Source organism: Roseateles sp. GW823-FHT07B05 (genome assembly GCF_058794515.1).
Map to the genome: position 1 here is coordinate 274409 of NZ_JBXAGX010000003.1, position 109592 is coordinate 384000.

Annotated in this window: 103 protein-coding genes and 1 tRNA gene (1 of these 104 cut by a window edge); 46 read left to right on the forward strand and 58 right to left on the reverse strand. The window is 71.9% G+C overall.

All coding sequences use genetic code 11. The features are described from left to right. The first annotated feature begins 16 nt into the window (after nucleotides 1–16). Genes AC1Q7O_RS09465 through AC1Q7O_RS09485 form a run of 5 tightly spaced genes read left to right on the forward strand, consistent with a single transcriptional unit; the run spans nucleotide 17 to nucleotide 3842 of the window. Nucleotides 17–808, forward strand: coding sequence for a MotA/TolQ/ExbB proton channel family protein (locus AC1Q7O_RS09465; RefSeq protein ID WP_492658993.1), 792 nt, complete (start codon nucleotides 17–19; stop codon nucleotides 806–808). A gap of 10 nt (nucleotides 809–818) precedes the next feature. Further along, complete coding sequence (locus AC1Q7O_RS09470) at nucleotides 819–1241, forward strand: ExbD/TolR family protein (protein ID WP_492658992.1); 423 nt, start codon at nucleotides 819–821, stop codon at nucleotides 1239–1241. Beyond that, entirely contained in the window at nucleotides 1238–1693 is a 456-nt protein-coding gene (locus AC1Q7O_RS09475; protein ID WP_492658991.1) for an ExbD/TolR family protein, read from the forward strand. Before AC1Q7O_RS09470 ends, AC1Q7O_RS09475 begins: the two co-directional genes overlap by 4 nt. Before the next feature lie 3 nt (nucleotides 1694–1696). After that, complete coding sequence (locus AC1Q7O_RS09480; RefSeq protein ID WP_492658990.1) at nucleotides 1697–2458, forward strand: hypothetical protein; 762 nt, start codon at nucleotides 1697–1699, stop codon at nucleotides 2456–2458. Between the two features lie 4 nt (nucleotides 2459–2462). Then, nucleotides 2463–3842: a sulfatase family protein gene (locus tag AC1Q7O_RS09485; RefSeq protein WP_492658989.1), complete on the forward strand. Its 1380-nt coding sequence runs from the start codon at nucleotides 2463–2465 to the stop codon at nucleotides 3840–3842. 51 nt (nucleotides 3843–3893) lie between these two features. Here AC1Q7O_RS09485 and AC1Q7O_RS09490 read toward each other — a convergent pair whose 3' ends face one another. The 5 genes from AC1Q7O_RS09490 to AC1Q7O_RS09510 all read right to left on the reverse strand — a co-directional run bounded on the left by AC1Q7O_RS09490 (nucleotide 3894) and on the right by AC1Q7O_RS09510 (nucleotide 8025). After that, nucleotides 3894–4679, reverse strand: coding sequence for a metallophosphoesterase family protein (locus tag AC1Q7O_RS09490; protein ID WP_492658988.1), 786 nt, complete (start codon nucleotides 4677–4679; stop codon nucleotides 3894–3896). Continuing rightward, nucleotides 4676–5650 carry a diacylglycerol/lipid kinase family protein gene (locus AC1Q7O_RS09495; RefSeq protein WP_492658987.1) on the reverse strand — a complete coding sequence of 325 codons (975 nt, stop codon included), beginning with the start codon at nucleotides 5648–5650 and terminating at the stop codon, nucleotides 4676–4678. Before AC1Q7O_RS09495 ends, AC1Q7O_RS09490 begins: the two co-directional genes overlap by 4 nt. 112 nt (nucleotides 5651–5762) lie before the next feature. Next, complete coding sequence (locus AC1Q7O_RS09500) at nucleotides 5763–7283, reverse strand: tryptophan halogenase family protein (RefSeq protein WP_492658986.1); 1521 nt, start codon at nucleotides 7281–7283, stop codon at nucleotides 5763–5765. Then, nucleotides 7280–7777, reverse strand: coding sequence for a PIN domain-containing protein (locus tag AC1Q7O_RS09505; RefSeq protein WP_492658985.1), 498 nt, complete (start codon nucleotides 7775–7777; stop codon nucleotides 7280–7282). The genes AC1Q7O_RS09500 and AC1Q7O_RS09505 overlap by 4 nt, the downstream gene beginning before the upstream one ends. Beyond that, a complete protein-coding gene (locus AC1Q7O_RS09510) occupies nucleotides 7777–8025 on the reverse strand; it encodes a type II toxin-antitoxin system Phd/YefM family antitoxin (protein ID WP_492658984.1) in 249 nt (82 codons plus the stop codon). Before AC1Q7O_RS09510 ends, AC1Q7O_RS09505 begins: the two co-directional genes overlap by 1 nt. Before the next feature lie 220 nt (nucleotides 8026–8245). Here AC1Q7O_RS09510 and AC1Q7O_RS09515 point away from each other — a divergent pair, with 220 nt between their 5' ends. Together AC1Q7O_RS09515 and AC1Q7O_RS09520 are read left to right on the forward strand one after the other, a co-directional pair. Beyond that, a complete protein-coding gene (locus AC1Q7O_RS09515; RefSeq protein ID WP_492658983.1) occupies nucleotides 8246–9613 on the forward strand; it encodes a cation:proton antiporter in 1368 nt (455 codons plus the stop codon). Between the two features lie 123 nt (nucleotides 9614–9736). After that, nucleotides 9737–10315, forward strand: coding sequence for an HPP family protein (locus AC1Q7O_RS09520; RefSeq protein ID WP_492658982.1), 579 nt, complete (start codon nucleotides 9737–9739; stop codon nucleotides 10313–10315). Nucleotides 10316–10330: 15 nt separating this feature from the next. Here AC1Q7O_RS09520 and chrA read toward each other — a convergent pair whose 3' ends face one another. The 6 genes from chrA to tkt form a co-directional block, all read right to left on the reverse strand. Further along, entirely contained in the window at nucleotides 10331–11692 is a 1362-nt protein-coding gene (chrA, locus tag AC1Q7O_RS09525; protein WP_492658981.1) for a chromate efflux transporter, read from the reverse strand. 313 nt (nucleotides 11693–12005) lie between these two features. Beyond that, nucleotides 12006–13004: a type I glyceraldehyde-3-phosphate dehydrogenase gene (gene gap / locus AC1Q7O_RS09530; RefSeq protein WP_492658980.1), complete on the reverse strand. Its 999-nt coding sequence runs from the start codon at nucleotides 13002–13004 to the stop codon at nucleotides 12006–12008. Nucleotides 13005–13080: 76 nt separating this feature from the next. Next, nucleotides 13081–13707, reverse strand: a complete 627-nt coding sequence (locus AC1Q7O_RS09535) for a hypothetical protein (RefSeq protein ID WP_492658979.1) — start codon at nucleotides 13705–13707, stop codon at nucleotides 13081–13083. Between the two features lie 9 nt (nucleotides 13708–13716). Next, nucleotides 13717–14739: an energy transducer TonB gene (locus AC1Q7O_RS09540; protein ID WP_492658978.1), complete on the reverse strand. Its 1023-nt coding sequence runs from the start codon at nucleotides 14737–14739 to the stop codon at nucleotides 13717–13719. Next, entirely contained in the window at nucleotides 14736–15575 is an 840-nt protein-coding gene (locus tag AC1Q7O_RS09545) for a hypothetical protein (protein WP_492658977.1), read from the reverse strand. The genes AC1Q7O_RS09540 and AC1Q7O_RS09545 overlap by 4 nt, the downstream gene beginning before the upstream one ends. Before the next feature lie 227 nt (nucleotides 15576–15802). Beyond that, complete coding sequence (gene tkt / locus AC1Q7O_RS09550) at nucleotides 15803–17818, reverse strand: transketolase (protein WP_492658976.1); 2016 nt, start codon at nucleotides 17816–17818, stop codon at nucleotides 15803–15805. 112 nt (nucleotides 17819–17930) lie between these two features. Here tkt and AC1Q7O_RS09555 point away from each other — a divergent pair, with 112 nt between their 5' ends. Then, entirely contained in the window at nucleotides 17931–18554 is a 624-nt protein-coding gene (locus AC1Q7O_RS09555; protein WP_492658975.1) for a hemerythrin domain-containing protein, read from the forward strand. Here AC1Q7O_RS09555 and AC1Q7O_RS09560 read toward each other — a convergent pair. Next, nucleotides 18529–21615: a ligand-binding sensor domain-containing diguanylate cyclase gene (locus tag AC1Q7O_RS09560; RefSeq protein WP_492662688.1), complete on the reverse strand. Its 3087-nt coding sequence runs from the start codon at nucleotides 21613–21615 to the stop codon at nucleotides 18529–18531. The two genes, AC1Q7O_RS09555 and AC1Q7O_RS09560, sit on opposite strands and share 26 nt — an antisense overlap. 61 nt (nucleotides 21616–21676) lie before the next feature. Further along, nucleotides 21677–24796, reverse strand: coding sequence for a diguanylate cyclase (locus AC1Q7O_RS09565; protein WP_492658973.1), 3120 nt, complete (start codon nucleotides 24794–24796; stop codon nucleotides 21677–21679). Nucleotides 24797–25024: 228 nt separating this feature from the next. Between AC1Q7O_RS09565 and nosR the strand changes: the two genes are divergently transcribed. The 3 genes from nosR to AC1Q7O_RS09580 are packed head-to-tail and all read left to right on the forward strand — an operon-like array spanning nucleotide 25025 to nucleotide 29109. Next, nucleotides 25025–26371: a response regulator c-di-GMP phosphodiesterase, NosR family gene (nosR, locus tag AC1Q7O_RS09570; protein ID WP_492658972.1), complete on the forward strand. Its 1347-nt coding sequence runs from the start codon at nucleotides 25025–25027 to the stop codon at nucleotides 26369–26371. A gap of 25 nt (nucleotides 26372–26396) precedes the next feature. Next, nucleotides 26397–26984 (forward strand): response regulator, encoded by a 588-nt coding sequence (locus tag AC1Q7O_RS09575; RefSeq protein ID WP_492658971.1) that lies wholly within the window; start codon nucleotides 26397–26399, stop codon nucleotides 26982–26984. Nucleotides 26985–26988: 4 nt separating this feature from the next. Then, a complete protein-coding gene (locus tag AC1Q7O_RS09580; RefSeq protein WP_492658970.1) occupies nucleotides 26989–29109 on the forward strand; it encodes a PAS domain-containing sensor histidine kinase in 2121 nt (706 codons plus the stop codon). 3 nt (nucleotides 29110–29112) lie between these two features. Here the strand turns inward: AC1Q7O_RS09580 and AC1Q7O_RS09585 are convergent, their stop codons facing one another. Further along, nucleotides 29113–30096: a potassium channel beta subunit family protein gene (locus tag AC1Q7O_RS09585; protein ID WP_492658969.1), complete on the reverse strand. Its 984-nt coding sequence runs from the start codon at nucleotides 30094–30096 to the stop codon at nucleotides 29113–29115. Between the two features lie 87 nt (nucleotides 30097–30183). Here AC1Q7O_RS09585 and AC1Q7O_RS09590 point away from each other — a divergent pair, with 87 nt between their 5' ends. The 4 genes from AC1Q7O_RS09590 to AC1Q7O_RS09605 are packed head-to-tail and all read left to right on the forward strand — an operon-like array spanning nucleotide 30184 to nucleotide 33717. Next, entirely contained in the window at nucleotides 30184–31380 is a 1197-nt protein-coding gene (locus AC1Q7O_RS09590; protein WP_492658968.1) for an FAD-dependent monooxygenase, read from the forward strand. Nucleotide 31381: 1 nt separating this feature from the next. Beyond that, entirely contained in the window at nucleotides 31382–31777 is a 396-nt protein-coding gene (locus AC1Q7O_RS09595) for a GNAT family N-acetyltransferase (protein WP_492658967.1), read from the forward strand. A gap of 14 nt (nucleotides 31778–31791) precedes the next feature. After that, complete coding sequence (locus tag AC1Q7O_RS09600) at nucleotides 31792–32409, forward strand: hypothetical protein (RefSeq protein ID WP_492658966.1); 618 nt, start codon at nucleotides 31792–31794, stop codon at nucleotides 32407–32409. A 48-nt stretch (nucleotides 32410–32457) separates the two neighbouring features. After that, nucleotides 32458–33717, forward strand: a complete 1260-nt coding sequence (locus AC1Q7O_RS09605) for a glutamate-5-semialdehyde dehydrogenase (RefSeq protein ID WP_492659070.1) — start codon at nucleotides 32458–32460, stop codon at nucleotides 33715–33717. Between the two features lie 884 nt (nucleotides 33718–34601). On the opposite strand, the gene AC1Q7O_RS09610 is transcribed toward AC1Q7O_RS09605, so the two are convergent. From AC1Q7O_RS09610 to AC1Q7O_RS09620, 3 genes are read right to left on the reverse strand one after another with little or no spacing between them, the layout of a single operon-like run. Then, on the reverse strand, nucleotides 34602–36194 hold the full coding sequence (locus AC1Q7O_RS09610; RefSeq protein WP_492658965.1) for a DUF4139 domain-containing protein: 1593 nt from the start codon (nucleotides 36192–36194) through the stop codon (nucleotides 34602–34604). A gap of 46 nt (nucleotides 36195–36240) precedes the next feature. Next, nucleotides 36241–36945, reverse strand: coding sequence for a hypothetical protein (locus AC1Q7O_RS09615; protein WP_492658964.1), 705 nt, complete (start codon nucleotides 36943–36945; stop codon nucleotides 36241–36243). A 41-nt stretch (nucleotides 36946–36986) separates the two neighbouring features. Then, a complete protein-coding gene (locus AC1Q7O_RS09620; protein ID WP_492658963.1) occupies nucleotides 36987–37892 on the reverse strand; it encodes a PEP-CTERM sorting domain-containing protein in 906 nt (301 codons plus the stop codon). 203 nt (nucleotides 37893–38095) lie between these two features. Here AC1Q7O_RS09620 and AC1Q7O_RS09625 point away from each other — a divergent pair, with 203 nt between their 5' ends. Further along, on the forward strand, nucleotides 38096–39427 hold the full coding sequence (locus AC1Q7O_RS09625; RefSeq protein ID WP_492658962.1) for a hypothetical protein: 1332 nt from the start codon (nucleotides 38096–38098) through the stop codon (nucleotides 39425–39427). On the opposite strand, the gene AC1Q7O_RS09630 is transcribed toward AC1Q7O_RS09625, so the two are convergent. Then, on the reverse strand, nucleotides 39387–40079 hold the full coding sequence (locus AC1Q7O_RS09630; protein ID WP_492658961.1) for a hypothetical protein: 693 nt from the start codon (nucleotides 40077–40079) through the stop codon (nucleotides 39387–39389). The genes AC1Q7O_RS09625 and AC1Q7O_RS09630 overlap by 41 nt on opposite strands. 48 nt (nucleotides 40080–40127) lie before the next feature. Between AC1Q7O_RS09630 and queC the strand changes: the two genes are divergently transcribed. Genes queC through AC1Q7O_RS09650 form a run of 4 tightly spaced genes read left to right on the forward strand, consistent with a single transcriptional unit; the run spans nucleotide 40128 to nucleotide 42582 of the window. Next, nucleotides 40128–40913 carry a 7-cyano-7-deazaguanine synthase QueC gene (gene queC, locus AC1Q7O_RS09635; RefSeq protein WP_492658960.1) on the forward strand — a complete coding sequence of 262 codons (786 nt, stop codon included), beginning with the start codon at nucleotides 40128–40130 and terminating at the stop codon, nucleotides 40911–40913. Nucleotides 40914–40965: 52 nt separating this feature from the next. Next, on the forward strand, nucleotides 40966–41511 hold the full coding sequence (locus AC1Q7O_RS09640) for a LemA family protein (RefSeq protein WP_492658959.1): 546 nt from the start codon (nucleotides 40966–40968) through the stop codon (nucleotides 41509–41511). 7 nt (nucleotides 41512–41518) lie between these two features. Next, nucleotides 41519–42058 carry a demethoxyubiquinone hydroxylase family protein gene (locus AC1Q7O_RS09645; RefSeq protein WP_492658958.1) on the forward strand — a complete coding sequence of 180 codons (540 nt, stop codon included), beginning with the start codon at nucleotides 41519–41521 and terminating at the stop codon, nucleotides 42056–42058. A gap of 44 nt (nucleotides 42059–42102) precedes the next feature. Next, nucleotides 42103–42582, forward strand: coding sequence for a TlpA disulfide reductase family protein (locus AC1Q7O_RS09650; protein WP_492658957.1), 480 nt, complete (start codon nucleotides 42103–42105; stop codon nucleotides 42580–42582). Nucleotides 42583–42597: 15 nt separating this feature from the next. Here AC1Q7O_RS09650 and AC1Q7O_RS09655 read toward each other — a convergent pair whose 3' ends face one another. Continuing rightward, the gene (locus AC1Q7O_RS09655) at nucleotides 42598–43020 is read right to left on the reverse strand and encodes a BLUF domain-containing protein (protein ID WP_492658956.1); all 423 of its coding nucleotides are present in this window, start codon (nucleotides 43018–43020) and stop codon (nucleotides 42598–42600) included. A gap of 3 nt (nucleotides 43021–43023) precedes the next feature. Then, a complete protein-coding gene (gene folE, locus AC1Q7O_RS09660) occupies nucleotides 43024–43728 on the reverse strand; it encodes a GTP cyclohydrolase I (protein ID WP_492658955.1) in 705 nt (234 codons plus the stop codon). A gap of 43 nt (nucleotides 43729–43771) precedes the next feature. On the opposite strand from folE, the gene rsmB reads away from it, so the two are divergent. From rsmB to AC1Q7O_RS09695, 7 genes are all read left to right on the forward strand, one after another. After that, entirely contained in the window at nucleotides 43772–45100 is a 1329-nt protein-coding gene (rsmB, locus tag AC1Q7O_RS09665; protein ID WP_492658954.1) for a 16S rRNA (cytosine(967)-C(5))-methyltransferase RsmB, read from the forward strand. Between the two features lies 1 nt (nucleotide 45101). Further along, nucleotides 45102–45662, forward strand: a complete 561-nt coding sequence (locus tag AC1Q7O_RS09670; RefSeq protein WP_492658953.1) for a DUF4390 domain-containing protein — start codon at nucleotides 45102–45104, stop codon at nucleotides 45660–45662. Between the two features lie 67 nt (nucleotides 45663–45729). Further along, nucleotides 45730–48018 carry a sensor histidine kinase gene (locus tag AC1Q7O_RS09675; protein WP_492658952.1) on the forward strand — a complete coding sequence of 763 codons (2289 nt, stop codon included), beginning with the start codon at nucleotides 45730–45732 and terminating at the stop codon, nucleotides 48016–48018. Between the two features lie 6 nt (nucleotides 48019–48024). Then, entirely contained in the window at nucleotides 48025–48756 is a 732-nt protein-coding gene (locus AC1Q7O_RS09680) for a response regulator (RefSeq protein ID WP_492658951.1), read from the forward strand. A 72-nt stretch (nucleotides 48757–48828) separates the two neighbouring features. Further along, a tRNA-Phe gene (locus AC1Q7O_RS09685) sits at nucleotides 48829–48904 on the forward strand. A 119-nt stretch (nucleotides 48905–49023) separates the two neighbouring features. Next, the gene (locus AC1Q7O_RS09690) at nucleotides 49024–49419 is read left to right on the forward strand and encodes a hypothetical protein (RefSeq protein ID WP_492658950.1); all 396 of its coding nucleotides are present in this window, start codon (nucleotides 49024–49026) and stop codon (nucleotides 49417–49419) included. A 27-nt stretch (nucleotides 49420–49446) separates the two neighbouring features. Beyond that, nucleotides 49447–50394 (forward strand): PEP-CTERM sorting domain-containing protein, encoded by a 948-nt coding sequence (locus tag AC1Q7O_RS09695; RefSeq protein ID WP_492658949.1) that lies wholly within the window; start codon nucleotides 49447–49449, stop codon nucleotides 50392–50394. On the opposite strand, the gene AC1Q7O_RS09700 is transcribed toward AC1Q7O_RS09695, so the two are convergent. From AC1Q7O_RS09700 to AC1Q7O_RS09755, 12 genes are all read right to left on the reverse strand, one after another. Then, nucleotides 50357–51499, reverse strand: a complete 1143-nt coding sequence (locus AC1Q7O_RS09700) for an MFS transporter (protein ID WP_492658948.1) — start codon at nucleotides 51497–51499, stop codon at nucleotides 50357–50359. The two genes, AC1Q7O_RS09695 and AC1Q7O_RS09700, sit on opposite strands and share 38 nt — an antisense overlap. Beyond that, nucleotides 51496–51954 (reverse strand): thioredoxin family protein, encoded by a 459-nt coding sequence (locus AC1Q7O_RS09705; RefSeq protein ID WP_492658947.1) that lies wholly within the window; start codon nucleotides 51952–51954, stop codon nucleotides 51496–51498. The genes AC1Q7O_RS09700 and AC1Q7O_RS09705 overlap by 4 nt, the downstream gene beginning before the upstream one ends. Nucleotides 51955–52032: 78 nt before the next feature. Continuing rightward, on the reverse strand, nucleotides 52033–53013 hold the full coding sequence (locus tag AC1Q7O_RS09710) for an extracellular catalytic domain type 1 short-chain-length polyhydroxyalkanoate depolymerase (RefSeq protein ID WP_492658946.1): 981 nt from the start codon (nucleotides 53011–53013) through the stop codon (nucleotides 52033–52035). Between the two features lie 2 nt (nucleotides 53014–53015). Then, a complete protein-coding gene (locus tag AC1Q7O_RS09715; protein WP_492658945.1) occupies nucleotides 53016–54395 on the reverse strand; it encodes an efflux transporter outer membrane subunit in 1380 nt (459 codons plus the stop codon). Beyond that, complete coding sequence (locus AC1Q7O_RS09720) at nucleotides 54392–57547, reverse strand: efflux RND transporter permease subunit (protein WP_492658944.1); 3156 nt, start codon at nucleotides 57545–57547, stop codon at nucleotides 54392–54394. Before AC1Q7O_RS09720 ends, AC1Q7O_RS09715 begins: the two co-directional genes overlap by 4 nt. 14 nt (nucleotides 57548–57561) lie before the next feature. Beyond that, nucleotides 57562–58770, reverse strand: a complete 1209-nt coding sequence (locus AC1Q7O_RS09725) for an efflux RND transporter periplasmic adaptor subunit (protein WP_492658943.1) — start codon at nucleotides 58768–58770, stop codon at nucleotides 57562–57564. A 161-nt stretch (nucleotides 58771–58931) separates the two neighbouring features. Then, nucleotides 58932–60155 (reverse strand): multifunctional CCA addition/repair protein, encoded by a 1224-nt coding sequence (locus AC1Q7O_RS09730; RefSeq protein ID WP_492658942.1) that lies wholly within the window; start codon nucleotides 60153–60155, stop codon nucleotides 58932–58934. Between the two features lie 27 nt (nucleotides 60156–60182). Further along, on the reverse strand, nucleotides 60183–60836 hold the full coding sequence (locus tag AC1Q7O_RS09735) for a glutathione S-transferase family protein (protein ID WP_492658941.1): 654 nt from the start codon (nucleotides 60834–60836) through the stop codon (nucleotides 60183–60185). A 2-nt stretch (nucleotides 60837–60838) separates the two neighbouring features. Next, the gene (locus AC1Q7O_RS09740) at nucleotides 60839–61147 is read right to left on the reverse strand and encodes a DUF1272 domain-containing protein (RefSeq protein ID WP_492658940.1); all 309 of its coding nucleotides are present in this window, start codon (nucleotides 61145–61147) and stop codon (nucleotides 60839–60841) included. 1 nt (nucleotide 61148) lies between these two features. Beyond that, nucleotides 61149–61829 carry a glutathione S-transferase gene (locus AC1Q7O_RS09745; protein WP_492658939.1) on the reverse strand — a complete coding sequence of 227 codons (681 nt, stop codon included), beginning with the start codon at nucleotides 61827–61829 and terminating at the stop codon, nucleotides 61149–61151. A gap of 81 nt (nucleotides 61830–61910) precedes the next feature. Further along, entirely contained in the window at nucleotides 61911–62864 is a 954-nt protein-coding gene (locus tag AC1Q7O_RS09750; RefSeq protein ID WP_492658938.1) for a complex I NDUFA9 subunit family protein, read from the reverse strand. Between the two features lie 2 nt (nucleotides 62865–62866). Further along, on the reverse strand, nucleotides 62867–64846 hold the full coding sequence (locus tag AC1Q7O_RS09755; protein ID WP_492658937.1) for a lytic transglycosylase domain-containing protein: 1980 nt from the start codon (nucleotides 64844–64846) through the stop codon (nucleotides 62867–62869). 171 nt (nucleotides 64847–65017) lie between these two features. Here AC1Q7O_RS09755 and AC1Q7O_RS09760 point away from each other — a divergent pair, with 171 nt between their 5' ends. From AC1Q7O_RS09760 to AC1Q7O_RS09770, 3 genes are all read left to right on the forward strand, one after another. Continuing rightward, nucleotides 65018–65596, forward strand: a complete 579-nt coding sequence (locus tag AC1Q7O_RS09760; RefSeq protein WP_492658936.1) for a PEP-CTERM sorting domain-containing protein — start codon at nucleotides 65018–65020, stop codon at nucleotides 65594–65596. A 90-nt stretch (nucleotides 65597–65686) separates the two neighbouring features. Beyond that, nucleotides 65687–66232: a 5-formyltetrahydrofolate cyclo-ligase gene (locus AC1Q7O_RS09765; RefSeq protein WP_492658935.1), complete on the forward strand. Its 546-nt coding sequence runs from the start codon at nucleotides 65687–65689 to the stop codon at nucleotides 66230–66232. A 161-nt stretch (nucleotides 66233–66393) separates the two neighbouring features. Beyond that, nucleotides 66394–68082 (forward strand): cation:proton antiporter domain-containing protein, encoded by a 1689-nt coding sequence (locus AC1Q7O_RS09770; RefSeq protein ID WP_492658934.1) that lies wholly within the window; start codon nucleotides 66394–66396, stop codon nucleotides 68080–68082. Nucleotides 68083–68091: 9 nt separating this feature from the next. Here AC1Q7O_RS09770 and AC1Q7O_RS09775 read toward each other — a convergent pair whose 3' ends face one another. Then, a complete protein-coding gene (locus AC1Q7O_RS09775) occupies nucleotides 68092–69051 on the reverse strand; it encodes a LysR family transcriptional regulator (protein WP_492658933.1) in 960 nt (319 codons plus the stop codon). Between the two features lie 90 nt (nucleotides 69052–69141). Between AC1Q7O_RS09775 and AC1Q7O_RS09780 the strand changes: the two genes are divergently transcribed. After that, nucleotides 69142–69441 (forward strand): DUF2917 domain-containing protein, encoded by a 300-nt coding sequence (locus AC1Q7O_RS09780; protein ID WP_492658932.1) that lies wholly within the window; start codon nucleotides 69142–69144, stop codon nucleotides 69439–69441. Here the strand turns inward: AC1Q7O_RS09780 and AC1Q7O_RS09785 are convergent. After that, on the reverse strand, nucleotides 69388–69789 hold the full coding sequence (locus AC1Q7O_RS09785; RefSeq protein WP_492658931.1) for a TfoX/Sxy family protein: 402 nt from the start codon (nucleotides 69787–69789) through the stop codon (nucleotides 69388–69390). The genes AC1Q7O_RS09780 and AC1Q7O_RS09785 overlap by 54 nt on opposite strands. 24 nt (nucleotides 69790–69813) lie before the next feature. Here AC1Q7O_RS09785 and AC1Q7O_RS09790 point away from each other — a divergent pair, with 24 nt between their 5' ends. The 5 genes from AC1Q7O_RS09790 (at nucleotide 69814) to AC1Q7O_RS09810 (ending at nucleotide 74027) form a co-directional block, all read left to right on the forward strand. Then, nucleotides 69814–70383, forward strand: coding sequence for a 5-formyltetrahydrofolate cyclo-ligase (locus AC1Q7O_RS09790; protein WP_492658930.1), 570 nt, complete (start codon nucleotides 69814–69816; stop codon nucleotides 70381–70383). Nucleotides 70384–70483: 100 nt separating this feature from the next. After that, a complete protein-coding gene (locus AC1Q7O_RS09795) occupies nucleotides 70484–70978 on the forward strand; it encodes a hypothetical protein (protein WP_492658929.1) in 495 nt (164 codons plus the stop codon). A gap of 1 nt (nucleotide 70979) precedes the next feature. Then, complete coding sequence (locus AC1Q7O_RS09800) at nucleotides 70980–71645, forward strand: PspA/IM30 family protein (RefSeq protein WP_492658928.1); 666 nt, start codon at nucleotides 70980–70982, stop codon at nucleotides 71643–71645. A gap of 31 nt (nucleotides 71646–71676) precedes the next feature. Further along, nucleotides 71677–72303: a YqiJ family protein gene (locus tag AC1Q7O_RS09805; protein ID WP_492658927.1), complete on the forward strand. Its 627-nt coding sequence runs from the start codon at nucleotides 71677–71679 to the stop codon at nucleotides 72301–72303. A 23-nt stretch (nucleotides 72304–72326) separates the two neighbouring features. Beyond that, nucleotides 72327–74027, forward strand: coding sequence for a flotillin family protein (locus tag AC1Q7O_RS09810; protein WP_492658926.1), 1701 nt, complete (start codon nucleotides 72327–72329; stop codon nucleotides 74025–74027). Between the two features lie 30 nt (nucleotides 74028–74057). Here the strand turns inward: AC1Q7O_RS09810 and AC1Q7O_RS09815 are convergent, their stop codons facing one another. The 4 genes from AC1Q7O_RS09815 to bfr form a co-directional block, all read right to left on the reverse strand. Beyond that, entirely contained in the window at nucleotides 74058–75173 is a 1116-nt protein-coding gene (locus AC1Q7O_RS09815) for a hypothetical protein (RefSeq protein ID WP_492658925.1), read from the reverse strand. 17 nt (nucleotides 75174–75190) lie between these two features. Then, nucleotides 75191–75694: a hypothetical protein gene (locus tag AC1Q7O_RS09820; RefSeq protein WP_492658924.1), complete on the reverse strand. Its 504-nt coding sequence runs from the start codon at nucleotides 75692–75694 to the stop codon at nucleotides 75191–75193. After that, nucleotides 75691–76275 (reverse strand): RNA polymerase sigma factor, encoded by a 585-nt coding sequence (locus tag AC1Q7O_RS09825; protein ID WP_492658923.1) that lies wholly within the window; start codon nucleotides 76273–76275, stop codon nucleotides 75691–75693. The genes AC1Q7O_RS09820 and AC1Q7O_RS09825 overlap by 4 nt, the downstream gene beginning before the upstream one ends. 121 nt (nucleotides 76276–76396) lie before the next feature. Then, nucleotides 76397–76873 (reverse strand): bacterioferritin, encoded by a 477-nt coding sequence (bfr, locus tag AC1Q7O_RS09830; protein ID WP_492658922.1) that lies wholly within the window; start codon nucleotides 76871–76873, stop codon nucleotides 76397–76399. Nucleotides 76874–76980: 107 nt separating this feature from the next. On the opposite strand from bfr, the gene AC1Q7O_RS09835 reads away from it, so the two are divergent. The 4 genes from AC1Q7O_RS09835 to AC1Q7O_RS09850 all read left to right on the forward strand — a co-directional run bounded on the left by AC1Q7O_RS09835 (nucleotide 76981) and on the right by AC1Q7O_RS09850 (nucleotide 82251). Next, nucleotides 76981–77202, forward strand: a complete 222-nt coding sequence (locus AC1Q7O_RS09835; RefSeq protein WP_492658921.1) for a (2Fe-2S)-binding protein — start codon at nucleotides 76981–76983, stop codon at nucleotides 77200–77202. Between the two features lie 130 nt (nucleotides 77203–77332). Next, entirely contained in the window at nucleotides 77333–77548 is a 216-nt protein-coding gene (locus AC1Q7O_RS09840) for a cold-shock protein (protein ID WP_233374702.1), read from the forward strand. An 82-nt stretch (nucleotides 77549–77630) separates the two neighbouring features. After that, on the forward strand, nucleotides 77631–79907 hold the full coding sequence (locus AC1Q7O_RS09845) for a YgiQ family radical SAM protein (RefSeq protein ID WP_492658920.1): 2277 nt from the start codon (nucleotides 77631–77633) through the stop codon (nucleotides 79905–79907). A gap of 127 nt (nucleotides 79908–80034) precedes the next feature. After that, a complete protein-coding gene (locus AC1Q7O_RS09850; protein WP_492658919.1) occupies nucleotides 80035–82251 on the forward strand; it encodes a putative bifunctional diguanylate cyclase/phosphodiesterase in 2217 nt (738 codons plus the stop codon). Nucleotides 82252–82262: 11 nt separating this feature from the next. On the opposite strand, the gene AC1Q7O_RS09855 is transcribed toward AC1Q7O_RS09850, so the two are convergent. Continuing rightward, nucleotides 82263–82970, reverse strand: a complete 708-nt coding sequence (locus AC1Q7O_RS09855; protein WP_492658918.1) for a response regulator transcription factor — start codon at nucleotides 82968–82970, stop codon at nucleotides 82263–82265. After that, nucleotides 82967–84574 carry a sensor histidine kinase gene (locus AC1Q7O_RS09860; RefSeq protein ID WP_492658917.1) on the reverse strand — a complete coding sequence of 536 codons (1608 nt, stop codon included), beginning with the start codon at nucleotides 84572–84574 and terminating at the stop codon, nucleotides 82967–82969. The genes AC1Q7O_RS09855 and AC1Q7O_RS09860 overlap by 4 nt, the downstream gene beginning before the upstream one ends. 177 nt (nucleotides 84575–84751) lie before the next feature. Here AC1Q7O_RS09860 and AC1Q7O_RS09865 point away from each other — a divergent pair, with 177 nt between their 5' ends. Together AC1Q7O_RS09865 and AC1Q7O_RS09870 are read left to right on the forward strand one after the other, a co-directional pair. Continuing rightward, nucleotides 84752–85315 carry a metal-independent carbonic anhydrase family protein gene (locus AC1Q7O_RS09865; protein WP_492658916.1) on the forward strand — a complete coding sequence of 188 codons (564 nt, stop codon included), beginning with the start codon at nucleotides 84752–84754 and terminating at the stop codon, nucleotides 85313–85315. Nucleotides 85316–85358: 43 nt separating this feature from the next. Beyond that, nucleotides 85359–86576 carry a 6-phosphofructokinase gene (locus tag AC1Q7O_RS09870; protein ID WP_492658915.1) on the forward strand — a complete coding sequence of 406 codons (1218 nt, stop codon included), beginning with the start codon at nucleotides 85359–85361 and terminating at the stop codon, nucleotides 86574–86576. On the opposite strand, the gene AC1Q7O_RS09875 is transcribed toward AC1Q7O_RS09870, so the two are convergent. The 4 genes from AC1Q7O_RS09875 to AC1Q7O_RS09890 all read right to left on the reverse strand — a co-directional run bounded on the left by AC1Q7O_RS09875 (nucleotide 86563) and on the right by AC1Q7O_RS09890 (nucleotide 92207). Continuing rightward, complete coding sequence (locus AC1Q7O_RS09875) at nucleotides 86563–88152, reverse strand: hypothetical protein (RefSeq protein ID WP_492658914.1); 1590 nt, start codon at nucleotides 88150–88152, stop codon at nucleotides 86563–86565. The two genes, AC1Q7O_RS09870 and AC1Q7O_RS09875, sit on opposite strands and share 14 nt — an antisense overlap. A gap of 1 nt (nucleotide 88153) precedes the next feature. After that, complete coding sequence (locus AC1Q7O_RS09880) at nucleotides 88154–89719, reverse strand: hypothetical protein (protein WP_492658913.1); 1566 nt, start codon at nucleotides 89717–89719, stop codon at nucleotides 88154–88156. A gap of 268 nt (nucleotides 89720–89987) precedes the next feature. After that, nucleotides 89988–91700, reverse strand: a complete 1713-nt coding sequence (locus AC1Q7O_RS09885) for an Hsp70 family protein (protein ID WP_492658912.1) — start codon at nucleotides 91698–91700, stop codon at nucleotides 89988–89990. Nucleotides 91701–91757: 57 nt separating this feature from the next. Further along, complete coding sequence (locus AC1Q7O_RS09890; RefSeq protein WP_492658911.1) at nucleotides 91758–92207, reverse strand: YciI family protein; 450 nt, start codon at nucleotides 92205–92207, stop codon at nucleotides 91758–91760. A gap of 122 nt (nucleotides 92208–92329) precedes the next feature. Here AC1Q7O_RS09890 and AC1Q7O_RS09895 point away from each other — a divergent pair, with 122 nt between their 5' ends. The 4 genes from AC1Q7O_RS09895 to AC1Q7O_RS09910 all read left to right on the forward strand — a co-directional run bounded on the left by AC1Q7O_RS09895 (nucleotide 92330) and on the right by AC1Q7O_RS09910 (nucleotide 97527). Next, complete coding sequence (locus AC1Q7O_RS09895) at nucleotides 92330–92797, forward strand: hypothetical protein (RefSeq protein WP_492658910.1); 468 nt, start codon at nucleotides 92330–92332, stop codon at nucleotides 92795–92797. Nucleotides 92798–92917: 120 nt separating this feature from the next. After that, nucleotides 92918–94789, forward strand: a complete 1872-nt coding sequence (locus AC1Q7O_RS09900) for a PEP-CTERM sorting domain-containing protein (protein ID WP_492658909.1) — start codon at nucleotides 92918–92920, stop codon at nucleotides 94787–94789. A 76-nt stretch (nucleotides 94790–94865) separates the two neighbouring features. Beyond that, nucleotides 94866–95270, forward strand: coding sequence for a BlaI/MecI/CopY family transcriptional regulator (locus tag AC1Q7O_RS09905; protein WP_492658908.1), 405 nt, complete (start codon nucleotides 94866–94868; stop codon nucleotides 95268–95270). Continuing rightward, nucleotides 95263–97527: a M56 family metallopeptidase gene (locus tag AC1Q7O_RS09910; protein WP_492658907.1), complete on the forward strand. Its 2265-nt coding sequence runs from the start codon at nucleotides 95263–95265 to the stop codon at nucleotides 97525–97527. The genes AC1Q7O_RS09905 and AC1Q7O_RS09910 overlap by 8 nt, the downstream gene beginning before the upstream one ends. A gap of 7 nt (nucleotides 97528–97534) precedes the next feature. Here AC1Q7O_RS09910 and AC1Q7O_RS09915 read toward each other — a convergent pair whose 3' ends face one another. The 14 genes from AC1Q7O_RS09915 to AC1Q7O_RS09980 all read right to left on the reverse strand — a co-directional run. Beyond that, nucleotides 97535–98443 carry a hydroxymethylglutaryl-CoA lyase gene (locus AC1Q7O_RS09915; protein ID WP_492659069.1) on the reverse strand — a complete coding sequence of 303 codons (909 nt, stop codon included), beginning with the start codon at nucleotides 98441–98443 and terminating at the stop codon, nucleotides 97535–97537. Nucleotides 98444–98445: 2 nt separating this feature from the next. Further along, nucleotides 98446–100428 (reverse strand): acetyl/propionyl/methylcrotonyl-CoA carboxylase subunit alpha, encoded by a 1983-nt coding sequence (locus AC1Q7O_RS09920; RefSeq protein ID WP_492658906.1) that lies wholly within the window; start codon nucleotides 100426–100428, stop codon nucleotides 98446–98448. A 90-nt stretch (nucleotides 100429–100518) separates the two neighbouring features. Then, nucleotides 100519–100725, reverse strand: a complete 207-nt coding sequence (locus AC1Q7O_RS09925; protein ID WP_492658905.1) for a hypothetical protein — start codon at nucleotides 100723–100725, stop codon at nucleotides 100519–100521. A gap of 1 nt (nucleotide 100726) precedes the next feature. Further along, entirely contained in the window at nucleotides 100727–101767 is a 1041-nt protein-coding gene (gene bioB / locus AC1Q7O_RS09930; RefSeq protein ID WP_492658904.1) for a biotin synthase BioB, read from the reverse strand. Continuing rightward, nucleotides 101764–102441 carry a dethiobiotin synthase gene (gene bioD / locus AC1Q7O_RS09935; protein ID WP_492658903.1) on the reverse strand — a complete coding sequence of 226 codons (678 nt, stop codon included), beginning with the start codon at nucleotides 102439–102441 and terminating at the stop codon, nucleotides 101764–101766. Before bioD ends, bioB begins: the two co-directional genes overlap by 4 nt. Next, nucleotides 102438–103652, reverse strand: coding sequence for an aminotransferase class I/II-fold pyridoxal phosphate-dependent enzyme (locus AC1Q7O_RS09940; protein WP_492658902.1), 1215 nt, complete (start codon nucleotides 103650–103652; stop codon nucleotides 102438–102440). Before AC1Q7O_RS09940 ends, bioD begins: the two co-directional genes overlap by 4 nt. Then, nucleotides 103639–104937 (reverse strand): adenosylmethionine--8-amino-7-oxononanoate transaminase, encoded by a 1299-nt coding sequence (gene bioA / locus AC1Q7O_RS09945; protein WP_492658901.1) that lies wholly within the window; start codon nucleotides 104935–104937, stop codon nucleotides 103639–103641. The genes AC1Q7O_RS09940 and bioA overlap by 14 nt, the downstream gene beginning before the upstream one ends. A gap of 10 nt (nucleotides 104938–104947) precedes the next feature. Next, nucleotides 104948–105442, reverse strand: a complete 495-nt coding sequence (locus AC1Q7O_RS09950; RefSeq protein ID WP_492658900.1) for a hypothetical protein — start codon at nucleotides 105440–105442, stop codon at nucleotides 104948–104950. Nucleotides 105443–105444: 2 nt separating this feature from the next. Then, nucleotides 105445–106230, reverse strand: a complete 786-nt coding sequence (locus AC1Q7O_RS09955) for an enoyl-CoA hydratase/isomerase family protein (protein ID WP_492658899.1) — start codon at nucleotides 106228–106230, stop codon at nucleotides 105445–105447. Beyond that, nucleotides 106227–107432, reverse strand: coding sequence for an alpha/beta hydrolase family protein (locus AC1Q7O_RS09960; protein ID WP_492658898.1), 1206 nt, complete (start codon nucleotides 107430–107432; stop codon nucleotides 106227–106229). The genes AC1Q7O_RS09955 and AC1Q7O_RS09960 overlap by 4 nt, the downstream gene beginning before the upstream one ends. Then, entirely contained in the window at nucleotides 107429–107965 is a 537-nt protein-coding gene (locus AC1Q7O_RS09965; protein WP_492658897.1) for a GNAT family N-acetyltransferase, read from the reverse strand. The genes AC1Q7O_RS09960 and AC1Q7O_RS09965 overlap by 4 nt, the downstream gene beginning before the upstream one ends. Nucleotides 107966–107973: 8 nt before the next feature. Then, a complete protein-coding gene (gene vapC, locus AC1Q7O_RS09970) occupies nucleotides 107974–108384 on the reverse strand; it encodes a type II toxin-antitoxin system VapC family toxin (RefSeq protein ID WP_492658896.1) in 411 nt (136 codons plus the stop codon). After that, entirely contained in the window at nucleotides 108371–108685 is a 315-nt protein-coding gene (locus AC1Q7O_RS09975) for a type II toxin-antitoxin system VapB family antitoxin (RefSeq protein ID WP_492658895.1), read from the reverse strand. The genes vapC and AC1Q7O_RS09975 overlap by 14 nt, the downstream gene beginning before the upstream one ends. A 76-nt stretch (nucleotides 108686–108761) precedes the next feature. Next, a protein-coding gene (locus AC1Q7O_RS09980; RefSeq protein WP_492658894.1) for a carboxyl transferase domain-containing protein crosses the window boundary here: on the reverse strand, nucleotides 108762–109592 show its 3' portion. It continues 777 nt past the right edge of the window; the window shows 831 of its 1608 coding nt (coding positions 778–1608); its start codon lies off the right edge, out of view; it ends in the stop codon at nucleotides 108762–108764.

Here is a 109592-nt window from a genome sequence, read left to right on the forward strand (position 1 = left end):
TTCTTGCAACACGCCGATGAACACCTCTTCCCTCGCCCGCCGCGCCGCTGCCGCGTCCGCCCTGTTCCTCGTTGCCGGGGCCGCCCACGCACAGGGCGGCGGCGACAACCCCTACGGCCTCGCGTCTGTCTGGGCCAACAGCGACGCCGTCACCAAGGCCGTGCTGTTCACGCTCGTCGCGATGAGCGCGGGCAGCTGGTACGTCATCATCACCAAGCTGCTGCAGCAGGCCCGTCTGGGCGCGCAGTCGCGCGCTGCGCAGAAGGACTTCTGGAGCGCCGGCACCGTCAAGGCGGGCGCCGAGAAGCTGTCGCCCAACAGCCCCTACCGCTACATCGCCGAGGCCAGCCTGGAGGCCACGCAGCGCCACGTGGGCCTGCGCGCCAAGGTGGACTTCGCCGACTGGGTGGACCTGTCGCTGCACCGCGCCACCGAGCGCGTGCAGCGCCAGCTCACCACCGGCCTGAGCCTGCTGGCCACCGTCGGGTCCACGTCGCCGTTCGTCGGCCTGCTGGGCACGGTGTGGGGCATCTATCACGCGCTGTCCAACATCGGCATCGCCGGCCAGGCGTCCATCGACAAGGTGGCCGGCCCGGTGGGCGAGGCACTCATCATGACGGCCATCGGCCTGTTCGTCGCCGTGCCCGCGGTGCTGGGCTACAACGCGCTGCTGCGCCGCAACGCGCTGGTGCTGGACGACGTGCGCGACTTCTCCGGCGAGCTGCACTCCGTGCTGCTGGGTTCGGGTCATGAAGAGCCCGCTGCCGCCGAGCCGCAACCCGCCGGCCTGACGCCCGCGCTGGCCTGAGCCCGCTGCCATGGCCATCCAGCTTGCCCAAGGGCCCGACGAGGCCGTCTCGGCCATCAACACGACGCCGCTCGTCGACGTCATGCTGGTGCTGCTCATCATCTTCCTCATCACCATCCCGGTCGTGAACTTCTCGGTGCCCGTGGAACTGCCCAAGCAGCGCAACGAGGTGCGCGAGAGCGAGCCCAAGGACGTCGTCATCACCGTGGCGCGCGACGGCAAGCTGTACTGGTTCGACGCGCCCGTGGCTGGCAAGGACGCGCTGTTCGAGCGGCTCAAGGGCATCGCCCGGCAGCAGCCCCAGCCCGAGGTGCATGTTCGTGGTGACGCGGGCAGCGACTACGCGCCCGTGGGCCGCGTGCTGCTGGCCGCGCAGCGCGCCGGCATCGCCAAGGTGGGCTTCATCACCGAACCGCCGGCGAGGGCGCTATGAGCGTTGGGCCCCTGAAGAAAGCGGCCCGCGCGCGCCGCCAGGTCACGTCGGCATTGCCGGTGCCCGACATCAACACCACGCCGCTGATCGACGTGATGCTGGTGCTGCTGGTGATGCTGATCATCACCATCCCGGTGCAGCTGCACAGCGTCAAGCTCAACCTGCCCATCGCGCCGGCCAGCGCGCCGCCACCCACGCCGCCCGAGGTCGTGCGGCTGGACATCCCGCCCGGCGGCGTCGTGCTGTGGAACGGCGAGGCCATCGCCGACGCGGCCACGCTGCGCGAGCGCCTCAGCGCCGCCGGCCGCCAGGACACGCAGCCGGAGATCCACGTGCGGCCGCAGCCCGGCGCCACCTACGACAGCTTCGCCACGGTCATGACGGCCGTGCACCAGGCCGGCCTGAGCAAGCTCGGCGTGACGGGCAGCGAGCAGTTTCTCGACCAGGAGTAGTCCATGAGTGCAGTTCTCTTGCCCGGCGGCCTGACGCTGGACGACGCCCGCCCCGCGCCGCGCCGGCCCGTGCCGCCGGCCCCGCAGCCACTGGCCGCGGCGGCGCCGCTGCGCTCGCAGCTCAAGCCGCCGGCCAGTGCCAACCGCGGCACCGGCATTGCCGTCGTCGTCGGCCTGCATATCGTGCTGGGCTGGGCGCTGACGTCGGGCCTCGCGACCCAGGCCGTCCAGGCGCTCAAGAAGCCCATCGAGCTGGCGCTGCTGCCCGAGGTGCTGCCGCCGCCTCCGCCACCCCCGCCGCCGCCCAAGGTCGTCAAGATCGAGCCGGTGCAGAAGGTGGTGCCGCCGCCGGCCTACGTGCCGCCGCCGGAGGTCGTGCCCGTCGTCGCGCCGCCGCCGCCCATCCAGGCCGTGCAGACCCAGGTGCCCAAGGAGCCGCCGCCCGTCGTGGCCGCTGCACCGGCGCCGGTCGTCGCCCCGGCGCCGCCTGCACCGCCGCCCGTCGTCAAGCGCGAGATCAGCCTCGCCTGCCCCGGCTACGAGGCCGTGCTGGCCAGCGCGCTGGAGGAAGCCATCGAGCGCGTGGGCCTGAAGGGCACCGTGCAGACGCTGATCAAGATCCGCGGCAACCAGGTCGTCGACGTCGCGACGCTGTCGGGCCCGAAGGAATATCACAAGTACGTGCAGGCCGCCGTCAAGCGCATGCGCTGCGCGGCCGGTGGTGCCGACGAAGTGCAGGTCTCCCTCCCCGTGATCTTCTCCTGACCCGATGACCTCGCCATCCCGACGCGGCCTGCTGCAGGGCCTGGGCGCCCTCGCGCTGCTGCCGGCCACGGCCCGGGCGGCCGATGTGCCGCCCAACATCATCTTCATCCTGGCCGACGACATGGGCTACGCCGACCTCGGCGTCTACGGCCAGCGCGACTTCGCGACGCCGAATCTGGACCGCCTCGCGGCCCAGGGCATCCGCTTCACGCAGGGCTATGCCAACTCGGCCGTCTGCTCGGCCACGCGCTTCGGCCTCATCACCGGGCGCTACCAGTACCGGCTGCGTGGCGGGCTGGAGGAGCCCATCGGCGGCAACGCGCTGGGCCTGCCGCCGGAGCACCCCACGCTGCCGTCGCTGCTGCAGGCGCGCGGCTACCGCACGGCGCTGTTCGGCAAGTGGCACCTCGGCGCGCTGCCCAGGTACGGCCCGCTGAAGAGCGGCTACGACGAGTTCTTCGGCAACACCGGCGGCGCGGTGGACTACTTCACGCACCGGGCCGGCGTGGGCAAGGATCTGCCCTCGGACCTGTTCGAAGGCGAGGTGCGCGTCGACAAGGCCGGCTACTACACCGACCTCATCGCCGAGCACGGCCAGGCCTTCCTGCGCAGGCAGAGCGCGGACAAGCCCTTCCTGCTGAGTCTGCACTTCACCGCGCCGCACTGGCCGTGGGAAGGGCCGGGCGACGAGCCGGTGTCGCGCCAGCTCAAGAGCCTGAACCACACCGACGGCGGCAGCCTGAAGAAGTACGGCGAGATCGTCGGCGCGCTGGACGCCGCCGTGGGCCGCGTGCTGGCCACGCTGGAGGCGCAGGGCCTGGCGCAGAACACCCTCGTCGTGTTCACCAGCGACAACGGCGGCGAACGCTTCAGCAACACCTGGCCCTTCAGCGGGCAGAAGTCCGAGCTGCTGGAAGGCGGCATCCGCGTGCCGCTGCTGTTGCGCTGGCCGGCGCGCGTGAAGGGCGGGCAGGTCAGCGAGCAGGTCGCCATCAGCATGGACTGGCTGCCCACGCTGCTCGCCGCGGCCGGCGCCGCGCCGCATGCGGACTACCCCAGCGACGGCGTCAACCTGTTGCCGCAGATCCTGGGCCAGGCGCCGGCGGTGGAGCGCCGGCTGTTCTGGCGCTACAAGGCCATGGCGCAGCGCGCGCTGCGCGACGGCGACTGGAAGTACCTGCAGATCAACGGCAACGAGTTCCTGTTCAACCTGGCGCAGGACCCGCGCGAACGCGCCAACCAGGCGGAGCGCGAGCCCGCTCGCCTGGCCCGGCTGCGCAGCGACTGGGAGGCGTGGAACGCGGGCATGCTGCCCATCACCGAGGACGTGCGCAGCAACCGCATCAACCCCAAGGTGCAGGCCGACCGGCCCGGCGCTGGCTGACCAGGCAGCCGAGTTCGGCGAGGCCCGTGCCGGTCCGGCCCGCGGGCGGCTTCAGCCGCCGGTCCCGCCGATGGGTGTCGTGTTGACGTGCCGGAAGCGGCGCGCGCCGTCCTCCAGGTCCCACCGTTCGACGCGCGCGCCCGCGCCGGCGTGGATCACGTTGACCGAGTTGGAGAGGCCGCCGCGCAGCCGGTGGCTCAGCGCGGTGCCCGCCTGCACGGCCCACAGGGGGCGCGGCAGGCCGGGCAGGCGCAGCACGTAGGGCAGGTGGATGTGGCCGCCGACGATGGCGTCCGCACCGGCCTGGGCCCAGCGCTGCACGGCCAGCCGGTGGCCGCGCAGCAGGTTCTCGATGTCACCGTCTTCCGTCACGGCCACCGGCTGGTGCACGGCCACCAGGCGCAGCTGCCCCGGGCGGGCACGCGCTAGCCGGTCGGCGACGCGTTCCACCTGCGCGGGCGAGACCTCGCCGTGGCGGTGCCGCCAGCGTCGCGTCGTGTTGACGCTGATGACCAGCAGGTCGTCGCGCTCGAACTCGCCTTCCAGCGCCGGGCCGAACGCGTGCGCGTAGCGGCTGTAGGGCTTGAAGGCACGCGTGAACACGTCGAACAGCGGGATGTCGTGGTTGCCCGGCAGCAGCAGCCGGGCCGGCGTGCCAAGCCGGTCGAAGAACCCGCGGGCGGCGGCGAACTCGGCCGGGCGCGCGCGCTGCGTGATGTCGCCGGTGACCAGCAGCAGGTCCGGCTGCAGCACCTGGCAGAAGGCCTGCAGCGCGTCCATGGCCAGCCGGCGCTCGGTGCCGAAGTGCGGGTCCGACAGCTGCAGCACCGTCGTCACGCGCCCGGCTCCGCAGCCGCCGCGGCGTGGGCTTGTGCCTGCGCGCGTTCCTGCGCCAGGCCCGGTGGCCGGATCAGCGCCAGCGCGTCCGGCGCCACGTCGAAGCGCAGCGGCAGCGGCATCCAGAGCACCTCGCCATCGGTCGCGACCTTGATGCGGCCGGCGCCGAAGGCTCGTGCCGCCACGGTGAGGCGGTCGAAGCCGAAGTGCAGCACCTGGTCGGCCGCGCCCAGCTGGCCGAAGGCACCGCGTGCCAGCAGCGCCAGCAGCGTGCCGCGGCCCACCGGCTTGAGCATGACGCCCGCCAGCCGGCCGGCGTCGATGGCCGGCGCCTGCGGCACCCCCACCTGCTCCATCTGCAGCGCGTTGTTGCCGACGAACAGCGTCGGCGTGCGCACCTCGCGCTGCTGGCCGCCCAGCTCGATGGCCAGGCGCAGGCTGCGATGGCCGCGCAGCAGCGTCTTGATGCCGGCGGCCAGCGCCACGAGGCGGCTGCGGCCGAACTGCTGCTTCCACGCCTCGCGCTCCTCCAGCAGCTCGGGGTAGAGGCCCAGGCTGGCGTTGACGAGGAAGATGCGGTCGTTGAGCCGGCCGACGTGCACGTCCACGGCGTCCTCGGTCAGCAGCACGTGCAGCGCGCCGTCCAGGTCGGGCGGGATGCCGTGCGTGCGCGCGAAGTAGTTGAACGTGCCGCGCGGCAGCACGCCGAACCGGCAGCCGCTGCCCAGCACGGCCTGGGCGACGCAGTTGATGGTGCCGTCGCCGCCGGCGGCGACGACGATGCCCTGCGCCCGCTGCGCCTCGCGCACGGCGTCACGCGCGATGGCGGTGAGCCGCCCGGGCTGCTCGACCGGGAACAGCCGGCAGGCGCGCCCCGCCGCCGCGCAGGCGGCCTCGACGGCGGGGCCCAGCTCGTCGCGGTTGCCGCGGCCCGAGGCACGGTTGAAGACGACGTAGAGCGGGGCAGTCATGGGCGCCGACGATAGCCGCGCGGCGCTGGCCCGGTCCACCGCGCGGCGCACAACGCGCGCTTGTCTGACAGGCGCGGCGGTGTTCAGGACGGCGTGCGCGCCGCCGGGCAGGTCAGCGCGTCGAGTTGATCTGGCGGATGAGCGCCGCGTGGCTGGGCAGGTCCACCAGGGCGCGGTCGGCGAAGCGCTGGATCTTGGCGAACAGCTTGTCGGCCTCGGCCGCTTGCGTGAAGTCGGCGCGGCCGGCGCCGAGGTCGGTGCGGAAGCCCATGCCGTACAGGATGTACTGGTAGTTGAAGAACGCGAAGGTCTCGGTGTCCAGCACGAAGTCGAAGCGGCCCGGCGGGCGCAGCTGCCATTGCTCCAGCAGGTCGGCCAGCCGGTGGGGGATGGTGGCCGGGTCGGCGTTGTCGCGCCAGAACGGCTCGTCGCGCTTGCTGAGGCAGTAATGCAGCTTCAGGAAGTTGATGATGTTCTCGAAGCGCAGCGCCATCAGCTCGTTGAAGCGCCGCGCGGGGGCATCGATCGGGCCGCTGTGCGGCAGCATCTCGGCAATCATGCCGACAGCCGCCTCGACGAGCACCAGGCCGGTGGCCTCCAGCGGCTCCAGGAAGCCGGCGGACAGGCCCACCGCGACGCAGTTCTTCACCCACTGCTGCTCGCGGTACCCGGGCGCGAACGGGATGCTGCGCATCGTCACGTCCTCCGTGCCGCAGTGGGCGCGCAGCACCTCGGCGGCGCGCTCGTCGCTCATGTGGCTGCTGGAGTACACGCAGCCGACGCCGCGCGAGCCGTTCAGGCCGATGTCCCACAGCCAGCCGGCCTCGTGCGCGGTGGCGATGGTGCAGCTCTCCATGTCGGGGCCGTCCAGTGGTAGCTTGCAGGCCAGCGCGCGGTCGGCGAACAGCTGGCCGCGGCAGGACTTGAACGGGCTGCCCAGCGCGCCGCCGATGAGTTCGGCGCGGAAGCCCGTGCAGTCGACGAAGAGGTCGGCCTCGAAGCGGCCCAGCGGCGTGTCCAGGTGCGCGATGGCGCCGCGCGCATCCAGCTGAACGTTCGTCACGGTGCCCTGCACGTGCCGCACGCCCAGCTGCCGCGCGTGGTTGGCCAGCAGCTGGGCGAGCTTGATCGCGTCGAAGTGGTAGGCGTAGTTCAGCGGCGCGGTGTAGGGCGCCTCGCCGGCGCGCTTGGGTGCGCGCTGCGCCTGGGCCACGCGGGACTGCAGCGTCATGGCCTGCGCGAACGGCGGGCGGGTGGCTTCGTCCTGCAGCAGCCAGTAGGGCACGAGGTTGATGTCCTCGGCGTAGAACGGCGCCTCGAACGGGTGGAAGAACTGCTGGTGCCGGCCCGCCGCGGGCGTGCGGGCCCAGTCGACGAAGCGGATGCCCTGCTTCATCGTCGCCGACGTCTCGCGGATGAACTCGGCCTCGGGGATGCCCAGGAACTGCAGCGTCGCGCGGATGGTGGGGAAGGTGCCTTCGCCCACGCCGACGGTGCCGATGTCGGGCGACTCCAGCACGGTCACTTCCAGGTGCGGCCGCTCGGCCAGGCGCAAGGCCTTGGCCAGGTAGGCGGCCGTCAGCCAGCCGGCGGTGCCGCCGCCGACGATGAGGATGCGTCGCTTGGCAGTCATGCTCTCGTATAAAGATTCTTCAGCCACTGGTGACCGGTCTGGGCGCCCTGGCTCCAGTCCTCGTCGTCCTCGGTGGGCTGGGCAATGTAGCCGGACGGGTTGAGCAGCTTCACGCGGCCCGTGCGGAAGGCCGACACGCGGTGCGTCACGAAGGTCAGCCCGTGCTCCAGCGCCGTGGCGGCCAGCAGGCCGTCGCGCGTGTTGGCGTAGGGCAGCTGCGCCCGGCGGCGCACGACGGCGGCGTCCACCGGCAGCACGCGGCCCTCGAACGCGGGCATCACGCGCTGGTCGATCCAGTCGCGCAGCACCAGCCCGGCGGCGCGGTCCTTGCGGCCCAGCCGCGCGGCGGCGCTCTCGATCTCCAGCAGGTTCAGCGCCGAGATGAACAGCTTCTGCCGCGGGATGCCGCCGGCCCAGGCCATCAGCCCGGCGTCGGACTGTGCGGCCCGCGCCTTGCGCAGCTCCAGCACGATGCCGGTGTCCAGCAGGAACATCAGAGCGGCTCCCGGTGGTCCCAGGCGCCGTCGGAGGCCAGGTCGGCCGCGTCGACGGCCACCGTGTCGGGCAGGGCCAGCAGCTCCAGGATGCTGTCGCCCTCGCCGGTCAGCCGCCGGTACTCGCCGATGCTCAGCAGCACATGCGTGGGCTGGCCGCGGTCGGTGATGAGCACCGGCTCCACCTGGGCGGCGCGCTTGGCGAGGCTGACATCGCGGTTGAACTCGCGGCTGGACAGGAGCTTCATCGTGGCGGCAGATTGTGCCTACGTACCTTCACTCGTGCAAAGGTGATGTAGGTACGTAGGTTCGCTTCTGTTCGACCCGATGGACACCTGAAAGCCCGCTGGCACAGTGCACAGCGGTCGGTCACCTGGTGGTGGTTTGACCTGAGACAACGTTGTCGCAAATCGCCCGGCCGCCGGGCAGGCGGCGGCAGGCACAGCAAAAGAGTCCACGAGGAACCCCATGCAATTCGATCTCCTGGCCATGTTGGGCGACGTGTTCGCCAAGCACGGCGGCCCGGCCCCCGCGGCGGCGCAGACCTACTCGCCCACCGACTTCAGCGTCCACTTCTTCCTGCAGCTGGCCCTCATCATCCTGGCCTGCCGCGTGGTGGGCTGGCTGGGCTCCAGGTTCCTCGCGCAGCCGCAGGTGGTGGGCGAGATGATCGCGGGCGTCGTCCTCGGCCCGTCGCTGCTGGGCCTGTTCGTGCCCGACATCCAGTCGGCCATCTTCCCCAAGGAGATGAAGAACGTCCTGTATTGCGGCGCGCAGCTGGGCGTGGGGCTGTACATGTTCCTCGTCGGCACGACGCTGCGGCTGGACCATTTCGCCACCAAGGCCAGGAGCGCCATCGGCGTGTCCATCTCGGGCATCGCGGCGCCGTTCTTCATCGCGTTCCTGATCACGCCCATGCTGCTGCAGGTGCCGGGGCTGTTCGCCGAGGGCATCTCGCCGGCGAACGCGACGCTGTTCATGGGCGCCTGCATCGCGCTGACGGCCTTCCCCATGCTGGCCCGCATCATCAACGAGCGCGGCCTGGCGCACACGTCGCTGGGCACGCTGTCGCTGACGGCCGGTGCCTTCGACGATGCCGTCTCCTGGTGCGTGCTGGCGCTGGTGCTGGCCGCCTTTGGTGCCGGCCCGGGCGTGGCGGTGCTGGCCATCGGCGGCGGCGTCATCTGGGCGGCCTTCGTGATGCTGTTCGGCCGCCGGCTGCTGGCGCCGCTGGGCCGCAGGGTGGAGCGCGAGGGCCACATGAGCAACACGGTGCTGGGCATCACGCTGATCGCGTTCTGCACGTCGGCCTTCGTCATGGACGCCGTCGGCATCCATGCCATCTTCGGCGGCTTCATCCTCGGCGCCGTCATGCCGCGCGGCCTGTTCGCCAGCGAGCTCAAGAAGAAGGTCGAGCCGCTGACGGTCATCCTGCTGCTGCCCATGTTCTTCACCTACTCGGGTCTGAACACGCGGCTGGACATGATCAATTCCTGGCAGCTGCTGCTGATCGCGCTGGGCGTGCTGGTCGCGTCCGTGCTGGCCAAGTTCGGCGCCTGCTACCTGGCCGCCCGCCTGGCCGGCGAGGACAACCGCACCGCGTTGGGTATCGGCGCGCTGATGAACTCCCGCGGGCTGATGGAGCTCATCATCATCAACATCGGCCTGCAGAAAGGCATCATCGGCCCGGCGCTGTTCTCGATGCTGGTGCTGATGGCCGTCATCACCACCATGATGGCCAGCCCGGTGTTCGAGCTGGTCTACGGCAAGAAGGCACGCGAGTCGGGCGAGCTGGGCGCCGTGCCCGGCAGCCACCCGGCCAGCAGCGCGGCCTGAAACTTGCAAGGCTGAACCCAGTCTCTTTGCGCCGCCGTCCGGAGGTGTTCGGCGGCCTTCAAGGGGTGCGGCCCGTGGGCTCACCCCTCTTTTCATGTCCCCCGTTGCCGAGGCCTTGCAGCCATGACCGACATCGCGCCAGGCGGCCTGGCCCGCACCGTTGCGAACCGGGCGCCCGGGAGCGCCTACCCGCCGCCCGCCGCGCTGGCCCAGGCCGCCATCACGCGCCGCGAGGGGCCGCCGCGCTTCACGCCGGTGGCGGGCGTCTTCGCCTGCCTGGGCGTGTTCACCGTCATCGCCGTGCTGGCCTACAGCTCGTTCAACCTCGGCGTGCTGCTGGCGCTGGGCTCGTTCGGCTCCACGGCGGTGATGATGTTCACCTTCCCCGAGATCCACTTCTCGCAGCCGCGCAGCGTCGTCGGCGGGCACTTCATCTGCACGGCGGTGGGCCTGGCGGCGCTGGCGCTGTGGGGCCCGGCCTGGTGGGCGCTGGCAACGGCGGCGGCGGTGTCGGTCGCGCTGATGATGCTGGCCCGCTGCATGCACCCGCCGGCGGGGTCCAACCCCATCATCGTGTTCCTGGTGGCGCCGAAGTGGAGCTTCCTGTTCTTCCCGACGCTGGCCGGCGCGCTGACCATGGTGGCCGTGGCGGTGCTGTATCACCGCGCCTGCCGGCGCGAGTACCCGGTGTACTGGTACTGAGCGCGCCGCGCCGCCTCAGGGCGGCAGCAGGCCGGCCGTCGTCAGCGCCAGACCCAGCCCGGCGCACAGCGCCAGCAGCGGCATCACGCCCAGCTTGAAGCGGAACAGCGCGATGCCCGCGCCCACGGCGATCAGCGCCGCGATCCCGTCGAACCGCCCGCCGAAGCCCTGCGGCCACAGCACATGCCCGGCGAAGAACAGCGCCAGGTTCAGGATGACGCCGACGACCGCCGCCGTGATGGCCGTCAGCGGCGCCGTGAAGCGCAGCTGGCCGTGCGTGGACTCGATGATCGGCCCGCCGGCCAGGATGAACACGAACGACGGCAGGAAGGTGAAGAACGTGACGACGCCCGCGGCCGCCGCGCCGGCGAGGAACAGCGCGTCGGGCCCGAACAGCTGCTTCGTCCAGCCGCCGACGAAGCCGACGAAGGCCACCACCATGATGAGCGGCCCCGGCGTCGTTTCGCCCAAGGCAAGGCCGTCGATCATCTGCGCGCCGGTCAGCCACTGGTGCTGCTCCACGGCGCCCTGGTAGACATAGGGCAGCACCGCGTAGGCGCCACCGAAGGTCAGCAGCGCGGCCTTCGTGAAGAACCCGCCCATCTGCGTCAGCGCGCCCTGCACGCCGTGCGCGAGCACGAGGCCGGCCATCGCCGCGCCCCACAGGCCGATGCCGACGGCGAGCACGCGCGCCAGCCGGCGGCGCGAGAAGCGCGCATGGGGCGGCGTGGGCGTGTCGTCGTCGATCAGCGCCGGCCCGTAGCCGGCCTGGGCCGCGCCATGGCCGCCGCCGGGCGTGAAGACCTGCGGCGCGACACGCCCGCCGACATGGCCGATGAGCGCGGCGCCCAGCACGATGAGCGGGAAGGGCGCATCCAGCGCGAACAGCGCGACGAAGGCCGCCGCCGCGATGCCCCACAGCCAGCCGTTCTTCAGCGCGCGCGTGCCGATGCGGTGTGCCGCGTGCACCACCAGCGCCGTCACCGCCGGCTTCAGGCCGTAGAACAGCCCGGCCACCGCGGGCAGCGTGCCGTGCGCGAGATAGACCCACGACAGCGCGATGAGGATGGCCAGCGACGGCAGCACGAACAGCGCACCGGCCACGAGGCCGCCGGCCGTGCGGTGCATCAGCCAGCCGATGTAGGTGGCCAGCTGCTGCGCCTCGGGGCCGGGCAGCAGCATGCAGTAGTTCAGCGCGTGCAGGAAGCGCTTCTCGCTGATCCAGCGGCGCCGCTCCACCAGCTCGGTATGCATGATGGCGATCTGCCCGGCGGGCCCGCCGAAGCTGATGAAGCCCAGCTTGAGCCAGAAGCGCAGCGCCTGTCCGAAGCCCACGGGCGCGGGGGGCGCTGGAAGCAGGGGGGAGCGGTCGGACATGGTGGCGGGGTGGTGGGCGGCGGGCAGGCCGCAATGTAGCCAGGCTCGGCGGCGCTGATGCCCGGCGTTCAGCGCGCCCGAACGCGTGCAGATCTCGCGCTTGCCGGTTGCACGAGGGGTTCACTCGCGAACTTGATTGCTTGGGCGCGTGGATCGGCGATAACGTTGCGTCTTGTTTGTTTGTCTCCTCCACCCGCACAGGTGGATTCAACCCTTCGAGCCGGCGCTGCCGACCGAAGGGTTTTTTTCTGGCTGCGCGCGGCGACAAAAAAGGGCGCCCGCGGCGCCCCTTGTGTCTGGCCAGGCCCGACGATCAGGCCGCCACGACGCGAACCATCTCCAGCACCTTGTTCGAGTAGCCCCACTCGTTGTCGTACCAGGACACCAGCTTCACGAAGGTGCCGTCCAGCGCGATACCGGCTTCGGCGTCGAAGATGGAGGTGCGGGCGTCACCGCGGAAGTCGGTCGCGACGACCTTGTCTTCCGTGTAGCCCAGCACGCCCTTCAGCGCGCCCTGGCTCTGGGCCTTGAACTCGGCGCAGATGTCGGCGTAGCTGGCTTCGTTGTTCAGCTCGACGGTCAGGTCGACGACCGACACGTCGCTGGTGGGCACGCGGAAGGCCATGCCGGTCAGCTTCTTGTTCAGCTCAGGGATGACCTTGCCGACGGCCTTGGCGGCGCCGGTGCTGCTGGGGATGATGTTCTCCAGGATGCCACGGCCGCCGCGCCAGTCCTTGTTGCTCGGGCCGTCCACGGTCTTCTGCGTGGCGGTGGCCGCATGCACGGTGGTCATCAGGCCGCGCTTGATGCCCCACTTGTCGTTCAGCACCTTGGCCAGCGGGGCCAGGCAGTTCGTCGTGCAAGACGCGTTGGAGATGATGGCTTCGCCGGCGTACTTGGTGTGGTTCACGCCGAAGACGAACATCGGCGTCTCGTCCTTGGACGGTGCCGAGAAGATGACCTTCTTCGCGCCCGCGGCCAGGTGCTTCTCGCCGCCGGCCTTGTCCAGGAAGATGCCGGTGGATTCGATGACGATGTCGGCGCCGGCCTCGGCCCACTTCAGTTCCGTCGGGTCCTTGATGGCGGTCAGGCGGATGGACTTGCCGTTCACGACCAGCGTGTTGCCCTCGACGGCGACGTCACCCTCGAACTTGCCGTGCACGCTGTCGTACTTGAGCATGTAGGCGAGGTAGTCGGGTTCCAGCAGGTCGTTGATCGCGACGACCTCGATGTCCTTGAAGTTCGCGACAGCGGCACGGAACACCATGCGTCCGATGCGGCCGAAGCCGTTGATGCCGATCTTGATGGTCATTGGAAAGTCTCCAGAGCAAAAGAAATTGGGTTCGCGCAGGGCCGCTGATTCTCGGCCATCTGCCGGCGAGGGGGTTTCAGGGCGATTTCAGTCCTGATGAAGCCCGGGATCGCGCATCGCGGCGGGCGAGGGCCGACAGTATGCGGCGTGCAAAGGCCGCCAGCAGCGCGGCGGCCAGTGCGCTGGTGCCGGCCCATAGCGCCAGGCGCCAGCGCCGGTGCTGCCAGGCGTCCTCGAACTCCCGGTAGCCCAGCAGCTCGCCGTCGGCCGAGGCGATGCGCACGACCTGCTTGTCCAGCAACGTCACCGTCCACGCCAGGCCGCCTCGGTTCAGCGAGCGCTGGCGCATGGTGCCCAGCTGCAGGTCGTCATGGATGCGTAGCGCCCAGTGGCCATCCTCCAGCGGCACCCGGGCGGCCGCCAGCGCCGGCGGGGCCGACTCGCTGTACGGCAGCACCAGCGCCTCGCCCTGCGCGACAGGCTCGGTGGCATAGGTGCCGGTGCGTTGTGTGTGCAGCGTGGCGACGCCCAGCGGCACCACCTCGAAACTCGGCAGCTCGGTCCAGCGCGGCGCGCTGCGCCCGGCCTGCACGCCGCAGGCCAGCGCCACCACCGCCAGGATGCCGACGCAGGCCCACAGCGCCGGCGCCCGCGTGCCGGCTAGCGCATCGGGTGCGAGCACCAGTTGGCCGTGGATCTCCATGGACGACCGTCAGCCCAGCTTGATCGTGCCGCAGGGCACGTCGATGAACATCGACGCGCGCAGCAGGCTTTCGAACTGTTCCCGCTTGAGGTTCAACTCCAGCTCCTCCATCCACGCGATGAAGCTGCGCCGGTTGGGGTTGGTCTCGCCCACCTCGGTGACGCGGTTGCGCAGCGCCGGCCGGCCCAGTTCGAACTTCACCCGGAATGGGCAGGCCATGGTGTCAAGGCTGAAGTTGACAGGCGTGGCCTCGGCGTTTTTGACCATGCGCAGGAAGCCGACCAGACCCACGTCCTTGAAGGAGTAGCTGGGGCTGTTCTCGCTGAACGTCAGGTGCAGCGTCTGCTCCATGACGAAGCGCTCGCCGGGCTTCAGGCAGGGCACGCGGTAGGTGCTGACATGGTCCAGCCAGTCATCGCGGTGTTCGCGGTGCGTGGAGGCGTAGAGCACCTTCGCCTGCGGCGGCTGGTCTGGTGCCGTGAAGGTCAGCTCCATGACGACGTTGCCGGTCGTCGGCCCGGGCTTGAAGCCACTGGCGAACGTGCTTGCCCCGGCCGTGCCGCCGAAGTTGGGCGGTTGCGGCGGCATGATCAGGCAGGCCTTGTGCTGCGCGCTCGGGGGCAAGGGCAGGTTCATGGGCTGCGGTGTCTGCACGCCGCCGGCATCGACGGCCTTGAAGGCGATCTCCTGCAGCGCCGAGACCTTGCGGCCTGCGGGCAGGCAGGGCAGCCGGAATTGCCGCGCGTAAGCCTCCGCCACCTCGCGCAGTTCGTCCCCTCCGCTGCTGTAGACGACGTTGACGTCGGGTGGGCTTTGGGCGTCGCGAAAGTTCAGCTCCACGCGGTACAGGCCGTTCATGCGCGCGGCCAGCGCATTGGCAGGGTACTTCGGTGGCTGCGCCGGCCGCACCAGGCAGGTCAGGATGTCCTCGCCGCTGCTGTCCGCAACGGCAGTGCCTTGTGCATGAGCGCCCAGGGCGCACGCCCCCAGGGCCCAGGCGATGAGCAACTGGCGCATGTCGAGGTTCCTCATTTCAGGTCCACCACCTGGCAGGGCACGTTGATCGTCACCTTCTCGTAGAACAGCGCCGCCTCTTCGTCCGGCGGCAGGTCCAGCCGCAGCCGCTCCAGCCAGCTCAGGAAGGCATGGCGATTGGCGTCCCGAGAGCCCGCCACGGACGCCTGGTTGTTCCTGGCCGGCTGGTACATCTGCAGGCTGACCTGGAAGGGGCAGTTCATCGTGCGGGTGTCGAACCGGATGCGCAGGGCCTTGGCATCCTTGACCCGCCCGAGGAACTCGTCCAGCTCGAACGCCCTGGGCTGAGGGCGCACGGCGCCAGGCGGCGTGGCCTCGAAGATCTGTTCGTGCCAGGCGCCCAGCTTCGTCCGGCCATCGGCGCAGGCCTGGTATCGGCGGACGTAGCGCCGCGTGTCCATCGCGAAGATCGCTGCGCCCGTGCGGTGCTCGATCTCCACCTCGGGAGGCTCGCCGGCCTGCATGAAGCGGAACTTGAACAGCACCTTGGAGGGGGCCGGGGGCTGCTGGCTCACGGGCAGGCCGCCGGCCGGCTTCACGTAGCAGAGCGGCTCATCGGGCGCCTGCCGTTTCGCCCACAACGGCCAGGCCTCGCCAGCCGTCAGCGCGCCCGTGCCGGGCGTCCACCAGAACTCCTGCACCACGCCCTGCCGGGCCGGGCTTTCGAGGCAGGGCATGCGCGATGCGCGCAGCGCCGACGTCAGCAAGTCGGCCGTGGTGTCATCGCCCTTCCACAGCCAGGTGACCGTGGGCGCGGCATCGGCGGCCGTGAAGACCAGCCGGGCCCGCAGCAGCCGCGGTTCGCCGTCGGCGGGCGCCGCGGCGTTCAGCACCGCCGGCACCTGCACTTTCAGACAGGCCAGGTGTTCCGCCGATTTGTCGACCGGCCGAAGACCTGGCGCCGCCGCGTCATCTGCATGAGCAGCTCCGCTGCCGAAGAGCGCCAGACCAGCGCAAGAAGCGGTCAACGACCGCCGGATGCTGATGTGCATCTTGATTCCTCCCGGCCCGCATGATGGCAGGCTCCGGGAGGCTTCAGGCCGCTGATGCAGTGAGTTAGTTACTTCTTCTTCAGCACGGCCTTCACGGTCGCCGCGACGTTCTCGGGCGTGAAGCCGAAGTGCTTGAACAGCACCGGTGCCGGGGCCGATTCGCCGAAGGTGTCGATGCCGACGACGGCGTCCACGCCGTACTTCCACCAGAAGTCGCTGACGCCCATCTCCACCGCCACGCGCGGCAGGCCCTTGGGCAGCACGCTCTTCTTGTAGTCCTTGTCCTGGCGGTCGAACACGTTGGTGGACGGCATCGAGACGACGCGCACCTTCACGCCCTCGTCGGCCAGCAGCTTCTGCGCGGCCAGCGCCAGCTGCACTTCCGAGCCGGTGGCGATGATGACGGCCTTGGCCTTGCCCTTGGCCGGCTCGGCCAGCACGTAGGCGCCCTTGGCGATCTCGTCGACGTTGGTCTTGGGCGAGTAGGCCAGGTTCTGGCGCGACAGCGCCAGCAGGCTGGGGCGCTGCGCGTTGCCCAGCGCCATGGTCCAGGCGACGACGGTCTCGGTCGTGTCGGCCGGGCGCCAGACGTCCAGGCCCGGGATCAGGCGCAGGCTGGCGACATGCTCGATGGACTGGTGCGTCGGGCCGTCTTCGCCCAGGCCGATGGAGTCGTGCGTCATCACGTGGATGACGCGCGTCTTCATCAGCGCGGCCATGCGGATGGCGTTGCGGCTGTAGTCGCTGAAGGTCAGGAAGGTGCCGCCGTAGGGGATGAAGCCGCCGTGCAGGGCCACGCCGTTCATGATCGCGGCCATGCCGAACTCGCGCACGCCGTAGTTGATGTGGCGGCCGTTGTTGGGCTTGCCGTCAGCGTCGAAGCGCAGGTTGGGCGTCGAGCTGGTGTTGGTCAGGTTGGAGCCGGTCAGGTCGGCGCTGCCGCCCAGCATCTCGGGCAGCTTGGCGGTGAAGGCCTCCAGCGCGATCTGGCTGGCCTTGCGGCTGGCGACGGTCTGCGCGTCGGCGTGGGCCTTGACGACGGCGTCCACGGCGATCTGCGCAAAGTCGGCGGGCAGCACGCCGGCCATGCGGCGCTGGAACTCGGCGGCCAGCTCGGGGTGGGCTTCGGCGTAGGCGTCGAAGCGCACGTCCCACTCGCTCTCGACGCGGTCGCCGGCGGACTTGTGGTCCCACGCTGTGTAGACCTCGGGCGGCACGACGAAGGGCTCGTGCGTCCAGCCCAGCGCCTCGCGGGTCAGCTTGATTTCCTCGGCGCCCAGCGGCTCGCCGTGCGCCTTGCTGGTGTTGGCGCGGTTGGGCGAGCCCTTGCCGATATGGGTCTTGGCGATGACGAGCGTCGGCTTGTCGGTGCTCTGCTTGGCCTTGCCGATGGCGTCGTCCACGGCGTCCACGTCATGGCCGTCCACCGGGCCGACGACGTTCCAGCCGTAGGCCTGGAAGCGCTTGGCGGTGTCGTCCACGAACCAGGGCGCGACCTGTCCGTCGATGGAGATGCCGTTGTCGTCGTAGATGGCGATCAGCTTGTTCAGCTTCCAGGCGCCGGCCAGCGCGGCGGCTTCGTGGGAGATGCCTTCCATCAGGCAGCCGTCGCCCAGGAAGGCGTAGGTGTGGTGGTTGACGATCTCGTGGCCGTCGCGGTTGAAGTCGCGGGCCAGCAGCTTCTCGGCCAGCGCCAGGCCCACGGCGTTCGTGATGCCCTGGCCCAGCGGGCCGGTGGTCGTCTCGACGCCGGCGGTGATGCCCACCTCGGGGTGGCCGGGCGTCTTGCTGTGCAGTTGGCGGAAGGCCTTCAGCTCCTCGATGGGCAGCTCGTAGCCCGTCAGGTGCAGCAGCGCGTAGATCAGCATGGAACCGTGGCCGTTGGACAGCACGAAGCGGTCACGGTCGGCCCAGTGCGGGTTGGCCGGGTTGTGCTTGAGGTGGCGGGCCCACAGCGCGACGGCGATGTCCGCCATGCCCATGGGGGCGCCCGGGTGGCCCGAGTTGGCGGCCTGCACGGCGTCCATCGCCAGCGCGCGGATCGCGTTGGCCATGAGGGTGGGGGAGGCGGTCGATGCGGTCATGGCCGGGGCTTTCTTGAGCAGGTGGAGCAAAACACGGGATTTTACGGGGGTGACTTTCGGCGCCTTGATCCAACGCAAGGCCGCGGCGTCGCTGCGGAGCGACGCTTGCGCCATGCTGCCCTCGCCCATGCCCCTGGCCGTGCGCGTCATCCGCGCCGAGCACGACGCCCTCGCGGCCATGCTGCGCACGGTGCCGCTGCTGCTGGAGGCGCAGCGCCACGCCGGCGCCGCGCCGGACTTCGGCGCGCTGCGGGCCATGCTGTTCTATGTCGACGAATTCCCTGAACGCCTGCATCACAAAAAGGAAAGCGAGCTGCTGTTCCCGCGGCTGCGCGCGCTGGCGCCGGCGCTGCGCGACACGCTGGACGACCTGGAGGCCGACCACGCCCAGGGCGAGCGCGCCATCCGCGCGCTGCAGCACAGCCTGCTGGCCTGGGAGCAGATGGGCGAGAGCCGGCGCGACAAGTTCACCGAGCAGTTGCGCGTGTACTCGGCGCGCTACCTGCGCCACATGAAGCGCGAGGAGACCGAGATCCTGCCGCGCGCCGCCGAGGTGTTCGGCGCCGACGACTGGGCCGAGCTGGACGAGGCCTTCGGCAGCCACCAGGACCCGCTCGCGCCGCGCCCCGGCCAGGCGGTGGACGCCGCCTACGCGCCGCTGCGCGAGCGCATCCTGGCAGCGCTGCCGGCGCCGTTCGGGTGGGGGCCGCCTATCGCTGCGAGCGTGCGCTCCTGAGCACGCGCAGCCGTTCGCTGGCCAGCCACTCCACGGGTGGGCGGCCCAGCAGCTCGCGCAGCGCGTCGGCGTCCAGGCCGGGGTCGGCGCTGACGACGCCCACCCAGCGGTCGCGGCCGCTGCGCTTGGCCTCGTAGAGCGCGCCGTCGGCCACGTCGATGAGGGTGCCCCAGTCCAGCGCCTGCGGGTGGGCGGGCGCCAGCGGGAAGCAGGCGAAGCCGATGGAGCAGCTGCGCGTCACCGTCTGGCCGTCGGGCAGCACGAAGGGACGGCCGGAAACGGCGCGGCGCATGCGCTCGGCCAGGTCGGCCGCGTGCTCGCGCGAGCCGTCGCGGGCCACGACGAGGAACTCCTCGCCGCCCCAGCGCACGACGTGGTCGCTGTCGCGGCACACCTCGCGCAGCCGCTCGCGCATCTGCACCAGCACGGCGTCGCCGGCCGAATGGCCGTGGCGGTCGTTGACGAGCTTGAAGTGGTCCACGTCCACCAGCATGAAGACGAGGTCGCCGTTGTCCGACGGCGCGCCGCCGGCGGCATGGCGGCGCAGCGCCACCGCGATGTCGGCGTCGATGTGCTGGGTCAGGTAGCGGCGGTTGTGCAGGCCGGTCAGCGGGTCGCTGAGGCTGGATTCCTTCAGCACCTCCGACAGCGCCTCCAGCTCGGCGGTGCGCTCCTGCACGCGCCGCTCCAGCTCGGCCTGGCGGCGTTCCAGCGCGCGCGTGCGCCACTGCACCAGGCCGTAGACACCCAGCACGGCCAGCAGCCCGCCCAGCAGCCGGGCCCACCAGGTCTGCCACCAGGCGGGCTGCACTTCCACGTCGATCAGCAGCGGCTGGTCGGTCCAGTCGCCCAGGCGGTTGCTGCCCTGCACCTGCAGCGTGTAGCGGCCGGGGGAGAGGTTGGCGTAGCTGGCCAGGCGCAGCTCGGCGCCGGTGGTGATCCAGTCGTCGTCGTAGCCCAGCAGCCGGTAGCGGTAGACGTTCTGGGCCGGCGCGCTGTAGTCCAGCGCTGCGAACTCCACCGAGAACGCGCGTTGCCGCGAGGTCAGCGTCAGCCCCTCGCGCAGCAGCCCCAGTGGCCGGCGGCGGCTGTCGATGCGCAGCTCGGTCGCGACGATGGGCGGCTGGAAGTCCCAGCGCCTGAAATGACCCGGCTCCACCACCAGCAGCCCGGTGCTGCCGCCGAACAGCATGCGGCCGTCGGCCAACTGGCCGTAGGCGCGGAACCAGCCGGTGCCGATGTCCACGCCGTCGATCCTGCCGAACTCGGTGTAGAGGTCGGTGGCGGGGTCGACCATGCCGCGGTGCGTCCAGATGCGGCCCTGCGTGTCGGCCAGCAGGTTGGCGCCGAAGCTGCGCTCCTGCGTGCCGCGGTGCAGGTCCACGCGTTCGAACGCCGCCCCAGGCGGGCGGCGGAACAGGCCGGCGCTGGTGTCCACCCACAGCGTGTCGCGGGCGTCCATCAGCAGGCCCAGCACGCCCTCCTGCGGCAGGCCGGCGCCGGCCGGCTGCAGCTCGCCGCCGACGAGCCGGAACAGCCCGGCCTCGGCACCCACCCACAGCTGGCCGTCGGCGCTCTCGATCATCGCGTTGACGTTGCCGCCCAGGCGCTTGCCGCCGGCCAGCGGCAGGCGGTCCAGCTCGGCGGCGCCGGCGGCCAGGCGATGCAGGCCGTCCGCCGTGCCCACCCACAGCGTGCCGTCGCGGCCGGCCAGCAGCCGGCGCACGCGTGCCTGGCCGGTGGAGCGCACCTCGCGCAGGCGGCGCTGCGCGTCGAAGCGGAACAGCTGGCCGCTCTCGGTGCCGGCCCAGACGCTGCCGTCGCCCGCCTGCGCCAGCGCGGCGACGAGGCCGTTGAAGCGGGCGTCGGGCCGGATCGCGCCGGTCAGGTGCAGCTGCGGGTCCAGCACGGCGATGCCGCGCTCCAGCGTGCCCAGCCAGATCTCGCCGCTGCCCAGCTGCAGCACGCTGCGCACGTCGGTGTCGGCCAGCGGGCTGGTGGGGTCGTCGTCCTGGCGGCGCACCCACAGGGCCTGGTTCTCGGGGTCGTAGCGCTGCAGGCCGCCGCCGTAGCCGCCCACCCATAGCGTGCCGGCGCGGTCGCGCAGCAGCGCGTGGAAGTCGGTGCCGCCCAGCGTCCACGGGCGGCGCTGGTTGCGCTTGAGCAGCTGCAGCAGCCGGCCGTCGGTGGCGCGCAGCTCCACGCCCGTGACGCGGCCCACCCACACCTCGCCCTCGCCCACGCTCAGCAGGCTCAGCACCGGCGAGGGGCGGGCGCCGTCGCCGGCCGCCAGCGGCTGCGGCGGCGCGTGGCCGTCGCGGTCCAGCCGCAGCAGCCGGCCGTCGCGCGTGCCGACCCAGATGTGGCCGTCGCCGGCCTGGGCCAGCGCGTTGACGGCCCAGTCGCCCGGCACCGGCTCGAAACGCTGGGCGCCGGCGCGCAGCCGCGCCAGGCCGCGCCAGGTGCCCACCCAGAGGTCGCCGTCGCGGTCCACCAGCAGCGCGCCGATGCGGTCGTCCGGCAGGCCGCTGGCGGCGCCGGCGCGGAAATGCTCGAAGCGGCCGGTGGCCGGGTCCAGCCGGTCCAGGCCGCCCAGCAGGCCCACCCAGATGCGGCCGTCCTGTGCGCGCGCCAGCCGCAGCACGCTGCCGGGCGAGATGGAGTGGGGCACGGCGGGGTCGTGCTGCAGGAAGGTCCAGCGCTCGGCCTGCGAGTCGAAGCGGGCCAGGCCCTCGCTGGCGCTGCCGGCCCACAGCACGCCGCCGCGGTCGGCCAGCAGCGCACGCAGGAAGCGGTTGGCGCGGCTGCCGGGCCGGGCCTCGTCGGTCATCGGGTAGGTCTTGGTCTGGTAGCCGTCGTAGCGCACCAGGCCCACGCTGGTGCCCACCCAGATCAGGCCGCCCTCGTCCTGGGCCAGCGCGGCGACGATGCCGTCGACGATGCCCGCCGTGCCGCCGGCCGTCACGAAGCGCGGTTCCGACATGGGGTCCCGCCCGGCGGTGGCCGGCGGCGGGGCCAGGCAGCAGATCAGCAGCAGGAGCAGGGCGAGCGGCAGGCGCATCGACGCGGTCATCGTTCCAGGGGGCGGCGAGCGTAGCAGGCCCGCCCGGCCGCGGGCCGCGTCAGACCCGCTTGAGCCGCTCGGCCACGGAGGTGGCGAGCTTCAGCCGCCCCGTCGCGGCCCATTCGTCCAGGCGGCGGCGGGCGTCTTCCAGCAGCTGGGCCGTGTCGGCCGCCTCGGCGTCCACCAGGCCCACCCAGGCGTTGCGGCCCACGTCCTTGGCCTCGTACAGCGCCGCGTCGGCGAGGTCGATGGCGGCATGCCAGTCCAGCGCGGCGGGCAGCCGCGTGCACAGCGGGAAGGCGCTGAAGCCCACCGAGCAGGTCAGCGTCAGCCGGAAGTCGCCCTCCACCTCGAAGGGCTGGGCGGCGATGGCCTGGCGGGCGCGCTCGGCCAGCTCGGCGGCGCGGCCGCGCGGCGTGCCGCGGGCGACGATGAGGAACTCCTCGCCGCCCCAGCGCACCAGGTAGTCCGTCGCGCGGAACACCTGCTCCAGCCGGCCGCGCATCTGCGTCAGCACGGCGTCGCCGGCCATGTGGCCGTGGGCGTCGTTGATGCGCTTGAAGTGGTCGATGTCGACGAGGAAGAACAGCAGGTCCTGCTCGCTGCCGCCGGGGCTGGGGATGTGCGCGATGGGCTCGTAGTGGCGCTGCGCCAGCGCCACGTCGGCGGGCATCTGGCGGTCCAGGAAGCGGCGGTTGCGCAGGCCGGTCAGCGGGTCGGTGAGGCTGGCTTCCTCCAGCTCGATGGACTTGGCGGTCAGCGCGGCGGTGGCGGCCTCCAGCGCCTCGGTGCGCTCGTGCACGCGCGCCTCCAGCACGCGCTGGCGGCGCAGCAGCCAGCGCGTGCGCATGCGCACGATGCCGGCCACGGCGGCGAGTGCCGCCAGCACGGCCAGCGCACGCGCCCACAGCGTCTGCCACCAGGCGGCGCGCACGTGCACCTCCAGCTGCAGCTCGTCGGGCCCCCAGACGCCGTCGCGGTTGCTGCCCTGCACGTGCAGCCGGTAGTGGCCGGGCGACAGGTTGGTGTAGGTGGCCGTGCGGCCCAGGCTGCCGTCCACCCAGCCGTCGTCCAGCCCCTGCAGCCGGTAGCGGTAGCGGTTGCGGCCGGGCTGGCTGTAGTCCAGCGCGGCGAAGGCCAGGCTGAACGCGCGCTCGCCCGGCGCCAGCACCAGCTTGGCGCCGCCGGTGGGCAGCGGTCGCTCCTCGCCGTCCACGCGCAGCTCTGCCGCCACCAGCGGCGGCTTGTAGGCCCACGGCGAGAAGCGGTCGGGCGCGATGACCAGCAGCCCGCGTGCGCCGCCGAACAGCATGCGGCCGTCGTCCAGCTTCTCGTAGGCCCGGAACCAGCCGGTGCCCAGGTCGGCGCCGTCGGCGGCGCCCAGCTCGCGGCGCTCGCCGCTGCGCGGGTCGAACATGTTGCGCTGCGACCAGATGCGGCCCTGCTTGTCGAACAGCAGGTTGGCGCCGAACGCGCCGCCGGCGTCGGACGCGGCCACGGCCTCGAAGCGCGCCTGCGCGCCCTTGTTGTCCACCATGCGGTGCAGGCCGGTGCCGGTGTCCACCCACAGGCGGCCGGCCAGGTCCACGGCCATGCCCAGCACGGTCTGGCCGGTCAGGCCCTTGGTCTCCACCCATTCGGCGATGGGCTCCTCGTCGCCGGGGCGGGCGATGCGGAACAGCCCCGCCGCGCCGCCGGCCCACAGGCTGCCGTCGGGCAGCCGCGCGAACGCGTTGACCTCGCCGGTGCCGCCCACCAGCCCGGCGGTGGGGATGGGGCGCATCTGCGGCTGGCGCGGCGACCAGCGCAGCAGGCCGTCCAGCGTGGCGATCCACAGCGCGCCGTCGTCGGTGGCGTGGAAGCGCCGCGGCACCGCGTTGCCGCTGCGCAGCGTCTCTTTCCAGCGGCCCTGCTCGTCGAAGCGCAGCAGCTGCGTGTCGATGGCCACCCAGACCGAGCCGTCCTGCGTCTGCGCCATCGCGTTGACGCGCCCGGCCGGCAGGCCCGCGGTGCCCGGGATGATGTGGGCCAGCGGCTGCAGCTCGCGGTCGCGGCGCTCGATGCCGCCGGCCAGCGTGCCCAGCCAGATCTCGCCGCTCTTGAGCTGCAGGATGCTGCGCACGTCCAGCGCGGCGGGGCCCATGGCCTCGCGCACCATGGACAGGCCCGGCAGCGACGGCACGTGCCGCATCAGACCGCCGCCGTAGCTGCCGGCCCAGATGGTGCCGGAGGGGTCGCGCAGCAGCGCGCGCACGTCGCTGCGCGGCGCGGTGGCGGGCAGGCGCTCGATGAGGGCGCCGTCGAGCGCGCGGCGGCGCGACAGGCCCGACGCGTCGCCGAACCACAGCTCGTCGGGGTCGGGTTGCGCCATCGCCATGACGGGCCAGACGCTGGCGCCGTCGGCCTGCGCGCCGGCGCTGAAGGGCAGCAGCTGGCCGGCGGTGGACAGCGCGCGCAGCCGGCCCTGGGCCGTGCCGGCGATGATGCGGCCGTCCAGCGTCTCGGCCAGCAGCGTGACGAGCTGGTCGGACAGGCCCACGTCCAGCGTCTCGATGGGGCCGTCGGGCGCCTTGCGGGCGAGGCCGCGCCAGGTGCCTATCCACAGCGTGCCCTGGCGGTCCACCAGCAGCGTCTGCACGCGCGGGTCGGGCAGGCCGTCCTCCTTGCCGCGGTGGTGGGTGAAGCGCTCGCGCTTGACGTCGAAGCGGTCCAGCCCGCCGCTGCCGCCCAGCCACAGCGTGCCGTCTTTCTCCAGCGCCAGCGTGCGCACGGTGTTGGCGGCGGGGGCGGTTTCGTCGGCGGAGCTGCCGTCGCGGGCCCAGCGGGCCCACTGGCCGGTGGCCATGTCCATGCGCACCAGGCCGCTGTTGCCGGCGGCCACCCACATCCAGCCGCGCGGGTCGGGCAGCATGGCGCGCACGAACTGCTCGGGCAGCAGCGTGCCGTCCGGCGCCGCCAGCGCGTGGTGCTTGAAGGTGTAGCCGTCGAAGCGCAGCAGGCCCTCGGGCGAGCCCGCCCACAGCAGGCCGCGGGCGTCCAGCGCCAGCGCGGAGACGACGTTGTCCCGCACCGCGCCCGATTCGCCGATGGGCTCGAAGCGCGGCACCACGGCCTGGGCGGTCGCCAGGCCCAGCAGCAACAGCAGGCTTGTGGCCCCTCTCTTTATGGACACCCTCATGGCGCGGCATTCTCTGCGACGTCGCCGGCATGCCGTGCCGGCACAAGCCCGCAGGGGAAAACTCCCGTTCGGGCCGGCGCGGCCCCCGGCACCCCCTGCCGTGCCGTGAATTAAATCGCGGGCATGGGCGCTTCTATCAATTGAGATGAATCGTTTTTATCAAATTTAGGCAAACTAGCGTCCAGCCCGGCGCGCTCCCGTTGAGTCCGCAGGGCCAAGGAGTTCGCCATGGAAGCCCCGCTCGCCCCCGCCTCCCCGACCGCTGCCGCGCCCCCCGCCGAACCGCGGGTGTGCACGCTGCTGTTCGTCGACGACGAGCCGGCCATCCTCAGCGCCCTGCGCCGGCTGTTCCGGCCGCTGGGCCACCGGCTGCTGCTGGCCGAGAGCGGCGAGGCGGCGCTGCAGGTGCTGGCGCAAGAGAAGGTGGATCTGGTGCTGTCGGACATGCGCATGCCGGGCATGGACGGCGCGCAGCTGCTGCAGTCGGTGTGCCAGGGCTGGCCCGACGTTGCACGGCTGCTGCTGACGGGCTATGCCGACATCGGCTCCATCGTCGCGGCCATCAACCAGGGCGAGATCCAGCGCTACATCGCCAAGCCCTGGGATGACCAGGAGCTGCTGCTGGCGGTGCGCGAGGGCCTGGAGCGGGTGCAGCTGCGCGCGGAGAACCGCCGGCTGCAGGCGCTCACGCAGGCGCACAACGCCGAGCTGGAGCGGCGCGTGGCCGCCCGCACGGCCGAGCTGTCCCAGGTGAACGACATGCTGGAGCGCGCCTTCGCCGAGCTGCGCGAGAACTTCCTGCTGTCTGTCAAGGTGTTCGCCAGCCTGATGGAGCTGCGCGCGGCCGGCCAGGCCGGCCATGCCGAGCGGGTGGGGCAGCTGGCCCGGCGCCTCGCGGCCGAGCTGGGCCTGTCAACGGCCGAGCAGCAGGACTGCTACGCGGCCGGCCTGCTGCACGAGGTGGGCAAGATCGGCCTGCCCGATGCGCTGCTGCGCAAGCCGGTGTCGATGATGCGCGGCGAGGAGCTGGTGCTGTACCGCCGCTACCCGCTGCTGGGCGAGGCGGCGCTGATGCCGCTGACGGGCCTGCGCGGCGCGGCGCACCTGGTGCGCGCCCACCAGGAACGCATCGACGGCCTGGGCTTTCCCGATGGCCTGGCCGGCGCCGAGCTGCCGCTGGCGGCCCAGGTCGTGGGCCTGGCCGCGGCCTTCGAAGGCCTGCAGGCCGGCCGCCTGTCCGAGCGCCGGCATGACGAGGCCCGCGCCCGCGCCGTTATCCACGGCGCGGCCGGCACGCATTTCGCCCCCGCCGTCGTGGCGGCCTTCGAGCGCCTGTTGAACACCGCGCCCGCCCCCGCGCCGAACGAGCTGGCGCTCTCCGCCGGCGAGCTCAAGCCCGGCATGGTGATGGCGTCCGACCTGCTCAGCCCGCAAGGCACGCTGCTGCTCGCCGCGGGCTTCGTGTTCGATGCCGTGGTCATCACCACGCTGCGCGACCTGGTCGCGCGCGAGGGCCTGGGCACCGTCTTCCGCATCCGCGACACCCGCCCCGACACCGCTTCCGCCTCGTCCTGACCCACCGCCCTTTCGAAAGCACCCCATGCCCACCCCAGCGACCGCCTCCACTCCCCAGCACGTGCTGCTCGTCGACGACGAGCCGGCCATCCTCCACGCGCTGGTGCGTACGCTGCGCCGCGGCGCCGCCGACGGCCTCTGGCAGCCGCTGCGCACCGAGGCCTTCACCGACCCCGCGGCCGCGCTGGCCCGCGCGCGGGAGCAGAGCTTCGCGCTGGCGATCAGCGACTTCCGCATGCCCGGCATGAACGGCGCCCAGTTCCTGGCCGGCCTGCGCGAGTGCCAGCCCGACTGCCGGCGCGTCATCCTGTCGGCCCATGCCGACTTCGAGGGGCTGACCGACGCCATCAACTCCGCGCGCATCTCCCTGTTCCTGTCCAAGCCCTGGAACGAGCCCGAACTGCTGGCCGCCGTGCATGAGCAGCTGGAAGACCATCGCCGAGTCGTCGAGACCGAACTGCTCGCCGAGCGCCAGCGCCTGACGCTGGGCCAGCTGAGCGCGCAGGAGGTGGAGCGCCGCCGCCTGGAGCGCATGGAGCCCGGCATCACACAGGTGTGCTGGAGCAGCGACGGCGCCTATGTGCTGGACCCTGTGGGCAGCGTGAGCTTCTGATGCCATGAGCGCCGCCCGCCAGCCCTGCGATGTGCCGGTCCTGCCTGACAGCCTGCGCGCAGCGCTGGAAGCGGTGAGCGCCGCGCTGCTGGCGCACGACGGCGAGCACACCGTCTTCGCCAACGACGCCATGCTGCGCCTGCTGGGCCGCACGGCCGACGAACTGCCGCAGCTGGCCCCCGAAGCCTGGGCCGCGCCGGCCCAGCAGGCCGAGCTGCGCGAGTACGGCCGCCGCTGTCTGGACAGCGAGGGTGCGCTGCCGGCCATGGAGATCGAGGCCGTCAGCGCAAGCGGCACGCGCCGCCACCTGGAGATCGCCGCGCGCCGCCTGGCCACCGAGGCCGCGCCGCTGGTGCTGCTGACCTGCCAGGACCTGAGCGACATGCGGCACGTGCAGAACAGCCTGCTCGAGGTCGGCCGCGTGATGTACCAGATCGTCGAAAACGGGCCGGTGGCCAGCTACGTCATCGATGGCAGCCACCGCGTCACGCACTGGAACGCGGCCTGCGCGCAGCTGACCGGCCGCACGGCCGGCCAGATGCTGGGCGGCGACGAGACCTGGCGCGCCTTCCACGAGCATGTGCGGCCCACGCTCGCGGAGCTCATCGTGGACGGCCGGCTGCAGGAAGACGGGCCGCTGTACTACGGCGATGCGCTGCAGCGCTCACCGCTGCTGGCCGACAGCTACAGCTACGAGGGCTTCTTCCCGACGCTCGGCCCGGCGGGGCGCTGGCTGTGCGTGACGGCCGCGCCGCTGCGCGGCATCGACGGCCAGGTCATGGGCGCCATCGAGACGCTGCAGGACGTGACGACCCGCCACCAGGCCGAGGAGCAGCTGCGCCGCCACCAGGCGGAGCTGGAGTCCACCGTCGCGCAGCGCACCGCCGAGCTGCGCCTGACGCACCGCGAGCTGGAGGCTTTTCTGGAGAACGCGTCGGTGGGCATCATCGCCACGCGCGAGCTGCAGATCGCGCGCACCAACAAGAAGTTCGCCGAGATCCTGGAGCTGCCCGCCGACGTGTCGCCGGCCGAGCTGGCGCCGCGCCGCTTCTTCCTGGACAACGCCGATTTCCACGACCTCGGCCGCCTGGCGACGAATGCGCTGCGGGCCGGCACCTCGCTCGTGCACGAGATGTGGCTGCGGACCTGGACCGGCCGGCGCATCTGGGTGCAGCTGATCGCCTACGCGTCCAACCCCGCCGGCGGCACGTCGGGCATGTGGTGGCTGCTGCAGGACCACAGCGAAGTCATGCGCGCGCAGGAGGAACTGGTCAGCAACTTCCGCAACATGCAGGTGACGAATGCGCGGCTGGAGGAGGCGCAGAACCAGCTGCTGCAGTCCGAGAAGATGGCCTCCATTGGCCAGCTCGCGGCCGGCGTGGCCCACGAGATCAACAACCCCATCGGCTTCGTCAACTCCAACCTCGGCACGCTGCGGCGCTACGCCGAGCAGCTGCTGGCGCTGACGCAGGCCTACGTCGCCCGTGAGCGCGGGCCGGTGGACGCCGAGCTGGCCGCGCTCAAGCAGGCGGCGGACCTGGAGTTCATCGTCGAGGACCTGCCCTCGCTGCTCGACGACAGCGAGGACGGCCTGTCGCGCGTGCGCAAGATCGTGCAGGACCTGAAGGACTTCTCGCGCGTGGACCATGCCGACTGGCAGGACGCCGACCTCAACGCCGGGCTGGAGTCCACGCTCAACGTCGTCATGAACGAGGTCAAGTACCGCGCCGACGTGCGGCGCCAGTACGGCCAGCTGCCGCCGGTGCGCTGCCTGGCGGGGCAGCTCAACCAGGTGTTCCTGAACCTGATCGTGAACGCCGCGCATGCCATGCCGGCCGAGCGGCGCGGCGTCATCACGCTGGCCACCGGCGTGGCGGTGCAGGAGGACCGCGACTGGGCCTGGATTGAGGTGGCCGACGACGGCTGCGGCATGACGCCGGAGGTGCAGCGCCGCATCTTCGAGCCCTTCTACACCACCAAGCCGGTGGGCAAGGGCACGGGCCTGGGGCTGTCGCTGTCGTTCTCCATCGTGCAGAAGCACGGTGGCCGCATCGAGCTGCAGTCCGCCCCCGGCGAGGGCACCCGCTTTCGCGTCTGGGTGCCCGTGGCCGGCCCGGCGGCCTGACGCTCAGCGCGCCAGCGGCGCCGTGGCGGCCTCGATGCGGGCCAGCACCTCGGGCGTGAGCTTGGGCACCACGGCCAGCGCACCGAGGTTGTCGCGCAGCTGCTCGATGCGGCTGGCGCCCAGGATGACCGTGGACACGCGCGGGTTGCGGTTGATCCACGCGATGGCCAGCTGCGCCGGCGTGCAGCTCAGCTCGGCGGCGATGTCGACCAACTGGCCGACGGCGTCGTTGCGCGCCTTGTCCTGCAGCTGCTCGCGCAGCCAGCCCATGCTCTCCAGCGCGCCGCGGCTGCCGTCGGGAATGCCGCCGCGGTACTTGCCCGTCAGCAGGCCCGAGGCCAGCGGGCTCCAGGTGGTGAGGCCCAGGCCGATGTCGTCATAGAGACGGGCGAACTCCTGCTCGACCTTGCGGCGGTGGAACAGGTGGTACTGCGGCTGCTCCACGACGGGCTTGTGCAGGTGATGGCGGTCGGCGATGTCCCAGGCCGCGCGGATGTCGGCCGCTGACCACTCGCTGGTGCCCCAGTACAGCGCCTTGCCCTGGCGGATGATGTCGCTCATCGCCCACACGGTCTCCTCGATGGGCGTGTGCGGGTCGGGGCGGTGGCAGTAGATCAGGTCGATGTGGTCCAGCTGCAGGCGCTTCAGCGAGCCGTCCACGGCCTGCATCAGGTACTTGCGGTTCAGCGTGTCCTTGCGGTTGGTCGTCGTGACGCCGTCGCGCGCCAGCCCCCAGAAGAACTTGCTGGAGACGATGTAGTCCAGCCGGTTCCAGCCCAGCGCCTTGAAGGCCTGGCCCATGACGACCTCGCTCTCGCCCTGGGCGTAGACCTCGGCGTTGTCGAAGAAGTTGATGCCGGCGTCGAAGGCCGCGGCCAGCATCTCGGTGGCGGCCTTGGTGTCGACCTGGTTGTGGTACGTGACCCAGGAGCCGAGCGAGAGTTCGGAGACCTGGAGGCCGGCGCGGCCGAGGCGGCGGTATTGCATGGGCAGATCCTGTGGGGGGCTGGGGAAAGCGCGGCAGCTTACGCGGGCCGGCCCGGGCCTGTCCCGCGGGCGGGTATCGTTGCGGTCATGAACCTCGCCGTCATCGGCGCGGGCCCCGCCGGCCTCGCGCTCGCCCTGCTGGCCGCCGAGCGCCTGCCGGCCGCCCAGATCTACCTCTTCGACACCCGCCCGCTGGACCGCGACGTCCGCGGCGACGCGCGCACGCTGGCGCTCAACCTCGGCAGCATCCGGCTGCTGCAGCGGCTGCACGCCTGGCACCCGGCCGCGGCCCAGGCCATCCAGACCGTGCACGTCAGCCAGGCGCCGCCGTCGCCTTTTTCAGGTCCGGCGGGCGAGGTGCGCATCCGCGCCGCCGACCTCGGCGTGCCGCAGCTGGGCGCCGTGCTGCCGTACGGCGCGCTGGTGGCGCCGCTGCAGCAGCGCTGGCTGGACGTGGCCGCCACCGCGCCGCAGCGGCTGTTCACGCGCTTCGGCACGCCCGTGCACGCGATCCGCTCCGACGCCGACGGCGTGGAACTGGACAGCGGCGACGGCCCGCTGGTGGAGCGCTTCGACCTCGCCGTCGTTGCCGAGGGCGGCGTGTTCGCCGAGCAGGAGCGCAAGCGCATCAGCAGCGACTACCACCAGAACGCGTGGGTCGGCACCGTGCGGCTGGCGTCGCCCGGCCTGCAGGGCCTGGCGGTGGAGCGCTTCACGCGCAACGGGCCGCTGGCGCTGCTGCCGCTGCCCGACGACGCGCAGGGCCCGCGCGCCGCGCTGGTGTGGTGCCTGCCGCAGGCCGAGGACGACATCGCCGCGCTCAGCGATGCGCAGCGCCTCGTCGTCATCCAGCAGCAGCTGCCCGAGGCCGCCGGCCGGCTCACCGGCATCTCGGCGCTGAAGTGCTTCCCGCTGGGCCTGAACGCCGAGACGCGGCTGCTGCAGGGCCGCACGCTGCGCATCGGCAACGCGGCGCAGACGCTGCACCCGGTGGCCGGCCAGGGCCTCAACCTCGGCCTGCGCGACGCGCAGGCGCTGATGGACGCGCTGCGTGAGTCTGCCGAGACCGGCCTGGGCCTGGGCCTGGACGCCGCGCTGGCCGGCATCGACCGCCAGCGTGCGCCCGACCGCTGGCCCATGATCGCCGCCACCGACTTCCTCGCCCGCAGCTTCGCGTGGCGGCTGCCCGGCCTGCCGGGCCTGCGCGGCCTGGCGCTGGCCGGGCTGGAGCTGGCGACGCCGCTGAAGACGGCCGTGGCAAGGCGAATGATGTTCGGCGGCTGACATGCAGATCCGCGCCATCCAACCCGACGAGATCGAGGCCGCGCGCCAGCTGCTGGTCGACAACCACTGGGGCCCCCGCGTGGAAGATCCGGCCGTGTTCCGGCAGCTGCTCGCCCAGTCGCAGCTGACGCTGGTGGCGCTGGATGAAGGCCGCGTCGTCGGCTTCCTGCGGGCGATCACCGACGGTCTCTTCAATGGCTATATCTCCATGGTCGTGGTCGCCGCGTCGCATCGCGGTCGCGGCATTGGCAGTGCGCTGGTGCGGGCCGCGATGGGCAGCAACGACCGCATGACGTGGGTGCTGCGAGCAGGGCGTGACGGTGTGTCGGCCTTCTACGAGAAGCTGGGTTTTCGCTTGTCCGAGGTCACCATGGAGCGGCCGGGGCAGCGCAGATGAACAGGAACTACACGATGCGCTACGCGCTCGCCCTTGCCGCCCTGCTGGCGGCGGCCCCGTCGGCCCGCGCGCAGACCGCGCCGCTGATCCCGCCCACCAAGCCCATCGCCGGCGCGTCGCAGGAGGAATGGTCCAAGCGCTGGTGGCGCTGGGCGCTGTCCTTCGACGACGAGGACAGCCCCGTCGCCGACCGCGACGGCCGCCTGTGCGCCGAGGGCCAGAGCGGGCCCGTGTGGTTCCTGGCCGGCACCTATGGCACCGCGCGCACCGTGCGCAGCTGCCGCGTGCCGGCGGGCAAGACGCTGTTCTTCCCGCTCATCAACTACGTCACCTTCGAGCCCGACGACGCCGACGAGTCCTGCGCCTCGCTCAAGAAACGCGCCGCCGAGCTGACGCCCGCGCCCGACGCGCTGGTGCTGGAGGTCAACGGCAAGCGCTTCAGCGGCCTGGCCGCGCACCGCCAGGCCACGCGGCGCTGCTTCCACATCGCCGACGATGACGACACCTTGGCCGCCGGCAACGGCTTCTACGTGGCGCTGGGGCCGTTGAAGAAGGGCCGCTACACGCTGAACTTCGGCGGCATCCTGCCGGGCATGTCGCAGGCGGTCACGTACACGCTCGACGTGGACTAAGGCTCCCTCGGGCCCTGACGAAGCGCCGCAGGGGCGCCCTTTGGGACAATCACGCCCATGAGCCTGCCCGCCTACATGGACGACCTCGGCCGCGCCGCCCGCGCCGCCGCCACGACGATGGCCGCCGCCTCCACGGCCGCCAAGAACACCGCGCTGCTGGCGCTGGCCCGCCACCTGCGCGAGGCCGGCCCGGCGCTGGCCGAGGCCAACGCGCGCGACCTGGCCGGCGCCGCCGACCTCAGCGGCCCGCTGCGCGACCGCCTCAAGCTCGATGCCAAGACGCTGGCCACCGTGGCCGAAGGCTGCGAGCAGATCGCCGCCATGCCCGACCCCATCGGCGAGATCACCGGCGTGAAGCGCCGCCCCACCGGCATCAGCGTCGGCCAGATGCGCGTGCCGCTGGGCGTGTTCGGCATGATCTACGAGAGCCGCCCCAACGTGACCATCGAGGCCGCGTCGCTCGCCATCAAGAGCGGCAACGCCTGCATCCTGCGCGGCGGCTCGGAGGCCATCCACTCCAACCTCGCGTTGGCCGAGCTGGTGGCCGCGTCGCTGGAGGAAGCCGGCCTGCCGCGCGCCGCCGTGCAGCTCGTCAACACGACCGACCGCGCCGCGGTGGGCCTGCTGATCTCGCAGCCGCAGTGGGTGGACGTCATCATCCCGCGCGGCGGCAAGGGGCTGATCGAGCGCATCTCGGCGGAAGCCAAGGTGCCCGTCATCAAACACCTGGACGGCAACTGCCACAGCTACGTGGACGAGCAGGTCGACCTGGACCTGGCCGTGAAGGTGGTGGACAACGCCAAGACGCAGAAGTACAGCCCCTGCAACGCGACCGAGTCACTGCTGGTGCATGCGGCGCAGGCCGCGGCCTTCCTGCCGCGCATCGCGGCCGTCTTCAAGGCCAAGGGCGTGGAGATGCGCGGCTGCCTGCGCACGCTGGCCCTGGTGCCCGGCGCCGTGGCGGCTGTCGAGGAGGACTGGGCGACCGAGTACCTGGCGCCCGTCATCAGCATCAAGGTGGTGGACTCGCTGGACGAGGCCATCGCGCACATCAACCGCTACGGGTCGCATCACACGGATGCGATCCTGACGACCAACCATCCCAACGCGATGCGCTTCCTGCGCGAGGTGGATTCGGCCAGCGTCATGGTCAACGCCAGCACGCGGTTTGCCGATGGCTTCGAGTACGGCCTGGGCGCCGAGATCGGCATCTCCACCGACAAGTTCCACGCCCGCGGGCCGGTGGGGTTGGAGGGGCTGACGTCGATGAAGTGGGTGGTGTTGGGGCAGGGGGAGGTGAGGGGTTGATTGCAGGCATCCAGCATTCGGGGCGCGGTGGCCGGCACCTCAGGTGCGTATGCATCGCCGCAGGCCTGGTTTCGTTCACGCTGGGCGCTGCAGGAGAACCCTCCAAGCGACAGTTGCAGACCCTGCAAGTGCCGGCGTTGCTGCCGCCCAAGGGCATGCCGTTGGAATCGCAGCTGTCGAACCTCAAAGAATGCACGGCACTTAGCCTTGGTGAAGAGATCGTGCTAACGGCCAAAGAAGCTGCTTCACTGCAAGGGACGGAGACGCCCGCGTTCTTTGTCCGCGGTCAACCCCTCATCGCAGAGTCGTGGTTCCCGGCTGCTTTGGTGGGCGCTGAAGTTGCCCCAACGGACGTAACCCGGCGGCGGGCGGACGCGTTCGCCGCTTGTTTCCTCAGGCGCGGGTATAGGCTGGGTACTTACGCGCAACAGCTCCGTAGCTCGGTAGCTCGGTAGCTCGGTAAGTTGGAGTGAGCTTGCGAACTCCAACATCGCCCGGTTGCTGATTTGTCTTGCCGGCTATTGGCTTCCGCGAGCTCGGTAGGTTGGGGTGAATGAAATGAACCCCAACGATGCCCTGTCGGTGGCTTGCCTTCGTGGCCGTTGGTTTCCGCGTGAGGCCCAGCCGTGACGTCGCCCCGGCGGGCGACCTTCTTTTTGAGCGACCAAAAAGAAGGCAGAAAGTCGCCGCCATCCGCCCGGCCCTTTGCTGCGCAGCGGGCTTGACTGCGGTGCTCAGCCTTCGAGCCCCGCGCCGAACTCGCGCCGCGAGTCAGTGCTTGAAGTTTGCTGCGCGAACGGGCCTGAAGGCCTGCGCTCCTCGGCGGTCTCCAAGGGGGCATGGAGAACAGCCGCGACTGCACGGCTTGCGCGCTTGGCTGCGGTCTATCGCAACCCCGTCACCTGCGCTTCCTTCGGCGCACTGATCACATAGTCCGCCGTGAACCGCTGGCTGGCGCCCGCCGCCAGCGGCTGTTCCCACAACACCCAGCCGGGCTGCTTGCGCCAGGCCTGCGTCGTGGGCGCGGGGCTGTATTGGGCCTGCACCTTGATGTCCTCGTGCTGCGAGACGGGCGCGGCTTCGACGACCTGCAGCGTCAGGGCCCCGGCGCGGCGGTTCTCGACGACCCAGGCGCGGCCGTACCTGTGCTCGGCCCGCGTGCCGATGAAGCCGGTGTTGCCGGCGTTGCGCTGCTCGGGCTCCACCTGCACGCGCACGCTGTCGTCGCGGCCGAAGGGCAGTTCCAGCGTGTCCGCGCTCATCGCGACGTTCAGGGCCGTGCTGCCCACCAGCGCGCCGTCTCGCAGCAATTGCAGCGTGCCCGCGGGCCAGGAGCCGGCGGGCTTGGCCACGTCGGCGACGAGGTAGGCGGCGGCCTCGCTCTGGGGCTGCACGCGCGCGATGAGTCGGGCTTGCAGCTTCTCGCCGCCCAGCGCGAGGCTGGCGCGCTGCGTGCTGCTGTCAATGTTGACGCGCAGCGGCAGCACGAACTCGGCGGCGTGGCTGCCCTGGAACACGCTGAGGTCAAAGCGGTCCGGCTCGGGCTCGGCGGGAGCGCCGCGCTTGGTGGACACGGCGCTTTGCAGCGCGGGGGGCGCTGGCGGCGGCGGTGCCGGGTAGGCGCGAACCTCGGCAGCCATGGGTGGGGACGGCGGCTGCAGGGACAGCAGCCAAGGCCGGGGCGCGTTCTGGCCCACCTTCTGCGTCGCCTGTGCCGTCGACAGCCGCAGCTTCACGCTGCGCCAGTCCTCGCCGCTTTGCTGCGACACCTGCGCCAGCCGCTCCAGCGTCAGCGCGCCGCTGGCGGTGTCCAGCAGCGCGCGGTAGCTGGGCGCCCAGCCGGCCAGCGCGATGCGGTAGCTGAGCTTCAGCTCGGCGTCCTTCGTCGTCGACAAGCGCACGCGCAGGTGGCGCCACTGCGGGTTGGCCGCAGCGAGGCGGTCGCGCCCGCTCCTGATCGGCGCGATCTGCCGGTCCAGGTCTTCCAGCTGGCGGCGCAACTGGGCCTGGCGCAGCAGCGCGTCCTGCGCGGCCTTGCGGATGCCGTCGGCCGTCACGGCGATGCCGGTGGCCGGCGTCGCGCGGGCCTCGCCGCCGCCCAGCGCCTTCAGGTAGCCAATGCTGGCGTCCAGCGCGGCGGACTCGGCCGTCAGCGGGTCACGCTGGGCCTCCAGCCGGCGCAACTGCTCATCCAGCGGGCTGGTGGCGCATTCGGGCGCACGTTCGCGCGGCAGCGTCTCGATCTGTACCGGTCCGAGGTTGACGCCGGCCGGCGCGTCGATCAGCAGCGAGTCGGGGTCGAAGCGCGCCGTCACGCAGCTCACCACCAGCTCGCGCGCACCGGCGGCCACGCTGGCCAGACGCGTGACCTGCGCGCCGCCGGGGTAGACGAGCACGTCGTCGATGCGGGAGGGCTGGGCCTGCGCTGTCACGGCCAGCAGCCCAGCGGTTGCGCACACGCTTTTCAAGACCTTCATTGCCTGCCTCGTTGTCCATGCAACAAGCCGGCAGGCTAGCACCGCATCAGCCCGCCGCGTGCGGCACGCTGACGACCCACAGCCGGCGGTCGAAGTCGTTGTCCCAGTCGTAGCCCAGCGCGACGAGCAGTGCCCCGAGGAAGAACTTGTTGTTCCACGGGCCCATGACCCACTGCTGTTGCGACTTGATGTCCTGCGGGAACAGGTAGAACGGCTGCGTGGGGCCGTCGGTGCGCTGGTTGGCCGTGCTGTTCTCGCCGCGCGGCACGGTAAAGCGCGGAAACAGCTCCAGCGTGCGGTAGGCCACGCCCTTGGACAGCGCCTCCACGGCCGGCGTGCACAGGCGCAGGTTCTCGAAGTTCTTGCTGTCCTTGGCGCTGTGCCACAGCTTCGCGTCGAAGACCATGCAGTCCGCGTTGCTCAGGCCGCGCTGACCCTGGATGGCGAACACCCCGGTGCTGCCGGACTTCACGGTGATCGCCACGCGCGGCCAGCGCTCGGGCTGGTTGGAGTTGCTGATGGGCTTCTTCTGGAAGATCTTGTCCAGCTCGGTTCCCGCCAGCGGATTGGCCGCCAGCGCGGGGTTGCCTGGGTCGGATGAGCCCGGCTGGGCGCCGGGTTGCGAGGCGGCCTGCGACGCGGCCGCCGCGGCCGCGACGGCTTTCAGCCGCTCCAGGAAGGACTGCGCGGTGCTCGGCAGAGCGATGGCGAGGCCGATGCTGGCGAGCAGGGCGAGACGGAGTCGGGACATGGGCGGTCTCCTGGGTGGACGGGGGGGCGGGCGAGGCGATGTCAGCTGGGCCGGCGCCGGCGGCGGCCCAGCGCCGCCAGCATGAACAACCCTGCCGCCAGGCCCGCCCAACTGGCGGGCTCCGGCACGCTGGCCACGGTCAGCGGCACGGCCGACAGGAAACCGCCCTCGCCGGCAAAGCTCACGCCCTGCGGCAGCGCGAAGCTGAGCTGCGCGGTGTGGCTGAAGTCCAGCGTGGTCACGTAGGGCGCGCCGCCCGTCGGGTAGTTGGCCCACAGCGTGGCGCTGAGCTGCGCGAACACCTGAAAGCGGTCGCCGGCCTGGCCTTGCAGCGTCAGCGCGACCTGGTCGTCCAGCGACTGGAAGGGCTCGTTGCCGGCGTTGAAGGTCGCGGACTGCCAGGTGCCGTTCTGCAGGTTGCGCGCGCTCAGCCGCACCTCCACGAAGCCCGGCTGCCCCGGCGTTAGCGTGCCGTCGAAATGCAGGTTCAGCGTGTGCGCGAACGTGCCGCCGGCCTGGGCCGCGCCGCCCAGCACGTACTCGCCCGACACCGCGGCGGTGGTGGTCATGCTGCGCCACGGTGCCATGCCCTGCAGCCCCTGGCTGAAGGTCTCGGCCTTCACGCGCAGCATGCCGGTCTCGTCGTAGGCCGCGCCGAAGCCGCGGTACTGCGCCGGGTACCAGCCGTCGTTGAACATGGGCTGCGCGTAGTCGGGCTCGTAGACGGAGAACCAGCTGCCGTCCACCACCGCGGCCTTGCGCAGCACGGTCACGCCGTCGGCCTCCGGCACCCAGCGGTAGCCGTCGTTGCCGGGGCCGAACCAGTCCTGGTAGTAGGTGTAGGGCTGTGCGCCCCAGCCGCTGGCGGTCACGGCGACCGAGCCGACGGCCTGGGCGGCGCCGCTGGCAAGCAGCAGGGCGGCCAGCGCAAATGTCTTCGGGGTCATGGGCACTCCTTGGCGTGATGACGCGGGGCGCCCGGCGCGGCGCGCGTTTTGCCGGTGCTCGGTGGCTGGTTCTGCATGGGTTCTCCCTCCTGGGTTGGGGCCCGTCGGTCGGGGCGTCGGCACTCTGCAACAAAGCCATGGCAGCATGTGGCCGAGTTAGGGCGGCTTAAATCGCCGCCCGGTTCGTTGACCTGGGAGGGTGCATGGACAAGGCCGTGCCGGGCTTACCCGGCTCACCGCTGCCCCCGCTGCAGCCACGCCGCCTGCGGCGCACGCTGCACTTCGATGCGCCCGTGTTCGCGCGGCTGATGGAGGAGGTCGTCACGCGGGCGCAGCAGCGGCTGCAGGCCGGCGCCGGCCTGCGGGCCCGCGGCCATCCCCTGGACTGGGTGGGTGAGGGCGGCTCGGTGTCCTCAAGCCTGTGGACGCGCCCCGTGCTGGAGCAGCACCTGCGCGCGCTGCTGAAGGCCTTCCTGGATGCGGCCCGCCCCGCGGGCGGCCTGCCGCTGGCGGCCGATGGCCTGCCGGCCGACGTGGCGGGGCTGCTGGCGGCCGGCGTGGCGCTGAGCCGGGCCGGGGCGGGCGCGCCCAAGCTGGAGCGCAACATCCGCGCCGGGCTGGCGGTGGACCACCGGCTGGCGGAGGCCGCGCTGGCGTTCTTCCGCGTGTTCCTGGAGCGCCCGCAGCTGCGGCTGGACCAGATCGGCGCCCGCGAGTCCGAGCGCCATCGCGCGGTGCAGCGGCTGCAGGCCCAGCTGCAGGGCGCACGCGAGGCCCTGCCGGCGCGGGCGCTGGAGGGCATGCTGCTGAAGGCCAATGAGGCCGGCACGCCCGCCTGGGCGATGACGGAGGTGCAGGTCGAGTACCGGGGGCTGCGGCTGCTGGCCGATGCCGCCGGCATGGCGCGCATCGCGCTGGAGCGGGTCACGCGCTATCGGCCGGTGAAGCTGGTGGACTTCCATTGCCCGCACCGGCCCGTGCATCACTACGAGTGGTACGAATGGTCGCGCTATGCCGACGCGGCGCTGGAGCTGAGCCTGCTGGATGCCGGCGGCCAGCGGCTGCGGCACTGGGCGCTGCCGGTGCGCAAGCAGTTGCTGGAGCCGGCCGGCTTCGTCTGCTTCGACATGGCCCCGGGCCAGGCCGACGACGTCGAGCAGCTGCTGGCGGCGCTGGCCGGCGCTGCGGCGGGCCGGCATCCGGTGGTGGAGGTGGCGTGGCGCGAACAGCTGCTGCTGAACGTGGCCGACCGCGACATCGTCGTGTCGCACTGCCCCATCCTGCAGCTGGCGCTGCAGTTCGACGCTGCCGCGCATCCGGACTTCCTGCTCGACGTGGGTGATGCGCCCGGGCTGGTGCGCGACGGCCACGGCTGGCGGCTGGCACGCCCGCTGCTGCCGCGCGAGGTGCTGGCGGTGCGCATCCGCTGGCGCGGGCTGCGGCCGGAGCACGCGCTGCTGGCCGGCGCCGGCGGCGAGATCGCCTGGGCCGCGCTCAGCGCGGCGACGCCGCCGCCCGGCACTGGGCGAGGTTGAAGCGCGCCGCCTTCAGCAGCGGCGCGGCGGTGTCGGCGTCGGAGGGCGGGAAGGTGATGGGCGCGGCCTCGTCCAGCACCGACTGCGACCACTGCGCGCAGTCGGCCTCGCGGCCCAGCCGGTGCGCGGCGATGGCCATGTCGTTGCGCCAGCGCCAGACGCCGAAGCGGTCCATCAGCCGCTCGCAGGCCGCGAGGCCGGCGCCCCAGGTCTGCAGCGCGGCGTCGAAGCGTTTGGCGCGGTAGTCGGCCAGCCCGCGGGCGTGCTGCTGGCGCAGCGCGTCGGGCCGGCAGGCGGCGGGCAGTGGCAGGTAGTCGCCGTCGAAGTACGCGCGCATGCCGCAGAACTGGCGGCAGGCCTCCTCGGTGGCCGGCGCGGCCGCCACGGTGATGCGGCCGTCGCGGCCCTCGGTGAGCGTGATGCGGCAGCTGTCGGCCGTGCCCTCGTTCAGCTTCGCGCCGCCCAGCTGCCCCTGCAGCTCGCAGGTGTGGGCGTTGGCGCCCACGGTGCTGATGGCGAACGTGCGCGCGGCGCGGTCCAGCGTCAGGCTGCCCCAGCCGCGCTCGGTGCCGTAGTCCGCCGGTGCGGCGCCGGCCTGCAGCGTGGCGGCCAGCGCGCCGGCGGCCAGCCATCGGGGGGAAGAGGAGCGCATGGCGGGGAGGGCAGGAGTCCGCGGGGGTGCGAAGGTAGCATCCCGCCCATGCAAGACAACCGCAAAGCCCTGGTGCTTTTTTCCGGTGGCCAGGACTCCACCACCTGCCTGGCCTGGGCGCTGGACCGCTACGCCGAGGTCGAGACGCTGGCCTTCGACTACGGCCAGCGCCACCGCGTGGAGCTGGACTGCCGCACCACCGTGCGCGCGCAGATCGCCGCGCAGTTCCCCGCCTGGGCCGGCAGGCTGGGCGCCGACCACCTGCTGGACCTGTCGCTGCTGGGCCAGATCAGCGACACGGCGCTGACCGATGAGCGCGCCATCGAGCTGCAGGCCAACGGCCTGCCCAACACCTTCGTGCCCGGGCGCAACCTGCTGTTCCTGACCTTCGCCGCGACGCTGGCCTACCGCCGCGGCGCCTCCGTGCTGGTGGGCGGCATGTGCGAGACCGACTTCTCCGGCTACCCCGACTGCCGCGACAACACGATGAAGGCACTGCAGGTGGCGCTCAGCCTGGGCCTGGACGCGCCCATGACGCTGGAGACGCCGCTGATGTTCATCGACAAGGCCGCCACCTGGCGCCTGGCCGAAAGCCTGGGTGGCGACGCGCTGGTGAAGCTCATCGTCGAGGACACGCACACCTGCTACCTCGGCGAGCGCGGCGAGCTGCACGCCTGGGGGCATGGCTGCGGTCACTGCCCGGCGTGCGCGCTGCGGGCGAAGGGCTTTGCTGGTTACCGGGCAGAGCAGGCCGAGCGCCGGGCCGCCCCAAGCCGGCCTGCCATCCCCTCGGGGGATCGGTCGGCGTACTCGGCGACCGAGGGGCAGCCATGACGCCGACGTGTGCATTGAGGGCGAAGGGCTTCGCGCAGTACAAGGCCGGCGCATGACCGCCTGGCAATGGGTGGGCGTCGCGGCCGCGGCGCTGCTGTTCTTCTGGGGCGTGGGCGCCTACAACCGGCTGATGTCGTTGCGCAACGCCATCGGCGACGCGTTCGCGCAGCTGGACGCGCACCTGAAGGAGCGCGGCGAAGTGTGCGACCGGCTGCTGGCCAGCGTGGCGCCGCGCCTGCCCAGCGAGCAGGCCACGTTCGACGCGCTGGCCGGTGCGCAGGCCGAGTCGCAGGCGGCGGCCCAGGCCGCGCGCGGCAAGCCCTGGGCGCCCGACCCCGCCGGCAGCCTCGCCGTGGCCGGCGCGCTGCACGCGGCGGCGCTGACGCGGCTGATGTCGCTGCTGGATCACCAGCCCGAGCTGCGCAGCGAGACCGAGATCGACGGCCTCGTCAGCGAACTCAAGCTCATCGAGCGCCAGCGCGCCTTCACGCGCCAGGTCTTCAACCAGGCCGTGGCGCAGTACAACGAGGCGCTGCAGCAGTTCCCGACGCGGGTGCTGGCCAACCTCTACGGCTTCCGCGAGGCGCGCTCGCTCTGATCGCCCGATGGACGTGCTGACGCTGGCCGCGACCGACACCGATCTCGGCGCTCGCATCCTCAAGGTCAACCATGCCGGCGAGAACGGTGCCGTGCACATCTACGGCGCGCAGATCCTCGCGGCCCGCCTGACCGCACCGACTCTCGTGGCCGAGCTGCGCGAGTTCAGGTCCCACGAGGAGAGGCACCGCGCGATCTTCGAAGCGGAGCTGCAGCGCCGCGGCCGGCCGCGTTGCCGCAGCTATGCGCTGTGTGCTCTGGGAGGCTTCCTGCTGGGGGCGGTCACGGGGCTGTTGGGGCGCGCCGCCATTGCGGCCACGACGGTCGCCGTCGAGCGCGTGGTGCTGCGCCACCTGCAGGCGCAGATCGCGCAGCTGAAGGACATCGACCCGGCCGCCGTGCAGGCCATCGAGGCCATCGTGGCCGACGAGCAGCGGCATCACGACGAGCTGGCCGCGCAGGTGGGTGGGAACCGCTGGGTGCGGGTGCTGGAGCCCGTCGTGGCCGCGTCCACCGAAGCGGTGATCTGGCTCGGCATGAAGCTTTGAGGCGTCGGCTGTAAGGTCGCGTGGGGGCGGGGCGACTGCGCCGCATGATGCGCGCCCTCCTCACCCCCGTCCTGCTCGCCCTCAGCCTGTCCGCCGCCGCCGAGCCCGCGCGGCTGAGCGGCAACACGCTGGAGGGCCAGCGTTTCAGCCTGCAGGCGTTGCGGGGCAAGGTCGTCATGCTGTTCTTCTGGAACACCGACTGCGTGCCCTGTCTGCAGAAGATGCCCGAGCTGCGCGCGAACGCGGCGGGCTGGCGCGGCAAGCCTTTCGAGCTGGTGCTGGTGAGCACCGACCGCGACCGCGCCGCGGTGCTGGGCTACCTGCAGACGCTCAAGCAGATCGAGAAAAACGGCCCGCCGATGCCGGTGCTGTGGGCGGGCGACCTGAGCTACGGCGCGCCGCTGGCCGCGCCGGCGGCCGTGCCGCTGACGCTGGTCATCGACGCCAGGGGCGAGATCGTCGCCCGCCATGCCGGGCGCATCGCACCCGAGGCCTGGGACGACGTGGCGGGCCTGCTGCCTTGAGGCTGGCGGGCCGCCTCAGCTGACCGCGATCGCCCCCGACGCGCACATCTCCCTGAACAGCGCCGCCATCGCGCCGCCGCCCATCGCGTACGGGTCCAGCTTGCCGGTCTCGGAGTACTTCAGCACCAGCGCCGGGTTCAGCCGGTGCAGGTTGACCTGGCCCATGGTCCAGCCGGGGAACTCGCGCTCGGCGATCTCCTCATAGCCCAGCAGGATGACGTCGCGGTGGCGCGGGTCCTCGACGATGCGCCGGTAGCGCGCGTTGACGGCGTTGCGGCCGCCCTCCAGCACCTGCACGAAGATGCCGTCGCTGTAGCACAGCAGCCCGGTGATGCCTTCGGCCGGGTTGTGCTCGCGCGAGGTCCTGAGGATGGGGGCCAGGTCGGCGTCGGTGAGGGCCGCGGTCGCGCGGCTGGCGTACATCAGGCGGACGAGCATCGCTTACCCCTTGGCAATCAGTGACAGGAACTCGCGGCGCAGGTTGGCGTCCTTCAGGAACGCGCCGCGCATCACACTGTTGGTCATCTTGGACTCGCTGTCCTTCACGCCCCGCCAGTGCATGCAGAAGTGGTCGGCCTCCATGACGAGCGCCAGGCCGTCGGGCTGCACGCGCTCCTGCAGCTCGTTGGCCAGCATCGTGACGGCCTCCTCCTGGATCTGCGGCCGGCTCATGATCCAGTCGCACAGCCGCGCGTACTTGGACAGGCCGATCAGGTTGGAATGCTCGTTGGGCAGCAGGCCGATCCAGACCTTGCCCATGATGGGGCACAGGTGGTGCGAGCAGGCGCTGCGCACGGTGATCGGGCCGACGATCATCAGCTCGTTGAGGCGGCTGACGTTGGGGAACTCGGTGACCGAGGGCGCCGGCGCGTAGCGGCCGGCGAAGACTTCCCGCAGGAACATCTTGGCCACGCGCTTGGCGGTTTCCTGGGTGTTGTGGTCGCTGTCGGTGTCGATGACGAGGCTCTTGAGCACCTCCTGCATCTTGGCCTGCACCTCGGCTTGCAGGGCGTCCAGCTCGCCCGGCTCGATGAAGGCGGCGATGTTGTCGTTCGCGTGGTGGCGGCAGCCGGCGGACACCAGGCGGTAGCGGATGCGCTCGGAAACCGGCAGGTCGTCGGTCGCAGGGGAGGCGGGTGCATTCATGGCGGCAGATTGTGCTGCGATTGCCCACTTCTACACTGGCGCCATGTCCCAAAGCCCCCAAACCGCCGGCCACAGCGCCCCGCTGCACCGGTTGCTGTCCCAGGCCGCCGATGCGGTGCAGGGCGTGCGCGAGGGCCGCTCCCTCACCGACCTGCTGGCCAAGGTGCCGGCCGACCTGCGCCCCGGCACGCAGGCGCTGGCCTTCACGGCGCTGCGCCGCCTGGGCGCGGCCGAAGCCGCGCGCCAGCAGCTCGCCCCCAAGGCGCCGCCGCCGCGCGTGGATGCGCTGCTGCTCGTCGCGCTGGCGCTGCTGTGGCCCGACCCCGAACCTGCCTATGCCGACCACACGCTGGTCGACCAGGCCGTCAACGCCGCCAAGCAGCGCGCGCCGGCCAGCGTGGGCTTCGTCAATGCCGTGCTGCGGCGCTTCCTGCGGGAGCGCGCCGCCCTGGTGGCGGCGGCCGAACGCACGCCGCTGGGCGCCTTCAACCACCCGGCGTGGTGGGTCGAGAAGCTGCGCCAGGACTGGCCTGAGCAGTGGCAGGCCATCCTGGCCGCCAGCAACCGCCCGCCGCCGATGACGCTGCGCGTGCACGCCCAGCGCGGCACGGCGGCCGACTACGTCGAGCGGCTGGCCGCCCTGGGCCTGGGCGCCCGCGCGCTGGGTGGCCCCACGCCGCAGGCCGTCGTGCTGGACCGGCCGGCGCCGGTGTCGGCGCTGCCCGGGTTTGCCGAGGGGCTGGTGTCCGTGCAGGACGCCGCCGCACAGCTGGCCGCGCCGCTGGTCGTCGGGACCGGCCTGAAACCCGGCGCCCGCGTGCTGGACGCCTGCGCCGCCCCCGGCGGCAAGACGGCCCACCTGCTGGAGCTGCAGCCCGACCTGCAGCTCACCGCGCTGGACGCCGACGCGCAGCGCCTGTTGCGTGTGCAGGACAACCTGAACCGTTTGCAACAGAAAGCAACGCTGAAGGCCGCCGATGCGCGCCAGACCGCCACCTGGTGGGACGGCCAGCCCTTCGACGCGATCCTGCTGGACGCCCCCTGCAGCGCCTCGGGCATCGTGCGCCGCCACCCCGATGTGCGCTGGCTGCGCCGGCCCGATGACATCGGCGCGCTGGCGCAGGTGCAGGCCCAGCTGCTGGACGCGCTGTGGCCGCTGCTGGCGCCGGGCGGCCGCCTCGTCTACGCGACCTGCTCGGTGTTCCGCGCCGAGGGCCAGGCCCAGCTCGACGCATTTTTGCAACGCCAGCCTGACGCGAAGTCGCACGCCGTGCCCGGCTTCACGGGACACCTGCTGCCCCTGGCTGACAATGCCCGCCAACCCGAGCCGCCCCTGGACGGCTTTTTCTACGCCCTGCTGACCAAGCCCTGAGTTGTTCGCCCGCATCGCCATCGCTGCCTTCTTCGCCGTGCTGCTCGCCCTGATCCCGGGTGGGGCGCGGGCCGAAGGCGTCGAGCTGGCCCAGCTGGCCACGCGCAAGACCGACGACGGGCTGGAGCTGGGCTTCTCCACCCGCTTCGAGCTCAGCCGCGCCGCCGAGGATGCGCTGCACAAGGGTGTGCCGCTGAACTTCGTGGCCGAGGCCGCCGTGCTGCGCAACCGCTGGTACTGGCGCGACGCGCGCATCGCCCAGAGCGAGCGCGCCTGGAAGCTGAGCTGGCAGTCGCTCACCCGGCAGTACCGCGTTTCCACCGGCGGCCTGCACCAGAGCTTCAGCTCGCTGGACGAGGCGCTCGCCGTCATCCGCGGCCAGAGCGCCTGGCGCATCGCCGAGCTCAAGGACATCGAGGACAGCGGCAGCTACTACCTGGAGTTCAGCTACAAGCTGGACGTCAGCCAGCTGCCCCGCCCGATGCAGATCGGCCTGCAGTCAGGCTTTGCGCTGAGCATCGAGCAGAAGCGCAACTTCGCGGCCGACTTCTCCTTGAAATGACGAGGGCTGAGCGCAGGGTCACCCCCGGCCGGCCGGCCATCCCCCCGGGGCGCAGCCCGGAGCGGCCATGACGAAAGTCGCGCGTTGGGGCTGGGTCGTCACGCTGGTGACCCTGACCGGCGTGGCCGGCGTGCTGGCCTTCGTGCTGACCGTGGGCAGCACGCCCGAGCGCGGCTTCTTCGAGCGCCACTACCACTGGCTGTACTGGGTCAACGTGGCCGTCGCGGCGGTGCTGACACTGGTCATCCTGACGGCCGCCGTGCGGCTGGTGGTGCGCGTGCGGCGCGGCCGCTTCGGCAGCCGCCTGCTGCTGAAACTGGCGGGCATCTTCGCGCTGGTTGGCGTGGTGCCCGGCGTGATGATCTACGCCGTCTCCTACCAGTTCGTGAACCGCAGCATCGAGACCTGGTTCGACGTGCGGCTGGCCAGCGCGCTGGAGGCCGGCCTCAACCTCGGCCGCGGCACGCTGGACGCGATGGTGACGGACCTCGGCGCCAAGACGCGCGACGCCGCCGACCAGCTCTCCGACGGCAGCACGCCGCAGCTGCTGGCGCTGGAGCGGGTGCGCGACAAGCTCGGCGCGCGCACCGTGGCGCTGGTGGGCGGCCGCGGCCAGATCCTGCTGGAAAGCGGCGGCGACACCAGCCAGCTGACGCCCGACCGCCCCAGCGAGACCATGCTGAGCCGCGCACGCGGCGGGGCGCCCGTCAGCCAGCTCGAAGGCCTGGAAGACGAGGCCGCCGCGCTGCAGGGCGGCGCCCGCATCCGCGCGCTGGCGCTGCTGCCCAACACCGAGCTGCGCCTGGGTCTGGGCGAGCGCTACCTGATGGTGGTGCAGCGCGTGCCGGCCAGCATGCTCAGCAATGCGCTGGCCGTGCAGACCGCCAACAGCGAATACCAGCAGCGCTCGCTGGAGCGCGTGGGCCTGCGCCGCATGTACCTGGGCACGCTGACGCTGGTGCTCATCCTGGCCGTGTTCGGCGCGCTGCTGCTGGCCGTCACGCTGGGCAACCAGCTCGCGCGGCCGCTGCTGATGCTGGCCGACGGCGTGCGCCAGGTGGCGCAGGGCGACCTGTCTGTGCGCCCCGTGCTCGCGTCGCGCGACGAGCTGGGCGGCCTGACGCGCTCCTTCGCCGACATGACCGGCCAGCTCGCCGATGCGCGCGCCCAGGTGTCGCGCACCGTCGCCGAGCTGGACGCCGCCCGCACCCACCTGCAGACCATCCTCGACAACCTGACCGCCGGCGTGCTGGTGTTCGACCCCGAGGGCCTCATCGAGACCGTGAACCCCGGCGCCACGCGCATCCTGCGCCTGCCGCTGTCGGCCTACGTCGGCCGGCCGCTGGCCGACGTGCCGGGGCTGGGCGACTTCGCCGCGTCGCTGACGCAGCGCTTCGAGCAGCACATCGGCCCCGACCCCGCCGAGCGCGACATGGACCGCGAGCTGTGGCAGGAATCCTTCGAGCTGCAGCTGGACCCCAAGCAGGACCCGCTGACGCTGCTGGTGCGCGGCGCGCCGCTGCCGTACGGCGCGCGGCTGCTCGTGTTCGACGACATCTCCGAGGTCGTCTCCGCGCAGCGCTCCGCCGCGTGGAGCGAGGTGGCGCGCCGGCTGGCGCACGAGATCAAGAACCCGCTGACGCCCATCCAGCTCTCCGCCGAGCGCATGCAGCACAAGCTCGAAGCCAAGCTCGAAGGCACCGACCAGGCCATGCTGGTGCGCTCCGTCGCCACCATCGTCAACCAGGTGCAGGCGATGAAGCAGCTGGTCAACGAGTTCCGCGACTACGCCCGCCTGCCGTCCGCGCAGCTCAAGCCGCTGGACCTCAACGCGCTGGTGCTGGAAGTGCTCAGCCTCTACGCCGAGGCGCAGGAAAAGGGCCGCCTGGCCACGCAGCTCGCGCCCGGCCTGCCGTGCATCAAGGGCGACGCCAGCCAGCTGCGCCAGGTCATCCACAACCTCGTGCAGAACGCGCTGGACGCGGTGCACGAGCGGCCCGACGGCCACGTCGTCGTGCGCTCGTCGCTGTCCGTCACCGAAGCCGGCGCGCCGCGCTCGGTGCGGCTGCACATCGTCGACAACGGCCCCGGCTTTGCCGAGAAGGTGCTCAAGCGCGCCTTCGAACCCTATGTGACGACCAAGACCAAAGGCACCGGCCTGGGCCTCGCGGTCGTCAAGAAAATCGCCGATGAACACGGCGCCCGCATCGCCCTGCGCAACCTGCATCCCGCACCCGATGCGGGTTCTCCCCCTGACGACGGTGCCGAGCTGCCCGTGATCGGCGCGCAAGTTTCGCTATCATTTTCGAATCTAGCGCCCGCCACCGAGCCCGGTGCCGCCAGCGCCAAGACCTAAGGATTCATGGCCACCATTCTTGTTGTCGACGACGAACTGGGCATCCGCGCCCTGTTGTCAGAAATCCTCAGCGACGAGGGGCACACCATCGAGCTTGCCGAGAACGCCGCCCAGGCGAGGGCCGCGCGCGAGCGCTCGCGCCCCGATCTCGTGCTGCTCGACATCTGGATGCCCGACGTCGACGGCGTCACGCTGCTGAAGGAATGGGGCGGCGCCGGCCTGCTCACGATGCCCGTCATCATGATGAGCGGCCACGGCACCATCGACACGGCGGTCGAGGCCACCAAGTTCGGTGCCATCGCCTTCCTCGAAAAGCCCATCACGCTGCAGAAGCTGCTGCGCGCCGTCGAGCAGGCGCTCGTCAAGACCGCGCCGCCGCGCCCGGCGCCCGCACCGGTCGGCATGCCCAGCTACGCCCGGCCCGAGCCCCTGGCCATCGGCATGCCGGTCTCGCCCAGCCAGGGTGTGGGCGTGGGCGGCATGTCCGGCCACCTGCCGGTCAGCAGCCACGGCGGCTCCGGCCTGCTGGCGTCCGAGCAGACCTTCGAGCTCGACCGCCCGCTGCGCGAGGCGCGCGACGCCTTCGAGAAGAGCTACTTCGAGTTCCACCTCGCCAAGGAAAACGGCTCCATGACGCGCGTCGCCGAGAAGACCGGCCTGGAGCGCACCCACCTCTACCGCAAGCTCAAGCAGCTGGGCGTGGACCTCAGTCGCAACAAGCGCGGCGCCGGGGGCTGACAAGCCCGCGCGAGTTGTGCTACAGTCGCGGACTTCGCTGAGCAGCCCAACGGTTGAGCGGCGAAAAGCAAAGGCCAAGTAGCTCAGTTGGTAGAGCAGCGGATTGAAAATCCGCGTGTCGGTGGTTCGATTCCGCCCTTGGCCACCAAATGCATGCCCCTGATTCCCGACGGAGTCAGGGGCTTTTTGCTTGCTGTGTCGCCGGTCCGCCCATGGGCTTTCGACAGTGCCAGTTTCGTGGGTTGACTGCCGTAACAAGGACCCACCATGGCCGCTGAAAACACCCCCGTGCACGACGAACTGCTGGCGCTCGTCAACCGCAGCCTGTGCACCCGCACGCTGACTGTGTTTGCGCAGGAGTCGCGGCTGGATGGCGAGAGCCTGAAGGACGCCGTCGAGCGCTACGAGGTCGACTACGCGTGGCATGTGCTGGGCTCGGACCGCCTGCGCCACGAGACCGTCGCGCAGCTGGAGGCCAAGCTCGGCCAGCCGGCGACCGACGCGCAGAAGGCCTGCGTGGCCGACGTGCTGCGCGCTGCGGCCGCGGGCCAGCCGGCCGACGTGCTGATGAGCTTCGACAACGACGTGGCCGAGCAGCTGGCCGCGCTGCTGAGCGCTCGCTCGGCGAGCCGCACGCCTGCCGACGCCGAAGCGGTGAGCTGAGCGGCCGCGGCCGGCCATACTGGCCGGATGCCTTTGCTCCGCTCCCTGCTGTCCCTCGCGCTGCTCGCCGCCACGCTGCCGGCCGGTGCGGCCTGCGACCGGTCGCCGTTGCCCGCGTCCATGGCGCCGCAGCGCATCCTGTTCGTCGGCAACAGCTTCCTGCACGGCCATGCGCCGCCGGTGCAGCACTACAGCGCGGCCAGCGTGATCGACCTGAACGGCACGGGCTATGGCGGCGTGCCGGCGGTGTTCAAGCAACTGGCGGTCGATGCCGGTGTGCCGGTGGACGTGTCGACCGAGCTGGTCAGCGGCCAGACGCTGCAGTTCCACCTGCACGAGAAGCGCGCGCTGATCGCCGGCCGGCCGTGGGATGTCGTCGTGCTGCAGGAACACAGCACGCTGAGCCCCAAGCACCCCGGCGAGGCGGCCGGCTTCGTGGCTGCCGCCGCGCAGTTGCAGGCGCTGGTGCACGAGGCCAGCCCGTCGGCGCGCGTCTATCTGCTGGAAACGTGGGCGCGGGCCGATCAGGTCTACCGCACGCCCGGCGGGCGCTGGCATGGCCAGACGCTGGAGGCCATGCAGGCCGACCTGCACGCGGCCTATGCGCAGGCGGCGGCGAGCGCGGCCTGCATCGCCGGCGTGCTGCCGGTGGGGGACGCGGCGCTGCGCGCGGTGCAGGACGGCGTGGCCGACCGTGACCCGTACGACGGCATCGAAGCCGGCAAGGTCGACCTGTGGGGCCCCGACCACTACCACTTCAGCGCCTGGGGCAGCTACCTGGAGGCGCTGGTGATCTTCGGCCGGCTGACCGGGCGCGACCCGGCGACGCTGGGCGCCGCCAGCCGTGCCGGCCGTGAGCTGGGCCTGAGCGCCGCGCAGATCGAGGCGGCGCAGGGCGTGGCGTCACGGCAGCTGCGCGCGACGCACGACGGGGCCGTCAGCCCCGCAGCGCCCGCTTCGCCGACAAGGCCATGAAGACGGCGAACGCGACGACCACCAGCAGGCCGGTCGTCAGCGACGAATGCTCGGCGATGAGGCCGATCAGCGGCGGGCCGGCCATCATGCCCAGGTAGCCCACGCCCGACACGGCGGCGATGCCGTGGGCCGGCGACACGCCCGGCACCTGCGACGCGGCGCTGAACAGCATGGGCACGACGTTGGACAGGCCCAGGCCCACCAGCGCGTAGCCCAGCAGGCCCACGCCCGGTGACGGCACGGCCAGCACCAGCGCCATGCCGGCCGCGGCCAGCACGCCGCTGGCGCGCAGCAGGCGGCGCGGCAGGACGCGGGCGCGCACCCAGTCGCCGCCGAAGCGGCCGGTCGCCATCGCGCCGCTGAACGCGGCGTAGGCCAGCGCCGCGGTGCTGGCGTCGCTGGCGCGCTCCTGCTTCATGAACAGCACGCTCCAGTCGTAGATCGCGCCCTCGGCGATGAGGCCCATGGACGCCAGCACGCCCAGCAGCAGCAGCGGGCCGCGCGGCAGGCTGAGCGGGTGTTTCTCCTCGGCGTCGTGCTTGTCGGGCACCGGCAGCATGGCGCGGCTGGCGACGAGGATGGTCGCCGCGCACAGGCCGGTGGCCAGCAGCAGGTGGCCCTGCGGCGTGAGACCCAGCGCCGGCACCGCGCTGCCCAGGCCGGCGCCGGCCATGCCGCCGAGGCTGAACATGCCGTGGAAGCCGCTCATCAGCGGCTTGCCGGACAGGCGTTCGATCTCGCTGGCCTCGGCGCTGAGCGACACGTCGAACAGGCTGCCGAAGCTGCCGAACACCAGCATGACGGCCAGCAGTGCCACGTACTGCGGCGACACCTCCAGGCAGGCGATGGCCGTGCAGCTGACGCAGCCCATGACCGTGGCGACGGCCCGCGGCCCGTACCGGCCGACGATGCGGCCGGCGTAGGCCAGCGCGGCGAGTGCGCCGACACCGCTGGCCAGCATGGCCAGCGCCAGCGCCTGCTCGCCGAGGCCGTAGTGGGCCTTGACGATGGGCACGTGCACGCCCCAGGTGGCGAACAGCAGGCCCATGACGAAGAACTGCGCGCGCAGTGCGGCGGATGCGCCGCCCAGGGAAGGAGCGGTCACTTGGCGGAGGCGGTCACGCGGTTGAAGAACTCGTAGACGCCCTGGTCGCCCATCTTGCGGGCGTCGGCCAGCTCGCCGCCTTCGGTGGCGTACAGCAGCTTGCCCTGCGGCGACAGCACGGCCACGGCGGGGATGCCCTTCTTCAGCGGCACGCGGTAGCCCTCGGCGATGTCGACGTTGCGGTCGAAGCGGCCCACGTCCACCTTGACGACCTTGAAGCTCTTCGCGATCAGCGGCGCGCTGGGGCCGTTCTTGAACGTGGCGTCCAGCATGCGGCAGTCGCCGCACCAGTTGGCGCCGAACACCACCAGCACCGGCAACCTGGCCTTCTCGGCCTCGGCCAGCGTGGCGCGGATGGCGGCCTTGGCGTCGGCAGCTTCGTCGTAGATGGCCGGCGGGCCGGCGAGGGCGGTCAGGCTGGTGGCGAGCAGCAGGGAGGCGGTCAGGAAGCGCATGGGGATGACAGGCTTGGAATCGCTTCCACGAAGTTTAGTGGAAGAATTTTGTTTAGTAAAACATTGTGGGCGATGGCCTCAAGGGCGGCCGGCCGCGGCTTCGAAGAAGCGCCAGATCTGGTCGTTGGCGTCCAGCGCGGCGGAGCCGGCCGCCTTGCCGCGGCGCTGGGCGGGCGCGCCGGGCCAGGAGTGGCCGCCGGTGTCCGTCACGCACAGCTGAACGCTGACGCCGCCGGCGCAGCCGCGGGTGGTCTCGCAGGTCGCGCCGGGCGCGTCCAGCGTGCGCTGCGGCGCTGCAGTGCAGTGGTTGCGCTGCACCCAGCGCGAGATCGTGTCGGGCACGGACACGAAGTCCATCACCTTGCTCGTGTCGCGGAACGCATCGGCCCCGGCGCCGCCGTTGAACAGCACGTGGGTGTCGTCCCTGGCATGGATGTGCAGCACCGCGATGGGCCGGCTGGGCGTGCAGCGGTCGGTGGCCTCGGTGCCGGCCACGGCGGCGACGGCGCGGAACACGTCGGCGGCCTCGCAGGCCAGGCGGTGGCTCATCATGCCGCCGTTGGACATGCCGGTGGCGAACACGCGGCTGGCGTCCACGCGGTAGCGCTGGCTCAGCGCCTTGACGACCTCGCGCAGGAAGCCCACGTCGTCGATGCCCTTGTCGCGCGCATCGCCGCAGCAGCCGCCGGCGTTCCAGGTGGCGAACTTGCCGCCCGGCAACTTGCTGTAGCCGTTGGGGAAGGCGACGATGAAGCCCGCCTCGTCGGCCTTGCGCTGCAGGCCGTAGTTCTCGGCCATGTGCTCGGCGTGGCCGCCGCCGCCGTGCAGGGCCAGCACCAGCGGCGCGGGCTGTGCGGCATCACGCCCGGCGGGCAGGTGGACGAGCACCTTGCGGCCCTGCACCTGCAGCTCCTGCAGGCCGCTCGCAGCGGGCGCGTCGGCGGCCTTGTCGGCGCGGCGCTGTTCGAGGCGGGCCTTGAGGCGGTCGCGCAGCGTGTCCTGCGCCTGCGCCGCCGGCAGCAGCAGCGCCAGGGCCAGCAAGCACAGGGCGCGCCGCACGGTCAGACCCCGCCGCCCAGCACGCGGTAGACGGCCACGAGGTTCTGCGCGCGCAGGCTCTGTACCTGCACCAGCGCCTGCTGGGCGGCGAACAGCGAGCGCTGCGCGTCCAGCACGTCCAGCGAGCTGGCGACACCGGCCTTGTAGCGCTCCTCGGCCAGCGCCAGCCGGCGCGCCTCGGCGTCCACCTGCGCGGCCTGGGCCGTGCGCTGCTCGGCCAGCGTGGCGCGGCCGGCCAGCGCGTCGGCGACGTCGCGGAACGCGCTCTGGATGGCCTTCTCGTACTGCGCCGTCGCTGCGTCGCGCTGGGCGCGCGCGGCGGCCAGGTTGGCGCGGTTGCGGCCGGCGTCGAACAGCGGCTGCACCAGCGACGGCGCAAAGCTCCAGACGGTGTTCTTGAACAGGTTGTCCAGCTGGCTGCTGGCGGTGCCCAGGCTGCCGGTCAGCGTGATGCGCGGGAAGAAGGCCGCGCGGGCGGCACCGATGTTGGCGTCGGCCGCGGCCAGTGCCTGCTCGGCCTGGCGCACGTCGGGCCGGCGCGTCAGCACCTCGGCCGGCACGCCGGCGGGCAGCTCGGCCAGCGGCTCGAAGTCGGCCAGCAGCCCGGTGGGCGCGGGCAGGTCGGCCGGCGGCGTGGCGCCCAGCAGCAGCAGCAGCGCGTTCTGGTCCAGCGCGCGCTGGCGCTGCGTCTGCGCGTAGGCCACGCGGGCGGCCTGCAGCGCCGACTCGGCCGTGCGCAGGTCGATCTCGCTGGTGATGCCACCCTCGAAGCGCTGGCGGATCAGCGACAGCGACTGCTCACGGCTGGCCAGCGTGTCGCGCGTGATCTTCAGCAGCGCCTCGTCGGCCTGCAGCGCGATCTCGGCCGTGGCGACGGCAGCCACCAGCGCGATCTGCACCGCCTGCTGGTTGGCCTCGGCGGCCAGCAGCTGGGCTTGCGCGGCGGCGTCCAGGCTGCGCAGGCGGCCGAACAGGTCCAGCTCGTAGGCCGAGACCTGCAGCCCCGCCTGGTAGTTGCTGGTGATGCCGCCGCTGCTGTTGGGCGTGCGCGAACCGCTGACGCCGACGTTCACCGTCGGCCACAGGTCGGCGTCGCGCGCGGCGGCGGTGGCGCGCGCGGCGCCGATGTTGGCGACGGCCACGCGCAGGTCGCGGTTGTTGGCCAGCGCCAGCGGGATGAGGCGCTGCAGCCGCGCGCCCTGGAAAGCCTGCGCCCAGGGCAGGGCGGCGGCCGCCGTGGCGCCGGTGCCGCCGGCGTTCGGGAACGCGGCGGCCGGCAGTGCGGCCTGGGCGCTTTCAGCGGCGGTGGACTTCTTCGGCTCGGGGCCGGCGCAGGCGGCCAGCAGCGCGGCCGTGGCGATCAGGGTCAGCGCGCGGGTCATGCCTGGCTCCCGGATTCTTCTTCGTTCTCGTGGGCATCGCGCCGGCGCTGCCGTTCGCTGCCGGGGAAGAAGCGCCGCACGACGACGAAGAACACCGGCACGAACAGCACGGCCAGCATGGTCGCGGTGATCATGCCGCCCATGACGCCGGTGCCGATGGCGCGCTGGCTGGCCGAGCCGGCGCCGCTGGCGAGCACCAGCGGCAGCACGCCGAGGATGAAGGCCAGCGAGGTCATGACGATGGGCCGGAAGCGCAGGTGCGCCGCCTCGATGACGGCCTCGAACACGCTCTTGCCGTGGGCCTGCAGGTCCTTGGCGAACTCGATGATGAGCACCGCGTTCTTGGCCGACAGGCCGATGATGGTGATCATGCCGACCTTGAAGTAGACGTCGTTCTCCAGCCCGCGGATGTTGGCGCCCAGCACGACGCCGAGAACCCCCAGCGGCACCACCAGCAGCACGGCGAGCGGGATGCTCCAGCTCTCGTACAGCGCGGCCAGGCACAGGAACACCGCCAGCAGCGAGAAGCCGAACAGGATGAAGGCCGTCGAGCCCGACAGCTTCTCCTCGCGCGACTGGCCGGTCCACTCGTAGCCGAAGCCGTCGGGCAGCGTCGCCGCGATCTTCTCCATCTCGGCCATGGCCGTGCCGGTGGACACGCCCTTGGCCGGTTCACCGGCGATGCGCATCGTCGGGTAGCCGTTGTAGCGCACCGTCTGCAGCGGGCCGGTGATCCACTTGCTGCTGGCGAACGAAGCCAGCGGCACCGGCTGGCCGGCGGTGTTCTGCACGTTCAGCTTCAGCAGGTCTTCGGGCTGCATGCGCGCGCTGGCCTCGGCCTGCACGACAACGCGTTGCAGCCGGCCGGCGTTGGGGAAGTCGTTCACGTAGCTGGACCCCAGCGACACGCCCAGCACCGAGTTGATTGCGGCTATGGGCACGCCCAGCGCGAGCGCGCGTTCGCGGTCGATGCTGAGTTCGAGCTGCGCGGCGTCCTCCAGGCCGTCGGGCCGCACCGCGGCCAGCAGCGGGTTCTTGGCGGCGGCAGCCAGCAGCTGGTTGCGCGCGGCCAGCAGCTCGGCGCGCGTGTGGCCGCTGCGGTCCTGCAGGCGGAACGCGAAGCCGTTGGCGCGGCCCAGGTCGCGGATGGGCGGCGGGCTGACCGGGAAGATCACGGCGTCGCGGATCTTGCCCAAGGCGCCGAAGCTGCGCTGCACCAGGCCCTGCGCGCTGTGCTCGGCGCCGTGGCGCTCGTCCCAGGGCTTGAGCGTGACGAAGCCCAGCGCCGCGTTCTGGCCCGAGCCGGCGAAGCTGAAGCCCACCACGCTGACCATGCTCTCCACCTCGGGCTGCTTGAGCAGGTAGTCCTCGGCCTGCTGCATGACGGCCAGCGTGCGCTGCTGCGTGGCGCCGGGCGGCAGCTGCACGTTGACGAGGATGCTGCCCTGGTCCTCGTTCGGCACGAACGACGTGGGCAGGTTGCGGAACAGCAGCGTCGCCGCGCCGATGACGGCGATGTAGACGATGAGCATGCGGCCGCCGCGGTGGATGAGTTTGGCCACCCAGCCTTCGTAGCCCTTGGCCGTGCGCGCGAAGCGGCGGTTGAACCAGCCGAAGAAGCCGCGCTTGTCGATGTGGTGGCCGGCCTCGACGGGCTTGAGCAGCGTGGCGCACAGCGCCGGCGTCAGCGACAGCGCCAGGAACGCCGAGAACGCGATCGCCGAGACCATGACCGCGGCGAACTGGCGGTAGATGTTGCCGATGGCGCCCGAGAAGAACGCCAGCGGCACGAACACCGAGATCAGCACCACGGTCACGCCGACGATGGCGCCCGAGATCTGGCCCATCGCCTTGCGCGTGGCTTTGAGCGGCGACAGCCCCTCCTCGCTCATGATGCGCTCGACGTTCTCCACCACCACGATGGCGTCGTCCACGACGATGCCGATGACCAGCACCATGCCGAACATCGTCAGCACGTTGATCGAGAAGCCCAGGGCCAGCAGCGTCGCAAAGCTGCCCAGCAGCGCGATGGGCACCACCAGCGTCGGGATCAGCGTGTAGCGGATGTTCTGCAGGAACAGGAACATCACGAGGAACACGAGGAAAACGGCTTCGACCAGCGTCTCGACGACCTGCGAGATGGAGATGTCGATGAACAGCGAGCTGTCGAACGGGATGCTGGCCTTCACGCCCGACGGGAAGTAGGGCTGCAGCTCCTTGAGGCGCTTCTTGACGAGGTCGGCCGTCTGCAGCGCGTTGGCCGACGGCGCCAGCTGCACGCCGATGCCCACCGACGGCTGGCCGTTCAGCCGCGTGATGCGGCCGGTGTAGGCCTGCGCGCCCAGCTCCACGCGGGCCACGTCCTTCAGCCGCACGGTGGAGCCGTCGGCATTGGCACGCAGCACGATGTTGCCGAACTGCTCGGCGCTGGTCAGCTGGCCGCGCACCACCACCGTGGCCGCGACGGCCTGGCCGGGGATGTTGGGCAGGTCGCCGATGGCGCCCGAGTCCACCTGCGCGTTCTGCGCGCGGATGGCGTCGTTCACGTCGGCCGGCGACAGCCGCAGGCCGACGAGCTTGGCCGGGTCCAGCCAGATGCGCATCGCGCGCTCCGTGCCGAACAGCGACGCCTGGCCCACGCCGGGCACGCGCTGCAGCTCGGGCAGCAGCGAGCGGGCGACGTAGTCACCCAGCGCCGTCGTGTCGACGTCGGGGTTGGTGCTGGACACGATGGTGAACAGCAGGAAGTTGGGGTTGGCCTTGTCGACGCGCACGCCCTGCTGGATGACGCTGGACGGCAGCCGCGGCGTGGCCCGCGCGAGGCGGTTCTGCACGTCCACCTGCGCGAGGTCCGGGTTGGTGCCGGGCTCGAAGTTCAGCGTGATGGAGCCCGAGCCGTCCGACTGCGCGCTGGCCTCCATGTAGATCAGGCCGGGCGCGCCGTTCATCTCGCGCTCGATGATGCTGATGACGGCGTCCTCCAGCGTCTGCGCGGAGGCGCCGGGGTAGGTGACCGACAGCTGGATGGCCGGCGGGGCCACCGGCGGGTACTGCGCGATCGGCAGCTGCGTGACCGCGACGCCGCCGATGACGAGGATGAACAACGCAATGACCCACGCGAAGATGGGCCGGTTGATGAAGAACTGCGCCATGTCGGGTCAGCTCCTCAGCGCGAGGCTGCGGATGCGGGCGCAGCGGCGGCCGGGGCCGAGCCTGCGGCCGCCACCGGCACGGGCCGCACCTTGCCGCCGGCCTTGGCCTTCTGCAGGCCGTCGACGATGACCTTCTCGCCCGCCTTCAGGCCGTCCAGCACCAGCGCGCGGCCGCCCTGGGCCGGGCCCAGCTTGACCGGCCGGGCGGTCACGGCGCCGTCGTCGGCGACGACCAGCACCGAGTCGCCCGCCGAGCCGCGCGCCACCGCCTGCTGCGGCAGCCACACGCCGTCGGCCACTTCGGCCTGCGCCAGGCGCACGCGCACGTACAGCCCGGGCAGCAGCAGCCCCTGCGGGTTGGGCAGCTCGGCACGCAGCGCGATCTGGCCGGTGTTGGCGTCCACGCTGAGGTCGGAGAACAGCAGCTTGCCGGCCTGCGGGTAGACGCTGCCGTCTTCCAGCAGCACCTGCACCTTGGCGGCCTCGCCGCCACCGGCGCGCTGCAGCCGGCCGGCGGCCAGCGCCTGGCGCAGCCGCATCACGTCGGCGGCCGACTGCGTGAAGTTCACGTACAGCTTGTCGATCTGCTGCACGACGGCCAGCGGCGTGGCTTCACCCTGGCCCACCAGCGCACCCTCGGTGACCAGCGCGCGGCCGATGCGGCCGGCGATGGGCGCGGTGACGGTGGCGTAGCCCAGGTTGATCTGCGCCGTCTGCACGGCGGCCTTGCCCGCCTGCACGTCGGCGGCGGCCTGCTTGGCGGCAGCCTGCGCGTTCAGCGCTTCCTGCTGGCTGACGGCCTGGCTCCTGGCCAGCGGCGCGTAGCGGTCGGCCAGCGCCTGGGCCTGCATCAGATTGGCCTCGGCGCGGGCCAGCTGCGCCTGTGCGCTGGCCAGCGTGGCGCGGTAGGGCGCGGCGTCGATGTCGAACAGCGGCTGGCCGGCCTTCACGTCGGCGCCTTCGTTGAACAGCCGCTTGTGCAGGATGCCGGCGGCGCGGGCACGCACCTGGGCCACGCGGTAGGCCTCCAGCCGGCCCGGCAGCTCCACCGACAGGTCGGCCCGGCCGGGCGCGACGGTGACGACGCCCACCTCGGGCGGCGGCGGCGCGGCGGCGGTGCCGGTCTGGCTGCCCGCCGGGCTGCAGCCCTGCAGGCCGGCGCCCAGTCCCACCGTCAAGCACATGGCGCCCAACCCGGCCTTGCTACCCCTTGCCCACTTCATCTTTGCGACCCCGTCCGACGGTTTTCGGTACCTGCCCCGGAGCCAGCGTTGGCGGGCGGGGCAAAACGCAGCACTGTAGCCATGCAAGCGCTTCCATGCCGGTGAAGCAACGCAAAGTCCCTTGACAGGACCCCGTTCAGCCCATGCCGTTCGTCATGGGGTTAGGCAGCCAGCGCCGCCAGCCGCGCGCGCTGCACGGCGCGGCCGATGTCGGCGCCTTGCGCGCCGCGCGCCATGGCCGCGGCGCTGACGGCGGCGAGGTCCACCTGCTGCGTGGCGGCCAGGTCGGCCAGCAGCCTTTCGCGCTGCGGATAGTCGCGGTTCTCCAACCCCAGACGGCCGCGCGCGTCGCATTCGCAGGCCCACAGCAGTTCGGCAAAACGCTGCGGCCGCCGCCATGCGTCGCAGCGCTCCAGCAGGCGCAGCCGCGCCTCGGCGCTGAAGCTGCTGCTCTGGTGCACATGCGTGTGCTCGCGGGCCACGAGCGCGGCCAGTTCGCGGCAGTCGTTGGGCACCTTCCAGCGCGCGCTGACCTTGGCGGCCAGCTTCTCGCTGCGCAGTTCGTGCGCGATGTGGCGCGGCAGCTCTTCCTTGCGCGTCGTGCCCTTGCCGAGGTCGTGGCACAGGCAGGCGTAGCGCACCGTTAGCGGCGCGTCCAGCCGCGCGCACTGGTCCAGCACCATCAGCAGGTGGATGCCGGTGTCGATCTCCGGGTGATGCGCCTCGGGCTGCGGCACGCCGAACAGCGCCTCCACCTCCGGCAGCAGCTTCGGCAGCGCGCCGGCATCGCGCAGCACCTCCAGCATGCGCGACGGCTTGGCCTCCATGAGCCCGCGCGACAGCTCCTGCCAGACGCGCTCGGGCACCAGTGCGTCCACCTCGCCGGCGGCCACCATGTCGCGCATCAGCGCGACGGTCTCGGGCGCGATGCTGAAGTCGGCGAAGCGCGCCGCGAAGCGGGCCAGCCGCAGGATGCGCACGGGGTCTTCGGCGAAGGCGGGCGACACATGGCGCAGCACCTTCTGCGCGATGTCGCGCCGGCCGCCGTAGGGGTCGACGACCTGGCCGGCGTCGTCCTCGGCCATCGCGTTGATCGTCAGGTCGCGGCGGGCCAGGTCTTGTTCCAGCGTGACGTCGGGCGCGGCGTGGAACGCAAAGCCGTGATAGCCCGCGGCCGTCTTGCGCTCGGTGCGGGCCAGCGCCACTTCCTCGTGCGTGTCGGGGTGCAGGAAGACCGGGAAGTCCTTGCCGACGGGCTGATAGCCGGCCTCGACGAGCGCCTGCGGTGACGCGCCGACGACGACCCAGTCGCGGTCCTGCACCGGGAGGCCCAGCAGGCGATCGCGGACGGCACCGCCGACGAGAAACTTCTGGAACTCAGGCATGGGGCGGCATTCTGCGCGCCCCTCGCCTCACCACTTCGGCGCCACCTGCTCGCCCGGCAGCAGCTCGTAGGGCGGCTTCCAGCCCGGCAGCGCCGTCTTCAGCCGCTCGCGCCAGGCGGCGATGGCCGGGTACTGCGCGGCCACATCGATGCCGCTTTCCTCGACCGGGAAGAACTGGTAGCCCGCCAGCGACAGGTCGGCGATGGTGGGCGCGCTGCCGACGATGAAGTCGCGGCCGGCCAGGTGCTTGTCGACGATGCCGAAGGCGTTGTCGATGCGGCCCTTGAACCAGGCCATCAGCGCCGGCTCGGGCGGCGTGCCGGCGAAGGACTTCATGAAGCGGTAGGTCGCGAAGTAGCTCGTGAACTTGTGGTTGTCGAAGAACAGCCAGCGCAGCACGTCCTGCTGCTCGTCGTCGGTCGCGCCGCCGTACCTGCCTTCGCGCCGGGCCAGGTACAGCAGGATGGCGGCCGATTGCGTCAGGCGCTGGCCGTCGATCTCCAGGATGGGCACCTCGCCCATCTCGTTCTCGCCCTGGCGCCACGCGTCGGAGCGCGTCAGCCCGGCGGCGAAGTCGGCCAGCGGCACGTGCCGCGGGGTCCAGGGCAGCTGCAGCGCCTGCAGCATCAGCGCGACCTTGTAGGTGTTACCGGATTGGGAGAAGCCGTGGAGGGTGATCATGGTCAGCGTTGTTCGGGCGGCAGGCCGCCCAGCGCGGCGACGAGGTGGGCATGGGCGGCCAGGTCCACGGGCCGGTGCTTGGGCTCGGTGCGCGCGGGGTAGGCGGCCAGCGAGTTGCCGCCCTTCCAGTCGCGCGCGGGCCGCACCGGCCGCGGCACGAAGCCGCCGCCGCAGTTGGGGCAGACGTTGCTCAGCAGCCCTTCCGCGCAGGCCGCGCAGAACGTGCACTCGAAGCTGCAGATGCGCGCTTCGAGCGAGTCCGGCGCCAGCGTCACGGCGCAGTGCTCGCAGCAGGGGCGGAGTTCCAGCATGTCAGCGCGAGCTGCGGTAGGGCTCGTCTTCGGCGATGAAGTCCTGCTCGCGCAGCGCGTCGGCCACCCAGTCCTCCACGGCCGGGTGGGCCAGCAGCGCGTCGCGGTAGGCGGCGGCGCGCTCCGACAGCGGGAAGCCGAACCGGCTGAGCCGCACCGCGACCGGCACGAAGTAGGCATCCGCCCCACTGAACTCGCCGAACAGGAAGGGGCCGGGGCTGGCGCCGAGCGCGTCACTCCAGGCCGCGTCCAGCCGCGCCACGTCGGCGCGCAGCGCGGCGTCCTCGGCCCACATCTTCTGGCCCACGTCCGGGAAGAAGGCCTCGATGTTCATGGGGCATACGGTGCGCAGCCGCGTGAAGCCGGCGTGCATCTCGGCGCACAGGCTGCGTGCGCGGGCGCGGGCCTTCGCGTCGCGGGGCCAGATGGCCTTGTCGGGGAAGCGGTCGGCGATGTACTCGGTGATGGCCAGCGTGTCCCATACGGTGAAGCCGTCGTCCTCGACGATGACCGGCACGCGCTTCGTCGGCGTCACGGTGGCGATGACGCGGCTCCACTCGGAACCCTCGCTGAAGTCGAAGCGCAGCTTGACCTCGGTGAACGGAATGCCGAACGCCGTCAGCAGCACGCCGCTGCGCATGGACCAGGACGAGTAGTTCTTGTTGCCGATGTAGAGCTTCATGGGGCCTTTCGAGTGAGCCGCAGAGCTTAGGCGGGGCCTGTGCCGTCGGCGATGAGCATTCCGCAACGGATTGATGCGCGCTCAGTGCCGCGCGCGCCAGGCGTCCAGCCGCGCGACGCCCGCGCCCGGCGCCAGGTAGCCCGGCAGCACGGCGGCCAGCGAGCTCGCCGTGATGCCCAGCTCGGCCAGCCCCGGGTGCGCGCCGCTGGCCACATTGGGCACGCGCAGCGACGCGAGGTTGTCACGCGACAGCAGCGGCTCGCCCGGCAGGCATTCCATCGCCAGCGCCTGCAGCGTGGCCAGCGGCCCCGGTAGCGGCAGCACGGGCCGCTCGCAGCCCGCCACGCGGCCGGCCAGCCGCACCAGCTGCGCCAGCGTCAGCGCGCGCGGGCCGGCGATCTCGTAGGTCTGGCCGATGGCCTCGCGGCGCAGCAGCACCTCGACGAGGGCCTGCGCCAGGTCCTGCACCCACACCGGCTGCAGCCGCGCGCCGGCGCCGCCCAGCGGCATCAGCGGGAAGAGGCGCTGCAACCCGGCGAACAGGTTGACGCTGCGGTCGCCCGCGCCGAACACCAGCGACGGCCGCACCAGCGTCAGGTCCAGCGCGCCGGCCTGTGCGGCCGCCTGCAGCACCGCCTCGCCGGCCGCCTTGCTGCGCAGGTAGCGCGACGGCGCGTCGGCGGCCACGCCCAGCGCGCTCACGTGCACCAGCCGCCGCACGCCGGCGTCGCCCATGGCCGCGGCCACCTCGAGCGGCAGCTTGACGTGCGCCCGCTGGAACGCCGCCTCGCGGCCCTGCAGGATGGCAATGAGGTTGACGACGGCGTCATGCCCCGGCAGCAGCGCCGGCAGGTCGCGGAAGACGTCGGCCTGCACGACCGTGACGCCGGGCAGGCTCTGCACGGCCCGCGCGTGCGGCAGCCGCCGCGTCGGCACCGTGATGCGCACGCCGGCGCCCAGCCGGCGGGTCAGCTGCTCGCACAGCGCGCGGCCGACGAAGCCGCTGCCGCCGAGGAGGAGGACGGACAGGCCCATGGTCACAGCCCTCCCGCGGCGGCCGGCGGCGGCACGTCGCCCGCGTCCGCGCCGCGGCTGCCGGCCGGGCCGACGCTGGCGCCCAGCCGCTCGCGCAGCCTGGTGGCCGGCAGCCCCAGCAGCTGCGCGTAGACCGTGCCGCCCAGCAGCACCTTGCGCACGTAGTCGCGGGTCTCGTTGAACGGGATGTTCTCGGCCCAGATGGCCGCGTCCAGCACCGGGCCGTCGCGCCAGCGCGCGGGGCGGCCGGGGCCGGCGTTGTAGGCCGCGGCGGCCAGCGCCTGCGCGCCGTCGAAGCGGTCCAGCACCAGCTTCAGGTAGTGCGTGCCGATGCGCAGGTTGAAGTCGCGGTCGTGCATCAGGTCGGGGCTGTAGGCCAGCCCGGCCTTCTTGGCCGTCCACTTGGCCGTGGCCGGCATGACCTGCATCAGCCCGGCCGCGCCGACATGCGAGCGCGCGTCCAGCACGAAGCGCGACTCCTGGCGGATCAGCCCGTAGACGTAGGCCGGGTCCAGCGACGCCGCCTGGGCCTCGCGCATCAGCTCGGCCTTGTGCGGCAGCGGGTAGCGCTGCGCGATGTCGATCTCGCTCTTCGTGCGCTCGCTGGTGTTGATGCAGCGGTCCCACACCTCGCGGTCGCAGGCCTCCTGCGCGGCGGCCAGCAGCGCGCGATCGTTCATGCCGCGCAGCGAGAAGTTCCATTCGCGCACGCCCTCGCTGCGCAGGCCCAGGTCGATGAGGCGCAGCGCGCGCGTGAGGCCTGGGTGGCTGCGCGCGGCGCGGCGCTCCTCCGCCGTCAGCGGCGCGGGCACGGCGGGCAGCGGCGTGGGCAGGCCCAGGTCCTCGGCGGCCAGCCGGCCGAAGTAGTTCAGCGGCGTGGTGGCCAGCGCGGTGAGCTGCGCGCGGGCGGCGGCGGCGTCGCCCTGCATGCGGGTGGCGCGGGCGCGCCAGTAGACCCAGCCGGGGTCGCGCTGCTCGCCGGCGCTCATCTGCTCGATGGCGCGCAGCGCGACGACGGGCGACTTGGCACGCAGCGCGGCGCGGGCGGCCCAGGCCAGCGCGTCGTCGCTGAACGCCATGTCCGGCGCCAGCTTGTGCGCGCGCTCGAAGGCGGCCAGCGCGTCGTCCTGCAGCCGCATCGCCGACTGGCGGCCGATCTGCATCCACAGCCAGGCCTGCAGGTCGGTGGGCAGGCGGCTCCACTTGTCGCGCAGCACGTCGCCGGCTTGGGTCGCGTCGTTGGCGGCCACGCGGGCCAGCGCCAGCGCGGTCAGCTCGGCTTCGGCGCGCGGCGTGGTGCGGGCCTTGCGGGTGAGGTAGCGGCCGGCGTTGTCCTGCAGTTCGGCGAGCTTCTGCTCCAGCGCCTTGTTGCCCAGCAGCGCCACGGCCTGGCGGGCCGCGCGCGGGCGGCCCTGCTCCAGCGCCTGGCGGGCCTTGGCCCAGGCGGTGTCGGGTTTGAACAGCCCGGCCTCGAAGAAGGTGGTGGCCAGCGCGTTGCAGCCGTCGTCGCCATCCTTCTGAGCCATCCAGGCGGTGCGCGCCGCGTCGGCGTCGACCTTGGTGCCCGACAGGTGATCGGCCAGCAGCGCGTAGCAGGCCACCTCGCGGTCGTCGCGCATCTGGTAGCTGGCGTGGTCGCGCCGGAAACCGGCCCAGTCGCGGCGCCGGCCCAGCTCCAGCAGCCAGTCGTTGCGCAGCCGGTCTTCCACGTAGCTGCCGGGGTAGCGCGCATAGAACGCGTCCATCTCGGGCTGGCGCACCTCGGCCAGGCGGGCGTTCAGGTCGAAATACTCCACCCAGCCGGCCAGCGGGTGGGCCTGCGCGCGGGCGGCATCCACCAGCGGCGCCAGGCGCTTGCGGTCGCGCTTGACCCAGGCGTCGCGGGCCTGCACGGCCAGGTCGTCGGCCGGCGCCGGCGCGGCCGACGCCGCTTGCGCCAGCGCCATCAGGCCCACCGCGGCCCAGCGGCCCCAACGCTTCAAGACTTGCCCACCCGATCGCTTCATGACTGCTGCATCCCCGTTCCGGGTCAATTTAACCCACTGGCGTGCACGCCCCAAGGCGCTTCCCACGCATGGCGGCGTTTGCCATGGCCTAGGGGTGGTGATAGCGCTACCCGGCGCCTAGTCTTGGCGCCACACCCCGAGGAGACGATGTTGAGCAAGCACCTGATGCTGGGCGCGGCCTGCGCGCTGACGAGCCTGGGCGCGCTGGCCGTGCCGCAGACCTATGCCGAGGCCGGCCTGAGCGGCCCGGCGCCCGCCACGGCCAGCTTCGTGGCGGCGACCAGCGGCCAGCTGGTGGCCTGGTACACCGGCGGCGTCGGTGGGCTGACCGTGCTGGCCGGCGCCCGCATCAACGGCGTGGACGGCGCGGCGGGGCTGGACAACCACGCCGCGGGCCGCAGCTACGGCGACCGCTACGTGATGGGCACGGTGGCGGCCGGCGACACGGTGTCGTTCTTCATCCAGGTGGTCGACGGCGCGCGTTACTCCACCGACCCGGCGCGCAATGGCGACGGCGTCAACCATGCCTGGTGGGCCGCCTACGCCGGCGACGCGCTGGTGCCGGCCGGCGTCAACGTGGCCTTCGAGGACCTGAACGGCGGCGGCGACCTGAACTACCAGGACCACAGCTTCGTGTTCCAGATCACCGCCGTGCCCGAGCCGGCCAGCTGGGCGCTGCTGCTGGGCGGCGTGGCCGGCCTGGCCGCGTGGCGCCGCCGCAGCTGACGTCGAACCGCCCCCGTTGACGCCCCGGCAGCCCCGGGGCGTCATCGTTGATGGGTTCCAATACGCGGCAACTCCACTGCCGGGGCGCCGATGTCCACTGCCGTTCACCCCGACCGCGCCGAGCTGCGCCGCCGCCTGCTGGCCGAGCGCCGCGCCCTTGCCGCCACGCCGGCCTTCCAGGCGGCCGAGCACGCCGTGCGCCAGTCGCTGGCCGTGCTGCTGGAGCAGCTGGAGCCCGAGCTGCTGGGCGTGTACTGGCCACTGGCCGGCGAGTTCGACCCCGGCAGCCTGCCGTACCCGCGCGCGCTGCCGTTCGCGCGACGCGACCCGGCCGAGATGGTGTTCCGCCGCTGGGACGGCGCCGCGCCCGCCGTGCAGGACGAGTGCGGCATCGCCACCAGCACCGGCGCCGTCGCGGTGCCCGACGTCGTGCTGGTGCCCTGCGTGGGTTTCACGCGCGAGGGCTTCCGGCTGGGCTATGGCGGCGGCTATTTCGACCGCTGGCTCAGCGCTCACCCCGGGGTGACCGCCGTGGGTGTGGCATGGTCGGGGGCCGAGACCCAGTTCGCCGTCGAGCCGCACGACCGCGCGTTGACGGTCATCCTCACTGAACGCGAACTGATCGCCCCCGACTGACGTGAAGCCCCTCGTCCAAGGAGTACCTTGGCCGGTCCCCCGAGAGGACGGCGATGCTTGCGGCGTTGAGCCGCAAGCACATCGCCTGGGCGGGCCGGCTCGGGAGCGGCCCAGCGCTCGGCCCGCCAACGCGACACATTGACTGAAAGGACCCCTGCACGATGCACGACAACATGACCCTGATCTCCACGCTGGCCGCCGCGTTCGGCCTCGCCTTGGTGCTGGGCCTGTTGGCGCAGTGGGCACGATTGCCCGCCCTCGTGGGCTATCTGCTGGCCGGCGTGCTGATCGGGCCGCACACACCGGGTTTCGTCGGCGACGTGCACCTGGCGCACCAGCTGTCGGAGGTGGGCGTCATGCTGCTGATGTTCGGCGTGGGCCTGCACTTCTCGGTCGGCGACCTGATGTCGGTCAAGCGCATCGCGCTGCCCGGCGCGCTGGTGCAGATGGCCGCAGCGACGGCGCTGGGTGCCGGCCTGGCGCACTGGTGGTGGGGCTGGGACCTGGCCGCGTCGCTGATCTTCGGCCTGGCGCTGTCGGTGGCCAGCACGGTGGTGCTGCTGCGCGCGCTGGAGTCGCGCGAGCTGCTGCACACCGGCAACGGGCGCATCGCCGTCGGCTGGCTCATCGTCGAAGACCTCGCCATGGTGCTGGCGCTGGTGCTGATCCCGGTGCTCGGCGCCAAGGACGACGGCGGCGCGCAGGGCAACCTGGCCGTCACCATCGTGACGACGCTGCTGGCCGTGGCGGCCTTCGTCGCCGTCATGCTGATCGCCGGCCGGCGCCTGCTGCCGTGGATGCTGTGGCAGGTCAACCGCACCGGCTCGCGCGAGCTGTTCACGCTGGCCACCGTGGCCGCGGCCGTTGGGCTGGCGGTGGGCGCGGCGGCGCTGTTCGGCGTCAGCGTCGCGCTGGGCGCGTTCTTCGCGGGCCTGGTGCTGCGCGAATCGGCCTTCAGCGAGCGCGCTGCGCACGAGAGCCTGCCGCTGCGCGACGCGTTCGCGGTGCTGTTCTTCGTCGCCGTGGGCATGCTGTTCGACCCGAAGATCCTCATCGAGCAGCCGCTGGCCGTGCTGGCGACGGTGCTGGTCATCCTGGTCGGCAAGACCGTGGCCGCCGGCGCGCTGGTGCTGCTGCTGAAGTACCCGCTGTCCACCGCGCTGACGGTGGCCGTGAGCCTCGCGCAGATCGGCGAGTTCAGCTTCATCCTGCTGGGCCTGGGGCAGAGTCTGGGCCTGGTGCCGCCCGAGGCGACCAGCCTGGTCGTGGCCGGGGCCATCGTGTCCATCGCGCTGAACCCGGTGCTGTTCGCGGGCGTGGAGCCGCTGCGCAGCTGGGTGCTGCGGCGGTCGGCCTGGGCGCGCCGGCTGGAGGCGCGCGACGACCCGCTGGCCGAACTGCCGGCCGACACGCCGCAGAGCGCGCTGGCCGGGCAGATCGTGCTGGTGGGCCACGGCACGCTGGGCACGGCGCTGCACGCGCTGCTGGGCGAGCGCCCGCTGGTGGTCATCGACCGTGACCGCGACGTCGTGGAGGCACTGCGCGCCCACGGCCAGGCCGCCGTGCTGGGCGATGCCGCCGAGGCCATGACGCTGGTGCAGGCCCACATCGCGCAGGCGGCCTGGCTGGTCGTCGCGCTGGCCGACGTGCGCGGCGTGCCGGCCCTGCTGGCGCTGGCCCGCCAGCTCAACCCCGGGCTGCGCTGCGCCGTGCTGGCGCACACCGACGAGGAGGAGCAGTGGCTGGGCCAGTCCGGCGTCAGCCATGTGCTGCGGTCGCAGCGGGCGCTGGCGGAGGCGCTGGCGCGCGTGGTGGCCGAGCCGGTCTCGGCTGCGGCGCCGGCCCACTGACCGGAAGGCTCAGACCTCGGCCAGCTGCCGCCGCGTGAGCGCGGCCTGTTCCCGCACCCAGTCGGCAAAGGCCTGCACCTCGGGCCGTGCCGACGCGGCCGGTGCGGGCAGCAGCCAGTAGGCATAGGGGCTGGTCAGGCGGCCGGCGGCGCCGAAGGGCTCCAGCAGCTCGGCCCGCTGCAGGTGCTCGTGCACCAGCGGCAGCCGCGCCAGCGCGACGCCCTGGCCGGCCAGCGCGGCCTGGATCTGTTGATAAGTGAAGTTGAAGTACATCCAGCGCAGCGGCTGCAGGTCGGGCTCGCGCTGGCGCGTCAGCCAGTGCCGCCAGGACAGGAACTCGGCGCTGGGCCGCGGGTCGTCCTCCTCGGTCAGCGCATGCGCGGCGAGGTCGCCCGGCCGCCGCAGCGCCGGCAGCCGGCCGTTGCGCGTGGACTCGGCATACCAGGGGCTGACGACGGGCGACACGGTCTCCTCGAACATCAGCTCGCCCGGCGAGCTCAGGCCCGTGCCGGCGATGTAGCGCAGCGCGAGGTCGTGTTCGCCGTCTTCCAGCTCGACGAGGCCGTCCTGGGCCGACACGCGGATGTCGATGTCCGGGTGGTGCTTCTGGAACTCGCACAGCCGCGGGATCAGCCACAGTGACGCGAAGGACGCGAACGTCGTCACGTTGACGACGCGGCGGCCACGCGTGCGGCGGATCTGGCGCACCGTCTGATCCAGCTTGGACAGCACCGCCACGGCCGTGGGCAGCAGCTGGGCACCGTCGCTGGACAGCTCCACCTTGCGCGTGCCGCGCAGGAACAGCGTGCAGCCGATCTCTTCCTCCAGCGACTGGATCTGCCGGCTGATGGCCGACTGCGTCAGGCTCAGCTCCTCCGCGGCGGCCCGGAAGGACAGCAGCCGGGCGACGGCCTCGAAGGCGCGCAGCGGGCCGACGGACAGCGGGCGTTGGCGTATCGGCTGATTCATGCGCGGATGGTATCAATCGCTGCGGCGGAGTCATTGGACCGCCCTGGGTGATCTAAGCAGAATCCCTGACATCAACCGAGGAGCAACATCATGAGCGATGCGCAATCCACATGGCATCTGGACGGCGGCCGGGCCCTGACGCTGGCCGGTGGCGCCGAGGCGCGCCGCTTGGCGGTGGCGCGGGGCCGCGTGTGGCTGACGCTGTCCGGCACGACCGACGCGCCGGCCGAGGACCAGTGGCTGGAGGCCGGCCAGGGGCTGGTGCTGGCGCCGGGCCAGACGGCCGTGCTGGAAGGCTGGCCGGCCGCCGATTTCGAACTGCTGGTGCCGCCCGCCTCAGCCGCGACGGGCCGGGGCCTTCTTGGCCGCCGCCTTCTTGGCGGGCGCTGATTTCTTGACCTTGGCGTTGGCGGCCCGCAGCGCCGCCTCGAACGCCAGCCGCGCCCAGGGCAGCATCAGCGGCGGCGACTCCAGCGCGTCTTCCGGCGCGCGGTAGTAGCTCATCACGGTGCGCTTGCCGTCCTGGGTGTCGTAGCTGAACGGCTCGCAGCCGGCGGCGACAAAGCGTTCGCGGGTCGTGTCATCGGCCTTCAGGAAGAACTGGCCGTCGGCGATCAGCGCCATGAACAGGCCGTCCACGTAGAAGCCGCGGCCGCCGAACATCGCGCGGGTGCGCACCGGGCCCAGCGGCGACAGCAGTTCGACGCACAGGTCGGTGAAGGCATCGTTCGACGGCATGCGGCGAATGTAAGCTCCGGCGCCATGGATGCGAACGACCGCGCCGCGCTCCGGCACAAGCTGATCGAACAACGCCTGGCCCTGCCGAACCGGCTGGACCTCGCTGCCGAGTTGCAGGAGGTGCTCAGCGTCTGGCTGCTGCGCCGCCAGGAAAAGACCATCGGCGCCTACTGGCCCATCAAGGGCGAGTTCGACCCGCTGCCCACGCTGTACCGCTGGGGCGAGAACCACCCCGAGCGCCGCATCGGCCTGCCCGTCGTCGACAAGGAGCACGGCACGCTGCGCTTTCACGTCTGGTACCCCGGCTGCCCGATGGAGGAAGACGCCTTCCACATCCCCAAGCCCAAGGGCACCGAGGCATTCCAGCCCCAGCTGATGCTGGTGCCCTGCCTGGGCTTCGGCCCCTGCGGGCTGCGGCTGGGCTATGGCGGTGGCTTCATGGACAAGACGCTGGCCGAGATGCAGCCGCGGCCCGCGGCCGTGGGCATCGGCTATGCGCACGGCTTCCTGCCGCTGCTCAAGCCCAGCGCGCTGGACGTGCCGCTGGACGCGATGCTGACGGAAGAAGGCGTCGTGTGGGACCGCGAGGGCTGAGCACGCCGCCTGCCGGCGGCCGCGGGCATCGCGCTTGTTGACAAATGAATTCAAACGAATACATTCGTGTTCGTTGGAGTTCATTTGAAGGCAGGTGCCCATGGCGACCCAGACCATCACGATGGAGCCCTTGTCGGCTCGCATCCCGAGCGACCTCTACCTGTGGCTGGCGCAGCTGCAGGTGGACGGCGCCACGACCAACAGCGACAAGCTGCGTGTGCTGCTCTCCCAGCTCAAGCGCCAGCATGACGGCGCGTTCGACTACGTGGCCGCGCACGCCTGGGCGCGTGAGCTGACGCACCGGCTGCGCGAGGCGCTGGTGCGCATCGAGGGCGCCGAGGGCCGCCACTCCGAGGTGCTGGGGGTGCTGGTGGAGCAGGTGACGACGCTGATGGCGCTGGTCATCAGCCATGCGCCGGCGACGGCCGACGACGCCGCCCGCCTGGAGGACGCGCTGGTGCGCCGCGCGGCGCTGCTGGGCGAGTCGCTGCTGCGCCAGGCGACGACGAGTACCGCCCATGCGTTCGACCCCGGGGTGGTGAGGCGCCACCTGGCGCCCACCATCGAGCTGGCTTCCACGTTGAAAGGAGCGTGACATGAGCGATTCCCTGAAGGCCCGCGTTGGCCGCGTCATTGCCGGCGGCATGCATGCGCTGCTGGACCGGATCGAGGACCTGAACCCGCAGGCCGCGATGGAGCAGGCCGTGCGCGAGGCCGACGGCGTCATCGACGAGGTGCGCCACGAGCTGGGCACCGTCAGCGCCAACCGGCACCTGGCGCAGCAGCAGCACGCGCGGCTGAACCGCGGCCACGAGGACTTGCGCGACCAGATCGCGCAGGCGCTGGCGTCGCAGCGCGAGGACCTGGCGCGCGCCGCCGTGGCCCGGCAGCTGGACATCGAGGCGCAGATCCCGGTGCTGGAGACGACGCTGGCCGACCTGGCCCGCCAGGAGCAGGAGCTGCAGGGCTTCACGGCCGCGCTGCTGGCCAAGAAGCGCGAGATGCAGGACGCGCTGGCGGAGTTCCGCAACAGCCGCGCCGCCACGGCATCGGCCGCGCAGCCGGTGGGGCAGGCGGGCGTGGAGCAGCGGCTGTCCAAGGTGACGGAGGCTTTCGACAAGATCTTCCAGCGCCAGACGGGCCTGAGCGGCGCGCCAGCCGGCGACCTGAAGCAGGAAGCGCAGCTGCGCGAACTGGACGAGCTGGTGCGCGACCACAAGATCGCCGAGCGCATGGCCCAGATCAAGGCTGGCCAGAGCTAACAATGCGCCGCATGCAACCAGGGAGGACTGGATGAATCTGTTCACTGTGCCCGAGACGCTGCCCTTCGGCGTCGCCGTGGCCTTGATCGTCGCCATCGCCGCGCTGGAGGGCGTGGGCATGCTGGTGGCGCTGAGCCCCAGCAACGTTCTGGACGACCTGCTGCCGCATGCGGTGCCCGAGTCGGGCCTGGACCGCGTGCTGGGCTGGCTGCACCTGGGCCGCGTGCCGGCGCTGGTGCTGCTGCTGCTGTTCCTGCTGGGCTACGCGCTGTTCGGCTACGCGCTGCAGAAGGTGGCGATGAACCTGCTGGGCAACTTCCTGCCCGCGTGGGCGGCGGGCCTGCTGGCCGTGCCGCCGGGCCTGGCCACGGTGCGCGGGCTGGGCAGCCTGGTGGCCCACATCGTGCCGCGCGACGAGACCAGCGCCGTCAGCGAGCAGTCGCTGGTGGGGCGGGGCGGCGTCATCAGCGCCGGCGCGGCCCGCCGCGGCCTGGCCGCGCAGGCGCGGGTGCGCGACGCCTACGGGCGCACGCACTACCTGATGGTTGAGCCTGACTTCGACGAAGAGGTGTTCGAGGAAGGCGCGCAGATCCTTATCGTGCGCAAGCTGGGTGCGTTCTATCGCTGCATCGCCAACCCGCATCCGAACCTGATCTGACAACACGGGAGCTGAAAGACAACATGGACAACCTCATCGAAATCTCCGCCATCGCCGGCATCGGCCTGCTGGGCCTGCTGACCATCGGCTTCGTCTTCGCGCGGCTGTACAAGCGCAGCACCAAGGAGACCGCCTTCGTGCGCACCGGCCTGGGCGGGCAGAAGGTCATCATGGACGGCGGCGCCGTCGTGCTGCCGGTGTTCCACGAGCGCGTGCTCGTCAACATGAACACGCTCAAGCTCGAGGTGCTGCGCCGCGAGCGCGAGAGCCTCATCACCAAGGACCGCATGCGCGTGGACGTGACGGCCGCCTTCTTCGTGCGCGTGAAGCAGACGGAAGAAGCGGTCAGCACCGCCGCGCAGACGCTGGGCGCCCGCACGATGAGCCCCAACGAGCTGAAGGCGCTGGTGGAGGACAAGTTCGTCGACAGCCTGCGCGCCACGGCCGCGACCATGACCATCCAGGAGCTGCAGGACAAGCGCCGCGACTTCGTGCAGGCGGTGCAGAACGCCGTCGCCGAAGACCTGGAGAAGAACGGCCTGGAGCTGGAGTCCGTCTCGCTGACCAGCCTCGACCAGACCGACAAGCAGTTCTTCAACCCCAACAACGCCTTCGACGCCGAAGGCCTGACGCGGCTGACCGAGCAGACCGAGGCGCGCCGCAAGCAGCGCAACGACGTCGAGCAGGACACCGAGGTGCAGGTGCGCACGAAGAACCTCGAAGCCTCGCGGCTGAAGCTGACCATCGAGAAGGACCAGGAGTTCGCATCGCTGGCGCAGAAGCGCGAGGTGGAAGTGGCGCGGGCCGAGCAGATCGCGCTGATCGCCGCTCAGCAGGCCGAGCGCGGCCGTGAGGCGGAGACCGTGAAGATCGAGGCCGAGCGCCAGGTGGGCCAGCGCCGCATCGAGGCCGAGCGCGAGATCAAGGCGGCCGAGATCGAGAAGAACCTCGTCATCCAGACCCGCGAGATCGAGCAGGAGCGCCAGGCCGAGCTGAAGCGCGCCGAGCAGCGCAAGCAGGTGGAGATTGCGCGGCAGGACACGCAGATCGCGATCGCGACGAAGTCGCGCGAGCAGTCCGAGGCCGACGCGGCCGCCAACCTCGCCCGCGCCGAAGCCGTGAAGGCCGAGGAAACCGTCAACACCGCGCGCCAGGTGGCCGTGGCCGAGCGGGACAAGGCCATCCAACTGATCGAGGCCAGCAAGGACGCCGAGCAGAACGCCATCGCGGTGAAGGTGTCGGCCTCCGCCGAGAAGGAGGCCGCCATCGACCGCGCCGAGGCGCTGACCATCGAGGCCAAGGCCAAGCAGGCGGCCGCGATTGCCGAGGCCGAAGGCCGCCGGGCGATCAACGAGGCGCTGAACATGCTGTCCGCCGCGCAGATCGACCTGCAGGTGCGCACGCAGCTGCTGCAGCAGCTGCCGGAGATCCTGGCCCAGGCCGTCAAGCCGATGGAGAACATCGACTCCATCCGCATCGTGCAGGTCAACGGCCTGCCCGGCCAGGGTCAGGTCGGCGGCGGGGAAGGCGGCGGTGCGGCGAGCGGCGCCACCTTTCCCGAGCAGGTCATGAACTCGGCGCTGCAGTACCAGATCGCCAAGCCCATCGTCGACGCCGTCATGCACGACGCCGGCCTGTCCAACCAGGGCATCACGGGCATCGCGCAGAACCTGGCCGGGCTGCTGAAGCCCGTATCGCCGGCGGCGCCGACGCCGGCGGACTGAGTCAGGACGCGCGCGTCGGCGCGCCCGCGTTCAGCGGCGCGCGACTGGGCGAGGGGCGCCAGCGTAGTCAGCGGGTGGCTTCATCAGCGCCGGATCGGGCTCGCCGCGCCGGATCTTCTCCAGCCGGTAGTTCTGCTCGCCCGAGCGCGGGTCGGCGTCGCGGCTGGAGAGGGTCAGCATCAGCTCCGGCGAGCGCCATACCTCGCGGCTGATGACGATGGGCTTCTCGTTGCCGATCCTGCCGGCTTCGATGGTCCATGTGGTGCGCTCGCCGTTGGCCTTGAGGCCGTCGATCTCCTTCGTGGGCAGTGCCGTCGTCGTGCCGCCGGTGCGCGGCAGCAGCGGACCCTGCAGCAGCAGCGGCGGCACGGGCGGTACCGGCGGCACGGGGGCGGCCATGGGCGCCGGCGGCGCGGGCGGTGCAGGAGGCACCGGCATCTCGCTGGCGCGCAGCACGCGCAGCTCGCGGCGGCGCTCGGGCGCGCTGGCGCCGGCCGGTGCGGGCACGACGACGTCCCGCTCGATGACGATGCCGGGCTCGCCGGCCAGCGCGTGGGCGCGCACGCGCTCGGCGTCGGCACTGCGCGCCTGCTCGGCCACGCGGGCGCCCCATTCCTTCCAGCGCGCGGCCTGCTCCTTCATGCGCTCGCCCCAGTCCTGCATCGACGCCTGCCACGCCGCCTGCGCGGCCTCGTCGTCGCTGCCGCGCCCGCCTACGGTGTAGCCGCGCAGCCGCTGCACGCGCTTCTGCTCGGGGTGGATGACCCAGCTCTCCCTGGCCACCGGGTCGTTCAGGTAGACGACCCGGGGGCCGCCCTCGCGCTGCACCTCGCGCCGCGTGCGGCCTTCGCCGTCGCGGCACAGCTGGCTCTGCTGCTTGCGCACGATGCGGTTTCCGTCGGCCAGCGTCTGCACGTTCTCGTGCACGGCGGTGGCGCAGTAGGGCGCGCCCTTCACGACGCGTTCGCCCTCCAGCTCGCGGCCGGCGAAGGCCAGTGCGCGGTCGCCCAGCGCCAGCTGCACCGGCACGTCGGCCAGCGCGATGGCCACGTCGCGCTCGACCTTGAGCCGCAGCGCGTCGGTGTCCTGTGCGCCCGCGCAGGCGGCAAGGGCGAACAGCGTCAGGCAGGTCAGGGGTTTCTTCATCGGGGTCTCCAGCGGGGTCAGTTCAGCAGTCGCACGGCCAGCACCTGGCCGCTCGGGTTCAACATCAGTTCGGCGCGCACGAACTCGTCGGCACGCGCCGCGTCGAAGGGCAGGCCTAGCAGCGCCAGGCGCTCGCGTGGCAGCTCGGTGGGCTGCAGCCACACGGCGGCGCTGCGGCCGGCGGCCAGCGCGGCGCGGAACTCGCCGTCCGGCACCAGCGGGATGAAGCCGCTGCCGGCGCCGGCCAGCGGCGCGGCGCGGCCACTGCCGGGCGGGTCCAGCAGCAGCACGGCGCTCAGCAGCATGGCCGCTGCGGTCCCCAGCGCGCCGCTGCCCCAGGCCAGGCGGCGCAGCCAGCGCGGTTCGTGCAGCGGCGGCGTTGGGGGCAGCGAATGGCGGGCCTGCAGCTGGCGGGTCAGCGCCGCCAGCACGGCGGCGTCCTGCGCGGCGCCGGGCTGCAGCCGCGCGAAGTCGGCCCGCGCGGGGCGCAGCCAGGCCGGGGTGTCGGGTGTCGGGGTCATGGGCGGTCTCCGGCGTCCAGCAGGTCCGCCAGGCGCTGGCGTGCGCGGTGCAGCCGTGTGCGCAGCACGTCCACGCTGGTGCCGGCGATGGCGGCGGCTTCCTCGTAGCTGCGCTCCTGCAGGTCCACCAGCGTGATGGCCTCGCGTTGCGGCCAGCTCAGGCGGCGGATGGCGGCCCACAGGCCGTCCTCGCGTTGGGCCTGGGTCAGCCGTTCGTCACTGGCCGGCGCGGGTTCGCTGTCGAGCGTGTCGTCCAGCGGCACGTGGCGGCGCGTGTCGCGCCATTGGCTGAGCAACTGGTGCCGGGCCATGCCGGCGAGATAGGCGCCCAGCGAGCCGCGCCCGGCCTGGTAGCCCTGCGGCCCGCGCAGCAGCTGGGCGAAGGCCTCCTGCACGGCGTCCAGCGCCGCGGCCTCGTCGCCGGCCAGCGCCAGCGCGTAGCGGTAGACCGAGCCGCTCTCGCGCCGGTACAGCTGCGCCAGCGCGTCGGCATCACCGGCCGCCAGCCGCGCCAGCAGCGCGCACTCGTCCGAGCCCGCCGCGGCCGGGGCCAGGAAGCCGAGCCGGGTCAACCAGCTCATGACCGGCGGCTGCATGAAAAAGGGGCCTGCAGAACTTGCATGCCCCTATTGAGCGCGGGAGGGCGGAGGCGTTACTCCGGACTATCCCGCTGTCACTTCCGGCATGGGCCGGTGCGCTGGATCAGCTGGCGTCGCCCATTTGCGACTGCAGGTAGTTCTGCACGCCGACGGTGTTGACCAGTTCCAGCTGCGTCTCCAGGTGGTCGATGTGTTCCTCGGTGTCGTCCAGGATGGCGACGAACAGCTCGCGGGACACGTAGTCGCGCACGCTCTCGCAGTAGGCAACGGCTTCCTTCAGGTGGGCGTGGCCGGCCTTCTCGATCTTCAGGTCGCACTCCATCGTCTCGACGGCGTTCTCGCCGATGTAGAGCTTGCCGAGGTCCTGCAGGTTGGGCAGGCCGTCCAGCGTCAGCACGCGCTCGATGAGCTTGTCGGCGTGCTTCATCTCCTCGATGGACTCTTCGTACTCGTGCTTGGCCATCTTCATCAGGCCCCAGTTCTTCAGCATGCGGGCGTGCAGGAAGTACTGGTTGATGGCGGTCAGCTCCAGCTTGAGCTGGGCGTTCAGGTGCGCGATGACTTGCGGGTCGCCTTTCATGGCGGGCTCCAGATTCGTGAAATTGGTCGGCAGTATCGCGAGCGAAAGCCCTTAGGCAAAACCGCTCTTTTTGCAAATGAGATCGATTCGCATTAGACTTCGTACCCATGATTGTCTGTGTCTGCCACCGCGTCTCCGACCGCGACATCGCGATTGCCGCCTCCAGCGGTTGCCCCAGCTTCGAGGCCTTGCAGGATGACCTGCGCGTGGCCACGGCCTGCGGCGCCTGCCGCGACTGCGCCTGCGAGGTGTTCGAGGAAAGCCGCGTCAAGGGGGGCGCCCGGGCCCGCAGCACCGCCACCGTCATCCCGATGCTGCTGTCGGCCTGAGCCCAGCTAGAATCACGACCCAGGCGCCAGGAAGTGGCGCCATTTTTTTGTTGGTCCTTGCCCGAAGTCGTTGTGTTGTCGCAGCCTCTCAAGGCCGGGCTCGACAGCACGACAACCGCAAGGAAATTTCATGAGCACCCAGCAGACCGGCATCGTCAAGTGGTTTGACGACGGCAAGGGCTTCGGCTTCATCACCCCCGCCGACGGCGGCAAGGACCTCTTCGCCCACCACAGCGAAATCAAGAACAACGGCGGCTTCCGCACGCTGGCTGAAGGCGCTCAGGTCGAGTTCGAAGTGAAGCAGGGCCCCAAGGGTCTGCAAGCCGCGAACATCCGCGCGCTGTAATTCACGTCGGCCCCGCGCCCCAAGCCCGCTCGCTGAGCGGGCTTTGTGCTTTTCAGGGCCTGTCCAACGACAATCCAAGGCTATGTCCGCTCTGCCCGTTGCCGCGCCCAAGGCGCTGACCGCGTATCGCCCGTTCTGGGCCAAGCGCTTCGGCCCTGCCCCCTTCCTGCCCATGAGCCGGCAGGAGATGGAGCAGCTCGGCTGGGATTCCTGCGACATCATCATCGTCACGGGCGACGCCTACGTCGACCACGCCAGCTTCGGCATGGCCGTCATCGGCCGCACGCTGGAGGCGCAGGGTTTCCGCGTCGGCATCATTGCGCAGCCCGACTGGAACAGCGCCGACGCCTTCAAGGCGCTGGGCAAGCCCAACCTGTTCTTCGGCGTCGCGGCCGGCAACATGGATTCGATGATCAACCGCTACACGGCTGATCGGAAGATCCGCAGCGACGATGCCTACACGCCCGGCGGCGAAGGCGGCAAGCGCCCCGACCGCGCGACGCTGGTCTACACGCAGCGCTGCCAGGAGGCGTTCAAGGACGTTCCCATCGTCATCGGCGGCATCGAGGCTTCGCTGCGCCGCATTGCCCACTACGACTACTGGCAGGACAAGGTGCGCCGCTCCGTGCTGGTGGACAGCAAGGCCGACCTGCTGGTCTACGGCAACGCCGAGCGCGCCATCGTCGAGATCGCGCACCGGCTGGCCCGCCGCGAGCCCATCGAGGCGCTGACCGACATCCGCGGCACCGCCTTCATGCGCCGCGACGACGACCCGTCCGCCGACGGCTGGTTCGAGCTGGACTCGACCGAGGTGGACCGCCCCGGCCGCATCGACGAGCTGATCAGCCCCTACCAGGAGATCAAGCAGGAGACGACCTGCGCGACCAGCGACGAGCCGGACGCGCCCAAGCCCATCACGATCCACAAGACCGGCCGCATCAGCATGCCGCCGCGGGAGCGCACCGTCGTGCGCCTGCCGGCCTACGAGGTGGTGAAGAGCGACCCGGTGCTCTACGCCCACGCCAACCGCGTGCTGCACCTGGAGACCAACCCCGGCAACGCCCGCGCGCTGGTGCAGCGCCACGGCGAGCGCGACCTGTGGATCAACCCGCCGCCCATCCCGCTCTCGACGCCGGAGATGGACCATGTCTTCGACCTGCCCTACGCCCGCGCGCCGCACCCCAGCTACGCCGACGAGAACGGCAGCCATGACGGTGCGACCAAGATCCCGGCGTGGGAAATGATCCGCTTCAGCGTCAACATCATGCGCGGCTGCTTCGGCGGCTGCACCTTCTGCTCCATCACCGAGCACGAGGGCCGCATCATCCAGAGCCGCTCGGAAGACTCCGTCATCCGCGAGATCGAGGAGATGCGCGACAAGGTGAAGGGCTTCACCGGAATCGTGTCCGACCTCGGCGGCCCGACGGCCAACATGTACCGCATCGGCTGCAAGAGCCCCGAGATCGAGGCCGCCTGCCGCAAGCCCAGCTGCGTCTACCCGGGCATCTGCCCGAACCTGAACACCAGCCACGACCCGCTCATCAAGATGTACCGCCGCGCGCGTGCGCTGCCGGGCGTCAAGAAGATCCTGATCGGCTCCGGCCTGCGCTACGACCTGGCCGTGCAGTCGCCCGAGTACGTGAAGGAGCTGGTCACGCATCACGTCGGCGGCTATCTCAAGATCGCGCCCGAGCACACCGAGGGCGGGCCGCTGTCCAAGATGATGAAGCCGGGCATCGGCACCTACGACCGCTTCAAGCAGATGTTCGAGGCGGCCAGTGCCGCGGCGGGCAAGAAGCAGTACCTGATCCCGTACTTCATCGCCGCCCACCCCGGCACCAGCGACGAGGACATGATGAACCTCGCCGTCTGGCTGAAGAAGAACGGCTTCCGCGCCGACCAGGTGCAGACCTTCTACCCCAGCCCCATGGCCACGGCCACGGCGATGTACCACTCGGGCCGCAACCCGCTCAAGGGAATCAGCCGCGACGAGACGCGCGGCGAGAAGGTCGACATCGTGCGCGGCGAGCGCCGCCGCCGGCTGCACAAGGCCTTCCTGCGCTACCACGACGCCAACAACTGGCCGCTGCTGCGCGAGGCGCTGAAGGCCATGGGCCGGGCCGACCTCATCGGCAACGGCAAGCACCACCTGATCCCGACCTACCAGCCCGTCACCGACGGCAGCTACGAGAGCGCGCGGCGCAAGAACTCCACGCCGACCCCGGCCGCCGCCAAGTCGTCAGCACCGCGCAAGGGTCAGGTCCTGACTCAGCACACGGGCCTGCCGCCGCGCGTCACCGGCGCCAGGCCGGCGGCCCGCGCGGCGGGCGTGCGTCCGGGCAAACCCGGTAAGCGCTGACCCCTGGAGGCGGGCTTTTGCCCGCGCTTTTCGTGGCAGCGTGCCTGTGGATGCACTACGCTTGCGTGTCCTGATCGACGAGGCTGCCGCGGCCGTGGCAACCCGCGTGCCCGGAGTCCTCGCCCCCATGCAAGAAACAACGCCTGCCGTTGACGACGACCTGCTAGAACTGCTCGACGAGCCCGAGCATCACGAGCTGGACCACCGCCCGCACGACCGTCCCTGGCGCATCCTCATCGTCGACGACGACGGTGACGTCCACAAGGCCACCGAGCTGGCCATGCAGGGCCTGACCGTCGAAGGCCAGCCGCTCGTCTTCCTGCACGCTTCATCCGCCGCCCAGGCGCGCCAGCTGCTGGCCAGCGAGGACGACCTGGCCGTCGTGCTGCTGGACGTCGTCATGGAGAGCGAGGACGCGGGCCTGCAGCTGGTGCGCCACATCCGCGAGGAACTGCGCCTGAACGCCGTGCGCATCGTGCTGCGCACCGGCCAGCCCGGCTATGCGCCCGAGATCGAGACGGTGCAGGCCTATGACATCAACGACTACAAGACCAAGTCCGAGCTGACCCGCACGCGGCTCTACACCGTGCTGACGGCGGCCGTGCGCTCCTACCGGCAGATCTGCGCGCTGGAGGCCAACCGCCGCGGGCTGGAGATGATCGTCGACAGCAGCACTTCGCTGTCGCGCATGCGCGGGCTCTCGCGCTTCGCCGAGGGCGTCGTCACGCAGCTGTGCGCGCTGCTGGGCATCCTGCCCGAGGGGCTGGTGTGCGCCCAGGTGCATGGCGACGCCGGCGACGAAGTGCGCATCGTTGCCGCTGCCGGCCAGTACAGCGGCCTCATCGACCGGCCGCTGGCGCAGGTCAAGATCCCCGCCGTGCGCGACCGCCTCGAGCGCTGCCTGCGCGAGCAGAAGAACCTCTACGACGACGGCACGGTGCTGTACTTCGGCATGGGCCAGGGCCGCGCGATGGCGGCGCTGGTGGACGTGGGCCGCGAGCTCGATGACTTGGACCAGCAGCTGCTGCGCGCCTTCTGCTCCAACATCGCCGTCGGCTTCGAGAACGTCGTGCTGTACAGCCAGCTGCTGGACCAGGCCTACAACGACCCGCTGCTGCGCCTGCCCAACCGCAACCGCTTCGTCGAGCTGCTGGACAAGAACCTGAAGGACCCGACCGGTGTCACGCTCGCGCTGATCGACATCGACGACTTCTCGGACATCAACGACGCCTTCGGCCACCACTTCGGCGACCAGGTGCTGCAGGCCGTCGTGCACCGCATGAGCGAGATGCTGGGCCTGAACACCGCCATGGCCCGCGTCGGCGCCGACACCTTCGGCGTGCTGGGCGAGCATGCCAAGGTCTGCCCCGAGACCGTCAGCGCGGTCTTCGCCGACCCCTTCGTCGTCGCCGGCGAGCGCCTGCAGCTGTCCGCCACGACGGGCCTGGTGCGGCTGGGCGAGTCCACCGCCGTCGGCTCCGAGCTGCTGCTGGATGCGCAGATCGCGCTCAAGCGCGCCAAGCAGCAGCAGCGAGGCTCCTCCCAGTACTTCTCCGCCGCCATGGGCAGCGACGCGCGCGAGCGCTTCAAGCTGCTCAAGGGCCTGCGCACCGGCTTCGAGGAAAGCCAGCTCTTCGTTGTCTACCAGCCGCAGGTGAACATCGACAGCGGCGCCGTCATCGGCGCCGAGGCGCTGCTGCGCTGGCGCGCGACGGACGGCCGCTTCATCCCGCCCGACCAGTTCATCCCGCTGGCCGAGCAGAGCGGCCTCATCATCCCCATCGGCGAGTTCGTCATGCGCACCGCCTGCGCGCAGCTCAAGCGCATGCAGGCGCTGGGCCACGCCGACTTCCGCATGGCCGTCAACGTGTCCATGGCGCAGTTCCGCCACCCGGGCTTCCTGGACATGCTGTCGCGCGCGCTGAAGGACACCGGCACCGCCGGACACAGCCTGGAGCTGGAGATCACCGAGTCCATGGCGATGGAAGACGCCGAGCTGGTGCTGCGCGTGCTGGCCGACGTCAAGCAGCTGGGTTTCTCGGTGGCCATCGACGACTTCGGCACCGGCTTCTCGTCGCTGTCCCAGCTGCGCCAGCTGCAGGTGGACCGGCTCAAGATCGACCGCGCCTTCGTGCAGGAGGCGCAGTCGTCCACGGCGGGCTCCACCATCGCGCAGATGGTCATCAACCTGGGCCGCGGCCTGGGCCTGACCGTCATCGCCGAGGGCATCGAGACCGAGGAGCAGCGCCAGTACCTCATCGGCCTGGGCTGCCACGAAGGCCAGGGCTGGCTGTTCGCCAGGCCCATGCCGGCCGAAGACCTCGAGGTCTGGATGAAGCGCTGAGGCCCACGGCTTCAGGCGGCCGGCACCTCCAGCCGGTAACCCATGCCGCGCACGGTGTGAATGAGGGGCCGCGGGTGGCCGTCGTCGATCTTGGCGCGCAAGCGCCGGATGAAGACATCCACCACGTTGGTGAGCGGGTCCTCGCTGGAGCCCCAGACCGTGGCCAGGATGCGCTCGCGGCTGAAGAGCCGCCCCGGCGCGCTCATCAACAGCTCCAGCAGGGCCAGCTCGCGGGCCGTGAGCGTGAGGGCGCGGCCGGCCCGGCTGGCGCGCATCTGCTGCCGGTCGAACACCAGGTCATCGACCACCAGCTGCGCCGCCCGTGCCGGGCGCAGACCGCGGCCACGCCGGGCCAGGGCCTCGATGCGGGCCAGCAGCTCCTCGAACTCGAAGGGCTTGACGAGGTAGTCGTCCGCCCCGGTGCGCAGGCCGGTGACCCGGTCTTCGAGCGAGCCCAGGGCCGTGAGCATCAGGATGGGCATGCCGACGCCGGCGGCGCGCAGCGTCTGGCAGACCTCCAGGCCGTTTATGCCCGGCAGCATCAGGTCCAGCAGCAGCAGGGCGTCCTCGGCCTGTGCCTCGCTGCCGGCGGCCTCCTGCGCGGCTGCCAGCGCTTGCGGCCCGGTGCTGGCCAGCTGCACGTGGTAGCCCTCGGCCCGCAGGCCGCGCTCCAGGAAGGCGGCGATGCGGGCATCGTCCTCGGCCACGATGAGCTTCATGCGGCGGCCCTCATGCCGGCCACGCACAGCGGCAGGGTCAGGGTGGCCACGGTGCCCCCCGTCGGGCGCGGCGCCAGGCGCACGTCGCCGTCATGCCCGCGGGCCAGCGTTTGTGCGATGGCCAGGCCCAGGCCACTGCCGTCGGCACGGTGGCGGCGGGCCCGTTCGCTGCGCCAGCGGTGCTCGAACGCGCGCCGCAGGTCCTCGGGCGCCAGGCCGATGCCGTCGTCCTCGATGCGCACCTCGGCGCAGCCGGGCGTTTCGCCCACCACCTGCACGCTCACGCGCACCGTGCCGCGCGGATGGGAGTAGCGCACCGCGTTGTCCAGCAAGGCCATCAGCAACTGGCGCAAGCGCTGCGCATCACCCTTCACCGGCAGGGCATGCAGGGGCAGGTCGACATCCGGCAGGTCCACGCCCTGCGCGGCGGCCAGGGCTTGCGCCTGCTCGACCGCCTGCCGGATGGGCTGGCCCAGGTCCAGCGGCACGCGGCGGATGTCGACCGCCTCGATGTCGGTGCGCGCCACCGTCAGCAGATCGTCGATGACACGGCCGAGCTGACCCGCCGTGTCGGCGATGCGGCGCAAGGCGCCCTGGTATTCGTCCACCGGCTTGTCGCGCCCGCGCAGCGTGACCTCGGCCTCGCCGCGGATGACGGTGGTGGGCGTGCGCAGCTCGTGGCTGATGTCGGCAAACAGCCGCCGGCGCCGCTCCTCGGCGGTCTGCAGGGCCTGCAGGGCGTCGCTGAGCGCGCGCGTGCGTTCAGCCACCTGCTGTTCCAGGTCCAGGCGCAGCTGGGCGTCGCGCTCGCGGTGGGCCGACAGTTCGGCCGCCATGGCGTTCACGCTGCCCGCCAGCAGCGCGAATTCGTCGCGCCCCTGCAGCGGAATGCGATGCTCCAGCTCGCCCCGCTGCAGCGCCACGGCCGCCTCCCGCAGCGCGCTCAGCGGGCGGCGCAGCGCGCGGGCGAAATACACCGCCAGCGCCAGCGCCAGGGCGCCGATGGTGACGGCCGTCGTGATCCACAGCGTGCGCATGCGCGTCATGGCACGGTCGGTGTCGTCCCGCTTCTCGCGCACGGTCTCCGCTTCGCGCGCCGTGCTCTCGGCCAGCAGGCGGCGCAGGTCGCGGCCCTGGGCCATGTCGAAGTGTTCGCTCGCCGCTGACCAGAGCGCGGCCGGGCTGCTGCCGCCCGGCACCGGGTGTTCGCTCAGTTGGGGCACCAGGGTGTCGAGCTTCTGGCGCAGCACCACCAGTGCATCGCGCCGTTGCAGCTGGCGCTCCCGGGCGCGCGGGCGGTCGTCTAGGGCCTCCGCGCGCTCGGCGAGCTGGTCAAGCCGGTCCAGCGTGGCGCGCATGGTGGCGGTGAGCTGCTGCAGTTCGGGCAGCTCGGCGCCCGCGTCGAACTCCCGCTGCGCGGCCCAGGCGCGCAGCCGCTGCTTGTCGGCCGACAGCTGCGCGAAGCCGAGCTGGATGTCGGCCGCGACGCGCCCGCGCAGCACCTGATGCTCGGCCACGCGCACCGACCACAGCGCCAGCGCGCATTGCGCGACCGCCGCGGCGGCCAGGAAGATGAGGGCCCAGGTCAGGCGACGTCCGAACATGCATGGATTCTCGCGGCCGGCAGGCCGGCCTGCATGAACGCCAGATGAACAGCGCATGCGCCGCGGTTCATGCCCGCGTCAGCCTGGCCTCATCGGGCGACCCAGGGCGAGTTCATGCCCCGCGGGCTCAATGGCGGTACGGCGCAACCCGCGCCGAGTTTCCCGAGGAGCCATGTCATGAAGAAGTCGCTGTCCCTGTTCGTCCTGCCCGCCGTGCTGGCCGCCGCCGCGCTGCCCGCCCAGGCCGACGTCCCGCTGGCCAACCGGGCCATCACGCAGGCCGAGGTGCTGGCCGCCCAGAACGGCTGGTGCAAGGCGCTGCTGGACATCGGTGCAGCAAACGCCAGCGGTGGCCAGGCCGCCGCCAAGGCCCTGGCCGAGAAGGTCATCGACACCGCCTACGGCTACCAGATGGGCCCGGTGCTGTTCAAGCCGACGCTGACCGTCGCGCCGCAGACCTTCCGCACGACCAAGGCGGGTGCGCTGGCCTATTTCGTTGGCGGCGATGCGGCCTTCCCCAAGGATGACGGCTTTGCGCTGAAGGGCTGGACGCGTTGCGAGGTCAGCAACAGCGCGATCTTCATCGCCGGCGACTCGGCCAGCACGCAGGGCAATGTGAGCTTCACCGGCAAGGACGGCAAGGTCACGACCGTGGACAAGACCTGGAGCTACGTGAAGGACGATGCCGGCCGCCTGCGCATCGTGGTGCATCACTCGTCGCTGCCCTACGCACCGCGCTGAGGGGTCGGCTTAGACTGCGACGACTTCCTCTACAGGAGCGCCCATGAGCCTCGCGAAGATCCTCGTCGCCCAGGGCGGCGGCCCCACCGCCGTCATCAACCAGAGCCTCGTCGGCGTCGTGCTCGAAGCCCGCCGGCAGGCCGGCGTGGGCAAGGTCTACGGCGCGCGCCATGGCGTGCGCGGCATCGTCAACGAGGACTTCGTCGACCTCACGCAGGAGACCAGCCACAACCTGGAGCTGGTGGCCGGCACGCCGGCGTCGGCGCTGGGCTCCACGCGCGACAAGCCCGACGCGGCCTACTGCCACGAGATCTTCACGGTGCTCAAGGCGCACGAGATCACGCACTTCTTCTACATCGGCGGCAACGATTCGTCCGACACCGTGCGCATCGTGTCGGAGGAAGCGCAAGCCGCGGGCTACCCGCTGCGCTGCATCCACATCCCCAAGACCATCGACAACGACCTGGTCGGCAACGACCACACGCCCGGCTACGCGTCGGCGGCGCGCTTTGTCGCGCAGGCCTTTGCCGGCGCCAACCTCGACAACGCGGCGCTGCCGGGCGTCTACGTCGGCGTCGTCATGGGCCGCCACGCCGGCTTCCTGACCGCCGCCGCGGCCCTGGGCAAGAAGTTCGACGACGACGGCCCGCACCTCATCTACGTGCCCGAGCGCGCCTTCGACACCGAGCAATTCCTGCGCGACGTGAAGGCCACGCACGAGCGCTACGGCCGCTGCGTCATCGCCGTCAGCGAGGGCATCCACGATGCGAGCGGTGCGCCGATGCTGTCGAAGCTCGCCGGCGAGCTGGAGCGCGACGCGCACGGCAACGTGCAGCTCAGCGGCACCGGCGCGCTGGCCGACCTGCTGTGCGAGGAGATCAAGGGCCGCTTAGGCATCAAGCGCGTGCGCGGCGACACCTTCGGCTACCTGCAGCGCAGCTTCCTCGGCTGCGTCAGCGACGTCGATGCGCGCGAGGCCCGCGAGGTGGGCGAGAAGGCGGTGCAGTACGCCTTCCACGGCGACCGCGACGGCTCCGTCGCCATCCAGCGCGTGGGCTACTACTCCGTGGACTACGCGCTGCTGCCGCTGGCCGCCGTGGCCGGCAAGACGCGCACGATGGAAGACCACTTCATCAACGACGCCGGCACCGACGTGACCGACGCCTTCCGTCTCTACCTGCGGCCGCTGCTGGGGTCGGGCATGCCGGATGCGTTCCGGCTGCGGCCGAATCCGGTGCCCAAGGTGCTCAATCGCGGTTGAGTTTTGCCAGCGCCCAGGCCTCGGCGCGCGCCTGGGCCTGCGCCAGCACCAGCAGGCTGACCACCCAGACGGCGAACAGCCGCATCGGCGACACCCAGGTCTCGGGGATCATCGCGTAGCCCAGCACGGCCACCGCGGGCAGCAGCGAGAACACGGGGCCCCAGGTCCGGCTCATGTCCAGCGAGTTCGTGACCGGGCGCAGCAGCCAGGCCAGCGGTGCGGGCAGGTGCAGGCGGCCTTCCGCGCTGGCGGCACCCAGCAGCACCCCGAGCGCGCAAGCCCACAGCGCCGCACCGCCCGGGCCATCGGCGGGCAGGCCGGTGATGAGGATGAGCCAGCCCAGCACGATCAGGCCGACACAGGTGATGCCGTGCTCCGGATGCCGCGGCCAGGCGCCGGTGAGGCCGGCCAGCCCCAGCAGGCCGAGGGCCACCGTCGTGAAGCCGTCCGGCCCCGCGCCGCTCCCCGTGCCACCGGCCTGCAGCAGTTGAGTGCCGGCGACGTTGAAATAGGCCAGGAAGGCCGCCGCGGCCAGCAGGCACAGCCCCAGCACGGGCTGCCGGCGGGGCATCGCCCAGGCCCGCAGCCAGCGGCCGGCGCGCCCCGGCGGGTTGGCGAGCAGGGCGCCCGCCGTGTAGGCCGCGCCCAGCGCCATGCCGCCGCAGACCGTCCAGGTCAGTGCGCGGGTGAGCAGCGGCACGCCCGCCACGCCCATGGCCAGGCCGCAGCCGATGAAGACGGCCACGGCCATCGCCACACGCAGCAGCCCGGCCTGCCCGACCAGCGTGTTCAACCGCGATTGATCACCCAGCTCCAGCCCCAGGCGGCGCAGCGTCGCCGGGCCGATCTGCGCCAGCTCGCGCAGCATGCCGGGGTGCAGCAGCACCATCATCAGCAAGGCGGATGCGTGGCGGCCGGCGCGCAGCCGCTCGTACAGCTTCAGCAGGGGGCGGGCGCGGGCGAGCAGCCCCGCGTCGTTCAGCGCGCGCGGCCAGCGGGCGTTCATGGCCTCTTCCAGGTCCTCGGCCAGTGCGTTGCCCAGCATGTGGCGGGTCCGGTAGTCGTCACGCCAGCGGAACTCGGCGTCCAGCCGGGCCACGAAGTCGTCCGGCAGTTGCGGCAGCTTCACCACCCACTGCGCAAAGGCGGACGAATGCAGGCCGCGCGTCTCCAGCGGCTGCGTGAGCAGCTCCTGCTGCACCCGACCCCAGGCCGCCTCCAACCCGGGTGGGCCGTGGCGTCGCCAGGCCAGCTCCAGCGAATCGATCAGCGCCTGCGGTGTGCTGATGTCGGCGGCGGTGGGGTGGATTTCCGCGTCTTGCTGCGCAGGCGCGGCGGGTGGCTGGGGCGGTTGCACGGCGGGGCTGCCGGTGGCGGCGGCAGGCTCGTCCGCCACCGGCTGGGCCTGCCACTTCGCCCACTGCTGCGCGCGCTCATACGCCGCCCTCAGCGCCTGGTAGGCCTCGGCATCGTCATCCGGCCGCGTGGCCTTGAGCTTCAGCGCGTAGGCCTTCTTGATGGCCGCCAGCTCTGGCGTCGGCTCGATGCCCAGCAGCGCCCAGTCGCGTTCCCACATGTCAGTCGCGCTGCAGCGCTCGCAGCTGCTGCAGCCCCCAGGCATCCGCCTTGGCCTGCAACCATCCGACGGCCAGGATGCTCAGCACCCAGGACAGGAAGAGCGTGGAGATGCTGAACCTGCCGTCGGCCAGCACGGCCCAGGCAAAGGCGAAGGCCAGGGGTGCCAGCGCGGTGGTGTAGGTCCAGCGGTCCACGAGGTTCATCGTGTTCAGCACGGGCCGCACCATCCAGCGCACGGGTGCGGATTCCGGCAGGCCGAGGCGCTCCTCGTGCATCGCGGCGCCGATCAGCAGCCAGATCAGGCCGACCAGCACGCAGGCCGGCAGCGGCAGCCAGCCGTGCAGCAACGCCATCGAGAAATAGCCCACCAGCGGCGTCAGCGCGGTGACGGCACAGCCGCGCAGCATGTCCAGCGGCCAGGCCAGCACCAGGCCGGTCAGCGCGAGCACGACGGCGCCGTAGCCGTACACCTCGTCGGGCATCGTGCCTGCCGCGAGCACGGCCTGCAGATGCAGCAGCCCGGCCGCCGCCAGCAGCAGCGCCAGGCCCAGCCAGGGCTGGCTGCGGTGCCGGCGCCAGCGGTCCAGCGGCAGCGCCCAGCGTCGCGTCGACGTCTTGAACGACACCCCGCCGCTGATGAGCGCGCCGGCCAGCAGCGCGGCGATGAGGTAGCCGCCGGTGCCGAACAGCCAGCCCAGCGCGCGGCCGCCGGCGATGACGGCGTCTCCGAAGATCGGCAGGGCCGCGGCCCAGCACAGCAGCGTTGCCACGGCCACGCGCAGCCCCAGTCCGCGCTTGATGCGCGACGCCAGCCACTCACGGGGCAGGCCCAGGCGCTGCAGCCAGTCGGCACCCAGCACGTTGCGGTAGCGGGCCAGCAGCGGTTGCAGCAGGAAGAACAGCCACGGCAGGCGCCACCAGGCGCCCGTCGCACCCTGCAGCGCGGCCAGTGCCTGCAGCGGCTCGGCCAGCTCTTGCACGATGTCGGGCAGCCGGGCCGGCCGCAGCCGGGCGTCCAGCATCGCCTGCAGCGCGTGCGCCGGCTCGGTGCCCAGCAGCCGTTCGGTGCGGAAGTCGTCCAGCCAGCCGAAGTGGGCGTTCAGCGCGTGCAGCAGGTCGTCGGGCAGCGCCGGCGTGGCCAGCACCCATTGCGCGAAGGCGGCGGAGAACTCGGCCTGCCGGCTCAGCGGCTGCCGGTCCAGCTCGGGCCGGGCCTCCTCGGCCCAGGCGTGCCGCAGCGCGGCTTCGCCGCTGTGGCGCCAGCGCAGCGTCAGCGCGTGGATGAGCTGGTCGGGGCTCACCGGGGCTTCTGCCGGCGGCGCCTCGGCCACTGCCTCGGCGGGCGGCGTGGCCGCGGGCTCGGCCGGGGCCGCCTGCTGCGCGTCGGCTGGCGGCTGCCACTTCAGCCACTGCTGCACGCGCTCGTAGGCGCCGCGCAGCGCCTGGTAGGCCTCGGCGTCATCGTCCGGCCGCGTCGTCTTCAACTTCAACGCGTAGGCCTTCTTGATGGCGGCGAGATCGTTCGTCGGTTCAATGCCCAGCCGGGCCCAGTCCTCATCCCACATATCAGGGTCTGTTCACACTATGGCAATGGGTCGCGAAGGCCCGCAGCCACGGGCCAATCAAGGCGCAGCGCGCCGCCCGCACTCGCGTGCGGGCCAGTGCTGCAACGCAGAGTGGCCCGTGGCTGCGGGCCTTCCCTGAGGGTTGTCACCACAAGGGCCGCGCGCAGCGTTGCAAATCCTCGCCGGGTGCACAACCCGGCTGCGGTTTGCGCCTTGCTCGCGGCCCTTGTGGTGACAACGCGGCCCATTGCCATAGCGTGAACAGACCCTAGAACCTGAACGACGTGTCGATGCTGTCCAGCGCATCCTTGAACTGCTGGCGGGCATTGCGGATGGCGCGGGCGTCCTGCGTCTGCAGCACCAGCTCGAACTGGGCCAGCCAGTCCTGCAGCATCACGCGGTCGTTGCCCAGCCGGTCCTCGAACAGGCGCTTGGCGCGCTCGATCAGGTAGCGGTTGTCCTGCTCGTCGCGCGGGTGGCGCTTGAGCGCCTGCAGCCGCTCGCGCGTCGCGGCGATGTCGGCGGCGGACAGCCGCGCGCCCTGGCTGTCGATGACCAGCTCGTGCCGCTGGCCGCCGGGGAAGTCGCGCGCCTCCACCTCCAGCAGCCCGTTGGCGTCGTAGGTGAAGCGCACGTCCACGCCAGCCTGGCCGGCTGGTGCGGGCGCGATCGGGATCTCCAGCTTGCCCAGCGACAGGTTCTCCGACCCCACCGGCGACTCGCCCTGGCGCACGTCCACCAGGATGACCTTCTGCTGGTCGCTCAGCGTGCGGTACTGCTCCACGCGCGACACCGGCACCGGCGTGTTGCGCTCGATGATGGGCGAGAAGCGGTCGCTGACCATGCGGTCGCCGATGGCGGTCGCCGCGATGATGCCCAGCGAGTAGGGCATCACGTCGGTCAGCACGACGTCGTCCAGCGCCGCGTCGCGCGCCTTCAGGCCGGCCTGCACGGCCGCGCCCATCGCGATGGCGAGGTCGGGGTCCAGCGTGCGCAGTGGCAGGCGCTGGAACAGCCGCGCGACGAGCTGGCGCACCATGGGCATGCGCGTGGCGCCGCCGACGAGCACCACCTCGGCCAGGCCGGCGGTGTCCAACTGGGCATCGGCCAGCGCGCGTTCGATGGGGCGGCGCAGCCGCTGCAGCAGCTCAGCCGATGCGGCCTCGAAGTCGGCGCGGGTCACTAAGGCGCTCAGCGGGCGGTCGCGCCAGCTGGTGCGCATCTCGGTGCCGTCGCGCTCGCCGAGGTCGCGCTTGGCCTGCTCGGCCAGGCGCCACCAGGTCTCGCTGGCCAGCCAGGCCTCGCGCTCCTCGGCGCTCAGGCCCTCGGCCTGCTTTGCGAACAGCTGGGCGATGGCGCGGCTGAAGTCCTCGCCGCCCAGCCGCGTGTCGCCGGCGCTGGCGCGGACCTCGACGACGCCCTCGAAATACGCCAGCACCGACACGTCGAAGGTGCCGCCGCCGAGGTCGAAGATGAGGAAGCTGCTGTGCTCCGGCCGCTGCTGCAGGCCGTAGGCCAGGCCGGCGGCGGTGGGCTCGTTGAGCAGCCGCTCGACCTTGAGCCCGGCGATCTCGCCGGCCGTGCGCGTGGCGCGGCGCTGGGCCTCGTTGAAATAGGCCGGTACGGTGATGACGGCTTCGGTGACCGGCTCGCCCAGGAAGGCCTCGGCATCGGCCTTCAGCGTCTGCAGCACCAGCGCCGACAGCTCCTCGGCGCGCAGCTGCTTCACGTGGGCGCCGGTGCGCAGCGTGAGCTTCTTGTCGCTGCCCATCCAGCGTTTGAAGGCCAGGGCGGTGGACTCGGCGTGCAGGCCGGCGCGCTCGCGCGCGGCCAGGCCCACCAGCGTGTGGCCCTGCTCGTCCAGGCTGACGGCCGACGGCGTCAGGTAGTCCCCGTGGGCGTTGGGGATCAGCACCGGCGCGCCGTCGCGGAACACGGCCGCCGCGCTGTGCGTGGTGCCCAGGTCGATGCCCAGGATCATTGGAATAGCCTCCCGTTGGAACGGGCGGCAGCTTAGCCGCTTCCGGCGGTGCTCACGTCAAGGCTTGGGCTTGACGAGGCGGTTGTGCTGGTCGTTGACGCCGACCAGCGCGGCCGAGCCGTAGTGCCGGTGCAGCTCGGCCACCATCTCGCCGTTGATGACGACGGGATCGGTCTCGACGGCCTTGCGCGCGACGTCCTGGTCGGCGGTGGCGAAGATGAACAGGCCCCGCCAGCCGTCCACGCCGTCCAGCGGGCCGGCGTACACCAGCAGGCCCTCCTTGGCCAGGCGCTGGATGTTGGCGAAGTGGCCCTTGAACATGGCGTCACGCTCGGGGCCGTCGGGCATGCGCTTGGGGCCGGTCTTCAGCAGCACGAAGGTGTAGGCCCGCATGCCCTGGTCGTTGGCGCCCCAGGCCTGGGCCTTGGCGGCGTCGTAGGCAACGGCTTCCTGCGCGTGCAGGGGCAGGGCGCTGAGCAGCGCGAACAGGCAGGCGGCGAGTTTCATGGCGGCGGCGTGCGGGTCGGGGTGGGGGCATTGAACCGCATCGCGGCGCGGCCGGCGAGCGCTGGTTGTCATCAGGCCTGCAAATCCGCGCGACAACATGGGCGGGCCCGAGGAGCCCGCCCATGTCCCAGCCCGCCGCCCCCGCCAAGACCGACGCCGCCCGCCAGCTGCTGGCCGGCCCGCGCACCAGCCTGCCGGCGGCGCTGCGCATGCTGCTGATCAGCGTGGACGGCCAGCGCAGCGAGGCGCAGCTGCTGGACATCGCGCGCTCGCTGGGCCTGGCCGGCAACGTGCTGCGGCAGCTGCAGCGCGACGGCCTCGTGACCGGCGGCGCCGCGCCCGAGCCCGCCCCGGCCGCCGCGGGCGATGACGAGCTTCGCCGCCTGATGCGCGCCAAGATGTTCGCGCTGGACCTGGCCGGCCGCATGCTGGCCGGCCGCGACGCCGAGCTGCGCGCCAGCGCCCGCGCGGTGGACAGCGAGTCGCGCTTCCTGGCCTGGATGGCCGACGCCTCGCAGCGCATCGAGGCGGTGGCCAGCGCCGAGCGCGCGCAGCTGTTCCGCGAGCGCGTGGCGGCGGCCGTCGCCTGACGCGGCGCGGCGACCTCCCCCGCCTCGGGGGTGCAGGCCTGCCGGCTACCCAGATGGGTAGGGACAAGGCTAACGGCGCCATGCACAGTCCGCTCGCCCTTCCGGCCCCGGGACCTCGACATGCGCATCTACCCCCTGCAGCCAACCCTCGCCTCGCTGACCCCCCGCCTGCGCCGCCGCGGCATCGCCGCCGCCGCCGCCCTGCTGGCGCTGCTGGGCGCCACGCCCGCCATGGCCACCGTCTACGGCCTGCAGCTGCTGGGGGAGGGCATCACCGGCGGCCACGTGGACCTGATCCCGACCAAGATCAACGACTTCGGCCAGGTCATCGGCGCGGCGTCGCAGTTCGAGAACGGCCGCAACCTCGGCATGCAGGCCTTCGTCACCGACATCGGCGCCACGAACTTCCGCTACCTCGTGCCGTCCACCTGGGCCGGGGCCGCCACGCCGTTCACGACGGCGCTGGACATCAACAACGCCGGCCAGGTGCTGGGCTCCACGGTCGGCAGCGTCAACGGCGTCATCGGCCCGCAGTACTTCCTGTGGAACGCGACCAGTGGCGTTCAGGCGTTGCCGCCGGTCATGGCCGGCTCACCCTGGATGCCGCAGCCGATGGCCTGGGTCGACGCGCGCGCGATCAACGATGCCGGCATCGTCATCGGCACGGTGTCGTCGTCGCCGTCCACGCCCGGCAGCGGCCGGCCGGTGGCGTGGAACAGCCACATCGGCATGGGCAACCTGCTGCCGCTGCAGTCCGGCACGCCGCCCGTCGTGGCGTCGTTCCAGACGGGCGTGGTGCAGGCCATCAGCAACAGCAACCTGGTGGTGGGCGGCCTGTACGACCCGATGACGGGCCAGATGCGCAGCGGCACCTGGAACCTGGCCGTCGACGGCGCCCTCACCGTGATGACGCCGCCCGGTGGCCTGCCGCTGCCCAACACGCCGCCGGGCGCCATGCAGGTGCGCGCCGTCAACGATGCCGGCCAGGCGGTGGGCGTCTATGTCGCGCCCGGCAGCTCGCAGGCGCAGGCGTTCTTCTGGGACCCGGTCAGCCGCTCGTCCTCGGTGATCCCCGCCAACGTCGTTCCGGCCGGTGGCGGCAGCGTCGGCACGCTGACGCTCGCGGCGGACGGCACCGTCACCGGCACGCTGGGCAACGGCAAGGACGTGTTCACCTGGAAGCCCGGCCAGGCCGCGGCTACGGTGATCGCCGGCGGCGCGGCGGTCAGCGTCGACGTGCGCGCGGCCAACAACGCCGGGCAGGCGGTGGGCAACGGCTTCGGCGGCTGGACCGGCCCCTACAGCAGCATCAACACCGCGCTGCTGTGGCAGGACGGCCAGGCCGTCGACCTCAACACCCTCGTCACGCTGCCCGACGGCTGGCGGCTGACGCAGGCCGAGAGCATCAACAACCGCGGCCAGATCGCCGGCATCGTGCGCACGCCCACCGGCGACCTCGGCTTCGTGCTGTCGCCGCAGGGCACGGCACCCAGCGCGCCGCTGCTGCCGGAGGCCGGTGGTTCGGCCAGCGCGGGCTGGAGCTTCCAGGCCACCGTGCAGCCCGACACGCCGTTCTTCTTCGACCCCGACGTGGCCGTGGGCTACGAGTACGAGGTGCGCTCCGGCCCGGCCATCAAGTCGGTGCTGCTGCCGGCCAACATCGGCGACGGCAGGTACGCGCTGTGGAGCTGGGACGGCAGCGCCTACGTGGACGCCGGCATCGAACTGCACGGCGGCCAGACCTACACCTTCGCCGAGGCGGTCACGCAGTTCGCCGTGCGCGGCATCGAGACCAGCGCCATGCTGGACCCGACCAGCCCCACCGCCTTCGTCACCGGCCTGACCTTCGACGGCAGCGGCCAGGTGGACCTGTCGCAGCGCGCCATCACCGAGTACGTGGCCTCGGTGCCCGAGCCCGGCAGCGTGCTGATGATGCTGGCCGGCCTGGCCGTGCTGGGCGCCTTCGTGCGCCGCCGCCTGCCCCGCGCCTGACCCCTGCCAAAAGCCACTTGCGTGGCCTGCGCGCGCTCAACTACATTTGTAGTACGACAACTGTAGAAGATGCGCCATGGACGAGGACAACGGCAGCGGGGATGTGTCGCTGAGCGAGCTGCAGCTCAGCCTGATGCGCGTGCTGTGGGTGCGCGGCGAGGCCAGCACGGCCGACGTGGCCGAGGCGCTGCGCGGCGAGCGTGACCTGGCGCACACCACCGTCGCCACGCTGCTGACGCGGCTGGAGAAGCGCGGCCTGCTGAGCAGCCGGCGCGACGGGCGGGCGCTGCTGTACACGCCGCTCGTCAGCGAGGCCGAGGTGCAGCGCTCCATGGTGGGCAGCCTCGTTGACCGCCTGTTCGCCGGCCGGGCCAGCGCGCTCGTCAGCCACCTGCTGGACGCCCGCAGCGTCGACGCCCAGGAGCTGGCCGCGCTGCAGGCGCTGCTGCAGCAGCGCAAGGGGGAGGGGCGCCATGACTGATGCGCTGCTGACCTGGGCGTGCAGCTACCTGCTGCACAGCAGCCTGTTGATCGGCGGCCTGTGGGCGGCCGAGCGCGCCGGGTGGCTGGCGCGGCTGGGCACCGCCACGCAGGAGACGCTGTGGCGGCTGGCGCTGCTGGGCGGCCTCGTCAGCGCCAGCCTGCCGTTGCTGCCGGCGCTGCCATCACTGCCGCAGGCTGCACCGGCCGGCGCGGCGCCCGCCGTGGTGGCGCCAGCCCCGGCCCTGATCCAGCCCTCTCCGCCGGACGCCCGCCTGGCGCCGCTCGTCGTGGACGCGCCGGCCGCCTCGCGCCCCCGCGCGCAGCTTGGCGCGCTGCCGGTGGCCGCGCGTCTCGCGCCGACGGCCCAGAGCGCCGCCATGGGCCTGGCCGCACTCTGGTTGCTGGGTGCCGCGCTGCTGCTGGCCGGCTTGGCGCTGCAATGGCTGTGGCTGGGCCGCGTGGTGCGCCGTCTGCCCGCACTGGCCGACCCGCGCTGGCAGGCGCTGGCCGCGCGCCTGGCGGCCGACCTGCGCGTGCCGCTGCCGGCGCTGCGCCACGCCCGCCCCGGCTGGGCCAGCCCGCTGCTGGCGCCGGGCCGCCAGCTGTGCCTGCCCGCCTGGTGCCTGGACCTGCCCGACGACGAGGCCCGCGCCGTGCTGGGCCACGAGCTGGCCCACCTGCGCCGGCGCGACCCCGCCTGGCGGCTGCTCGCGGCCGTGATGCAGGCGCTGCTGTGGCCGCAGCTGCTCAACCGCGTCGCGCTGCGGCGGCTGGACCTGCTGGCCGAGCTGGCCTGCGACGCTGCCGCTGCCGCACCGGCAGGCCAGCGCCTGGCGCTGGCGCAAAGCCTGCTGCGCTGCGCCGAGGCGCTGAAGACCGGCCGCCACGGCCCCGCGCTGGCTTGCGGCGCCGCGAGCGCCGGCTCGCCGCTGCTGGCCCGCGTGCGCCGGTTGCTGGGCAGCGACGCCGACGCGCCGCGCGAGCGCCGTGGCGTGCGCTGGGGGCTGGTGGCCGTGGTGCTGGCGGCGCTGGTCGCCATGCCGGCGGTGGTCGTCAGCCACACCGATGCCGGCGAACTGATGGATCGCTTCGGCCTGGACAGCCTGTCCTTCGCCACCTTCAGCGGCACGCGCATCGTGAGCCGCTATCCGGGCGGCAGCTTCTCCGTGAAGCTGAACGGCCAGGTCGGCTTCAACGACGCCGAGACCGACGTGCAGACGCTGACCGGCCGCCTGCTCGTGCGCGAACGCGAGGGCGGCCTGACGCGCGAGATGGCGCTCACGTCCCTGGGCGAACGCGGCCTGCAGCGCGAGTACCGCGTCGGCGGCGCCGTGCAGCCGCTGGATGATGCCGGCCGCCAGTGGTGGGCCCAGGCCGTGCAGCGCATGGCCGAGCACCTGACCGACCCGCTCGTGCGCGCCCGCCGGCTGTTCGAGCGCGGCGGCATGGACGCCGTGCTGGCCGACCTGGAACGCGCCCGCGACGACTACCCGCGCCGCCAGCGCGTGGAGGCGCTGCTGCGCCTGGGCCAGCCGCTGCCCGTGGCCGCGCAGGACCGGCTGATCGCCGTGGCGGCCGGCATCGACGGCGGCTTCGAGCGGCGCCAGACGCTGCAGGCCATCGCCGGCCTGCCGCTCGCCGAGCCGCAGCAACTGGCCTGGCTGAAGGCCGCGGGCGGTGTCGACGGTGACTTCGAGCGCCGCGAGGCCTTGGGTGCGCTGGCGCCCCGGCTGCAGGCCAGCCCCGCGGTGCTGCAGGCCTGGGCCGACGCGCTGGGCCACATCGATGGCGACTTCGAGCTGCGCTCTGCCATCGAGGCGCAGGTGGCTGCCACGCCGCAGCCCGCGGTGCTGGACGCCGCGCTGCAGGCCGCGTCACGCATCCAGGGCGACTTCGAGAAGCGCGAGGCGCTGGGCGCCGTGGCCCGCCGGCTGCAGGGCGACGAGGCCGGGCTGGTGGAAGCCTATGCCCGCACGGCCGGCGGCATCCAGGGCGGGTTCGAGCGGCGCGAGGCCCTGAACCGGCTGCTGGACCGGCCGCGGCTGGGCGCCACGGGCCTGGAGCGCGTGCTGGCCAGCGCCGAGGCGATGGAAGGCGGCTTCGAGCGCCTGCAGGTGCTGCTGCGCGTGGCCGAGCGGCTGGGGGAGGTCAAGCCGGTGGACGGCGGCCTCGTCGAGCGCCTGCGCCGCGCCGGCCGCGGCCTGGGCGACCACGAACGCGGCCAGATCGAGAACGCGCTGGACCGCCTCGGCTGAGCGCTGTTCAGCCGGCGCGCTTGGCCAGCACCGCCCGCGCCACGCGCGACACCGGCGGCCGGCCCAGCACACCGGAGATGAAGGCGCCGGCGTCGACGAGCTTGTCCAGGGCTATGCCTGTCTCGATGCCGAGGCCGTTGAGCATGAACACCACGTCCTCGGTCGCCACGTTGCCCGTCGCGCCCTTGGCGTAGGGGCAGCCGCCCAGGCCGGCCACGCTGGCGTGGAAGCTGTGCACACCCAGCGCCAGGCTGGCGTAGAGGTTGGCCAGCGCCTGGCCGTAGGTGTCGTGGAAGTGGCCCGACACCTCGGCGGTGGGGAAGTGCTTCAGCGCCCGCTCCATAGCGAGCTGCACCTTGCGCGGCGTGCCCACGCCGATGGTGTCGGCGATGTCGATGGCGTCCACGCCCAGTTCACGCAATGGCCTGACGACGGCCTCCACCTGGTCGGCGCTGATGTCGCCTTCATAAGGACAGCCGAGCGCGCAGGACAGCGCCGCGCGCACCTTCACGCCGGCGGCATGCGCGCCTTCGATGACGGGCGCGAAGCGCGCCAGGCTCTCGGCGATGGAGCAGTTGATGTTCTTCTGCGTGAACGCCTCGCTGGCCGCCGTGAAGACGAGGATCTCGTCGGGCCGGGACGCCAGCGCCGGCTCCAGCCCCTTGAGGTTGGGCACCAGCACCGAGTAGCGCACGCCCGGGCGGCGCTCGATGGCCGCCATGACGGCCGTGTTGTCGCCCATCTGTGGCACCCACTTCGGGCTGACGAAGCTGGTGACCTCGATCTCCTTGAGCCCGGCGTCCTGCAGCATCGCGACGAGCCGCGCCTTGTGCTCGGTGGCGACGTTCTCTTTCTCGTTCTGCAGGCCGTCGCGCGGGCCGACGTCGAGGATCTTGACGAACGACGGCAGGGCCATGGTCATGCCTCCAGCTTCAGCAGTTCCGCGCCGTCGCCCACCTGGTCGCCCACGGCGAACAGCAGCTCGGCCACGGTGCCGTCGCGCGGCGACGAGATGGTGTGCTCCATCTTCATCGCTTCCATGACGGCCAGCGGCTGGCCCTTGCTGACGGTGTCGCCCGCCTTGGCGAGGAAAGCCACGAGCTTGCCGGGCATGGGCGCGGTGAGCCGGCCGCCTTCCGACGCGCCTTCGCCGGCATGGGCGATGAGATCCACCTCGGTCAGCACGGCCGAGCCATCGGCGCCGAACACGGCGACGCGCTCGCCCTGGGCGTAGGTCTTCACACGGACGCGGTCGGTGCCGAGGAACAGCTCGTGCGTCTCGGCATCGTGCGACTGCACGGCGAAGGCTACGGCCTCGCCGGCCACGGTCAGCGTCATGCCGCCGCGGTGCTGGCGGGCCAGCAGCGCATCAAAGTGAGTGCCGGCGGCCTCCAGGTCGAAGCGGCGTGTGGCCGCGCCGAACAGGCGGAAGCCGTCGCGCGCGCTCCACGGGTCGGTGCCCTGCGTGGCCGCCTCCACGGCCAGCGTGTGGGCCACCACCGCCGCAGCGCTCACGCGCAGCGGCAGGCCGGGCTGGTCGAACAGCACGGCCTTCTCGCGTTCGATGAGGCCGGTGTCCAGGTCGGCGCCCGCGAACGAGGCCGTGGCCGCGCAGCGGCGCAGGAAGGCGACGTTGGTGTGCAGGCCGACGATGTGCGTGTCGCGCAGCGCGGCGTCCAGCCGGGCCAGCGCCTGCGCGCGGTCCTCGCCCCAGACGATGAGCTTGGCGATCATCGAGTCGTAGTAGGGGCTGATCGCGTCGCCCTCGCGCACGCCGGCGTCGATGCGGACGTTGCCGCGCTCGAACGCCACGTGCTCGGGCCAACGCGCCACATCCAGCGAGCCGGTGGCGGGCAGGAAGCCGCCATCCGGGTTCTCGGCGCAGATGCGCGCCTCGATGGCGTGGCCGTGCATGCAAAGTTCCGATTGCTTGAGCGGCAGCGGCTGGCCCGCGGCGACGCGCAGTTGCCATTCGACGAGGTCCTGGCCGGTGATCGCTTCCGTCACCGGGTGCTCCACCTGCAGCCGCGTGTTCATCTCCATGAAGTAGAAGCGGCCATCCTGTTCGGCGATGAACTCCACCGTGCCGGCGCCCACATAGCCCACGGCCTTGGCGGCGGCGACGGCCGCTTCACCCATCTGCGCGCGGCGCTCCGGTGTCATGCCCGGCGCGGGCGCTTCTTCGAGCACCTTCTGGTGGCGGCGCTGCACGGAGCAGTCGCGCTCGAACAGGTAGACGCAGTCGCCGTGGCTGTCACCGAACACCTGGATCTCAATGTGGCGCGGGCGTTGCACGTAGCGCTCGATCAGCACCGCGTCGTCGCCGAAGCTGTTGATGGCTTCGCGCTTGCACGAGGCGAGGGCCGCGTCGAACTCGTCGGCACCGTAGACCGCCCGCATGCCCTTGCCGCCACCGCCGGCGCTGGCCTTGATGAGCACGGGGTAGCCGATGCGGTCCGCCTCGCGCTTGAGCAGCGCGGGGTCCTGGTCGGCGCCGTGGTAGCCCGGCACCAGCGGCACACCGGCGCTTTCCATCAGCCGCTTGGACTCGGCCTTCAGCCCCATCGCCTGGATGGCGCTGGGCGGCGGGCCGATGAAGACGACGCCGGCATCGGCGCAGGCCTGGGCGAAGGCCTCGTTCTCGCTGAGGAAGCCATAGCCGGGGTGCACGGCCTGCGCGCCGGTCGCCTTGGCGGCGGCCAGGATGCGCTCCCACTGCAGGTAGGAGTCGCGCGGCGCCGGGCCGCCGATGTGGACGGCTTCGTCGCAGGCGGCAACGTGTTGCGCATCGCGGTCGGCGTCTGAGTAGACGGCGACGGTCTGAATGCCGAGTCGCTTGGCGGTAGCCGCGACTCGGCAGGCAATCTCGCCACGGTTGGCGATCAGGATCTTCTTGAACATCTCTCTTGTCTCCGGTCTTGTGAACCTTCTACAGGCTTGTTCTTCTGGGGCCGGGGTCACCGGCGGGCGGAGCAGGCAGGCGGCGGGCGGTCAGCTCGGCTGGCCTTCCTTCAGGCGCTTGCGGCGCGCCTCGTAGTCGTCATAGGCCGGCGCGTCGCGCTTCTCGCAGGCGCGGCGGTCCTGCGGGTTGCTGTTGCTGCTGGCGCACTGGGTCTGCGCCACGTCCTGGACGTAGTCGTAGACGACGGCGCAGCCGGACAGGGCGAACGTGGCGAGGATGAGCAGGGCGTACTTCATGTCAGTGCGTGCAGACCTGCACCTTGGCGGCGGCGTCGGACGGCGTCAGCTCCGCCTCGGTGGAGCAGCGCATGCCCAGGCGCTCCAGCAGCGCGCGGTCCTTCTCGGCCTGCGGGTTGCTCGTCGTCAGCAGCTTGTCGCCGTAGAACATGGAGTTGGCGCCGGCCAGGAAGCACAGGGCCTGCATGGTCTCGGGCATCTCCTCGCGGCCGGCGCTCAGGCGCACCATGGCGCGCGGCATCGTGATGCGGGCGACGGCAATCGTGCGGATGAACTCCAGCGGGTCCAGCGGTGCCACGCCGGCCAGCGGCGTGCCTTCCACCTGCACGAGGTTGTTGATGGGCACGCTCTCGGGGTAGGGGTCGAGGTTGGCGAGCTGCACGATGAGGCCGGCGCGCTGGCGGCGCGTCTCGCCCATGCCGACGATGCCGCCGGAGCAGACCTTCAGGCCTTGCTGGCGCACGCGGTCCAGCGTGTCCAGGCGGTCCTGGTAGGTGCGCGTCGTGATGATCTGGCCGTAGAACTCGGGCGCGGTGTCGAGGTTGTGGTTGTAGTAGTCGAGGCCCGCATCCTTCAGTTGCTCGGCCTGGCCGTCTTCCAGCATGCCGGCCGTCAGGCAGGTTTCCAGCCCCAGCGCCTTGACCTCGGAAATCATCTCGCCGATGGCTTCCAGGTGGCGGGGCTTGGGCGAGCGCCAGGCGGCGCCCATGCAGAATCGGGTGGCGCCGTTGGCCTTGGCGGCGCGGGCGGCTTCCATCACCTCCTGCAGCGGGATCAGCTTCTCGGCCTTCAGGCCCGTGTCGAAGTGGGCCGACTGCGGACAGTAGGCGCAGTCCTCCTCGCAGCCGCCGGTCTTGATGGACAGCAGCGTGGACAGCTGCACCGCGTTGGCGTCGAAGTGCTCGCGGTGCACCTGCTGCGCGCGGAACAGCAGGTCGTTGAAGGGCAGCTCGAACAGCGCCGCGACGTCGGCCACGGTCCAGGGCTTGGCCTGGCGGCGGTCGGCGTCGGTGGTGGGGGTGAGGGTCTGGATCTGGTTCATGCGAAAGCCACCAAGGGGGAAATGTCGAGACACGCCGGCGCGGCCAGCGGGTCGGAGAGTCGGGGGATGTGTCCGAGGCAGGGGGCCTTCAGGCCGGCCTGCAGAGCTTGCAGATTGTCCGTGACGTGGGGCTGACGCGCGTCCACGGTGTTGGCCACCCACGCCGCCAGCCGCAGGCCGCGGGCGCGCAGGCCTTCAGCCGTCAGCAGCGCATGGTTGATGCAGCCCAGCCGCAGGCCCACGACAAGGATGACGGGCAGGCCCAGGTCCACGGCGAGGTCGGCTGTGTCCCACGTGTCGGTCAGCGGCACGCGGAAGCCGCCGACGCCTTCGACGAGGGCGAGGTCGGCCTTGCCGGCAGTGACGCGGATGGCGGCGAGCAGCGCGTCGCGGTCGATGCTGCGGCCCTCCAGCCGAGCCGCGATGTGCGGCGCGCAGGGCTCGCGAAACTGCAGCGGGCCGACGTCGGCATCCAGCAGGCCCAGGTTCTGCGCGGCCAGCAGCGTGGCGACATCCTCGTTGACCCAGCGGCCGTCGACGAATTCCTGCCCGGCCGCGAGCGACTTGATCGGCGCGACACGCCGACCCGTCGCCGCCAGCGCGCGGGTCAGCGCGGCGGTGACGAAGGTCTTGCCGATCTCGGTGTCGGTGCCGGTGACGAAGAAGCCGTTCATGCGGCCTGCTCCTGCGCGGCGGCGGCGCGTTCCAGCGCGGTCAGCAGCGTGTCGACGTCGGCCGCCGTGTGCGTGCCGCACAGCGTGATGCGCAGCCGCGCCGTGCCGGCGGCGACCGTGGGCGGGCGGATGCCCGGCACGCGCAGGCCGGCCGTCTCCAGCGCCGCGGCCAGCGCCATGACCTCGGCATTGCCGCCAACGATCAGCGGCTGGATGGGCGTGGCGGCGTCGGTGAGCTGCCAGCCCAGGTGCGGGTGGCGGGCGATCAGCGCCAGCAGGCCGTCGCGCAGCTGCGCCTGCCGCGCGACGAGGTTGGCGCGGCGCTGCGCGCCCAGCGGGCCTTCGATGAGCGCGAAGCTGGTCAGCAGCGCATGCTCCACGGCCGGCGGCGACGCGGTGGAGAAGATGAAGTTGCGCGCGGCCTGCAGCAGGTACTCGACGATGGTGGCATGCGCCGCGACGAAGGCGCCCGCCAAGCCGGCGGCCTTGCCCAGCGTGCCGACGAGGATCAGCCGCTCGCTGTTCAGGCCGAAGTGCTCCAGCGTGCCACGGCCGCGCTCGCCCAGCACGCCGAAGCCGTGGGCGTCGTCCACCACCAGCCAGGCGTCGAACTCGTTCGCCAGCGCCAGCAGCGCGGGCACGGGGGCGAGGTCGCCGTCCATGCTGAACACGGCGTCGGTCACGATGAGCTTGACCTTGGCCGTGCTGGCCGTCAGCAGCGCGCGCAGGCCGGCCACGTCGGCATGGCCGTAGCGCGTGACGGTGGCTTTCGCCAGGCGGGCCGCGTCGATCAGCGACGCGTGGTTGAGCTGCTCCGAGAAGATCTCGGTGTGCTCGTCGCCCAGGGCCGTCACAACGGCCAGGTTGGCCATGTAGCCGGTGCAGAAGCCGATGGCGCGGGCCTGCGGGATGTGCGGCGCGTACCAGCGGGCCAGCGTGTCGGTGACAGCCTCGTGCGCGGCGCTGTGGCCGCTGACCAGCGGCGACGCGCCGGAGCCGCCGCCCCAGCGGCGGGCGCCGTCGGCCAGCGCGTCGGCGATTGCCGGCTCGGCGGCCAGGCCCAGGTAGTCGTTCGAGCAGAACATCAGCAGCTCGCGGCCGTTGACGGTCTGGCGGGGCGCGGTGCCGGTGTCGGCGCGGCGCAGGCTGCGCTTGAGGCTCTGCGCCGAGATGGCGCCGAGCTTGGCGCTCAGGTGATCAAGCAAGGACATCGTTCAGCGTCGCCGTCACGGCCTGGGCCAGGAAGGCCGCGGTCGCGTCGTCGATCAGGTAGGGGGGCATCAGGTAGACGGTGTTGCCGATCGGTCGGATCAGCAGTTCGTGTGCGCGTGCCTTCAGGTGGAAGGTTTCGGCGAAGCGGGGTGGGGCCTTGCCGTGTTGATCCTGCACATCGAAGGCCAGGATCATGCCGCGTTGGCGCAGATGGGCCACGCGCGAGCTCAACGGGGCGAAGGCGCGCGTCAGGCGTTCGGCCTGGGCGCGGTTGTCGGCGAGCTGGCCGGCGTCGAAGCGGTCCAGCACCGCGTTGGCCGCCGCGCAGGCCAGCGGGTTGCCGGTGTAGCTGTGCGAATGCAGGAAGCCGCGGGTGACGTCCTCGCTCCAGAAGGCGTTGAACACCTCGTCTGTGGTCAGCACCAGCGACAGCGCCATCGTGCCGCCGGTGATGCCCTTGCTCAGCAGCATGAAGTCGGGCCAGTCAGCGCCCGACTGCTCCCAGGCGAAGAAGGTGCCGGTGCGGCCGCAGCCGACGGCGATCTCGTCGGCGATGAGGTGCACGCCGAACTCGCGCGTCAGCTCGCGCAGGCCGCGCAGGTAGTCGGGCGAATACATGACCATGCCGGCCGCGCCCTGGATCAGCGGCTCGACGATGACGCAGGCGATGGAAGCGTGGCGCTCGGCCAGCAGCGCGCGCATCGCGGCCAGCGCCTCGGCTTCGTTGCCGAGGCGTGCATCCGGCGATGCCACGATGTGGGCGCGCATCAGCAGCGGGTCGTAGGCGTCGCGGAACACCTGCACGTCGGTCACGCTGAGCGCACCCAGCGTCTCGCCGTGATAGCTGTTTTTCAGGCACACGAACTCGCGCTTGTCCGCCTGGCCGCGGTTCTTCCACGAATGGAAGCTCTGCTTCAGCGCAATCTCCACGGCGCTGGCGCCATCGCTGCCGAAGAACACATGGCCCAGTTGGCCTTGCGTGCGGGCGGACAGCCGCTCGGCCAGCCGCACGGCGGGCTCGTGCGTGCAGCCGGCCAGCATCACGTGGGGCAGCGTGTCGAGCTGCTGCTTGATGGCGTCGTGCAACGGCTTGTCGCTGTGGCCGAACAGGTTGACCCACCAGGACGAATTGGCGTCGAAGTAGCGGCGGCCGTCGGTGTCGATCAGCCAGGGGCCCTCGCCGCGGGCGATGGGCAGCGGCGGCACGTCGGCGAGGCGGGCCATCTGCGTGCAGGGGTGCCAGACGGCGGCGCGGCTGCGTTGGGCGAGGTCGGGGGCGGTCATCACAAGGAACTCAGGGCAGGCGCGGCTTGAAGTGCGGCACCGTGGCATTGAAGAGGGCGAGCGCGGCCGGCCGGTCGGGGCCGCAGATCATCAGGAAGTGCAGCAGTTTGCGCGGCGTGGCGTAGCCCAGGTACAGCGCCACCTGCCGGCCCGGCAGCTCGGCCGCGAAGGACAGCTCCAGGCCGGCGCCGCTGCGGTGCGGGCGCCGCTGTTGCTGCAGCGTCTGCCAGTCGCCCGGCGTGGCGTGGGCCAGCGCGGCGAGGCGCTGCGCGATGACCTGTTCGCCCAGCGCCTGCAGGTCGTCGGCGCCGCTGGCGATGAAGTCCACCGACACGACCAGCGCCGCGTCCGCGGCCGGTTGGTGGAAGGCGACGGTGTTGTCTTCTTCCGGCGCCTGCGCTTGCCAGGCGGGCGGCAGGTCCAGCACGAACTCGGAGTAGACCGAGTCGCGCGTCTGCGGCGGCGCGGCCGGCGGCGTCAGCGAGACGGTGTAGCGGTAGACCATCTTCAGCCCGCCAGCCAGCCCGGCTTGCGCTTGGCCAGGAAGCTCTGCACGCCGTCGCGGCCTTCGGCGCTGGCGCGGATGTCGGCGATGCGGCGCGCGGTGTCGTCGCGCAGCGCGGGCGTGATCTCGCGGCCGGCCACGTCCTTCACCAGCTGCTTGCAGGCCCGCACGGCGGCGGGGCCGTTGGCGGTGATGGCGGCGGCGAGCTCGTCGACCTTGGCATCCAGCGCGTCGGCGGCGACGACCTCGTGCACCAGGCCCAGCCGCTGCGCCTCGGCGGCGCCGAAGCGCTCGGCCGTCACGAAGTAGCGGCGCGACGCCTGCTCGCCGAGCGCGCGCGCGACGTAGGGGCCGATGGTGGCGGGCAGCAGGCCCAGCCGGGCTTCGCTGAGGCAGAAGCCCGCGGTGTCCACGGCGACGACGACATCCGCGCAGGCCACCAGGCCCACGCCGCCGGCGTAGACGTCGCCCTGCACGCGGGCGACCACCGGCACCGGGCAGCTGTAGAGGGCCCACAGCATGTCGGCCAGGCGGGTGGCGTCGGCATGGTTTTCTTCCCACGAATAGCCGGCCATGGCTTGCATCCAGTTCAGGTCGGCCCCGGCGCAGAAGGCCTTGCCCTCGGCGGCCAGCACGACGGCGCGCAGCGTCGGGTCCTGGGCCAGCGTCGTGAAGGCTTGGGTCAGCTCGGCGATCAGCGCCTCGTTGAACGCGTTGCGCACGTCGGGGCGGTTCAGCGTGACGCGGGCGATGTGCCCGTGGCGGGCCAGCGTGAGGTGAGAGGTCATGGCGTGCTGCGGACGAGGGCGTCATCGACCGCGTGGAAGTGGCAGGACGTGGCCGGCGTGCCGTCGGCGGTGACGGCGATGTTGCGTTGGCAGAAGGCCAGCGCGCGCGACAGCGCGTCGTCGCCCTGCGCATAGCCCCAGTGGCCGGCACCGTCGGTGGCGAAGGCGCGCGGTGCCTGGGCGGCGAGGAACTTCTGGAAGCCGGCGAGCTGCCCCGCCTTCGCGCCGGCGGGCGCGCTGGCCTCGCCGGTCAGCGGCTGCGCCGGCTCGGGCGCGGCGATGCGGCCGGGCTGGTCGAAGCCCTGCGGTTTCAGGAACGCGTCGACCAGCGGCTGCCAGACGTCGTTGCCGGCCGTGAACAGCTTGTGGCCGTCCTCGCCGTGCGCGGGCAGCAGGCGCAGGTCCACGGCGCCGCCGCCATCCGCGTAGGCGCGTGCCCAGCGGCTGGCCTGGGCGGGGCCGAAGAAGCGGTCGTTCTCGGCGTAGAGCCACAGCGTCGGCGTGGCCGGCCCGGCGGCCGCGTTGTTCTCGGCATAGGCGCGGTAGAGGCGGCGCAGCTGGTCGGCCTGGCAGGGTGAGCCGGGGCGCTTCTCCGGGTTGCCGCCGTGGCCGCCGGCGAAGTTGATCGCGGCAACCTGGCCCGGCGCATGGGCCGACGTGGCCGCGATCGTCGCAATGCCGCCCACCGACACGCCGACGAGCACCGTGCGGCTGGCGTCGATGTCCGACTGGCGGGCCAGGGCGTCGCGCACGGCGAGGATCTGCTGCGCGGCGGCGTGCAGCGCGGCGCCGTAGCGTGGCGCGTCGCAGGACACGCTGTTCTCCGGGTCGCCCGCGCCCGCCAGTTCGCCGTAGCCCAGGCGCAGCGGCACGGCCACGGCGAAGCCCTTGCGCACGAAGTAGCGTGCGGCGGATTCGAAGCGTGGGCGCTTGTACTCGGCGCGCTTGTCGGGGTCGCGGCCGTGGCTGATGACGGCCAGCGGGAACGGGCCCGGCCCCGCGGGGCGGAAGGTGGTGACCAGCAACTCGCCCTCGGCCGGCTTGCCGAAGGCATCCACCACGCGGGCCGGCACGCGCACGATGGCTTCGCGCACATCCGCCTGCAGACGCTCGGGCGCGGAGGCGGCCGAGGCCGCGGGGGCGGGCGGCTGCGCGTGCGCGAGTGCCGCGCCGACGAGGCAGGCGGTCAGCAGCCACTTCATGCCACGGCCTCCGGCGCGGCCAGCGCCTTGACCATCAGCACGCTGGCGTAGGTCTTGCCCTGCCACTGCACGCCGCCGACGGTGCGGTAGCCGCGCCGCTCGTAGCGGCGGCGTAGCGCGGTGGCGGGCTCGGCGGTGTCCAGCGCGATCTGCGTGAAGCCCTGCCCGGCAGCCCAGGCCTCGGCGGCGGCTATGAGCTGCTCGCCCACGCCCTGGCCTCGGCAGTCGGGGTGCACGCCCAGCTGCGACAGGATGGCGGTGCCGGGCGTCGTGTAGAGCGCGGGCGGCGCGTCGGCGATGTAGGTCTCGCCCGCGGGCTTGGGGCCGCGCACGGCCACCGTGCCGACGAGGCGGCCGCCCTGTTCGGCGACGAAGCCCTGCGCGCCGGCCAGCCGGTCGCGGGTGACGTCCACGGGCTGGTCCACCGCGGTGAAGTTCCAGCCCTGCGCGGCCAGCGACGCGTAGGACGTGTGCAGCAGCGCGGTCAGCGCGTCCAGGCTGTCGGCGGCGTGCAGGGGGCGGATGACGATCATCGGGCGGCTCAGTTGTCGAGGTGCGGCCAGGCCTGCAGGCCCAGGTGTTCCACGTAGGCGTCGTAGTCGCGGTCGCGGTGCAGCAGCGCGAAGCCGCTGTCGATGCAGAACGTGGCGATCAGGCTGTCGATGCCGTTGCGGATGGTCAGGCCCAGACGGCGCAGGCGGCGGTAGTGATCGGCCGCGCTGTGGGCGAGGTCGGCGCCGCCCAGCGTGTCGATCTCCAGGGCGGCGAACAGCGAGCGGGCGACGCGCAGGTCGCCCTCGTTGCGAAAGCCCCGCAGCACTTCGAATACCACCAGGTCGGGCAGCACGAGGCGGGTCTGGCCGTCCTTCAACAGGCGTTCCAGCGCTGCCACGGCGCCGTTCTGCCGGCCCGTGAACAGGTCGATCCAGACGCCGCTGTCAACGACGACCATGGCGCGCCGCCTTCGCCGCGGGTTTGGCGGCCACCTTGGTGGCGGGCTTGGCGGCTGTGGCCGGCCGGTACGGCGCGTCGGGCTCCGCGGCGCGGACGATGTTGGGCTGGCCGTCCAGCCGCGGCTCGCCGTCGTCCCAGCCCCATTGCAGCTTGCCCTTCCACTTCAGGATCTCGCGGTAGGCGGCCTGGCGCTCCAGCAGGGCCAGGCCGGCTTCCACGGCTTCCTTCTTCGTCTTGAAGGGGCCTGCGGCCATGGCGCGGGCCATCAAGTCGTCATCGATGTCGATGTTGGTGCGCATGATGTGTATGAAGTGGCTGCTTTGTGTGCATGATACGCCTGGGGCGCCGGCATGCCGGGCGCGCCCGTGGGTGGCGCTACATGCGGAACACGCCGAACTTCGTGTCGGGAATGGGCGCGTTCAGCGACGCGCTCAGGCCCAGCGCCAGCACGCGGCGCGTGTCGGCCGGGTCGATGACGCCGTCGTCCCACAGCCGCGCCGACGCGTAGTACGGGTGGCCCTGGTCCTCGTACTGCTGGCGCAGCGGCGCCTTGAAGGCTTCCTCCTCCTCGGCGCTCCAGGCGCCACCCTTGGCCTCGATCGCGTCGCGGCGGATCGTGCTCAGCACGCTGGCCGCCTGCTCGCCGCCCATCACCGAGATGCGCGCGTTGGGCCACATCCACAGGAAGCGCGGGCTGTACGCGCGGCCGCACATGCCGTAGTTCCCGGCGCCGAACGAGCCGCCGATGATGACGGTGAACTTCGGCACAGCGGCGCAGGCCACCGCCGTCACCATCTTGGCGCCGGCGCGGGCGATGCCCTCGTTCTCGTACTTGCGGCCCACCATGAAGCCGGTGATGTTCTGCAGGAACACCAGCGGGATCTTGCGCTGGCAGCACAGCTCGATGAAGTGCGCGCCCTTGTTGGCGCTCTCGGCGAACAGGATGCCGTTGTTGGCGACGATGCCCACCGGCATGCCCTCGATGTGCGCGAAGCCGCACACCAGCGTTTGCCCATAGCGGGCCTTGAACTCGTCGAACGCCGAGCCGTCGACGATGCGGGCGATGACCTCGCGCACGTCGAAGGGCTTGCGCGTGTCGGTGGGGATCACGCCGTGCAGCTCGGCTGTGTCGTGCGCGGGCGCCTTCGGAGTCTGCATCGCCAGCGGGTTGGCCTTCGTCCAGTTCAGCCGCGCGACCGACTGGCG

Bases quoted from the DNA above. Each gene is read 5' to 3' on its own strand.
- AC1Q7O_RS09465 (WP_492658993.1), top strand. From the start codon at position 17: ATGAACACCTCTTCCCTCGCCCGCCGCGCCGCTGCCGCGTCCGCCCTG.
- AC1Q7O_RS09470 (WP_492658992.1), top strand. From the start codon at position 819: ATGGCCATCCAGCTTGCCCAAGGGCCCGACGAGGCCGTCTCGGCCATC.
- AC1Q7O_RS09475 (WP_492658991.1), top strand. From the start codon at position 1,238: ATGAGCGTTGGGCCCCTGAAGAAAGCGGCCCGCGCGCGCCGCCAGGTC.
- AC1Q7O_RS09480 (WP_492658990.1), top strand. From the start codon at position 1,697: ATGAGTGCAGTTCTCTTGCCCGGCGGCCTGACGCTGGACGACGCCCGC.
- AC1Q7O_RS09485 (WP_492658989.1), top strand. From the start codon at position 2,463: ATGACCTCGCCATCCCGACGCGGCCTGCTGCAGGGCCTGGGCGCCCTC.
- AC1Q7O_RS09495 (WP_492658987.1), bottom strand. From the start codon at position 5,650: ATGACTGCCCCGCTCTACGTCGTCTTCAACCGTGCCTCGGGCCGCGGC.
- AC1Q7O_RS09500 (WP_492658986.1), bottom strand. From the start codon at position 7,283: ATGACTGCCAAGCGACGCATCCTCATCGTCGGCGGCGGCACCGCCGGC.
- AC1Q7O_RS09505 (WP_492658985.1), bottom strand. From the start codon at position 7,777: ATGTTCCTGCTGGACACCGGCATCGTGCTGGAGCTGCGCAAGGCGCGG.
- AC1Q7O_RS09510 (WP_492658984.1), bottom strand. From the start codon at position 8,025: ATGAAGCTCCTGTCCAGCCGCGAGTTCAACCGCGATGTCAGCCTCGCC.
- AC1Q7O_RS09515 (WP_492658983.1), top strand. From the start codon at position 8,246: ATGCAATTCGATCTCCTGGCCATGTTGGGCGACGTGTTCGCCAAGCAC.
- AC1Q7O_RS09520 (WP_492658982.1), top strand. From the start codon at position 9,737: ATGACCGACATCGCGCCAGGCGGCCTGGCCCGCACCGTTGCGAACCGG.
- chrA (WP_492658981.1), bottom strand. From the start codon at position 11,692: ATGTCCGACCGCTCCCCCCTGCTTCCAGCGCCCCCCGCGCCCGTGGGC.
- gap (WP_492658980.1), bottom strand. From the start codon at position 13,004: ATGACCATCAAGATCGGCATCAACGGCTTCGGCCGCATCGGACGCATG.
- AC1Q7O_RS09535 (WP_492658979.1), bottom strand. From the start codon at position 13,707: ATGGAGATCCACGGCCAACTGGTGCTCGCACCCGATGCGCTAGCCGGC.
- AC1Q7O_RS09540 (WP_492658978.1), bottom strand. From the start codon at position 14,739: ATGAGGAACCTCGACATGCGCCAGTTGCTCATCGCCTGGGCCCTGGGG.
- tkt (WP_492658976.1), bottom strand. From the start codon at position 17,818: ATGACCGCATCGACCGCCTCCCCCACCCTCATGGCCAACGCGATCCGC.
- AC1Q7O_RS09555 (WP_492658975.1), top strand. From the start codon at position 17,931: ATGCTGCCCTCGCCCATGCCCCTGGCCGTGCGCGTCATCCGCGCCGAG.
- AC1Q7O_RS09560 (WP_492662688.1), bottom strand. From the start codon at position 21,615: ATGCGCCTGCCGCTCGCCCTGCTCCTGCTGCTGATCTGCTGCCTGGCC.
- AC1Q7O_RS09565 (WP_492658973.1), bottom strand. From the start codon at position 24,796: ATGAGGGTGTCCATAAAGAGAGGGGCCACAAGCCTGCTGTTGCTGCTG.
- nosR (WP_492658972.1), top strand. From the start codon at position 25,025: ATGGAAGCCCCGCTCGCCCCCGCCTCCCCGACCGCTGCCGCGCCCCCC.
- AC1Q7O_RS09575 (WP_492658971.1), top strand. From the start codon at position 26,397: ATGCCCACCCCAGCGACCGCCTCCACTCCCCAGCACGTGCTGCTCGTC.
- AC1Q7O_RS09580 (WP_492658970.1), top strand. From the start codon at position 26,989: ATGAGCGCCGCCCGCCAGCCCTGCGATGTGCCGGTCCTGCCTGACAGC.
- AC1Q7O_RS09585 (WP_492658969.1), bottom strand. From the start codon at position 30,096: ATGCAATACCGCCGCCTCGGCCGCGCCGGCCTCCAGGTCTCCGAACTC.
- AC1Q7O_RS09590 (WP_492658968.1), top strand. From the start codon at position 30,184: ATGAACCTCGCCGTCATCGGCGCGGGCCCCGCCGGCCTCGCGCTCGCC.
- AC1Q7O_RS09595 (WP_492658967.1), top strand. From the start codon at position 31,382: ATGCAGATCCGCGCCATCCAACCCGACGAGATCGAGGCCGCGCGCCAG.
- AC1Q7O_RS09600 (WP_492658966.1), top strand. From the start codon at position 31,792: ATGCGCTACGCGCTCGCCCTTGCCGCCCTGCTGGCGGCGGCCCCGTCG.
- AC1Q7O_RS09610 (WP_492658965.1), bottom strand. From the start codon at position 36,194: ATGAAGGTCTTGAAAAGCGTGTGCGCAACCGCTGGGCTGCTGGCCGTG.
- AC1Q7O_RS09615 (WP_492658964.1), bottom strand. From the start codon at position 36,945: ATGTCCCGACTCCGTCTCGCCCTGCTCGCCAGCATCGGCCTCGCCATC.
- AC1Q7O_RS09620 (WP_492658963.1), bottom strand. From the start codon at position 37,892: ATGACCCCGAAGACATTTGCGCTGGCCGCCCTGCTGCTTGCCAGCGGC.
- AC1Q7O_RS09625 (WP_492658962.1), top strand. From the start codon at position 38,096: ATGGACAAGGCCGTGCCGGGCTTACCCGGCTCACCGCTGCCCCCGCTG.
- AC1Q7O_RS09630 (WP_492658961.1), bottom strand. From the start codon at position 40,079: ATGCGCTCCTCTTCCCCCCGATGGCTGGCCGCCGGCGCGCTGGCCGCC.
- queC (WP_492658960.1), top strand. From the start codon at position 40,128: ATGCAAGACAACCGCAAAGCCCTGGTGCTTTTTTCCGGTGGCCAGGAC.
- AC1Q7O_RS09640 (WP_492658959.1), top strand. From the start codon at position 40,966: ATGACCGCCTGGCAATGGGTGGGCGTCGCGGCCGCGGCGCTGCTGTTC.
- AC1Q7O_RS09645 (WP_492658958.1), top strand. From the start codon at position 41,519: ATGGACGTGCTGACGCTGGCCGCGACCGACACCGATCTCGGCGCTCGC.
- AC1Q7O_RS09650 (WP_492658957.1), top strand. From the start codon at position 42,103: ATGATGCGCGCCCTCCTCACCCCCGTCCTGCTCGCCCTCAGCCTGTCC.
- AC1Q7O_RS09655 (WP_492658956.1), bottom strand. From the start codon at position 43,020: ATGCTCGTCCGCCTGATGTACGCCAGCCGCGCGACCGCGGCCCTCACC.
- folE (WP_492658955.1), bottom strand. From the start codon at position 43,728: ATGAATGCACCCGCCTCCCCTGCGACCGACGACCTGCCGGTTTCCGAG.
- rsmB (WP_492658954.1), top strand. From the start codon at position 43,772: ATGTCCCAAAGCCCCCAAACCGCCGGCCACAGCGCCCCGCTGCACCGG.
- AC1Q7O_RS09675 (WP_492658952.1), top strand. From the start codon at position 45,730: ATGACGAAAGTCGCGCGTTGGGGCTGGGTCGTCACGCTGGTGACCCTG.
- AC1Q7O_RS09680 (WP_492658951.1), top strand. From the start codon at position 48,025: ATGGCCACCATTCTTGTTGTCGACGACGAACTGGGCATCCGCGCCCTG.
- AC1Q7O_RS09690 (WP_492658950.1), top strand. From the start codon at position 49,024: ATGGCCGCTGAAAACACCCCCGTGCACGACGAACTGCTGGCGCTCGTC.
- AC1Q7O_RS09695 (WP_492658949.1), top strand. From the start codon at position 49,447: ATGCCTTTGCTCCGCTCCCTGCTGTCCCTCGCGCTGCTCGCCGCCACG.
- AC1Q7O_RS09705 (WP_492658947.1), bottom strand. From the start codon at position 51,954: ATGCGCTTCCTGACCGCCTCCCTGCTGCTCGCCACCAGCCTGACCGCC.
- AC1Q7O_RS09715 (WP_492658945.1), bottom strand. From the start codon at position 54,395: ATGACCCGCGCGCTGACCCTGATCGCCACGGCCGCGCTGCTGGCCGCC.
- AC1Q7O_RS09720 (WP_492658944.1), bottom strand. From the start codon at position 57,547: ATGGCGCAGTTCTTCATCAACCGGCCCATCTTCGCGTGGGTCATTGCG.
- AC1Q7O_RS09725 (WP_492658943.1), bottom strand. From the start codon at position 58,770: ATGAAGTGGGCAAGGGGTAGCAAGGCCGGGTTGGGCGCCATGTGCTTG.
- AC1Q7O_RS09730 (WP_492658942.1), bottom strand. From the start codon at position 60,155: ATGCCTGAGTTCCAGAAGTTTCTCGTCGGCGGTGCCGTCCGCGATCGC.
- AC1Q7O_RS09735 (WP_492658941.1), bottom strand. From the start codon at position 60,836: ATGATCACCCTCCACGGCTTCTCCCAATCCGGTAACACCTACAAGGTC.
- AC1Q7O_RS09740 (WP_492658940.1), bottom strand. From the start codon at position 61,147: ATGCTGGAACTCCGCCCCTGCTGCGAGCACTGCGCCGTGACGCTGGCG.
- AC1Q7O_RS09745 (WP_492658939.1), bottom strand. From the start codon at position 61,829: ATGAAGCTCTACATCGGCAACAAGAACTACTCGTCCTGGTCCATGCGC.
- AC1Q7O_RS09750 (WP_492658938.1), bottom strand. From the start codon at position 62,864: ATGGGCCTGTCCGTCCTCCTCCTCGGCGGCAGCGGCTTCGTCGGCCGC.
- AC1Q7O_RS09760 (WP_492658936.1), top strand. From the start codon at position 65,018: ATGTTGAGCAAGCACCTGATGCTGGGCGCGGCCTGCGCGCTGACGAGC.
- AC1Q7O_RS09765 (WP_492658935.1), top strand. From the start codon at position 65,687: ATGTCCACTGCCGTTCACCCCGACCGCGCCGAGCTGCGCCGCCGCCTG.
- AC1Q7O_RS09770 (WP_492658934.1), top strand. From the start codon at position 66,394: ATGCACGACAACATGACCCTGATCTCCACGCTGGCCGCCGCGTTCGGC.
- AC1Q7O_RS09775 (WP_492658933.1), bottom strand. From the start codon at position 69,051: ATGAATCAGCCGATACGCCAACGCCCGCTGTCCGTCGGCCCGCTGCGC.
- AC1Q7O_RS09780 (WP_492658932.1), top strand. From the start codon at position 69,142: ATGAGCGATGCGCAATCCACATGGCATCTGGACGGCGGCCGGGCCCTG.
- AC1Q7O_RS09785 (WP_492658931.1), bottom strand. From the start codon at position 69,789: ATGCCGTCGAACGATGCCTTCACCGACCTGTGCGTCGAACTGCTGTCG.
- AC1Q7O_RS09790 (WP_492658930.1), top strand. From the start codon at position 69,814: ATGGATGCGAACGACCGCGCCGCGCTCCGGCACAAGCTGATCGAACAA.
- AC1Q7O_RS09795 (WP_492658929.1), top strand. From the start codon at position 70,484: ATGGCGACCCAGACCATCACGATGGAGCCCTTGTCGGCTCGCATCCCG.
- AC1Q7O_RS09800 (WP_492658928.1), top strand. From the start codon at position 70,980: ATGAGCGATTCCCTGAAGGCCCGCGTTGGCCGCGTCATTGCCGGCGGC.
- AC1Q7O_RS09805 (WP_492658927.1), top strand. From the start codon at position 71,677: ATGAATCTGTTCACTGTGCCCGAGACGCTGCCCTTCGGCGTCGCCGTG.
- AC1Q7O_RS09810 (WP_492658926.1), top strand. From the start codon at position 72,327: ATGGACAACCTCATCGAAATCTCCGCCATCGCCGGCATCGGCCTGCTG.
- AC1Q7O_RS09815 (WP_492658925.1), bottom strand. From the start codon at position 75,173: ATGAAGAAACCCCTGACCTGCCTGACGCTGTTCGCCCTTGCCGCCTGC.
- AC1Q7O_RS09820 (WP_492658924.1), bottom strand. From the start codon at position 75,694: ATGACCCCGACACCCGACACCCCGGCCTGGCTGCGCCCCGCGCGGGCC.
- AC1Q7O_RS09825 (WP_492658923.1), bottom strand. From the start codon at position 76,275: ATGAGCTGGTTGACCCGGCTCGGCTTCCTGGCCCCGGCCGCGGCGGGC.
- bfr (WP_492658922.1), bottom strand. From the start codon at position 76,873: ATGAAAGGCGACCCGCAAGTCATCGCGCACCTGAACGCCCAGCTCAAG.
- AC1Q7O_RS09835 (WP_492658921.1), top strand. From the start codon at position 76,981: ATGATTGTCTGTGTCTGCCACCGCGTCTCCGACCGCGACATCGCGATT.
- AC1Q7O_RS09840 (WP_233374702.1), top strand. From the start codon at position 77,333: ATGAGCACCCAGCAGACCGGCATCGTCAAGTGGTTTGACGACGGCAAG.
- AC1Q7O_RS09845 (WP_492658920.1), top strand. From the start codon at position 77,631: ATGTCCGCTCTGCCCGTTGCCGCGCCCAAGGCGCTGACCGCGTATCGC.
- AC1Q7O_RS09850 (WP_492658919.1), top strand. From the start codon at position 80,035: ATGCAAGAAACAACGCCTGCCGTTGACGACGACCTGCTAGAACTGCTC.
- AC1Q7O_RS09855 (WP_492658918.1), bottom strand. From the start codon at position 82,970: ATGAAGCTCATCGTGGCCGAGGACGATGCCCGCATCGCCGCCTTCCTG.
- AC1Q7O_RS09860 (WP_492658917.1), bottom strand. From the start codon at position 84,574: ATGTTCGGACGTCGCCTGACCTGGGCCCTCATCTTCCTGGCCGCCGCG.
- AC1Q7O_RS09865 (WP_492658916.1), top strand. From the start codon at position 84,752: ATGAAGAAGTCGCTGTCCCTGTTCGTCCTGCCCGCCGTGCTGGCCGCC.
- AC1Q7O_RS09870 (WP_492658915.1), top strand. From the start codon at position 85,359: ATGAGCCTCGCGAAGATCCTCGTCGCCCAGGGCGGCGGCCCCACCGCC.
- AC1Q7O_RS09875 (WP_492658914.1), bottom strand. From the start codon at position 88,152: ATGTGGGAACGCGACTGGGCGCTGCTGGGCATCGAGCCGACGCCAGAG.
- AC1Q7O_RS09880 (WP_492658913.1), bottom strand. From the start codon at position 89,719: ATGTGGGATGAGGACTGGGCCCGGCTGGGCATTGAACCGACGAACGAT.
- AC1Q7O_RS09885 (WP_492658912.1), bottom strand. From the start codon at position 91,700: ATGATCCTGGGCATCGACCTGGGCACCACGCACAGCGCGGCGGCCGTG.
- AC1Q7O_RS09890 (WP_492658911.1), bottom strand. From the start codon at position 92,207: ATGAAACTCGCCGCCTGCCTGTTCGCGCTGCTCAGCGCCCTGCCCCTG.
- AC1Q7O_RS09895 (WP_492658910.1), top strand. From the start codon at position 92,330: ATGTCCCAGCCCGCCGCCCCCGCCAAGACCGACGCCGCCCGCCAGCTG.
- AC1Q7O_RS09900 (WP_492658909.1), top strand. From the start codon at position 92,918: ATGCGCATCTACCCCCTGCAGCCAACCCTCGCCTCGCTGACCCCCCGC.
- AC1Q7O_RS09905 (WP_492658908.1), top strand. From the start codon at position 94,866: ATGGACGAGGACAACGGCAGCGGGGATGTGTCGCTGAGCGAGCTGCAG.
- AC1Q7O_RS09910 (WP_492658907.1), top strand. From the start codon at position 95,263: ATGACTGATGCGCTGCTGACCTGGGCGTGCAGCTACCTGCTGCACAGC.
- AC1Q7O_RS09915 (WP_492659069.1), bottom strand. From the start codon at position 98,443: ATGGCCCTGCCGTCGTTCGTCAAGATCCTCGACGTCGGCCCGCGCGAC.
- AC1Q7O_RS09920 (WP_492658906.1), bottom strand. From the start codon at position 100,428: ATGTTCAAGAAGATCCTGATCGCCAACCGTGGCGAGATTGCCTGCCGA.
- AC1Q7O_RS09925 (WP_492658905.1), bottom strand. From the start codon at position 100,725: ATGAAGTACGCCCTGCTCATCCTCGCCACGTTCGCCCTGTCCGGCTGC.
- bioB (WP_492658904.1), bottom strand. From the start codon at position 101,767: ATGAACCAGATCCAGACCCTCACCCCCACCACCGACGCCGACCGCCGC.
- bioD (WP_492658903.1), bottom strand. From the start codon at position 102,441: ATGAACGGCTTCTTCGTCACCGGCACCGACACCGAGATCGGCAAGACC.
- AC1Q7O_RS09940 (WP_492658902.1), bottom strand. From the start codon at position 103,652: ATGTCCTTGCTTGATCACCTGAGCGCCAAGCTCGGCGCCATCTCGGCG.
- bioA (WP_492658901.1), bottom strand. From the start codon at position 104,937: ATGACCGCCCCCGACCTCGCCCAACGCAGCCGCGCCGCCGTCTGGCAC.
- AC1Q7O_RS09950 (WP_492658900.1), bottom strand. From the start codon at position 105,442: ATGGTCTACCGCTACACCGTCTCGCTGACGCCGCCGGCCGCGCCGCCG.
- AC1Q7O_RS09955 (WP_492658899.1), bottom strand. From the start codon at position 106,230: ATGACCTCTCACCTCACGCTGGCCCGCCACGGGCACATCGCCCGCGTC.
- AC1Q7O_RS09960 (WP_492658898.1), bottom strand. From the start codon at position 107,432: ATGAAGTGGCTGCTGACCGCCTGCCTCGTCGGCGCGGCACTCGCGCAC.
- AC1Q7O_RS09965 (WP_492658897.1), bottom strand. From the start codon at position 107,965: ATGATCGTCATCCGCCCCCTGCACGCCGCCGACAGCCTGGACGCGCTG.
- vapC (WP_492658896.1), bottom strand. From the start codon at position 108,384: ATGGTCGTCGTTGACAGCGGCGTCTGGATCGACCTGTTCACGGGCCGG.
- AC1Q7O_RS09975 (WP_492658895.1), bottom strand. From the start codon at position 108,685: ATGCGCACCAACATCGACATCGATGACGACTTGATGGCCCGCGCCATG.